The sequence below is a fragment of the Trinickia dabaoshanensis genome, assembly GCF_002879885.1.
Taxonomy (GTDB): Bacteria; Pseudomonadota; Gammaproteobacteria; order Burkholderiales; family Burkholderiaceae; genus Trinickia; species Trinickia dabaoshanensis.
The window spans coordinates 1-83,201 of the sequence record NZ_PNYA01000033.1 but is presented as its reverse complement, the minus strand read 5'-3'; the positions used below and the strand labels follow the sequence as shown (position 1 = coordinate 83,201).

The following is an 83,201-nucleotide window of genomic DNA, read 5'->3' as shown; positions in this document are numbered from 1 at the left end:
GGTGGGGGTGGTGTCAGCGTCGACAACGGCCGCCATTGTTGGCATAGTCGCCAACGTGAAGGCAAGATCGAACCACCGTAGGAGGTCCCCATGAAATTTGCCATTATCCGTATTCGCCGCAATACGGCCACCGCGCTATCGGAGATGGGCGAGCAGTTCATCGAGGCCTGGCGGCACGGGAAATCCGATACCGATACGTTCGATTTCGAATCTCCGAAAGCACTGTTTGCGGTATTGACACCGAAGCGCTGGGAACTGCTCGAGCGGCTGCAAGCCCTCGGCGAGATCAGCTTACGCGGTCTCGCTCGAAGTCTCGGGCGCGACGTCAAACGGGTGCATGAGGATGCGGCGGTGTTGCTCGAATGGGGGCTTGTCGAACGCACCGAGAGCGGCAAGCTGCACGTACCGTACGAGAAGATTCATATCGAGTTCGATCTGCTCGCCGCCGCTTGAGAATCGGTGGCGGGGCCGAGCCCCTGGGCCCCACGGCCATATCACCCGTGCGAGTACCCGTTGCCGATGCGCTCCAGCGTGAACACTTGTTCGGCGCGCGTCCCATTACGCTCGGCGATATCCACCGTTCCGTGATAAGCCACCCGCCACCCGTCTCGCGTCGCGACGATCGGCAGGTTGCCGCCGACGCGACTGTCCAGATCGACGAGCCCCTCCGGCGGCACCGGCACGTTGTTCTCGAGCGTCGCATTCGAGTTGATCACGTTGTCTCGCCACATCGACGCGTCGCGTCGTGCTTCTAGACCCTTGCCGTCCGTATCCACCGTATCGTCCGATGCAGCCATGCCGGCGTTATCGACCGATACCGTGCGCGCATTGGCGCGTGCCACGGGGTCCGGGCTATCCGCATCCTTCATTCCGTGTTCGATCGCCGGCAGCGGTGCGGGATCCTTCGCGGCGACCGCTTCGGCCAACGTCGCGCGCTTCGTTTTGCCGAATTCCTTACCCTGCGTCTTTGCATCGGGCATATCGCCCGCGGCCGGCGTCTTGGCCGGGCTCTTCGCCGCGATTTCGTTCTGCTGTGCTTGCGTCGGATTGTTCTGCGCGTTCTCTGCCATCGCTGACCTCCGAATGATTGAACGTGACCTACGCTCGATCACGCAAAGAACGTGCCGGAAGGGACGTGAGACGGCCGCAGCAAGCCATCGAGCTTACCCTCCGCCGCGTTGGAGGGTCGGCCCGCACAGACTCAGGGCGGTGTTGATGACGGCAAGATGCGTCAGCGCTTGCGGGAAGTTGCCGGCGAGTTCTTTTCGCTCGGTGTCGTACTGCTCCGAGAAAAGGCCGAGGTCGTTTGCCACCGCGAGCACGCGCTCGAATTGTTCGCGCGCCTCGGCGGTGCGACCCTGCATCTGCAAGCAGTCCGCCATCCAGCACGAGCACGCCAAAAAAGCGCCCTCGCTCGGGCCGCTCGGTTTGCGTGCGTGCCGGCGAACGAGTCCGTCTTCGGTCAGCTCGCGTCGAATTTTTTCGATGGTGGCGACCATACGCGGATCGTCCGCCGGTAAAAAGCCTACGAGCGGTATCAACAACAGGCTTCCGTCCAGATCCGCTCCGCCGTAATACCGCGTGAATGCGCCGATGCCGTCGCTCCACCCGTTGCGGCAAACCTCGTCGTGAACGGTCTGCTTCAGCGACGCGAGGCGGGCGAGCAGGGGCGAGGGCATGCCGCCACGGGACTGTGAGCCGATGAAGCGATCCAGGGCGACCCAGGTCATGACCCGCGAATAGGTGTAATGCCGAAGCTTCGAGCGAGATTCCCAAATACCGGAACCCGGCGTGTCCCAAACCTGTTCCAGGTGCTCGACGATGCGCGTTTCGATGAACGCGTCGTGGGCCGTGGAAGGCAGCCCGCCACGCCGTGCAACGTCGAGGCAGTCGATGACTTCGCCCAGTACGTCGACCTGCTTTTGGTCCGCTGCCGCGTTGCCTACCCTGACCGGTGTCGCGTATCGGAAGCCCTGTAGCCAATCGACGGTCCATTCGTTCAAGCGCCGGCCGCCGTCGACGCGATACATGATGCGTATGTGCTCGGGGGAATCGGCAATCGAACACAGCAACCAATCGCGCAACGCGCGCGCTTCGTCGTGAAAGCCGGCATTCAACAGTGCGACCAGCGCAAAGCAGCTATCGCGCAACCAACAGTAGCGATAATCCCAATTCAACGAACCGCCGGGCGCTTCCGGTATGGAGGTCGTGGGCGCCGCGACCATCGCGCCGGTGTCCCAATGGATCAGCGCTTTGAGCGTGAGCAAGGAGCGCCTGACCACGTCCGGCCAGTCCGTCTTGCCGTCGTCGAATCGCCCGATCCAGTCGCGCCAGTGCCGCTGTGCGGCAAGCAGTGCCGCGTCGGCGTCGAGCGGCTCAGGCATGGGCTCGGAAGAGGGGGCGTACGCCATCACGAACGAGCATCGCTCGCCCTCATCGACGGTAAACTCCGCATCGACGCAGTTCGCCGCCAACGAGAGCGAGGTATCGGCGCGCAGCACGACGCGATCGGATCCGACGCGGGCCTGCGCAACCCCGTCCGTCAGCGTCGTCCATGGCGGCAACTTCCCGTAATCGAAGCGTAGACGCACGGTGGATCGCATTCGCACCCGGCCGCGCAATCCCACGACGATGCGTACGATCGCATTGTGCGAGTCGCCGATCGGCATGAAGTCGACGACGCGTGCCGCGCCGCCCGCCGTTTCGAAGTCCGTCTCCATGACGAGCGTGTCGGCCTGGTACCGCCGCTCGCCCCGTGCGTTGGACTCGACCGGGGCGAGCGACCAGCAACCGTTCTCCGTGGTGCCGAGCAGCGCGGCGAAGCATGCGTCGGCGTCGAATCGCGGCCAGCAAAGCCAATCGATCGATCCGTGGCAATCGAGTAACGCTGCCGTTTTGCCGTTGCCGAGCAGCGCGTAGTCCTCGACTCGTCTACTCATGGCGGCTAACGGCGGTTTTGCAGCAAGGACTTGACGACGCCCAGCGCGCCGATTCCGGCCATCGCCCAAAACAGCGTCCGATGCCGGTCGGTAAACATCTCCCAGCATCGTTGGCGCGCCTCCCCATCGAATCGACCGTGGGCTTCGAAGTCGCCGGGCACGGGCTCGAATAGGTTTTTGGGCGCGTCCGGGCAGGCCGGCTCGTCCGTCAGTTGCCCGCTATAGCCGGCCCGTGCCAGATAGCGGTCGATCAATCCGGGCGCGACACGGTTGGCGAGGATCGCCTTCACGGTGGAGAAACCGACCCAAATTTCGCGGCGGCGATGCGTCGCGGCAAAATAAATGGCGCGCGCCGCAACCTCGGGCTGGAAGATGGGAGCGACGGGACGCGCCCGCTTGCCCGTTTTATTGACCGCCCAATCGAACTGCGGCGTGTTGACCGCGGGCAGGTCGACCATCGTCAAATGGATGTCGAGACCATCGTGAATGATCTCCGAGCGTAAGGAATCGGTGAAGCCGCGAATCGCGAACTTCGCGCCGCAATAGATCGATTGCAGCGGCACGGAACGGTAACCCAAGGCCGACCCGACATTGACGATCGTTCCACGATTGCGGGTTCGCATGCGCGAGAGCGCTGACATCATTCCGTGCACCTGCCCGAGGTAGGTGACCTTCGTGCCGCGCTCGATCTCTTCGGCGGTGAGTGCGGAGACAGGGGCGAACGCCGTCGCCATCGCGACATTCACCCAGACGTCGATCGGTCCCAGCGCGTTTTCGACCTCTGTCGCGGCGGCTTCGACCGCCCCTGCATCGGCGACATCGGTCGGCACAGGCAAAGTTCGCACGTCGTACGCGCCGTGGATCTCGCCCGCCGCGCGTTGCAAGCGATCGGGGTCGCGCGAGAGTAGGGCGACGTCGTAGCCGTGCCGGGCAAATTCATCGGCGCATGCGCGGCCGACGCCCGCCCCCGCTCCTGTTATGACGACAACCTTGCGCATGGTTCACTCCTCCTGACAATCCGTCGATACGTCCGGCAAGCGGCGCGTCACGTATCCCACCGTCGCCCCTTGCACGAGCACCGAGAAAATCACGACGCAGTACGTCATGGCGACGATCACTTGCTGCTCTTCGCTACGCGGCAAGGACAGTGCCAGGGCCACCGATATTCCCCCTCGCAGCCCGCCCCAGGTCAACAGCCGCCATAATCCGGCCGTCAACGGCGTTCGGCGGACGGCCACGCGCCTCGCGTCGCCGCGCGCAACACGAGCAGGAAGAACGTGATCCCCACGCCGTCGTTGAACAGCGATTCGCCCGACACGATGACCTCGAGATCGGCAGGCGCTCCGTATGGACGCGGTTTTCCGGCGCTCGACGCCGAGCCGAGCCGGCGATGCGGCTAATGCGCCTCGAGATGTCCATTGCCGGCCGTCACCCGCTCGCTGCCGTTCGCGCCGTTTAGCCGTCCTCTTGCGAGCTGTTCGATGGCGGCGCCGGGCGCCAGGTGAACCGTTCGAGTCGGGAAAGCAAAACCGAGGCCGATGCGGTACAGACCGTCCATGACTTCGAGATTGATGCGTTGCTGGACGTCCATGTAGAGGTTGTAGTCGGGATCGGTCACGTAGTAGACGACCTCGAAATCGAGAGAGCTCGCGCCGAAGGCCTTGAAATGGGCGCGATCGAATCGCGTGTTGCCCGCCACCTCGACGGCCTGCTTGACGAGCGCAGGCACCGCCTTCAATTGCTCGACCGTGGCGTCGTAGGTGACGCCGAATCCGAACACGATGCGGCGCTCCCTCATGCGCTTGTAATTGTGAATGGTGTTCTTGAGCAAGGCGGTGTTGCCGCAGACGATCTCTTCGCCGCTGAGGCTACGGATGCGCGTGGTCTTGAGCCCGATATGCTCGATACTGCCCGCGATGTCGTTGAAGACGATGAAGTCGCCTATTTCGAACGGCTTGTCGAGGCCGATGGCAAGCGATGCCAACACATCGCCGAGAATGTTCTGCACCGCCAGTGCGACCGCGACGCCGCCTACGCCCAAACTCGCGACGAACGCCGTGATGTCGACCCCCATATTGGCAAGCACCGCGAGGACCAGGATGGTCCAGAGCAGCGTTCGCGTAATCCAGGCCCCCATGGTCGTGATGACCGGATTGTGCGTCGCGACGCCTTGTTCGCTCAATCGCCGCTGCGCCCATAACGTGACCGCGCGATTGAGCCAAGAGGCGATTTGAAAGCCGACGACCAAGAACCACAAATGGTCCAGCCTGTTGCTCCACTTGTCCGGGATCGTCAGGAAGTTGGTGCCGGTGAGCAGCGCGGCGGCCACGAGCGTCAGCCGATTGGTGCCTTTGAGGAGCAACACCACGAGGTCGTCGAACTGCGTGGCCGTTCTTTCCGCGAGTGCGGCCAGCCGCACCACGGCTATCCGCAAAATCCAACTGAGCAAGAGGTAGGTGACGAGCGCCGCAGCGGCCGCGTAGAACCACTCTATGGCCGATATCCCCATGAATGCGTTGAGGTCGAACCACTTCATCTATATTTCCCCGCTTTTTTTTCGTTGAAACTGTGCGGCGCGAGAAAGCCCCGGAGCCGCGCGCTAACGATACGTACGCGCACGGCCGAAATAGTTCCCGAATCGAGCGGCTCGGCGGGGGGACGAGCAGGTGAGCTTAGAGCTCTCCGCGAGCGCGCAGCGCCGCAATGCGGTCGGCAGTGCGGCATGCGATGGCCTGGATCGTCAGCGAGGGATTGGCCCCTCCCACCGTCGGAAAAACCGAGCCGTCGCACACCCAAAGATTCGGAATATCCCAACTGCGGCAATCGGCATCGACGACGCTCGTGCGCGGATCGTCTCCCATGCGTGCGGTGCCGCCCAGATGCGCGGTGTCGTCTTCCTGACGCCAGATTTCCTTGCCGCCCGCCGCTTCGAGTACCGTGCTCATGTGATCGAGCGCGTGTTCGACCAGCCGGCGATCGTTGTCGCACAGCGAGTAGGTGACGCGCGCGACGGGCAATCCGTATTGGTCCTTTTCGTCGGCGAGCGTGACGCGGTTCATCTCCTGCGGCAGCGTCTCGCCTACGATCTTCAGCCCGGCTTGATGATTGTATTTATCCATCTCATCGTGCAAGGCGTCGCCCCACAGCCCTCGTCCCGTCTGCGCCGCGGCCCACGCATTGGGCAGCGGCCCTTGGCTCATGTAGCAGTACCCGCCGAAAAAGTCCTTGCCTTCGTCGGTGTAATTCCAATGCTCCGTCAACGCTAGCGACGGCGGGCCCTTGTACCACCGAATTTCTTCGTCCATCAGCCCCCACACCGCTTGATTGGTCTGCACCATCAGATTCTTGCCGACGAGCCCCGAGCGATTGGCCAGTCCCTCGGGAAAGCGGGGCGTCGCCGACATGAGCAGCAATCTCGGCGTCTCGATCGCATAGCCCGCGACGACGACGTTGCGCGCGCGCTGAAACTGCCACCGCCCTTCGCGAAAGTACTCGACCCCATGCACGCGATCGTTCGCATCTAGGACGATGCGACCGGCCATCGACAGATCGCGGATCTCCGCGCCCGCCCGCACCGCGCGGGGAATCCACGTGACGAGTGCGCTTTGCTTCGCGTTCGTCGCGCAGCCGGTTACGCAAAACCCGCGATAGACGCAAGGGTGCGCCTGCTCGCGTGGCGCCGACAGCGTCGCGAGCGGTGTGGGCGCCCAGCGAATGCCGAGCGCGTCGCAGCCGCGCGCGAGCACCAGCGCGGCCGCGTTCAGTTCGTGAGAACGATACGGATAGCGGGGACGGTGCGGGCCCCATGGATAGTTCACGGGACCTGATATTTTCAGCGCATCTTCGACGTAGGTGTAGTACCGCCACATCTCACGCCAATCGATCGGCCAATCGACGCCGTACCCCAACGCGGTGCGTGATTTGAACCACTCGGGGCGGAAACGCAGCGACACCATGGCGAAATGCACGGTGCTGCCGCCGACGGCCTTGCCGCTGTTGTTGCTGCCGAGCTTGAGCGGGTTTTCACCTGCGCAGATGCGCTCGTCGGTCCAGTACAGCTTGGATTGATGCGCTTCGTCCGACGCGAATTCTTCGAGTGGGCGCCACCATGCGCCCGCGTCGAGCGCCACCACGCGAAACCCATGTTCCGCGAGACGGCATGCCAGCGTCCCGCCGCCGGCGCCCGTGCCGACGATCGCGAAGTCGACGGCATCGTCTTGTGCATACTCGCGCATCGGCGTCCAGCCCCCGATCGTGAAGACATCGGGCGCGCGTCCGTTCTTTCCTCGCGGCGTATGCAAAGCGTCATCGAGCACGGCGGTTCTCCTCCTCGGTCTGGGCCTCTTGCCCCGGTTTGGCTTCGGCCGGTTCCCACGGGTCGCGGCGATTCGGCTGCATGCGCACATAGCCGCGTGGATTGGCAGGGCCGCCAAAGCCGATCTCGTTCCACGATTGCGGGTGCGAGTAATAAGCGGCGCCGATGTCGTGCAATACGCGCAAGCTGAAAAACAGCTTGCAGGGCATGCCTTCCCATGCAGGGTCGTCGAGTTCGCCGCGCTGCATTCGTGTCACGAGCGCGCGTTGATTGGCCTCGTCGAGATCGGCGAAGGCCGTGCCGTAGGCGCGGCGGCTCTCGATATCGAGCGCGGCGAGCCCGATGCGCCAGGCGTCGCGTAGGACCGGCAAGCGGGCATTGCGGTAACCGTCGCGCTGATCGGCGGCCAATTTGCCGTCGATGTAAGCCGCGACGGGCACCGCCGGTTCGCCCCAGCGCCGGCCGCTCGAGCGGGCATCTCCCGGCGGTTCCACGGGCGCTCGGCGCGAGCGCGGCACGATCACGGCGCAAAGGGCGCATAACGCGCGCCACTGCGCGTCGTTGCAGAACCGGGGCGTATTGCGCTGGTTCAAGCGCGCATCGATCACCGCCCGCGTCGCGTCGTCCCACGACGGCGTGTCGCGCTTGCGTAGGACGTCGTAGCCCGGATAGCGCGATTGAAATGGCTTGTTCATTCGGTATCTCTTAGACGCAAGGCCGCGAGGCCGGCCGCCGCAAGGGCGGTAAAGCTCGGCGGCGCGGGGATGGGCGGGCCGTTCAGGACGTTCTGAGACCAGTTGCGCCAGCCGCCTTGCTGACGTGCCACGCCGCGGATATGAAAGCCGACGCCGATCGCACCGAGCAGGGCCGTGGCCCGCAGCCAAACACGCGTCCACCAGTTCGGCCTAGGCGGGGCCAAGGCCGCGCGCGCGAGCAGCGCGGCGGCGATCGGCGGCACGGTGACGGGAACATACATCGCTCGATGTTGAAACGCTCCGCGAAAATGCAGCAGCGCCACCTCGCCGACGGTGCCTATCAAGCCCGCGGTGCAGAGCAAAGCGAGCGCCTTCCCCGCGGGCATGCCGAACAGGCGCGGGTCGTGAGCGGGCTCCTCACGCAGCATCTCCGCTACGGCGCCGAGCGCACCGGATAGCAGTAACGAGGCCGGGGCGCCGAGCGGGGCGCCGTAGAACAAGTTGTTCCAACTGAATCGGCCCGGGCGCTTGGTGACGTTATAAAGGTGAAAGCCGGTACCGGCCACGCCGACGCCGGCGGCGGCGAGATAAATGGCGTAGCGCGCGCGATGGCGCGCGCCGAGGCGATCGGCTCCGCCATGGACGCCGGCTGCCAGCGACAGCGCGCCGACGACGAGCGGGGTGTACATCGCACGGTTCTCGAATGAGCCGCGATAGTGTTCGATCGCCGAGTCGGTGAGGGCCGACCACGCCAGCAGCGCCGAGCTGTGATTGAAGGCGCGGGCGGCTCGAACGTGGGCATCGATGCCCGGATGCGCGGCCAATCGTCCCAACGCACCGGACAGTCGCGTCGGTTGCCCGCCGTCGCGCGAAGCGACGGATTTGAATGCCGCCGCCGCGGCAGCCGCCCCGGCGGCGGCGCCGAGGGCTGCCAAGATTCCGGTCGCCGTGCGATTCATCGGCATCGTTCTCCGTTAGGTCAATGCAAACGATTGGGCATCGGCTCGCTTGAATTCGAGCCCGCATCCGGGGCGAGAAAGATCGGGGCGGATGGTGCCGCGCTCGGGCGCCGGTGCGCCGTCGAACAGCATCGATTCGATCCGCACGTGGTCGTGAAACCATTCGATGTGCCGCAAGCGCGGGGCCGCGGCGCTCAGGTGGCGGTGCAGCGCGGGGGCGCAGTGGGCCGACAGCGGGATATGCCACGCGTCGCACAGTTGCGCGGCCCGCAAGAAACCCGTGGCGCCGCCGCAGCGCGTCGCGTCGGCTTGCAGCACGTCGACCGCACCCGTTTCGAGCATCCTGCGAAAATCGTCGGGCGTGTAAGCGTATTCGCCCGCGGCAATATCGATCGTCGCGGGCGTACCGTCGCGGACACGACGCATCCCGGCTAGATCGTCCGACGAAACGGGCTCTTCGAACCAGACCACACCGTGCGCGGCGAACCGCTCCGCGCTTTGGAGCGCGCCGTTCACCGTCAGCGCGCCGTTCGCGTCGACGAACAGCGCCGCGTCCCCGATCGCCTCGCGCGCCGCGCGCACGCGCTCGGGATCGCGTCCGGGCTGTCTGCCGACTTTCATCTTCACCGCGGTGCATCCGTCCTCGTGCACCCAGTGGCCGAGCTGCTCGCGCAGCTTCGCATCGTCGTAATTCGTAAAGCCGCCGCTGCCGTAGATCGGCACCCGCTCGCGCAGCGTCCCGCCGAGCAAGTGCGCGAGCGGTATGTCGAGCCGCCGCGCATTGAGGTCCCACAGCGCGAAATCGAGCGCCGAGATGGCCGTTGCGCACAATCCGGATCGGCCGATATTGCGCACGCGTTGCCATAAGCGCTGCGATAGCGCGGTGATGCGGGTGGCGTCCTCATGCAGCAGCACCTGAGCGAGCGTGTCGCGAATCAGGTTCGCGGCGCTCGCATCGGTATAGGTGTAGCCGAGCCCCGTGCGGCCGCCGGCATCGATCTCGACGAGAACGAGCGTCGTCGATTTCCATTCGAACGTGCCGTCCTGTTCGGGCGAATCGGTTGGAATCTTGTACGCATCCGCGCGCACGGCCGTAATCGCGGCCGCGTCCAGCGCGTTTGCGGCGCGAGCGGCGTCCGGGGGCCGCGGTTGAGCGGGAGGGGTATTCATCGGCAAGCAAATCGTAGGGTTGATCGAAATGGTGCGCACAGGCCGCGATCGAAACGGCAGCAAGCGCTATGCCGCGCTTTCCCATCCTCCGCTCAGCGCCTTGTACAGCGCGACGACGTCGGTTTCGACTTGGGTTTGCGCCTGGACGAATTGCGCCTGGGCTTGCGATAACTGCCGCTGCGCGTCGAGCACGTCGATGAAACTGACGAAACCCTTTTCGTAGCGGGCCCGGGCGAGATCGTAGGCGCTGCGTTGCGCGTCGACGGTCGCCGACAGCGCATCGCGATGCGATAGATCGCTCCGATAGACGGCGAGCGCGTTATCGACGTCGCGCAAGGCGACCAATACGGTCCGGCGATAGGCGAGTGCGGCTTCGGCTTGGCGAGCGTCGGCGAGATGCAAATTGGCGACGAGCGCGCCGCCTTCGAAAATCGGCAATGAAACAGCCGGACCGAACGAGTAGAACAGATGCGACCAGCGTGCCAAATCCGAGGCGTTCGATGCGCGCGTGCCGATTTTCCCGGTCAAGGTGATGTCGGGGTAAAACTGTGCGACGGCCACGCCGACCCCGGCCGTGGCGGCGTGAAGCTGGGCCTCGGCGCGGCGCACGTCGGGGCGGCGGCGCGCGAGCGTGGACGGCAGGCCGACGGCGATGCGCGGCGGCAGTGCCGGCAGTGGGGCCGATGCGGTCAGTTCGGCATCGAGTGCTCCGGGTTGTGCGCCGACGAGCAGCGCGAGGCCGTTCGCGGCCTGAGCGATCTGTCCGTCGAACGGCGTCACGCGGGCTTGCGCCTGCGCAAGCTCGGCCTGCGCTTGCTTGACGTCGAGCGTACTGGCAAGCCCGACCGCGGCTTGGCTTTTCGTGAGCGCGAGCACGTCGCGCGCATCGCGCACCTGGCGCTCGGCGATATCGCGCGCCGCTTGCGAGCCCCGCAATTGCAGATACGTTTGCGCAACTTCGGCCTCGAGCGAGAGCAGCGCGTCGTTGCGGCTCTCGCGCGCGGCGTCTAGGTTGGCCGATGCGGCCTCCACCGAGCGGCGTACGCGGCCGAACAGATCGAGTTCCCACGACGCGTCGAACCCGGCTTGCCATAGATTGATGGGCGAGCTCAGTTGGCCGAGTATCGCGTTGGCGCGCTGCTGCAAAGCGGGGCCGGCGCCTGGGGAGATCGCGTCGACGGGTGAGTTCGGCGCGCCTAGCGCATCCGCTTGTCTATACACGCCGTTCGATTGCAACAAGCCTTTCAGACCGAGTTGCTCGCGCTGATAGCTCGCACTGGCGCGTAGATTCGGCAGGCCCTGCGAGGCGGCCGATTGCATCTGCGTTCTCGCCTCCACGATGCGCAGCACGGCGCGCTGAAGATCCAAGTTGCCGGCGCGAGCCTCGTCGATCAATGCATCGAGCGTGGGGTCGTTGAAGGTATGCCACCAACGCGGATCGGGATCGGTATCGACGACGATGTCCGGCGCCGATGCGCGATGTGTCGCACCCGCGGTGCCGCCGGATGGTGTCGATGCGATCGCGTGCCACTGTTCCGGTGTCCGCGCGGCCGGCGCATGAAAATCCGGACCGACCGTGCATGCGCTGAGCGCGCACGCGACGAAGAGGGATGCGACCGCGCGCGGTGCCGGGAGCCGCCGCGCGCGATGCGCGCGCAACGCAGGAAGGCGCATATCCATATCAATGGCCTCCCGCGCCGCCGGCCGCTTTCACCGGCGAGAAGAAGAACATCAGCGGCACGCACAGCGCGCAGAGTATCGCGAGCATGGCGAACACATCGATGTAGGCGAGTATCGTCGCTTGGGACACGAACGTCTTGTACATCATGCCGTTGGCCGTCCTCAACGCTTGGCGATGCGGTTCTCCCATGAGCGAGGAGATGGCCGCGACGCGCGCGTTCAAAGCGTCTGTAAAGTTTTGCGAGAGCGGCGTCATGTGCGCGGCAAGATGCGCCATGCGCGCTTGCGTGCGCTCACGCACGAGCGCGGTGGAAACGGAGATGCCGATCGAGCCCGCCACGTTGCGGAACATCGTGAACAGCGCCGATGCATCGTTGTTCAATTCCCTCGGTACGCTCAAATACGCAAGGGCGGTCGTCGGCACGAACAAAAACCCGATGGCGATCGATTGCGCGCTGCGCATCAACGTCAAGGTCTTGTAGTCGATGTCGGGCGTCAGCCAGTGGGCATAGGCGAGCGCGGCCGACAGCAAGGCGAAGCCGAGGCCGATAAAAAAGCGGGTTTCGATATACGGCATGATTTTGCCGATGATGGGAATCTCCAACGTGATCAGCAGCGCACCGGGGGAGAGTACGAGTCCCGCGAGGGTGGCGGTGTAGCCGAGCCGTTGCTGGGCGAGTTGCGGAATCAACACGGCGCTGCCGTACAAGACCATCGCGAACGACGCGATCGCCACGCAACCCAGCGCGAAATTGCGGTCCTTGAGCGGCGTGAGGTGAACGACCGGTTTTCGGGCGTAGACGAGCCACACGGCCGCGCCCGCTAGGCCGAGCGCGGCGAGCGCCCCGAATACGCGAATGAACGGAGAGGAAAACCAATCTTCGTCCTCGCCGCGATCGAGCATGACTTGCAAGCAGCCCAAGCCGATCGCAAGCAAGCCGATGCCGACGTAGTCGATCGACAGCTTGCCGCGCCGCTTGCGCTCCCAAGGTGGATCTTCGACGAGTTGCTGTACGGCGATCGTCGTCAGGATGCCGATCGGGACGTTCAGCAGAAATACCCATCGCCAGGAAAAATGATCGGTGATCCACCCGCCTAGGGTGGGTCCCACCACCGGCGCGACGACGATCGCCACGGCCGAAATGGAAAATGCGCGCGAGCGTTGCGCCGGCTCGAACGTATCGAGGATGATCGATTGTTGATTCGGTTGCAAACCGCCGCCGAAAAATCCTTGAAGAATGCGAAAGACGATGAGCTCGCCGAGATTGGACGCAATGCCGCACAAGAACGAGCACACCGTGAACGCGGCGATGCAAAGCAGAAAGTACCGCTTGCGGCCGAGCCAGCGCGCAAAGAACGCGGAGATCGGCAGCACGATGCCGTTGGCGACGAGATACGACGTTAGCGTCCACGTTGCTTGGTCGTAACTGGCCGACATCGTGCCGGCGATGTGCGGTAACGCCACGTTCACGATGGTCGTGTCGAGCACCTCCATGAACGCGGCCAGCGTGACCACGACGGCGATGACCCACGGGTTCGCGGACGGGCGCCAGTTTTCGTTGGACATGGCTCGCTCGGCGCTCCCGCGTTATTGGAAATAGACGGTCGGCTCGACCGAAATGCCGAGCGGCAGCGCGCGGCCTTTGGGCAACCCTCTGTCGATCACGATCTTTACCGGCACGCGTTGTACGATCTTCACGAAATTGCCGGTGGCGTTCTCGGCGGGAAACGCCGAGAAGCGCGACCCGCTGCCTTTCTGCACGCTGTCGACGTGACCCCGCAACGTCAGATCGGGGTAAGCATCGACGCCGATCTCGACCTTGTCGCCGGGATGCATGCGGGCCAGGTCGGTCTCCTTGAAGTTGGCCGTTACCCATACCTGGGGCGTCACCAGCGAGAATAGCGATTCGCCCGGCTGCAAGAACGCACCCATATGAACTTTGCGCTGCGTGACCCATCCGTCCGCGGGTGCGCGCACCACGCACCACGAAAGATTCAGTTGTGCTTGCTCGAGCTGTGCTTGCGCCTGCTTCACTTCTTGCTGCCGCGCGTCGAGCGCCGCGACTGCTTGTCTGATCTGTTGCGTGACGAGGCTCGCGCTCGCCAATTGCGCTTGCGCTTCGGTGACGTTCGCGCGTGCCGATGCCGCTTTCGCGTCGGCCGCATCGATGTTTTGCGCGGACGTCGCCCGCGCATCCACACTGTGTTGCCGGTTATATGCGGCTTGAGCCTGCCGCAACTCGGCGCGTGCCGCGCTCGTTTGCGCCTGCGCTTGCCGGTATTGCGCCGGATAGTGCACGCGCGCGATATCGAGTTGAACCTGCGCAGCCTTCACTTGCGCTTCGGCCAAGCCCAATTGCGCGCGGGCCCGGTCGAGCTGCGCACGGTATTCGCGCGGATCGATTTCGACGAGTACGTCTCCTTTATGTACATACATGTTGTCGTCGATCGGCAGGCCGACGACGTAACCCCCGACCTTCGGCGCGATCATGACCGAGTTGCCGTCGGTGTAAGCGTCATCCGTGCTCGTTTGATTGCGCGTCGAAAACCACCAGACGAATGCGGCGATCGCCAGTACGACGACCACACCGGCAAGAATGAATAGCGGCTTCTTGCTGCGCTTTTTACGGCTATTTCCATTGACGTCGTCTTTGTCGCTATTGCGCTCGGAATTGTCTCGACTGTCATCGTCATTACGGTTCTCTTTCGATTCATCGCGGTCTTGAGCGTGCTCGTCATCGCGCGTGCGGTGGGCATCGTCATTGCGATCCGAAGGGGCGTCGGCGTCTGGCATGGGAGAAGGTCGTCGCAAAGTTGACCGACCGGGCGCAAACCCTATGCCCATCGGTTCTTAAAGCCGGACGATATAAGCGGGGCGGCTATTGCGCGGACCATCCGCGGGAAATACCCGGAACCGGTTGCATCGGCGGTGCGAACTTTTACATGCCGTTTGCAATGCTTTGCGAATTCGCGGCGTTCCGAACGGGCATGTGCATTGCGCCGCCGCCTTCGTTTCCAAGCGCGCAGGAGGTCACACCATGTCGAAGGCGAGCGGTAAGCCGCAAGGCGGCGAAAGCCACGAAGAGCAGCGAATCGATCACGGCGTCGACGAGACGTTTCCCGCAAGCGATCCGCCCGCCGTCGGCGGCGCGACTCGCATCGACCCCGATCGGCCGCAACATAGACCGGGCGAAGGCGGGGGCAGCGAAGACAACGGCGGCAGCGACGACACCCCTTCGGATGCGGGCAAGACGGGACGCGCGAAGGGAGACGGCAAGACTTCGAACCCCGGGGGCGAGAGCGAAAGCGACGGCCTGAGCGGAATCGCGGGGCTCGTCGAGCGCACCGGCAGACCCCGTGACGATTCGCGCTGACCTCAACCGAGATGAGCACGGCTCCCCTCCAATATCTGTTCGCTGCGGCAGGACCGGCTTCCGCGCCTACCTATACGCTCGGCTGGGCCTTGATCGGTCTTGTCTCCTTTGTGGTCATCGTTATCGCCGTGCTGCTGGCCGGCGCATTGTGCCGGCGGCGCCCGCCTTTAGCGCCGGGCGAGGAGAACAAGCTTCCGCCCGATTCGGGCGGCATCAATTGGATCGTCATCGGCACGGGCATCTCGACGTTGGGGCTTTTCGGCGCACTCGTCTACGCGATGGTGACGCTCGAATCGGTCGCTTCACCGCCGAGCGAGCCGCCGCTTACGATCGACGTGACCGGCTACGACTGGTGGTGGAAGGTGAATTACATCGACGCCGCGAATCCGTCGCGCGAGTTCGTGACCGCGAACGAAATCCACATTCCCGTCGGGGTGCCGGTGCGCGTCGAGCTTCGCAGCGCGGACGTCATTCATACGTTTTGGGTGCCGCGGCTTACCGGCAAGATGGAAATGATTCCCGGGCAGACGAACATGCAATGGATGCAGGCCGATCGCCCCGGCATTTTTCGCGGGCAGTGCGCGCAGTTTTGCGGACCGGGTCATGCGCATATGGCGTTCGAGGTGATCGCACAGCCGAAAGTGCAGTACGAGGCATGGGCCGACGCTCAGCGCAAAGGTGCGCAACCGGTCGCGACCCCCGAGGCAAGAACCGGCCAGCATGTATTCGACGAGCGCTGCGCGGGATGCCACACGGTGCGCGGCACATCGGCGGTAGGCATGCAGGCGCCCGATCTTACGCATCTCGCCTCGCGCCGCACGATCGTCGCCGCGCAGCTCGAGAACACGGCGCAAAACCGGCTCGACTGGATCGAGCACGCGCAACGCATCAAGCCCGATGCGCTCATGCCGTCGATCGCCTTGTCGGCGTCCGACGCTGCCGCGCTTTCGGCCTACTTGTCCACTTTGCAGTGAGTGACCGCGATGTCCGATACGCCCATCTCCGCGTTGCCAGGCGACCCGCCGGGCACTGTGCGCCTGTCGCGCCCGCTTCAGCGAGGCACGCTCGACGAGGAGGGCAGGAAGCGGCTACATGAGATTTGGGAAACGGAGCCGGGATGGCGCGGCTGGCTCTCGACGGTCGATCACAAGACCATCGGCTTGCGCTACCTCGTGACGGCGTTTCTGTTCTTGGTGATCGGCGGGGTGGAGGCGCTGATCATGCGGATTCAACTGGCGCAGCCGAGCGAGACCGTGCTGACGCCCGGGCAATACGATCAACTATTCACGATGCACGGGCTCACGATGATTTTTCTCTACGCGATGCCCGTGCTCTCCGGCTTTTCGAATTACTTGTGGCCGCTCGTGTTCGGTGCGCGCGACATGGTATTTCCGCGGCTCAATGCGCTTTCGTATTGGACGTACTTGTTCGCGGGCGTGTTCTTGTATTTGAGTTTTCCGCTGGGGCAGGGCGCGAACGACGGCTGGTTCAACTACGTTCCGCAATCGAGCTTGACCTATAACCCGGGGCCGAACATCGACGTCTATGCGCTCGGGATGGTGCTGCTCGGCGTCTCGACGACGGCCGGCGCGGCGAACTTCGTAGTGACCTTCATCCGCATGCGCGCCGCCGGAATGTCGATCAATCGCGTGCCGGTGCTCGTCTGGGGAACGCTGACGATCTCGGCCGCCAATCTGCTCGCGGTACCGTCGGTCAGCCTCGCGTTCTTCATGCTGTGGATGGATCGCCGCATCGGCACGCACTTTTTCGACGTGACGGGCGGCGGCGGGCGGGCGCTCATGTGGCAGCACTTGTTCTGGGTGTTCGCGCATCCCTGGGTGTACGTCGTCGTGCTTCCGGCGATGGGCATCGTCTCCGACGCGCTGCCCGTTTTTTGCCGGCGGCCGCTGGTGGGCTACGGCGCGGTGGCGATCTCCACGGTGGTGACGATGGTGATCGGGTTCGTCGTCTGGATCCACCACATGTTCGCGACCGGCATCCCGCCGCTCGCGCTGGCTTTCTTCGGCTCGGCCAGCATGATCATTTCGATCCCGAGCGCGGTCGGAACGTTCGCATGGATCGCGACGATCTGGCTGGGGCGCCCCGTCTGGAAGGTGCCGTTCTTCTTTTTCGCCGGGTTCGTTCTGTTGTTCGTCATCGGTGGCGTGTCCGGCGTCATGACGGCCGCCGTGCCGCTCGACTGGCAACTGACCGACACGTATTTCATCGTGGCGCACCTGCATTACGTGCTGATCGGCATCAACGTGTTCCCGGTCGTAGGCGGCGTCTATTACTGGTTTCCGAAATTCACGGGGAAGATGATGAGCGAGCGGCTCGGGCGCGTGGCCTTTTGGCTCATGTTCGTCGGCTTCAACGTGGGCTTTTTTCCGATGCATATCCTCGGCCTGCTCGGGATGCCGCGACGGATTTACACCTACGCGCCGGACATGGGCTGGAGCACCGCGAATCTGATCACATCGATCGGATCGTTCATCTTCGCATTCGGTATTTTGGTCTTTTTGATCGACGTGGCCTATAGCCTGAAACGCGGTCCGGCGGCGGGCAACAACCCGTGGGACGCCGGCTCGCTCGAATGGTCGATACCGTCGCCGCCGCCCCCCTACAACTTCGCCGTGTTGCCGATCGTCGGCAGCCGTCATCCGTTATGGGAAACGCGGATGGAAGACGAAGCCGATAAACCTGAAGAGGCCCGCTCGCATTTGGACGATGGCTACCTGCTGGGCCAAGGCAAGGAGGCGCTCGGTACGACCGCGGTAAGCGGAAAACCGTACGTGATTCTCAAGATGCCCGGGGACTCGTACGCCCCGTTCGTACTCGGCCTGGCCGCGGCGCTGTTTTTCGGGGCGTTGCTGCTCCAGTGGTGGGTGTTCGGCGGGATCGTGCTCGCGGTGTGCGTCGCGGCCATCATCGGATGGATGTGGCCGCGCCGTGAACTCGTCCAACGCGAACCCATACCGGCGCGGGAGGGCTGATCGATGAGCGACGATGCGCAAGTAGTGCTGATGAGTCCGCCCGAAGCGTTGCCGGTCGGCAGCGCGGGCATGAGGGCAAGCGGGATGCTCGGCGTGCTGATGCTGATTCTGACGGAAGCCTCGTTGTTCGGCTACTTGATCTTCAGCTACATGTACTCCGCGGTACAGCAGACCCAGCATTGGCCTCCCGAAGGGCTGCCTAAGCTCGGCATTTCGTCGGTGAACACGCTGATCCTGATTTCGAGCAGCGTGTTTTGCTGGCTGTGCGAATGGTTCTTGCGTCACAAGCACAAGCGCATGGCCGTCGTATCGATGGCGACCGCGGTCGTGCTGGGGATCGTCTTCATGGCGATTCAGCGGCACGAGTGGCACGACCATCCGTATGGCGCCACGTCGCATTTGTACGGCTCGCTCTACTTCACGATCACGGGCTTCCATATGGCGCACGTGCTCGTGGGCGTCGTCGTGCTTTCGGTGCTCACGGTGTGGATCGCGCTCGGCTATTTGGACGAACGGCGACATGCCGCTCTCAAAATCGGCAGCTACTACTGGCACTTCGTCGACGTCGTGTGGCTCTTTATTTTCACGACGTTGTATTTGACGCCATATTGGTTTTGACGGGGAGGACCCACATGCTAGCGAAACGTGCCGAGGGCGGCTCGCCCGTTTCGGCGTTCGCATTGACGATGGGTGCGCTCGCCGCGCCCGGTGCTTGGCTCGCTCAAACCACGATCGGCGAAACCATCGTTGCGCAATGGTGCTTTCCTCACGACGTGCAGCTTCGCATCCCGCTCGGCTCGAGAGTGGCGTGGAGCGTCGTGGGCATGAGCGCGATGTGGCTGCTCGTGGGACTCGTCGGTACTTGGCTCGCGTGGCGCAATTGGCGGCTATTGCATCACGCGCGCAAGGTGCGTCCCGAATCGACGGACACGAAAGTGGAAGGCGAAGCGTTCGTCGCTCGCGTGGCATTGATGGCGAGCGGGTTGTTCTTGTTCGCGCTGGTGGCCACCGATGTGGCGACCTCGCTCGTTTCGGCGTGCAGATGACTGCGCGCATCGATGACAAGGAGCATATGGTGTCCGGCTCGAGTGCTCGACCGCTTCGACGTTGCTTCGCATGGGCCGCCTTGCTGTGTGCGCTCGCCTTTCCGGCGCTCTGCCGCGCCGACGATACGGCAAGCGCGCAGCTGATCGCCCGCGGGAAGTATCTGGCCGATCTATCCGACTGCGCGGGATGTCACACCAACGCGCCCACCGGCAATCCGCCGAAGCCTTCGCCCGCGTTCGCGGGGGGGCTGCCGATGGGCTCGCCGTTCGGCACGATATGGACGAGCAACATCACGCCCGACCCGGTCTACGGGATCGGCAAGTACAGCTACGATGATTTCGTCCGCGCGGTGCGCGACGGCATCGCGCCGGGGGGCAAGCATCTGTACCCCGCGATGCCGTTCGGCTCGTTCGTCAAAATCAGCGACGACGACATGCGCGCGCTTTACGCCTTTTTCATGCATGGGGTGAAACCGGTCGCCAAGCCGGCGCCTGAAACCAAGCTGCCGTTTCCGTTCAATCAACGCTGGGTACTCGCCGCCTGGGACTCGCTCATGGTGCCGCACTCGCGCTACGGTCCCCGGGAAGATCGCAGCGCCGAGTGGAATCGCGGCGCCTATCTCGTGCAGGCATTCGGCCACTGCGGCGCTTGCCACACGCCGCGCGGAGTAGCGTACGAGGAGCGCGGCTACAACGAGGGCGATCCGCTGTATCTCACGGGCGGCACCAACGATCACTGGTATGCGCCGAATTTGACGGGCGATCCGGATTCAGGCCTGGGCCGGTTCTCGGAAGACGACATCGTCGGCTTCTTGCGCCACGGACACGGCGGTGGGCTCGTGACGTTCGGCAGCATGGTGGAAGTGGTGGAGGACAGCGGGCAATACATGAGCGACGCCGATTTGCACGCGATCGCCACATATTTGAAATCGCTGCCGCCGCGCGCGAAGAGCGGACATGTGGATACGGACCCGGCCAAAGGCGAGGCCACCGTGAATATCCTGCGCACGGGTTCGGTGGAGTATCCGGGGGCCGGCATTTACAACGCGTTTTGCGCGCGTTGCCACGAGGCCGATGGGCAAGGCCAGCCCGGAAAATTTCCGCGGCTCGCCGGTAATCCCATCGTCGTGGCACCTCACGCGACTTCGCTGATCCGGCTGCTGATCAACGGCGGCCAGAGCCCCCATACGATCGGCGGCCCCAAGCCCGAGCGCATGCCCTCGTTCATCGGCAAGCTCAACGACACCGAGATGGCCCGTGTGCTGACGTTCGTGCGCAATGCGTGGGGCAACCAGGCGCGGCCGGTTACACCGGACGAAGTCGAAGGCCTGCGCAAGAAGCTGCACCGTTGAGGCATGCGCATTGCATGGCGTAAAGCTCCTGCGCCGAATTTCGTGCGGCGTACCGGGCCGCAATGGCCGTTGTATTTAAAGGAGGTGATTCCAATGAAATCGAGCATCGCGCATCGGACACTGATCGCATCGGCCCTCGTGGCTGGTCTTGGCTTGGTGGCGGCACCGTCGTTCGGTCAGAACGCGAACGGGGGCGGCAATTCGAACGGACCGGGAGCGGCCGGGACCGGCGTGCAGCAGCCGCCCGGCAGCGAGGGCACCACCGGGACCAAGGGCGCGACGATGCCGCCGGGCAGCACCGCCTCGCCGTCGGACGACAACGCCTCGAGCAGCGGCACGATGCATATGAAGCACAAGCACAAGAAGCACCACCATCGCCACCTTCGCGGTGCGAGCGGGGCGAGCAATCCGGAAGCGGCTTCCTCGACGAAGCCCTAACCGGCGGGATCGCTTCGACGCGGCGGCCGCCGATCGGTTTCGGCGGCCGCCGGCGGTTTACAGCTTGACGCCGCCCGCTTCGGGGGCGTCCGGGTCGAGATCGTCGCGAGCGGCGTCGTAGTCCGACTCGTACTCGTCATCGGCGCCGAGGCTGCGCCAATACGGTTCGCGTCCGTAGTACTGATGGATGGACGTGGCCCAGGTGGCGTCGGCCATCGAGGGCCAGTGTTGCTTGTCGAAACCCGGGGCGTTCTTGATGAGCTCGGACGACAGCGACACGAGGAAACACTTGCGTGTGGTGTCGAGTGTCAGTGCGTTCCAAGGGATCGCGAGCAGCTTGTCGCCGATGCCGAGGAAGCCGCCGCACGACATCACGACGTAGGCGATGCGCCCGGCCTGTACGTCGAGCATGATTTCCTTGACCTTGCCGATTTCCTCGCCGTCGGTGCTGAGAATCTTGTCGCCATCCAGGGTGCTCGCGGCCATGACATCGGGGCCCGGACCCGCCGCGGTTTCCGGCCCTTTGCCGACGATGCGGGCGCCTTGAGATTGAGAGACGCCCGTGGTCGATGTGCTGTGGGTGCGCATATCGGATCTCCTATCGAATACGGTTGAGCGATGGTCGCGGCGGCCGTAACGAAGCCTCGCCGCCGCGCTTGAGACAAGCGATGTGTAAGCAACGGGCGTTCCACGAGGGTGCGTTGCGCTTCAGCGGCTTCAGCGGCGTTAGCGGCTTTTCCCGCCTTCGTCCATCCCGGACCCCGTGCGCCAGGCGCGTTTGCCCGTCTCGGAGAGCTCGCCGCTGCTGTGCGTTTCGTCGGCTTGCGTGCCGTCGACGGCCATGTCGCCGCCGGGCTGCTCCAACGCCCGCTGCTTCTCTCCCTTGCGCGCGGCGACGCGTTCGTCCTGCGATTTTCCGCTGTGAATGGTCATCATCGTCCTCCGTTTAGATAGCGCCAACCCATCGTTTCGGCGGCACGTCGATGAACACGCATCGTGCGTGCCGAGACGCCATGTCTTGCACCGGGGCGCGGCCGTAGGCGCGAGCGTTGCTCGACCTGGGAGGGAGCGATTCGATTGAAACGAAGGAGAAACTTTATGAGTACGTTAGATCCAGACAACTTTCCGTAAAGCGGCGATTCGGAGGCGAGCGGCCGCGAGACCGGGGCCCTGGGACCGAGCGATTCGTCCGATAGCGGAAGCGACATCGCCGGGGCGAAGCGTCACGAGTTCGATAAGGACTCCGAGTTGGACGAGCATGCGTTGGAATTGGGCGACGCCGAACTCGCGAGCGACACCGATCGCGCGGGGACGGGCGAGCGCTCGTCGGCGGACGGCGACTCGACCCTGACCCCCGACGCCGATATCGAACCGGATCACATCGAGACGCCCGACTTACCCGATGCGGATTTAGAACCCTGATGCTCAGCAATCGCATGCTCGACGTCGACGGCGTGCGGGTAGAGCACGAGCAGGGCTCTCAGCACGCCGTTGGTCCAGCCGAATCCATCCTGTAACGGGTACTCGCCGCCGCCGGCCGATTCGTGGCCGGCATTGCGGCCGATGTCGTATTTCTCCACGAGCTTGCCCGTGCGTACGTAATAGTCGACGTTGGTGCGGATCCAGCGCGTCGCGATGGTCCGCGCAAGCGCGCTCTGCCCATAGCGCCGCAGGCCGATCACCGCGAGGTACTGCAGCGGGGCCCAGCCATTGGGCTCGTCCCATTGTTGGCCGCTGTCGACCTCGGTCGTCGCGATCCCCCCAGGGCGCAGTAAGCCCCGCTGGATCGATTGCGCGACCGTGGTCGCTTGGCTGCGCGAGGCGACGCCCGCGAACAATGGGTAGGCCGTCGCAGCCGTCAGTCGATCAAGCAACTTGCCGTGTACGAAATCGTAATCCGCGAATGCGCCGATGCGCGGGTCCCAGAGCAAGCGGCGGATGGCATCGGCCCGCGCAGATGCTCGCGCGTTGAAGTTCTCCGCGCGCGAAGCGTCGCCCTGCAACTGATAGGCTTTCGCCAACGTCCGCTCCAGACCGTAAAGCAACGAATTGAGATCGACGGGGATGAGAGAGGTGACGTCGATCGTCGCGAGCGTGCGGTCGTCGGCGAACCAGCGGGAGCTGAAGTCCCAGCCGGTTTCTCCGCCCGCGCGCAGGTCCCGCCACAGTTCTCCGGAGTCGCGCCGAGGCATCGAATGCGCCGTCGCGACGTCCTCTCGATACGATTCGTCGCGCGGCGCGGCCCGCTCGTCCCAGTAGCGATTGAGCACCGTGCCGTCCGCCAATCTCACGACGTGGCGGCTCGCCTGACCCGGCCCCAAGGACGCCGCGCCGTTCATCCAATAGTCGTACTCGGCTTTGAGCTCGGGCAGATATCGCAGATAGATGCTTTCGCCATCGTGTTCGGCGAGCAATCCCACCATCTGCGAGAAAAACGGCGGCTGCGACCGGCTCAGATAGTACGTGCGGTTGCCGTTCGGAATGTGGCCGTAGCGATCGATGAGGGCGGCGAAGTTCTTCAGTTCGTCGTCGGCGAGGTCGTGCCGGCCGCTGGCGACCAAGCCGAGCATGATGAAGTACGAATCCCAGTAGTACACCTCGTCGAAGCGGCCGCCCGGTACGACATACGGCGCGGGCAGCGGCAAGAGCGACGACCACGGATTCGGTACGGCGTCGGGCTTGCGGGTCAGCACATCCCAGAGCGTATCGATATGCTCGACGACCGTTTCCTTCGGGTCCGACACATACGGCTTTGCATCGTGCGTGGGCGGGTCGAAATGGGCCACGACGAACTTGTGCAGATTGAAGCCCGATTGGTCTCGCGCGGCGCGATAGGCCGCAACGATGCGTTGGGGTGACTCGTTCGGAATCATGTCGGCGAACGTCTTGCTGTCGGGAAACAGATGCGCGAGTTCGACGTCCCGGTAAAGCTCGCCGAGCGTTTCGGACGGCGGCGCGGGCTCGGTCGCGGGGGCTGCGGGATCCGCGCGCGCCAATTGCACCGGCTCGCTTGCCGCGCCGATAGGTACGCGCGGGTGCGCCGGTTTGGCGGCGCAGCAGGCGGCGGCGCAGAACAGGGCGGCGGCGAGCGCGGCACGCGCGGATGCAAAGTGCATGAGGTGGGGTCCTTTCTATGTGGATTCCCGGGCGCAACTGCAAGCGACATGCCGAGGCTCATGCGGTACGACTCGCTTGGCCTGAGCGCGCCGGGCACGGCGGGCACACCGGTCACACGATAGGATCGCGCCGCGCGAGGACGGTGTCCGACGCGCGGCGCGAGTGGATGTAACCGGCTGCGAAGGCGAGAGGCGTACCGGTCGGGGATGGCCATGCGTGGCGGACGTCATCCGCTCGCGGCCGTTTTATCGGATGGTGGCTTTACCAGCGGCGCGCGTCATTGCAGATGTTGGCCACCGTTGATCGAGATGTTGGCGCCCGTTACGAAGGCGGCGTCTTGCGAACACAAGTAGGCGACCAGCGCTGCCACTTCCTCGGGCTGGCCGAGGCGCCCGACCGGAATCTCCGGCAAGATCTTCGACTGCATGATCTCGTCGGGCACGGCCGTGACCATGCGCGTCGCGATGAAACCCGGCGAGACGGTGTTGACGGTCACGCCCTTGCGCGCCACTTCCAGCGCGAGCGACTTCGTGAAGCCGTGCATGCCCGCTTTGGCCGCCGCATAGTTCGTTTGTCCGAAGCCGCCCTTGCAGCCGATGACCGACGAGATATTGACGATTCGCCCCCAGCCTCGCGTCGTCATGTCCTCGTACCACTGCTTGGTCATGTTGAACACCGAATCGAGGTTCGTGCTCAGCACCGCATCCCATGCCTCTTTCTCGAGCTTTTTGAAGCTCGAGTCGCGCGTGATGCCCGCGTTGTTGACGAGAATGTCGATCGGCCCGATCTCGGCCTTGATCTGGGCCGCGCAGCGCTGGCACGAAGCGTAGTCCGCCACGTCGACGGGATACGCCCGAAATTGCCGGCCCGTCGCTTCCATCTTTGCAAGCCAATCGTCGGCGCCGGTATTGCTCGGCGAATAGGTCACGACGACGGCATGACCGACGTCGTGCAACCTAATGCTGATCGCTTCGCCGATGCCGCCCATGCCGCCGGTTACGAGGGCAATTCTCTTTGTCATCTTCGATTCTCCTTCGATGCGCGTTTGACGAAGTGAAACGTAAGGACGGCGCGATGTGCCGCTCGCTGCCATCGCGCCGCTGTACTCCAGCCTCCCTCGCCGTTACCGCAGGCGAGAGCAGGCCTCGAGAATCGAGTTGCCGTTTTCGGTAATGCGCGGCCGCGGCATCCCGACCTGTTCGGCGCTCTGCTCGAGCGCGATCAAATGACGCTCGAGCAATGTGCTCAGCTCGGCGCGGTCGCCGATTTGGTCGGGCGCGTCCCTGACCAGCATCAATGTGGCGAGTTCGTGTGGGCTCAGCATGCTGCTCTCCAATGGAACAAAGATAGTCGATCGATCTCGGGATCAGTAGTGGCGTGTGGGACCGGTTGCGGCCCCACCCGCGTATCAATTACTTCGTCGACGAAAAGCGCTGAGTAAAACCGGATTGAATGCCGGCGAAAAGGCAAAAATCAACGAGCGATCGGAATGGCTATTCATATGACGCTATAAAACGTTTTCGAAGAATAATTTTTTCGTTCAACTGCAGAAGGTAGTAATTACCCGCCGCAGGCACGCATCCTGCGGCGATCCGGTAATTGTTTCGAATACCCGACTGGTTGGGTGAGGCCGGGCTTGATTCGGGGTTGGCGCAATACTAATCCGGTCTTCGGCGGTTCGCAATATGGAAGAATGGCCTTTGTCTGCTGCCCCATTTGTTTTGATGGGTGCGAATGAATTTCCCCATTTTCATCGGCTTTCGGAAATGTTCGGTTACCGTTAATGCGAATCGCTTTAATTCGCTCGTCACAATCCGATGTCAGTGCACGTGCCGAAACCATGCATTTTCGGACAGGCCGCGCCGCTTGCCCGGCGGCCCGCAAATTGCTGCTCCGCAGCCAACGGCGGCGCGGGCGAGCCGCGCCCATTCACGGAGGACTTAAGCCCATGCAAGAGACCCAAGAACCGAAGAATCCCGGGGACGAAGCGCCACCGGATGCACCGGGCGTCGGTGAGAGCCCGTGCCGGGTGTGCCGGGGAACCGGCATGGTGGAAGGTCAGCCTTGTACCATCTGCGGGGGGACAGGCAGGGTGTTACAGGGGATCGGCGGCGGTTGAGAGCGAGCAGCGCTCGCGCCGGCCGGCCGCGCATCTTGCGGCGCGGCCGGCCGGCGCTCTAGCCCTGCGCGGGTTAGTGGTGCCTAGTGGTGGCCGCTTCTATCCGGCACGGTGCCGGAGGCGACGCCCGTCGTCTCGACCCGCTCCATATTCGAGTTCCAATAAGGCGAGGTCCGGTAGTAATCGTGCAACTCGCTCGCCCAGGCAACGTCCGCCATGGCCGGCCAATGATCCTTGTCGAAGCCCGGCGCGTTCTTGACGGATTCGCTCGTCACGGAAAGCAAAAAGCATTTGCGGTCCGTATCCAAGGTCAGCGCGCTCCATGGAATCGCGAGCAGCTTGTCGCCGATGCCGAGGAACCCGCCGCTGGACATCACGGCGTAAGCAATACGCCCCGTGTAGACGTCCAACATGATTTCCTTGATCTTGCCGACATCTTCGCCGTCGGAACTCATGACCTTGTCGCCGTCGAGCGTGCTCGCCGCCATGACATAGGGGCCGGGGCCTTCCGCCGTCTCACTGCCTTTACCAACGATGCGGGTTTCGCCGCGACTGCCGATGGGATCGGGTGAAATGCTCATGGTCTGCTCCTTTACTGTGGATCAATCGGTATGGCCGATGCCGCGTGTCTCGCTCGCCTTGCGGCATCGAACGCTATTGCACTTGCGCGATGGCCTTCGACACGGCAGCGGGGCTGTCGTAATTCTTGTCGGGTAGCCGGTCGAGCAACTCGACGATCTCTCGATCCGCGTGATGGCTGCGCGCGGTTTCGGCCAGGTGCTCGCGCGTCGTGGGGTAGTCGATGCCCGCCAGCGCTTTTTGAACGGCGACCGGCGACGGTTGTCCCGGGTGTCGATGGTCTTGGGAGTGGGCCGGATGCTGCGCCATATTTGCCTCCTTCGATGAAGTTGAACACGCCTTCAATCAAGCAACGAGCGTTCCTTGCGCGGGGCGCCGCGGCGTGGCGCGCGCGGCCGCCGCGAACGAGCGGTGTGTCACGTGTGGGTCTTTCGTAAAACCTGCAGCGGCGATGCAGCCTTTGCAGGTGAATCGTGGGTATAGGCGTTGCTCGTTTCGATTGTTCGGTTGCAACCCTTCATAAGGACGCATGCAATGCATTCAGACCCCGCACTCGACAAGCTTTGTATCGACACCATTCGCACGTTGTCGATGGATGCCGTGCAAAAGGCCAATTCGGGCCATGCCGGCGCGCCGATGGCGTTGGCGCCCGTCGTGTATCAGCTTTGGCAACGCCATCTGCGCTACGACCCGAACGAGCCGCTATGGCCCAATCGCGACCGTTTCGTTCTGTCCGTCGGTCACGCTTCGATGCTGCTGTATTCGGTCCTGCATTTGGCCGGCGTCAAAGCGGTCGACGACGAGGGCCGAGCGACGCAGGCACCCGCGGTCTCGCTCGACGACATTCGCCGGTTTCGTCAACTCGACAGTAAAACGCCGGGACATCCGGAGTACCGCATGACCACGGGTGTGGAGACGACCACCGGCCCGCTCGGGCAGGGGCTCGGCAACAGCGTGGGCATGGCTATCGCCTCGCGCTGGTATGCGGCGCGATACAACCGCGACGGCTTCGATCTGTTCGACTATCGCGTCTACGCGCTGGCCGGCGACGGCGATCTAATGGAAGGCATCTCGCATGAAGCGGCTTCGCTGGCGGGGCACCTTCGCTTGTCGAACCTCACGTGGATCTACGACAGCAATCGCGTGACGATCGAAGGGCACACCGATCTCGCGTATAGCGACGATGTGCAGGCGCGCTTCAAAGGCTACGGCTGGCATACGCTGACCGTCGAAGACGCCAATGATCGCGACGCCCTCGAAGCCGCGCTGAACGATGCGGCGCGGACGAGCGATGCACCCACCTTGATCGTCGTGCAGAGCGTCATCGGCTGGGGCGCGCCGCATAAGGAAGGTACCTCGGCCGCGCATAGCGACGCGTTAGGTGAAGAGGAAGTGGCACTGGCCAAGCGCGCCTATGGGTGGCCCGAGGAAAAGCAGTTCTACGTGCCGCCTCATGTGCACGAGCGGTTCGCCGAAGGCATCGGCGCGCGCGGGGCGCAAGCGTGGCAAACATGGCTCGCATCGTTCGAGCAATACGCGCGCAAGTACCCGGAGCTGGCGCGTGAATTGGAGTTGATCGAACGGCATGCGCTGCCTGACGGATGGGATGACGGTTTGCCTTCGTTCGCGCCCGATTCAAAGGGCGAGGCGACGCGCGCGTCATCGGGCGAAGTGCTCAACGCCATCGCGCCGCGCGTGCCTTGGATATTGGGCGGCGCAGCGGACCTCGCGCCCTCCACCAAGACGCTGCTCAAGTTCGACGGCGCGGGTAGTTTCTCGGCCGAGGACCCGCACGGCCGCAACCTGCACTTCGGCGTGCGCGAGCACGCGATGGGCGCCGTCGCGAACGGGCTTGCTCTATCGAATCTGCGGCCCTACACGGGCACGTTTTTGATCTTCAGCGACTATATGAAGCCGCCGATTCGCCTTGCCGCGTTGATGGAAATCCCGGTCGTTTTCGTCTTCACGCATGACTCGATCGGCCTTGGCGAGGACGGGCCGACCCATCAACCGGTCGAGCAGCTTGCCTCGCTGCGCGCCGTGCCGGGATTGACGGTGCTGCGCCCGGCGGATGCCAATGAGGTGACGCAAGCCTGGCGCATGGCGTTGTCGGCGCGCCGGCGCCCCACCGCGCTCGTGCTGTCGCGTCAACCGGTGCCCACGCTCGATCGCACCCGGTGCGCCGACGCCGAGGGCGTGCGGCGCGGTGCATACGTCCTCGCGGATCCCCCGAACGGGGCGGCGCCCAGCGTGTTGCTGCTCGCGACGGGCAGCGAGGTGCACGTCTGCATGCAGACCTACGAGCGCTTGACGCGGGAGGGGATCGCCGCGCGCGTGGTGTCGATGCCGTCTTGGTATGTCTTCGAGCTCCAAGGCCGTGCGTATCGGGACGCCGTGTTGCCGCCGGAAGTGGATGCGCGCGTGGCCGTCGAACAGGGCGCGTCGCTCGGATGGGACCGGTACGTCGGGCGCTTCGGCGAGACGATCGCCATGCATACGTTCGGTGCCTCGGCGCCGATGCGCGATCTGCAAGGCAAGTTCGGCTTCACGCCCGAGCATGTCTACGAAGCCGCCAAGCGGCAAATCGCGCGTGTCGTGGCAAGTTCAGGGCTGCCGGGCGGAAATTGATGGGGCGGTGTTGCTATAACGGCCGACGGGCCGGCGCCTACGCCGGCCCGTCGGCTACGAGCGCCCCGGGTTACTGCTGCCCGTTGCTCGTTTGCCCCTCTTGCCGAGGCGAGTAGCCGCCCGTCGAATCGGAAGGACTGTGGGTCATGTTGCGCGACTTGCTATAGCGGCCCGAGGTGCGTCCCGATTCCGATCCGGTATCGCCGGGGCTGCCGTATCCACCGCTCGAGTTCGCACCGCTCATACCGGGTTGAACACCCGGCTGCGACAACGTATTGCCGCTCGGGGCCACGCCGGTCCCGCCGCGCGTGCCGCCGCCGGTCCCGCCCGTACCGCCTGCCGCACCGGCCGCTCCGCCACCGGAGCCGCCCGCGCCGCCGGCACCGGCCGCACCCTGGGCATAGGCACCGCCCGCGCAAGCGAGCGCCAGCATCGAAACCAATAGGGTCTTCTTCGTCGAGGTCTTCATGATGGTCCTCCGTCAAAATGGTTGCGAGATGCGCGTTCATTCAACTCCGCACGCACGCTTTCAATGCTGCAAGGGGCATGCCGCGAACCGCGGGAACGTCGCCGCCGAATCCCTGGAACGCGCATTGCGTCTATCGTGTATGCGGCACGCGCAGCGCTTTTCTGCGTCGTCGCCCGCCCCCTAACCGTGATGAGGAGAGTCGATGACCGAGTTGCTCGACACACGGCGAAGCCTTGCCGAAATGGAACATGCCCTGTTCAAGAGTTTCCCGTTTCCGACCACTTCCATCACGCACGTGACGGGCTCCGACGGCGCGGTCACGATCCAGGTGTCCTGGGTTGCGTCGGCAGGCAATATGAGCATTCTCGACTCGCGCTGCGCGGTGAGCCTCGTGCTCGAGCCCAGCGTCGTCGCGCGCTATGCGGCGTTGCCCGGGGCGAAGCGGCTGCAAGCGCGCGAGGCGCTGCGCCTACGCGCCGAGGATGCGTTTCAGCGCCATCTGCCCGCCAGCGGCGCCGGCCTCGACGAGTGCAACCTAATGATAGGCATCGATGAATCGTTCCTGGCCGACGCCGAACGAGGGCGGGCGTGAAGCGAATCGGGCGGCGCATACAGGCAAAAGTGAAGGGGCGCATCGCGGCCGATCTCTGGTTCGCGATGTGGCGGTATCGCAAGCAGACGTTCGGCGCCGCCGCGTTGATGGTCGTGGCCAAGCTCGCCGGGGTATCGGTGCCGCTCGCCTTGCGCGCGATCATCGACGATCTCGGACACCGTACCGCGCTCGCGTTGTTTCCCGTGTTTCTCGTATTGGGCTATGCGTTGTTGCGCTTCATCGGCGATGCGCTCGGCGAGGCGCGCGACGTCGTGTTCAGCACCGTTACGCAGCATACGGTCGCGGGGCTTGCCGAGCGGACGTTCGCGCGCTTGCATCGGCTGGGGGCACGGTACCACTCGCAGCGCGAGACGGGTTCGATCGTGCGCGACGTGCAAAAGGGTACCGACGGGGTCGGTTATCTGCTCGGTGTGGGGCTCTTTACGATCTTGCCCGCGTTCATCGAAATCGGCACCGTCATGGGCATCATCGCCAGCAATTTCACGATTGCGTTCATCTGGATCATTGCCGCGACGCTGGCCGGATACGCGACCTACACGGTCATCTTCACGCGCCGTCGCATGCTCGTTCAGCGCGAGGTCAATCGCTTGGAGTCGGCCTCGGATAGCCGGCTCGTCGACAGCATGCTCAACTACGAGACGGTGAAATACTTCGCCGCCGAAGACATCGAAACGGCGCGCTACCGGGGCGTGCTGTCGCAATGGATCGTCGCGCGGCTGGCCAATCAGCGGGCGCTCACCGCATTGCATTTGGGGCAGAGCGCGATCGTGTGCCTGGGAATCGCGGTGATGATGTTGCTCGCGGTGCAATACGTCGTGGCGGGGCGGATGACGCTCGGCGATCTCGTGCTCGTGAACGCCTACATCGTTCAGGTATGTATGCCGCTCAATACGCTCGGGTTCGTGTTTCGCGAGACCAACGACGCGCTCGTGAACGTCGAGCGGATGTTCATCGTGCTGGCCGCCGACAGTCTCGAAGGCGGCGACGCAACGGCCGACGAGGATCGCGACGAGCCCGGTGCGATGCCGCTCGTGGTGACGGCGGGCGAGATCGCGTTCGAACACGTGGAGTTCGGCTACGACCCCGCGCGTCAAATCTTGCACGATGTCGACTTTCGCGCGAAGGCCGGCACCACGCTCGCGGTCGTGGGCGGAAGCGGCTCGGGCAAATCGACGCTCATGCGGCTGCTCTTTCGCCTGTACGCCCCGACTAGCGGCCGCGTGACGATCGATGGGCAGGACGTGCGCCTAGTCACGCGCCACTCGCTGCGCCGGGCGATCGGCATCGTGCCGCAAGACACGGTGCTCTTCAACGAAACGATCGCCTACAACATCGGCTACGGGCATGCGAACGCGACACGCGCCGATATCGTGCGAGCCGCGCGTGCGGCGCAGCTCGACGAGTTCGTCGAACGCCTGCCCGATCATTACGACACGCGCGTCGGCGAGCGTGGCGTGCGGCTCTCGGGCGGCGAGCGGCAGCGCATCGCGATCGCGCGCGCGTTCTTGAAGGACCCGCCGATCATCGTATTCGACGAGGCCACCTCTGCGCTCGACACGCGCTCGGAGCGCGCGATTCAAAACGAGTTTCGGCGGCTGGCCGAGGGGCGCACCTCGGTCGTGATAGCACACCGGTTATCGACCATCGTCGATGCCGATCACATCCTCGTGATGGAACATGGGCGCATCGTCGAGCAAGGCCGGCACGAGCAATTGCTCGCGCGCCAGGGCGGCGTGTATGCGCGCATGTGGGCGTTGCAACTGGAGCAAGGAGAGCTCGAGCACACGCAGCGCAAGCTTGCCGCGCAACCGATGCGGGTGGGCGATCTCGCGGCGGCGATCGGGGCGCGCGTCGCGACGGAGGCGAGCAAGCAAGGGATCGATTTCGGTTTGCGGGTGGCCGATCCGGATATCCCGGTCGCCGGGGAGACCGAGCAAATTCAGCGCGTCGTGGCGATGCTTTGCGCCAACGAGATCGAGCATGCGCCGCCGGGCGCGCGGGTGGAGTTGCGGGCCCAGCGCGAGAACAATACGGCTTGGCTCGCCGTCGTCGGTGCGCGCGGTGAGCCGGCGCCGCTCTCCGATGAGCAGGCGGCGGAGGCCGAGCATACGTTGGGCGCCGCTGGAGGGACGTTCCGGCCGATGGCCGTGGATGGCCGCGTGGCATACGTGGCGTGCTTGCCGCTGCTGCCGGTCGTCGGCGCTGACGGGCAGGTGGCCCCCATTGCACCCGCCAGCGCGCGGCTCGACGGGATCAATGTCCTGGCGATCGACGACGACGAAGAGGCCCGCGACGCGCTCGAAGCGGCGCTCGTCGCCAATGGCGCGCAAGTCGAACTCGCCACCTCGGGCGACGACGCGTTGCGGCGCCTGCGCGAAACCACGCCGTCGGATTGGCCCGGCATCGTCGTGTGCGATATCTCGCTGGGCGATCAGGACGGTTGCGACGTATTGGCGGCGATTCGCGATATGGCGCGCACATACGACGGTGCGTCGCCCCCGGCCATCGCATTGACGGGCCATAGCGATCCCGCTGTGCGCGAGCGCACGGCACGCGCGGGGTTCCGCGCGCACTTCGTGAAGCCGGTACCGATCGACGCGCTGGCCGGAGAAATCAAGCGCCTCACGGCGCATGCCTAGCGGGCGCTATCGCAGGACCCGCCCTTGCTTGCCTACGGAACCGAATCCAACCGTATTGAAGGGAGGTCACTATGAAGGCAGTGGTATTTCACGGCATCGGCGATATTCGACTGGATACGGTCCCCGATCCGAAGATGCAGGCACCGACCGACGCCATCGTGCGTTTGACCTCGAGTGCCATATGCGGCACCGATTTGCATATGGTTCGAGGGACGTTCAGCGGCATGCAGCCCGGTACGATCTTGGGCAATGAGGGTGTGGGCATCGTCGAGGAAGTGGGCGCGGGCGTGCGCAATCTCGCCTAAGGCGATCGTGTGCTGATTCCTTCCACTATCTCGTGCGGCTACTGCTCGTACTGCCGATCGGGTTATACGGCGCAGTGCGACAACGCCAACCCGAACGGACCGCTCGCCGGTACCGCGTTTTTCGGTGGACCGAAGGACACCGGGCCGTTTCAGGGCTTGCAAGCCCAATACGCACGCACGCCGCTTGCCGCGGCAAGCCTCGTGCGTCTGCCCGACGATATCGACGACGATCGAGCCATCCTCATGTCCGATATCTTTCCGACAGGCTGGTTCGGCGCGCAACTCGCGCGAGTCGGGCTGGGCGATACGGTGGCCGTATTCGGCGCGGGGCCGGTGGGGCAATTCGCGATCGCGAGCGCGCGATTGATGGGCGCGGGCCGCATCTTCGCGATCGACCGGCTCGAATCGCGCCTCGCGATGGCACGCGCGCAGGGCGCGGAGCCGATCGATTTCGATCGAGAGGACCCGGTGGAGGCACTCCGGACCCTGACGGGCGGCATCGGCGTGGATCGCGTGATCGATGCGGTCGGCGTGGACGCCGAGCGTGCCGATAAGGGCCCCGCGGCTGACGGGCAGCAGCATGAAATGTTCGACACCGAGGTCAAAGAAGTGGCGCCGGAGCAGGCGCAAAGCGCACGCGACGGCCAATGGAAGCCCGGAAGCGGGCCGACGCAGGCGATTCAATGGGCCGTGAAGTCCGTCGCCAAGGCCGGCACGATCGGCGTCATCGGCGTCTATCCGCCGAGCCTCGCGCGTTTCCCGCTCGGCGAAGCGATGAATCGGAATCTACGAATTCATATGGGCAATTGCAATCACCGCGCGATCTTGCCCGAACTCGTTCGTCTGGTGCGTAACGGCTCCGTCGATCCGATCGCGATCCTTACTCAGCGCGAGCCGATCATGAGTGCCATCGATGCCTACAAGGCCTTCGACAAGCGTCAACCCGGCTGGATGAAAGTGAAGCTCGAGCCGTAAGCGCGAGACGGGTCCGGACTAGCCGCGGGCCGCGCCGGCGTTGTGCGAGCCCTGCATGCCTTGCGTGCATTGCGCGGCCGGCCGGCTCGCGAGGCGTTCACGGAAGTGCTCGGCCGTTGCGCGCAGTCCTTCGCCGAGCGAGGTCGAGGGGGCCCAGCCCAACAGCGCGCGGGCCTTGCCGATATCGGGCTGACGATGCCACGGATCGTCGATCGGCAGCGGACGAAACACGATCTCGCTGTCGGAGCCGGTAGCTTCCTTGATGTGCTCGGCCAATTCGAGCATCGTGATCTCGTGCGGATTGCCGAGATTCACCGGATCGCAGGTGCCGTCGGGGGCATTCATCAAGCGGATGAAGGCGTCGATGAGGTCGTCGACATAGCACAGCGAGCGCGTTTGCGAACCGTCGCCGTAGACGGTCAACGGCTCGCCCGAGAGCGCCTGCACCATGAAATTGGACACGACGCGTCCATCGGCGGGATGCATCCGCGGTCCATAGGTATTGAAGATGCGCGCGATACGCACCTCCATCCCGTACTGACGGCGGTAATCGACGAACAACGTCTCCGCGCAGCGTTTGCCTTCGTCGTAGCACGAGCGCGGGCCGATCGGGTTCACGTGTCCCCAGTAATCCTCCTTTTGCGGATGCACGCGCGCGTCGCCGTACACCTCGCTCGTCGATGCTTGGAAGATCTTGGCGCGAACGCGCTTGGCGAGCCCGAGCATGTTGATCGCGCCGTGCACGCTCGTCTTGGTGGTGCGCACGGGATCGTACTGATAATGGATCGGCGAGGCGGGGCAAGCGAGGTTATAGATCTCGTCCACCTCGACATATAGGGGAAACGTGACGTCGTGCCGCATCAATTCGAAGTTGCTGCGGCCGAGCAGATGGGCGACGTTCTCGCGTGTACCCGTGAAGAAATTGTCGACGCACAGTACGTCGTGACCGGCCTCGACGAGCCGCTCGCATAGATGCGAGCCGAGAAAGCCCGCACCGCCTGTGACCAGTATCCGCTTTCGATCGAGTTCTTTCATCGTCGGAGGCTCCATGTATCGTGGCAATGATCGCGCGAGGACGCTGAATTCATAGAGCGACCTCGCACAGTACGCTGTTCCAGTCGCGCGCGAAGCGCTCGATATTGAAGCGCTCGAGCGCGGTGCGGCGGGCTCCTTCGCCGAGCCGCCGCGCTTCGCGCGGATCGGTCAGCAAGGCGCGCATCCGTTCGACGAGCGTATCGACGTCGGTCGCCACGTAGCCGTTTTCTCCGTTGACGATGACGGTCGCCAATTCGGTCGTCGCCAAACCGATGATCGGCATGCCGATCGTCATCGCTTCGATGATCGCGAGGCCGAGGCTCGTCCAGCGAATCGGATTGAAGAAAAACCGATAGCGCGCGCAGAACGCCGCGAGATCCAAATTGCCGATCTCGCCGAGACCGCCCGCTTGCTGCGCATTCATGCCGACGAGTTCGAGCGGAACGCGTCCCGAGACCGACGCATAGACGTCCGAACCCAAGCGCCGGCCGCGCGAAGCCAGGTTGTTGATGACGACCACGCCTCGCTCGAGCTCGCCGGTATAGCGCACGCCTTTCGGCACGACGACACCGTGCTCGATGACGCGCGTCGGCAAGGCGTCGCAATCCCACATCAATCGGTTGAAGTGCGTCACGTGCACGAGCAGCGTCGCGGGATCTTGCACCCAATGACGCTCCGCGAACGGGTTGTTCTGCGGCGGATCGTGCTCGAGGTAGATCGAGGGCAGTTTGCGTTGCGCCTCGGAGAGCACCATGTGCCGATCATGCTCCCAGTGCTCGCGATGTTGATAGAGCACGACGTCGAACTCGCGTTGCGCGACCACCGCGGCGTCGACTTCGTGCACGTTCTCGCCCCACGGCAATACGCCCGAACGTCCCGCATACCCGGGCGGCTGGCCGGGGCGCGTGACGAGCCAAAAATCGTGCGGAGCTTGGGTCAGGTAGTAAAGGTAATTGCCGTGAACGTGCCAAGTCAGCACGCGCAAACGCCGGTTACGTCGCATGACGCGGCTCCTTCTGGTCACGATGATGGGCGCGCGCGTGCAGAACGCCGGCAGCCGCCGGATGAGCGCGCGCGCGATGCGAGAGTTGTTCGAGCGCCGTTTCGACGACGTGCTCGACGCTGACGTTCAACGCGCACGCATGGCCGAACGGGCAATCGCGAAACGCGCAGGGCCGGCAAGGCGGGTAATCGGCCAACACCCGGTGGCGCGTGTGGTCGAGCGGTGCCCAGCGCCGCGTGTCGCTGCCCGAGGCGATGACGGTGCTCGGCGTGCGCATTGCCGCGGCCACGTGGGAGATTCCGGTGTCGTTGCATACGACGAGCCGTGCGCGTCCCACGAGCGCGGCCAGGCCGCCCAGCGTCGTCGATCCGGTCAGATGCAGCGCCGGGGCCGCCATCGCGCCGAGCACGGCCGCCGTGATCGCCGCTTCGTTCGACGTGCCGGTGATGGCGATTTGCCAGCCGCGCGAAGAGAGCGCGTCGGCGACCTCGGCGAACCTCGCCGGCGGCCAGCGCCGCGACGGCAATTGGGCACCCGGATGCACGACGATCAGCCGCTCGGGCTCGATCCCGTGCCGCGCTTCCAATGCTTCGTACTCGCAGCGGTCGTGAAGCGAAAGCGGAAACCAGAGCGTGTCGTCGTGCGCCTCGATGCCGAGCGCGCGCACGAGCGCGAGATAGCGCTGCGGCTCGGGCTGATCGTCGGGCCAGGCGATGAAGCCCGGTTTCGGCGCTTCGTGCGGCTGGTGAAAGCCCGCGCAGTGGCGGGCGCCGAATTGCTCGACGATCTCGTTGGCGGGCCCGCCGCTGCCGTGCATCTGCAAGGCGAGATCGAAACGGCGCGCGCGCATGGCCGCGTAAAACTGCGGCAAGCCGGCATCGGTTTCTTCTTGCTCGGGAAATCCGCGCGCACCGGGGAATATCACGAGTTCGTCGATCAAAGAAGAAAACCGCTCGACGAAACGCGTCGCCCAAGGCAACCCGATCAACGTGATGTGGGCGTCGGGCCAGGCCCGTCGTAACGCGCGCAGAGCCGGGACCGAGCACAGCATGTCGCCGAGCTGCAAGGCGCGGAAGATCGCGACGCGCTTCGGAGGCGCGGATTCGGCCGAAGTGGGAGAGATGCGCATTAGAGGAACCATGTCCTATAGCGGATGGCGCCACGGATGCGCCAATAGATCGAGAGGAACGGAATCAACGCCGAGGTCACGGCCATTTCGGCGATATGCCGCCACGCTCGGCTTCGTCCGCGCATGCGTAACAGGAAAAAGCGCAGCGTGAGCCCGAGCCAGAGCAGGGCGCCGATGCCGGCGACCGCCGGCCGTTGCCCCAACGCGCCGGCAAGGCCGGCGGCGGCCGCGGCCGTGCTCGCGTAATAGCCGAGCGGAGGTGTGCTCGCGATCCGTTCGCGATAAAGCGCCGGATGCTTGCGATAGAGCAGGGCTTCGAACGCGCTCTTGCGTTGTTGCGAGAGGCTCACGCCCCAGCGCGCCGGCCGCACTGGGTGCACCACGCGCGCCTCCGACGCGCTGACGATGCGCCCACCGGCGGCGAGTAACGAAAACTGCAGATCGGAGTCTTCGCGCCATGCCGAGGTGAACCGTTCGTCGAAGCCGTCCACGGCGACGAGCGCGTCCTTGCGTACGAATGCGTTCGCCGTGGCGAATTCGGCGCGCGCGAGGCCGCTCGCATCGAACTCGTAGTCGGTGGGGCGTTCGGGCAGGGGCACGACGATCGCGCCCGAGGCGGCGCAGGCGCCGTCGGCCATGGCCGACAATCCCGCCTCGAGCCAACGGGCGTCGGGGATCGTATCGTCATCGGTGAACGCAATCGTCTCGCCGCGCGCCGCGCGCCATCCGGCGTTGCGTGCGCCGGCAGGGCCCTGCGTGGCCGTGACGGGTACGTAGCGCACCTGTAGAGCACGTGCGCGGTGGGCGTCGGCCACCCGTTCGACGAGCGCGCGTGTGGTTTCATCGGGGCCATCGTCGCAGACGACGATCTCGTAGCGCTGCGGCGCCAACGTCTGGCGCACGAGCGCGGCGAGGCAGCGCGTAAGCATCGCGGGCCGGCGCCAAGTGGGCACGACGACGGAGACGACGGGCACGAGCGACGCGTCGGCGCCGTCGTCGGCTGCCGCCTGGTGTCGAGACTGCGTGCGCGCGAGCGCGGGCGTGTTCACGAACCGGCTCCTTGCTTGGTGATGAGGAACGGGCCGATCACGAGTGCGTCGAGCGGCGAGGTCCAAAACGATTCGAGGGCGTCGCGCGGCGAATTGACCATCGGTTCGCCTCGCGTATTGAACGACGTGTTCACGAGGATGGGGACGCCCGTGCGCGCGTGGAACGCGGCGAGCAGGTCGTAATAGAGCGGGTGCTGCGACCGATTGACCGTTTGCACGCGCGCCGTGCCGTCCACGTGGCGCACGGCCGGAATACGCTGCGCCGCCTCGGGTTTCACATCGAAGATGAACAGCATGAACGGGGCGGTGCGCGCGTTCACGAACCATTCGGCCGCGTGTTCCTCCATGACGACGGGGGCGACGGGACGGAAATCCTCGCGATCCTTGATTTCGTTGAGCTTGGCTTGCATGCCCGGATCGACCGGCGAGGCGAGGATCGATCTCGCTCCCAATGCGCGCGGTCCGAACTCCGTGCGCCCTTGGTACCAGCCGATGACGTTGCCCGCCGCCAGCAGATCGGCGGTTTCGCCGGCCACGTCGGCGAGCCGCTTGAACGGCACCTTCGACCACCGCAAGAACGATTCGATCTCGGCGTCCGGATACGACGGGCCGAGATACGCGTGACTCATCGCCCAGTGCCGCACGCGATCGCCCTTGAGCCCGCGTTCGCGCCAGTCGATCCAAAGCGCCGCGCCGAGCGCCGTGCCGGCGTCGCCCGCGGCGGGCTGCACCCAGACTTCGTCGAACGGGCCCTCGTCGCGCACGCGTGAGTTCATTACGCAATTGAGTGCGACGCCTCCGGCCATGCAAAGGCGCGGCAAGCCCGTGCGCTCGTGCAGCCAGCGCGCGAGTTCGAGCACGGTCTCCTCGAGCACGGTTTGCAAGGAACTGGCCACATCGTAGTGATGTTGCTCCAACGGGCCGCCGCGTTCGCGCGGGGGCCCGAAGCGCTCGACGAGCCGCGGATCGTCGACGGTATAGCTGCCGTTACCGCGATAGCGGACGATTTCCCGGAAGGCATCGGCATAGTTGGGGCGGCCGAACGCGGCCAGCGCCATGACCTTGTACTCGTCCGAGGAGTGCAAAAAGCCGAGCCAGGTCGTGACCGCTTCATAGAGCAGACCGAGCGAATGGGGCAACTCGACTTGTTTGAGGCGCTTGTATTGCCCGTCGACGAATTGGCCAAGGCTCGTCGTGACGCCTTCGCCGCGGCCGTCCATCGTCAGCACGGCGGTATCCCCGAACGGGGCGGCCAAAAAGGCGCTGGCTTCGTGGGCGAGATGGTGTTCGACGTAGTGCCAGGCGAAGCGATGGCCGCCCTCGGGCGCGCGAAAGCGCTTGGCGAGGTGATGCGGCGCGCCGTCGATCAATTGCGCCCGCGCGTTCACGATGTAGCTGACGAAGAGCGGGTCCCACGGCGACTCGCCGGGGGGCGACGTGCGCTGCAAACCGGGCTCGAGCGGCAGGGCGATCGTCGCCGCCCCGCGCGAGGGCCCAGGCATCGACGCCAGCAAGGCCGGGTCGTAGGAATACGCGACATGATCGATATCGGCCAATGTGATCCCTGCTTCCTTGAGGCAGTAATCGATCGCGTCGAACGGCATTTGCCACGTGGAGAACGGGACGGGACGCTTCGCGTGCTTCACGTGCGTGAAGCGCTCGTCTTCGGCGGCGGCGATCACGACCCCGTCCTTGACGAGCGTCGCGGCGCTGTCGTGATAAACGGCATTGATTCCGAGTGTGTACATGGCGGTATTCGGATCTCAGGTCAGGAAGAAAGGGGGCTGCTCGCCGAGGTTGCGTCTAGACCGGCGAGCGATGCCGTTGGGGATACCGCAATCGGGCCGGGTTCGCCGCTGCGCCAGTCGGCCGCGAGCTCGAGCGCGGCCGCGGCGACCTCCGCGGCCGATACGCCGAGCAAGCAACGGTGATGACCCTCGGGGCACACGCCGCGATAGCACCAGCGGCATTCGACGTCGCGAAACAGCACGCGCTGGCGCGTCTGCCAGGGCGTGTGCTGCGGGTTGGTCAAGGCGTACAGATCGACGACGGGCGTCGCGAGCGCCGATGCGAGATGAACCGGCCCGCTGTTGTTCGTGACGAGCACGGCCGTGCGCTCGATCAGGGCGGCGAATTCGCCCATGCCGAGCAGTCCCGATAAATCGTGCAGACGCCCGCGCACGGCGCTTCCGGCCGCCTCGATGACTGCGCGAACGAGCGGCGCTTCCTCCGAACTGCCGGTCACGAGGATCGGCCACGCACTCGCCTTGGCAAGACGCGCCGCCACTTCGCCGAAGCGATCGGGCGGATAGCGGCGCGAGGCGGCGCTGGCGCCGGGGTGAAGGACGAACCAAGGACCCTGCGCCGGGATGCCGCGCGCGGCTAGCCGCGGCGCGAGCGCTCGGCGGGCTTGCACGCCGACGTCCAAGCGCATACGCGTATCCGCGCTCACGGCACCGACTTTCGCGACCAGCGCCAATTGTCGCTCCACCTCGTGCCGCAGGCCGCCGTGCGGCTCGGTATCGCATACCCAGTCGGTTAGGAGTCCGTACGGATTTTCCCGGCAATGGGCGAGCCGCCGGGGGATGCCTGCGAGGTAGCACAGCATCGCCGATGGCAGGGCGCTTTGGCTATAGACGGTAAAGATCACGGCCGCATCGAAGCGCCCGGCCTCGAGTGTGCGCTGCATGGCGAGATCGACCGATGGCGATGTATGCCCCGCCAAGCCGTGCCATGGCGCGTCGTAAGCGATGACCTCGTCCACGTCGCTCAAGTGCGGCGCGGCTTGCGCCCCGACGTTCGAGGTGAGCAGCGTGATGTGCCGCCCCGGCGCCGACGTCCGCAGCGCATGGATCGCCGGGGTGGTCATGAGGATGTCGCCGAGACGATCGAGGCGCACGCAAAGAATGCGCTTGACCTCCGGCCCCCATTGGGAGACGTTCGTCTCTCGCTCCTGAGCCTGGGACAGAACCGGCGCGATCGTGAAAGGTAACGCGCTCATACGATGCTCTGCCTCGTCGGGTTCGGTTTCGTCGCCAAATCGGCTGCCGGCGCATGCGCATGCGCTTGCCGTGCCGGGTGAGGCGCCATGCGATGTTCGCGAACGATGGCGAGCGCCGCGTGCCATAGGTCGGGTTCGCGCAACGTCGGCACGCGTGCCGGGCCCGGTTCCCATAGCGTCTCGTTGCCGTTGTCGATCAGTACCGTGCGGCAGCCCGCCCGCGTGCCCGCTTCGACGTCGTCGAGGATGTCGCCAACGAACCAGCTCTTCGAAAGATCGATGCCGTGTTCGTCCGCGGCCCGCAGCGCCATGCCCGGCTTTGGTTTGCGGCACGCGCAGCGATAGGCGTAAGGCGCGACGGTGCCGTTGGGATGATGCGGACACCAGTAGGCCGCCTGAAGCGGCACGCCGCATGACTCGAACATGGCGCGTAAGCGCGCTTCCATTGGACCGAGCGCCTCGTGCGGGAAGCGGCCCAGCGCGACCCCGCTCTGGTTGCTGACCACGAACAGACGAAACCCATGCGCGTGCAGCAGCGCGAGCGCTTCACGAGCGCGGGGAGCGAAGCGCATCAGCGCGGGATCGACGTTATAGGGGACGTCGTCGAGCAACGTCCCGTCCTTGTCGAACAGCACGGCGGCATTCGTCATCGCATGCGTTTCCGGATGCAGCGGCGCAGGCGTACTCAAGCGCGGCCCGCCGCGGCGGCACGCGCGGCGCCGCCTTGCGCACGGGCTGGCCGCTCGCGCACGACACGGGTCTCCTCGGCCGGCGTTCGAACCACGCCGCGATAGACGTCTTCCAACATATGCGCCACGCGCGACCACGTGAAGCTCGTATGGACGCGCTCGAATCCCGCCTCGCCCATCCGCTCGCCGAGGGCGGGATCGTGGGCGATGCGAGCCAAGCGCTCGGCCAACGCATCGGGATCGCGCGGGGGCACGAGAAATCCGGTCTTGCCGTCGACCACGCTGTAGCGGATGCCGCCGACGTCGGCGCCGATGACGGGGCGCGCGCACGCCATCGCTTCGATCGGCGTGATGCCGAACGGTTCGTACCACGGTGTGGTGACGAAGACGTCGGCCGCCGCGTAGAACTCGCGCAGTTGCGCGCGGCCGCGTCGTCCGACGAAGGTGACATGGTCGGACACGCCGCAACCGGCCGCGATACCGCGCAGCCGCGCGATTTCGGGCGTGGCGATTTCGTTGGGCAAATCGGCGTTGCCGCCGACGACATACAAATGCGCATCGATACCGGTGTTTTCGCGCAACGTGGCGAGCGCGCGCACCACCGTGTCGATCCCCTTGCGCGGGACCAAACGCCCGAGCTGCAGGACGGAGAACCGCTCGCCGGGCCATCCGAGGGCGGCACGTGCTTGGGCACGGTCGGTGCGGCCGAACTCCGCGGTGTCGAAACCGCAGGGGACGATTTGCACGCGCGAGGGATCCGACCCGTAGTGCGCGCGTAGATCGAGCGCGTCTTGGGGGCACTCGGCGATGATCGCATCGGAGTCGCGCACGAGTTGCTCTTCGATGGCGAAGCGCGCGTCGGGAAAGCCGTCGTCGGCGCCTTGATGAATCCGCCGGACTTTGCCGAGCGCATGAAACGTCGTGACGAGCGGGATGCCCAGCACCTTTTTTACTTTGAGCGACGCGAGGCCCGACATGAAGAAGTTCGCGTGGATGACGTCGTACGGCGTGCGCTCTTGGCGGCAGAATCCGATGAGAAAGTCCGCGAATTCCGCCATGAACGGCAGCAACTGTTCCTTCGGCATTTGCGTGGGCGGTCCCGCGGGGACATGAATCACGCGTACGCCGTCCATGTCCGAGATCGCGGGCAAGAGCGCACGATCGCGTCGCGTGAACACGTCGACCTGATGCCCGGCGCGATGTAGCTGCCGCGCGACGTGCGCGACATAAATGTTCTGTCCGCCGCTGTCGACGCCGCCCGCTACGGCGAGAGGCGATGCGTGTTCACTGACGAGTGCGATTTTCATGAGTAGTCCTTGATATTGGAGGCCTGCCCGGCGAGCGCGCAATCGGCCGGTGTACGGGCGTTTGCGAAGCGTTCGCGTCCTATCGAGCACACGCTGTGCCCATCATTTCGCGAGACAGGTCAAACGTGCAGAAGCGTTGCGACGCTCCGGAGACGCTGCTGTGATCTTTACTTGTTCGAGCCAACGTGACGCCGGTGTTACAGAGGCGATGTAATTAAGCGGCACCGGGCGCGGCGCCTCGCTGTGCCGTCGGCAGCGCGCGCTCGGCGGTTTGCTTCTTGCTGTCTCGTGGCCGGGCCCGGGCGGCGCTTGGACGTGGCGTCGGCGGAAGCGACGAACGACATGGATATCGAGGCATGGACACGTTGGATAGATCGAGCACACCGACCCCGTTGACCGCGCGCATGTCGGTGGTGGTGCTGACCCATAACCGGGCGAAGGAAGTCTTCAAGACGGTGGAGGGGTTGCTCGCTTTGCCCGAGCGGCCGGCGGTCATCGTCGTGGACAACGGATCGACCGACGGTACCGCGCAGATGCTGCCGCTGCGCTTTCCCCAAGTGCGCGTGATCGCGTCCGACCGGAACTTGGGCGCGGCGGGGCGCAATTTAGGGGTGGCGGCGGCAACGACCGACTACGTGGCGTTCAGCGACGACGATACGCATTGGTCGCCCGGCTCGCTGGCGCACGCGGTGCGCGTGCTCGACGGCGCGCCGCGCATTGCGGTGTTGTCCGCGCGCGTGCTCGTGGGCGAAGCGGGCGAACTCGATCCGACTTGTATCGATATGCAAACGAGTCCGCTCGAGCGCGACCTGCTGCCGGGCCCCGCGCTCGTCGGCTATATGGCGGGGGCCTGCGTGTTTCGCGTATCGACGTTTCGCCATGTCGGCGGTTATGAGCCTCGCTTGTTCATCGGCGGGGAAGAGTCGCTCGTCGCGCTCGATCTGCTCGATCGCGGCTATGCGATCGTCTACTGCGACGCGATGACCGTCACGCACCACCCGTCGCCCGCGCGAGACGCGCGGCTGCGCCGCCGGATGCTCGCGCGTAATGCGGCGCTCGTCGCGTGGCTGCGGTTGCCGTTGCGCGAAGCGTTGGCCGCCACGGCTCGCGCGTTGGCGCTTTGTGCCAGGGAGCGATCGTTCGTGCGCGATCTGGGGGCGTTGGCGGGGGGAATCGTTTGGGCCTTGCGGCGGCGGCGGGTCGTTGGCGACGCGGTGCTGGCGATGCGCGCACGCGTGCGCGAGGCGCAGCGCGGACGGATCAACGCGCCGTCAATTCGTACCGGACCGGGGATGTCCCCTGCCGAGGCGGATCGATGAGGTGATAGCGTTCGGGCTCGGCGAGGTCGTAGGGATGGGCATCGCGCAGCGCGCGCAATTGGCTCCGATAGGCATGTACCGCGCGCCATTTCGCATTGGCTGAGCGAGGCGGGCTCAAGCTCGCCGCCATCGAGTCCTCCAGCGGCGAGAAGCGAAAGCCCTCTTGCGCCAGCGCCTCGTACCGCGCGCGTGCGACGCCGCGGATCGTGCGGTAGAGCGCATCTTCATAGACGAGCGTATCGCTCAACCTCTCCTCGCGCACGAGCGAGCGGCATGCATCGCCCACCAGAACATGGTCGGAGTGATAGAGCCCGAGCGGCACGACCAAGCGGGGCGATCCCGCCTCGCGCCACATGCGCGTCAAGGCGCGCGCGAGTGCATCGATCGTCGGCGTCGCGCCGTATTGGCTATCGAGGAACGGCAGCCGTACCGCTTGGGCGCCCAAGATTGCCAGTGCCTGTTCGTCTTCGGCAATGCGCGCGCGCAGGGCTTCGCTCGAATCGGCGTGGCCCGCGCAGCGATCCCAAGGCGTGCACTGAGGCGGGTGGGGCTCGCCGCAAAAGACGGTGCAGACGATCGAGCCGGGGCGGCTCGCGAGCAGCATGCCGCAACTGAACACGGCGTCGTCCAAATGAGGGGAGACGACGCAAAGGGGAGCGGGGCGGGGCGATGTCGACGAGAGCGTGCGCATGACGCGGGGCGGCAGCAAGGACGGTGCCCATGCATGCGCTACCATCGCAGCTTCCGCAACCCAAGGGCAGCGACGCATGACTCTCGACAAGACCGACCGCGCTATTTTGTTGGCGATCCAAGCGGATGGCCGTATCACGAACGCGAGCCTCGCCGAAGCGGTGGGCCTGACCGAGACGCCTTGCGCGCGGCGCCTGAAGCGGCTCGAGGCCGACGGCTATGTCGAGGGATACCGCGCGGTGCTGTCCAAGCCGGCGCTACGGATCGGCGTGACGGCGTTCGCGCTCGTGCGCTTCGGCGTGCACGACCGGCGCTTGGCCGACCAGTTCGAGCGCGAAATCCAGGGTATCGAACGCATCGTCGCGTGCCATAACGTCTCGGGCAGCGCCGACTATCTCCTGCATGTGGTGGCACGCGATCTCGAAGACTACGGCGCCTTCGTGCGCGACGTGCTGCGGGCGTTGCCCGGCGTGACGTCCGTGGAATCGGTGTTGTCGCTGCGCGAGGTCAAACGCGACGTCGGCTTGCCGCTGCTGTAAGCGGCAAGCCGGCCGCGTCGCCGGTCCGAAAATCGAGCCTTACGGACGATAAGGCGGACGAGACAGCAGCGGACGACGCAGCGGCCGTTGCCTGCTTAAGCGGCGAGCGCCTGGCGAATGGCTTCGGCCAGATCGCCGGCGGCGAACTTGGCGACGTAGCCGGTTGCGCCGGCATTTTTCACGTGCGCTTCGTTGGCCGTGCCGGTGAGCGAGGAATGAATGATGACGGGGATGTCGCGCAACCGGTCGTCCGCTTTGATCTGGCGCGTGAGCATGAAGCCGTCCATCTCGGGCATTTCGAGGTCGGTCAGCACGAGCGCGATCTTGTCGCGGGCACGCACACCTTCCTTTTGCGCTTCCGCCGCGATGCGCGTCAGCGTGTCCCAGGCTTCCTGCCCCGTCTTCGTAATGATGTACTCGGCGCCGAGCGCGCTCAGGCTCTGCTCGATCAGCTTACGGGCGAAGCCGGAATCGTCGGCGGCCAGAATCTTGGCGCCGCCGTTCATCCGCACCGAGGTGCCGACGTCTTCCGCGCCGACACTGGGGTGCTGCGCCGGGAACACGTCGCGCAGCACCTGCTCGACATCGACCACCTGCGCGAGCCGCGAGTCGCCGGTATTACCGTCGATCCGCGCGATGCTCGTGACCGAATTGCCGCCGGCCGATCCTTCCGCCGACAGCACTTGATTCCATTCGAGGCGGACGATGTCGTCCACTTCCTCCACGGCGAACGCCTGCGTCGAGCGCGCGAACTCGGTGACGAGCAAGATGTTCAGGCCGCGCGAGGGTTGGCAGCCCATGAGTTTGGGCAGATCGATGACGGGGATGATTTGTCCGCGGATGTCGACGGCGCCGATCATGTGCTCGGAGGCACCGGCGATCGGCGTGATCGTCGGCATCGTCATGATTTCGCGGACCTTGAAGACGTTGATGCCGTACAACTCGTGCGAATCGTCGTTTCCGGGGGCGGCACCGAGCCGGAACAGCAGTAGCTCGAATTTGTTCGAGCTCGTCAGGTTGGTGCGTTCGTCGATCGAGTGGTGATCAGCGGCCATCGAAGTTTTTCCTCTTGGTTGCGCCTGTGCCCGGCGGTTGCACCTTGGATGGGGGTGCCGCGGTCGCTGCTCAGGCTATATCGCTGATAACGGCGCGCCGCCGGGAAAATTGAATGAGGTTCGCGTTTCCCCCGAGAAAACTGTTAAGTTCACCGAACCATCTGACGTTATATAGCGCTAGGGCGATCGTGCGACGATGCGTCCCACCCCTAATCGCCAAGTCGGCTTTCGACCCCAACGACGCGACTCCCGATTCCATGATCGACCTCCAAGCGCCCGGCCTGCCGCAGATAGAAAGCGCCTTCCAGCCCGTGCTGTCGCTGGCCCACGGGGCAGCGGTCGGCTACGAGGCGCTGCTTCGAGCGAGGCGTGGCGATGCGCCTTGCTCGCCCGAGCAGGCATTCGGTATCGCCCGCCAGGCTGGGCGATACTGCGAATACGAACGAGCGTGCACCCGGCATCACGTGCAGCGCTTCATGCGGTTCGCCGACGACGAGAGCGTCTTGTTCCTCAATATGCACCCGGACGTGCTGGCCGACCCCGTGCATGGCCCCGCGCTGGCCGACGATCTGCTGGAGAGCGGCGTGCCGCCCGGGCGCGTCGTCGTCGAAGTGCTGGAAGCCCGGCAAGATACGCCGTCCGCGCTCGTCGATGCCGTCGATCGCTTGCGCGGCTACGGGTTCTTGATCGCACTCGACGACTTCGGCGCGGGACTGACCAATCTCGGGCGGGTCTGGGACCTGCGCCCCGATGTCGTCAAGCTAGACCGCGAATTGATTTGTAAGGCAGCTTCTAGTTACCGGAACGCGCGCAGCTTGTTGCGGCTCGTCGATTTGCTGCACGACAGCGGCACGTTCATCGTCGTGGAGGGCATCGAAACCGAGGAGCAGGCCAGGCTCAGCGCCGATTGCGACGCCGATTTCGTCCAGGGCTATTATTTTGCGCGGCCGTCCATCGAGATCGAGGCCTCGACCGGGTTCGCACGGATATCGACATCGGCGCTCGAGGGCCAGCTCACGGACTCGCGCAAGCTGCGGCGCGTCGGCGATCTCGACGAAATCGCGCCCTACCGTCATGCATTCGGCCTGCTGCGCAACGCCTTTTGCTCGGGCGTTGCCGTGGAGCAGGCGGCCCGGCATTTTTTCGCCTGCGAGTGGGCGCTGCGCGTCTTCGTGCTCGACGACACGGGCCGTCAGGTGGGCGAGAACATCGAATCGGACCGGCACGGCCATTGGCTCCGCACCACATTTCCGCTGCTGGCGCGCAGCGCGGGGGCCAATTGGTCCAAGCGCACCTACTTCCGCGATGCGCTCGTGCACCCCGGCGAGACGATCGTCAGCGAACCGTATATGTCGTCGAGTTCGAAGAACCTGTGCGTCACGTTGTCGGCGTACGTCAACGTGGACGGACGCGGTTTCGTACTCGGCGCCGATATCTTGTTCGAGGCGCTGTATCGGGTGCTCGTCTGACGACCTAGGGGTACGCCGCCCTGCACGGTCATCGACGGCGGGCGAGGGCTTGCCGCGCGGTCTCCCGTTCTTGCGCGGTCAATCGGTCCGCGAATTCGAACGTGCCCGCGATCAACGTGGCGACGCAATCGCCGTCGCGAAACGCGAGACGATTGCCCACGAGCGCGGGCACTTTCTCGCCGGGCAGCACCGTGCCGACGATATTGAGCGGGTCCGCCGCGCAGATGCACACGTATTGGCCATCGGACGGGCGCTTTCGGACGTCGCGTAGCAGCGCCAAGGCTTCGGGCAACGCGAATTGCTCGCCGGAAAGCCCATTGACGAATCGGCCGCCGCGAATCAGGCCGCGCGCCTCCATCCGGTGAAAGACGTGCAACAGGTCGCGCCAGCGCGGCAGCCAGGCCGGTTCGCGGTCCAACAGTTGCCAGAACACCACGCCGTAGCGGCGCAACAAGGTCATCGCGACATGCTCGATCGCCTCGGGTGCGAGCGCGCCCGCGTGCGCCGGGGCCGCCGGTGTGTCCGATTCATGGGTGCCGCCGGCGCGATCGGAGAAGCTCGGCCGGCGCAGCAACGCCCACCGGCCCGCATCCTGCATCCCGCCGATGAACGCGCCACGATGCATGCCGCGCCGTGTCATGGCGCGTGAGCCGCGTTGCCGCGCGACGGCCGGGGCGATGAGGGCGCGTAAGCCGGCGAAGCTATCGGCCGTGACGAGCCCCGCCGCGACGAGTTCGCCGAGCGCGGCCTCGACTTCGAGCGGCAACGCGCGCGCTTCGCCGAGCAACTCATCGAAGAACATCGCGCCGTGACGCGACAGCGCGTCGAACAGGAACTGCGCCCGCGAAGAGAGCGCCGTATCGGTGCCGCCCGGCTCGGCGGCGCGGCGCTCGGCGAGCGTGTGCCACTGCGCCAGCGTGCGTCGAGGCAGTAAAACGATCGGCGTCGTGCGAACCGGCGCCGCGGCGCTGCGTCCTTGCGGCGCGAAACGGGCCCAAACGAATTTGCCGGAACGGCTGAGCTCGTCGAGCGCGACGCCGGTGTAATCGCGCACGCGCGCCGGCAAAATCTCCTCCTCCCAAGCCGACGCGGCGGCTTCGAAGCCTTCGAGTTGTTCCAACGTCGCGGCGAGCGCGTCGCGGCCCATGCCGCGCGCCGCCGGCGCGAGCCGTTGCCACTCGATCAAGAAGCGCACGAAGTCGGCGCGTTCGACGGGTTCGATCTCGCGGCGCAGCCGCTTGATCGTGTACCGATGGATGCGCGCGAGCAGGTGCCGTTCGCACCATTCGTCCTGCGTCGCACCGGGCGTGAAGCGGCCGCGCATCGCATAGCCTTGGCTTTCGAGCTTGACGAGCGCGGCCGCCAAGGTCGAGGCTTTCAGCGCAAGGCCGCGGGCGAGCGCGGGCACGGGCTCCGGGCCCGAGCCCGACAGCCGGGCGCGGAGAATCTCGACGAGCGCATCGTCGGGCTCCCAGTTTTGGTCGAAGCCCTTCGGTGCGGTCAACTCCGGCGCGTACGCTGCATCGGGGTAGACCGCGCGCAAGCACGTCAGCCTTTCCACGGGCAGCCACAGTGCTTCGTCTTCCGCCACCTGCATGCGCGTGGCGCGCTTGGCACGCGCGAGTGTTTCGAGCCAGGCCAGCCATCCCGAGTGCGAGCGCGCCTCGGTTTCGTTGATGCAGGCGAGGCCGACCAATGCCTCGTGCATTTCGTCCGCGTCGCGCGCTTGCGGCCAGGCCTCCTCGCGTACCGCCGCGATCGCATCGGCGTCGAGCGCGCCCAAATCGGAAGCGTCTTGCGGATCGGTCCACCGCCGCGAGAGCACCGCTTGCGTGCGGCGTTCCTCCAGCGGTGCGTCGTCGAGGAACGCATAGGGTCGCGCGTTCAGGATTTCGGCCGCAAGCGGCGAGGGCGCGGGCAACTCCCGCGCGACGAGCGCGACTTCGCCGCGCTCCATGCGCCGCAGCAAGGCAAGCCATCCCTCGCAATCCATCGCTTCGTGCAGGCAGTCGTCGATCGTTTGATCGACGAGCGGATGATGCGGCAGTTCGCGCTCGCCGACGATGTTCTCGAGGCAGGCAACCTGATCGGGGAAGACGGCGGAGAGCAGGTCCTCGCTCTTCATGCGCTGCAATTGCGGCGGCGTTTTGCGGCCGCCCGTGAAGCGCGGCAGTGCCAGCGACGTCACCGCGTTCCAGCGCCAGCGCACGTTGAACAGCGGCGCATCGAGCAGCGCTTGAATCAGCACGTGCTCGGCGCTGGCCGAATGCAGGAAACGCCATACCTCGTCGAGCGCGAAGCTGTGAGCCCCCGTCAGCGACAGCACGATGGCGTCTTCGGTGGCGGCCGCTTGCAACTCGAAGTTGAACGTCCGGCAAAACCGCTTTCTGAGCGCGAGACCCCATGCACGGTTCAAGCGGCTGCCGAACGGCGAATGGATGACTAGCTGCGTGCCGCCCGATTCGTCGAAGAAACGCTCCATCACGAGCGTGTCTTGCGTGGGCAGCACCGAGAGCGCAGCCTTCGCGCGGGCGAGGTAATCGACGATCTGGCGCGCGGCGTTCTCGTCGATGGCAAGCTCGCTCACGAGCGTCGTCACGGCGCGCTCGTGGATGAGGCCGGTCACGCCAGCATCGTCCGAGTTCGAAGGTGGCTTGGCGCCGCCGAGCAACGCGTCGACACGCGCCCTGAGCCGCGAAACCGCCATCGAGAGTTCGTCGCTGCGCCCTGGGGCCTCACCCAGCCAAAACGGGATATTCGGCGCCTGCCCTTCGGCATCGACGACGCGCACGCGGCCCGGCTCGACGCGCAAGATCTTGTACGAGGTGTTGCCGAGTTGAAAAATATCGCCGGCGAGACTTTCGACGGCGAAGTCCTCGTTGACGGTGCCGATATTCAAGCCTTGCGGCTCGAGCAAGACAGCGTAATCGGCATTCTCGGGGATCGTTCCGCCCGACGTCACAGCAGTCATTTTGCCGCTGCGGCGCCCGCGCAGCGTGGCACTGACGACGTCGCGGTGGATATAAGCGCCGCGCGGTCCGTGCCGGCTCGTGTAGCCCTCGGCCAGCATGCGAAGGACAGCGTCGTACTGCTCGCGCGTCAGCGCCGCATAGGGTGCCGCGCGCGTGAAACAGGCGAACAAGTTCTGCTCGCTCCACTCCTCGCACGCCACCTCGGCCACGATTTGTTGCGCGAGTACGTCCAGCGGAGCGTGCGGCACGCTCAGCGTGTCGAGCTCCCCGCGCCGCACGCAATCGATCAGCGCGGCGCATTCGAGCAGATCGTCGCGCGAATTGGGAAAGAGCCGCCCTTTGGGCATTCCGCCGACTTGGTGACCCGAACGCCCCACGCGCTGCAAAAAAGAGGCGATGGCGCGCGGCGAACCGAGTTGGCAGACGAGATCGACGTCGCCGATATCGATGCCCAATTCGAGCGATGCCGTTGCGATCAGCACACGCAGGGTGCCGGCTTTCAGGCGCTGCTCCGCGTCGAGCCGATGCTCCTTGGCCATGCTGCCGTGATGCGCGGCGACGGCGTTCTTGCCGAGGCGGTCCGTCAGATGACGCGCCGCCCGCTCGGCCATGCGGCGCGTATTGACGAACACGAGCGTCGTCGCGTGCGCGCAAGCGAGTTCGGCGAGCCGATCGTAGACGCGCTCCCACACCTCGTTGGCCATGACCGCTTCGAGCGGCACGGGCGGCAACTCGAGCGCCAGGTCGCGCTCGCGGTGATGGCCCACGTCGACGATCGCGCATGCCGCCGCCGGGTGGGTGCCGACGAGAAAACGCGCGACCGCTTCGATCGGCTTTTGCGTGGCCGATAAGCCGATGCGCGGCAGCCGCCGCTTGCACAACGCGTCGAGGCGCTCGAGCGAAAGCGCCAGATGAGCGCCGCGCTTGCTGCCCACCATGGCGTGGATTTCGTCGACGATGACGGTGCGCGTCGTCGCCAGCATCCGGCGCCCGGAATCGGACGAGAGCAGGACGTAGAGCGACTCGGGCGTCGTCACGAGGATATGCGCCGGCCGCCGCTTCATTGCCGTGCGCTGTGCCGTCGTGGTGTCGCCCGTACGCACGGCCGTGCGAATCTCGACGCGTGGCAGATCGCGCCGCGCGAGTTCCTCGCCGATGCCCGCGAGCGGCCGTTCCAGATTGGCGTGGATGTCGTTGGACAGCGCCTTGAGCGGCGAGACGTAGACCACCAGCGTTTCGTCGGGCAACGCGCCCCCGTGCGCCAGCCCGTCGCGGATGAGTTCGTCCAGCGCCCAGAGGAAGGCCGTGAGCGTTTTGCCCGAGCCGGTGGGGGCGGCCACGAGCGTCGATTCGCCGCCTCGAATATGCGGCCACGCGCGCACCTGGGCATCGGTGGGCGCGGTAAAGGCCGACTCGAACCACGCGGCGACGGCCGGGTGGAACGCGGCGAGCGGACCGGCACTGGAGGGGGCGTTCATGCGCTCGATTGTAGGTTACCGCTCCGGCGGAAACATATCGAGGCTGGCGGCGAAGGTCGACAAATACACGAGCGGCGCGACGACGAGCACGGCGACGCCGAGCGTCAACACGCAGGCCAGCATCAATCCCGCGGCGATCAGGCCATAGACGAGTGCGGCGGGGCCGTTGCGCCAGGTCGCCGCGAAGCTCGCGCGCAAGGCCTCGGCCGGCGTGGCGCCATTGAGCACGATCAGCGCCGGCGCGAGCCATAGCGCCATGGTGCCGATCAGCGCGGCGGTCAAATAGATCGCGCCGGCGACGAGCGCGATCAGCGAACTTTTATTGCCTGCGCCGCCGAACGCGATCAGCCGCAACGCACTCGACGCGCGATCGCCGGTCAAGTCGCAGACGATCGCAATGAGCAACCCGAAAACGGCCGCGGCGAACAGCGGTTGAAAATGCACGCGGATGCCGCGTACGACCTCGGCGAATCCCAACGCGCCCGTGGCCCGGCATCGATCGGCGGCGTACATCATGCCTCCGGTCCAAAGCACGGTGAACACGGCCGTCAAATCGCTTGCATAAGGCAGCTCATAAAGCACGACGGTGATGAGCAGATCGATGAGACCGAGCGCGATCCACATGGCGGGGCGCTGTTGGAATAGCGCCCACCCTTCCGAGAACCAATGTGAACCCTGCCGAGCCGCGACTGCGCGCATACGCATGTATTGATGCTCCAAATTGAAAGGAAATCGAAGGTGTTCAAAGCCGGATGTGCAACGGGGTGTGCAATTATCGCGCGCCCGCGCCGGACCGGGCCAGGCTGGGCCCACGCCGCGGCAATCCTACGCGAATGCCGAGTGCGCGGAAGAAAGTGCGCATGCTATGAGCGACGAATGCGCATACGCGGCGCCGAGCCTCTTAAGCGTTGCCGGAAAACGCACGACCAGGAACGCCCCTTGCTGCGAATGCCCGAAATGCAAACGGTAAGGCGCAATGAGCATTCACATCGGCATATCGGGCTGGCGCTACGCGGGTTGGCGCGGCGTGTTCTATCCGAAAGGCTTGGCCCAGGCGCGCGAACTCGCTTACGCATCGCGCGCGGTCGATACGATCGAGATCAACGGCTCGCACTATTCGCTGCAAACGATAGGCAGCTACCGGTCGTGGTACGAGGCGACGCCCGAGCATTTCGTTTTTAGCGTGAAGGGGCCGCGCTATTTGACGCATATGCTGCGATTCCGCGACGACAGTGCGCGCCCGGCCATGGCCAATTTTTTCGCGTCGGGCGTGCTGGCGCTCGAGGAAAAGCTCGGCCCCTTCCTCTGGCAATTCCCGCCAAACTTCCCTTTCGATGCGACTCGCCTTGAACGATTCCTAGCGTTGTTGCCTCGAACGATCGAAGATGCCATTGCGCTGGCACGCGGACATGACGCGCGTGTGAAGGCGCCGTGGTTCGGGACGAAGCGGCGCGGCGCGCTGCGGCACGCCGTGGAAGTGCGGCACCCCAGCTTTTGCGTGGAGGTGTTCCCCGAGATCTTGCGGCGCCACGAAGCGTCGCTCGTGGTGTCTGATTCGGTCGCCGGTTGGCCGTATTTCGAGGATATGACTGCGCGGTTCGTCTACATCCGGTTGCACGGAACGCAAACGCTTTACAGCGGCGCCTACGCGGAACCTGCGCTCGATTGGTGGGCCGAACGCATTCGGACGTGGGCGCGAGGGGACGAGCCGAGCGACGCGAAGCGTGTCGCGGCGAAGCCTGCCGAGAAAATGGCACGCGACGTCTTCTGCTATTTCGACAACGACCGGAAGGTCGAGGCGCCATTCGATGCCGCTCGCTTGAAAGAGCGGTTGAGCGGCGATGCCGCGCCGCCGCGCGAATCGGTGCGGAGCCGAAGAGACGGCGCGTCGCGCCCCGCTGCAGCCGCGCCGAAAAGCCCTTAAAGTAGTGCGCTTGCGCGGCGCTTTCCAGGCGAAGCGCGGCTTAAAGGCTCGGTTTTTGCCGGGCCATGTGATCGACAGGAGCGAGTCCGATGCCCATGGTCGTACCTGAATTGCAACACGCTTACGACGAAGTTCGGCGGCACAGCATGGCGCTGGCCGAACCGTTATCGGCCGAGGACCAAAACGTACAGTCGATGCCCGACGCGAGCCCGACGAAATGGCACCTCGCGCACACCACGTGGTTTTTCGAAACGATCGTCCTCGCGCCCCACCTGCCCGGGTATCGGCCGTTCGACGAGCGCTACGCCTACCTTTTCAATTCGTACTACGAAGCATTGGGACCGCGCCACGCGCGTCCGCAGCGCGGCTTGCTCACTCGGCCTTCGCTGCAAGAGGTGCATGCGTACCGCCGCCACGTCGACGAATCGATGGCGCGGTTGATGAGCACGCTGGACGAAAGCGATTTGGCGGCGCTCGAGCCGACCATTACGCTCGGCTTACATCACGAGCAGCAGCACCAAGAGCTGATCGTGACGGATATCGTCCATGCCCTGTCGTGCAACCCTTTGATGCCGGTTTATCGGCCGGAAGCGATCGAGACGGAGCGCGGCGCCGGACACGCACAGCCGCTCGAGTGGCTGCGCCAGCCGGGCGGCGTCGTGAGCATCGGTCACGATGGGCGCGGCTTCGCGTTCGATAACGAAGGCCCGAGGCATGAGTTCTTGCTGCGGCCCTACGAGATCGCGCACCGGCTCGTCACCTGTGGCGAATACGCGGCGTTCATCGCGGATGGGGGCTACGCGCGTCCCGAGCTTTGGCTGTCGGACGGATGGGCCGCCATACAGCGCGAAGGCTTGCGCGCCCCGATCTATTGGTTCCGTTCGGAGGAATCGGGACACGGCGAGCCAGACGATCTCGAGAACTGGCGCGTATTTGGGCTGTCGGGATTGCGGGCGCTCGAGCCCGGCGCGCCCGTATCGAACCTGAGTTTCTATGAAGCGGCGGCCTACGCGGAGTGGGCCGGCGCGAGGCTGCCGACCGAATTCGAGTGGGAGGCGGCATTCGATGCGCCCGGCATCGAGCAGATGACAGAGCATGTCTGGCAATGGACGCGTTCATCGTACGATCCCTACCCGGGGTTTCGTCCATTGGCCGGTGTAGCGGCCGAATACAACGGCAAGTTCATGGTGGGGCAGCAAGTGCTGCGCGGCGGCAGTATCGCGACGCCGCCGGGGCACACGCGCCGCACGTATCGAAACTTTTTCCCGCCGGCGGCTCGCTGGCAATTTACGGGAGTACGCCTTGTACGAGACAACTGAAGCATCGGCGCTTACGGGCGCGCCCCTTCGGCATCGAGCAGCCGACCTGGCAGAGAACGCATTTTGCCGAGACTTGCTGGCCGGCTTATCGAAGAGCCCGCGCAGCATCGCGCCGAAATACTTCTACGATGCCGAAGGCTCCGCGCTGTTCGACCGCATCTGCGAGTTGCCCGAGTACTATCCCACGCGTACCGAGCGGCGCATCCTCGAGCGCCATGGGCGCGAGATGGCTGCCGTGATGGGTGCGCAGGCCGAGCTCATCGAGTTCGGGGCGGGCTCGCTGGAAAAGATTCGCGTGTTGTTGCGTGCCTTCGATGCTCACGCGTTGCCGCGCCGGTATGTTCCCATCGACATTTCGGCCGCGCATTTGGAGGAGGCTTCGCGGCGCTTGCATGCCGATTGCCCGTGGCTTCAGGTCCGGCCGATCGCGGCCGATTACATGAAAGAAGCGCAGCTCTCGGCGCTCGACGATTGCACCGGGCGCCGCGTGGGATTCTTCCCGGGCTCGACCATCGGCAACTTCGATTCGGACGAAGCGCTGGCCTTCTTGCGGCTCGCGGCGCGGTTGCTCCAGGGCGGGGGGCTGCTCGTCGGCGTCGATCTCGTCAAGGATCCGCAAACCTTGCATCGCGCTTATAACGATGCGCAGGGCGTCACCGCGGCGTTCAATTTGAATTTGTTGCGCAGAGCGAATGTGGAATTGGGGGCCGATTTCGATCTACGGCAATTCGCGCATTACGCGTTTTACGATCCGCGCCGATGCAGGATCGAGATGCATCTCTTGAGCCGGTGTGCGCAAACCGTGCGCGTGGCGGGGCACGATTTCAGTTTTGCGGAAGGCGAGAGCCTGCACACGGAGAATTCGCACAAATTTACGATCGAGGGGTTTCGAAAGCTGGCTGCGTCCGCGGGTTTTCGGCCGGGGCCCGTGTGGACCGACGAAGCGCGCTTGTTCAGCGTGCATTGGCTAGAAAGTCCCGCGGGCGGGACGGGGGCGCCGTAACCGGCGCCCGCCTAGCTTGGGGGCGCGTTAGTCGCGGCCCCAGCCCCAACCGCGGTCGTGGTGCTCACGCCATTCGTGTTCGCGCCATTCATGCTCGCGCCACTCACGGCGGTGCCATTCGCGTTCGCGCCAGCCGTCGCCGCCGTAGTAGCCGCCGTAGTAGCCGACCGCGACCGGCGGCGGTGCGTACGCCACCTCGGGCGGAGCCACGTATACCGGAGCTGCAGGAATGCCGATGCCGACCGCCAGATCGACGTGGGCCGAAGCTGCCTTGGACATTGCGAGCGCCGCAATACCGGCGCCGAGTACCGCTGCGACGAGCTTCTTGTTCATTTGGTCTACTCCTTGCGCGTTGCCTGCGCTCGTTTCTGTGGAAGACGAGCCCAGTGTAGGGGCATGACCGCGATACATGTGAAAGCGCTATGCGAGATTGGTAACGCTGCATTACGGGGTGCGCGCTGCCCGTGCGCGCGCGTTGCGCGCTCAGTCGCCCTTCGTGAGCGCGGGGCGGAGCAGATCCTCGAGCACGCCGGTCATGCCTTCGGGGTGGGCGGCCGCGCGCGCCTTGAGCGCCGCGACGAGTTCGCCGTCGAGCTTGCAGGCAAACGGCACGAGGCCTTTGGCCTGGTCGAGCTTGCGCTGTTCGCGGCGATTGGCCGGGCTTTCGGTGGCCCCTTTGCCGAAGCGTTCCGATTGCGACTGTTTCAACGATTGAGTCAGTTTCAACGCCTTGTTCTTTTCAAGGTCGAATTTCTTCATTGCCATGGCTTGCGTCCCGCAGGTTGGATCGATCAGCGCGTATTGTACGCAGTCCTAAAGGGCCCGCCGCTTTCGGGAGCCGCCGCCCGTCGTGTCGACGGCCCGGCGCTCGCTTCGGATCAGCGCGGACAAACGTTGAACGAGCGCGGGGAACAGCGATTCCGACGTGTTGCCGTAACCGAGCACGAGGCCGTTGTCTTCAGGCTGAGGGCACATGGCGAAGCGCGATAGCGGCATCGGCGCCATGTCGAATCCGCGCGCGGCTTGCGCAATGCGTTCGTCGGGATACTCGGCCGGCAGCCTGATCGTCAGATGCATGCCGCTGTCGCCGCCCGCCACGACGTGCGGGACGTCGAGGTACTGGGTCAACGCGGCTCGCAACGCATCTTGCCTGCGTTTGTAAAGGCGCCGCATCCGCCCGAGGTGGCGGCTGAATTGTCCGCTCTCGATGAATTCCGCGAGTGCGAGTTGCTCGTAACGATGGCCGCCGCGCAGCGCCTCTCGGAGCAGCGCGGCTGCCGGAGCGGCCAGAGATGCCGGCAGCACGAGGAATCCGAGGCGCAACGAAGGGAACAGCGTTTTGCTGAACGTGCCGACGTAGAGCACGGGCGCATGCGCAACGAGGCCCTGCATCGCGGCCACTAGCTCGCCGGCATGGCGGTACTCGCTGTCGTAGTCGTCTTCGACGATCCAGGCGCCGTGCCGCTGGGCTTTCGCGATCAGATCGAGCCGGCGCGCGGCCGTGAGGACCGCGCCTGTCGGATATTGATGCGACGGGGAGGTGTAGATGAGCCGCGGCGTGTGGGTCCTCCAGGCCGCTTCCGGTACATTCAAGCCGCTTGCGTCGACGCGCATCGGTATCACGTCGAGATCGCCGCAGGCCATGGCCGACTTCGCGCCCCGGTAGCCCGGATCTTCCACCCAAGCCTTGTCGCCCGGATTCGTGACCAGGCGCACGCACCATGTGAGCGCTTCTTGCGCGCCCTCGGTGATGACGATCTGTTCGGGCTCGCAGCGAACGCCGCGCGCCACCGCGAGGTGCCGCATGATCGCCTCGCGCAGCGCTAGCTCGCCTTGCGGGTCGCCGTACGAAAGGCCGGCGACGCCCGCGTGCCGGACGGCGCGGTCCAAGCATCGTTTCCAAGCGCCGAGCGGAAACCGGGCAAGCGCCGGCACGCCGGGGCGCAGCGGCAGCGTATCGCCCGCGGCGAGCGAGCTGGTGCGCACTTGATGGGCGCGCCGCGCGAGTTCGGGCGCGGCCGCTTGCCGCGCCGTGCGGGGCCGCGGCGCCGGCCTCTCGAGCAGGCTCACACGCGTGCCTTGCCGGCTTGGCGCGATATACCCCTCGGTGCCGAGCAACTCGTACACCGCCGTCACGCTGTTGCGCGAGATGCCGAGCGCGGTTGCGAGCGCACGCGAGCCCGGCAACCGGCAGCCCGACGGCAACCGTCCGTCCAAGATCGCGCCGCGGATGCGTTGATGCAGTTGCCGTTGCAGAGAAACTCCGCTTCGGTCTTTGACGAGCGGCGTCTCCAACAACAGCGTGAGCACCGGGTCGGCGGATGCGTCGAGCGTCAACATGCGGCGGTCCAGTTCCAGGGTGCGGCGAGGTGGATCGAGGCGCCGTACTCGTGGCACCATAAAATAGTGAAGATGTGGCTCTTTTCGATGAGCCACGCAAGATTCTAAAGTGTTCCCTCGACGACACCAATGCGGGGGAACCCATGAGCACTCTGACGAACGAATATGGCCAACCGGTCGGCGCGCCCGTGCCCGGGTGGTCGCCGCGGCCTTTGCCCGGAGCGGTAACGCTCGAGGGGACCTATTGCCGCGTCGAACCGCTCGACGCGGCCCGCCATGCCGCGGACCTCTTCGCGGCTTATCGCGAGGCGCCGGATGCGCGGGACTGGACATATCTGAGCGTGGGCCCCTTCGACGACGAGGAAGTGTACCGGCGGCACGCCGAAGCGGCGGCGCGCAGTACCGACCCCCGGCACTTCGCGGTCATCGACCGCAAGACCGGAAAAGCCGTCGGTACCTTGGCGCTGATGCGTATCGATCCGGCGCACGGCGTCATCGAGGTGGGCCATGTGACGTTTTCGCCGCTGCTCAAACGCACGCCTATCTCCACCGAAGCGCAATTCTTATTGATGTCGTACGTTTTCGACGAACTCGGCTATCGGCGCTACGAATGGAAGTGCGATAGTTTGAACGCCCCTTCGCGCGCGGCGGCGCAGCGGCTCGGCTTCACGTTCGAGGGTATTTTCCGCCAAGCGTTGGTCTACAAGGGCCGCAGCCGCGACACTGCCTGGTTTTCGATTCTCGATAGCGAATGGCCGGCGCAAAAACGGGCGTTCAAAGCGTGGCTCGCGGCCGACAATTTCGACGAGCAGGGCAAGCAACGAAAGCCGCTTGGCGAGTTGCGATAACTAAGTTAGCTGCGCGGCTCCGATCCACCGACCGACTCCAACTCGGCTAGCGTTTCTTCGGACAGACGCAATGCATCGGCGCGCATGTTCTCGCGCAGATGCTCGACGGACGACGTCCCCGGGATCAAGAGAATGTTCGGTGACCGGTGCATGAGCCACGCGAGTGCCGTTTGCATCGGCGTTGCGCCGATCTTGGCCGCGATGGCCGATAGCGCCTCCGACTGAATCCGCGAAAATCCGCCGAGCGGGAAGTACGGAACATAAGCGATCCCTTGACCGGCCAGTCGATCGATGAGCGCATCGTCCTGCCGGTGCAATAGGTTGTAATGGTTCTGCACGCAAACGATGGGGGCGATGCGTTGGGCCTCGTCGATTTGCGTTGCGGTCGCGTTGCTGATGCCGATGTGCCGGACGAGGCCATCGCGTTGCAGTTGAGCGAGTGCCGTCATCTGGCGTTCGATCGATCCTTCCGCGGGCCCATGCGTGTCGAACATCAAACGCAAGTTGACGATGTCGAGCACGTCCAACTTCAAGTTGCGTAGGTTGTCTTCCACGGCGCGTCGCAGATCTTCCGGCTCTTGCGCCGGTAGCCAAGCGCCGTCGTGTCCGCGGACGGCGCCGATTTTCGTCACGATTACCAATGATTGCGGATAGGGATGAAGCGCTTCGCGAATGATCTGATTCGTCACGTGCGGGCCGTAAAAGTCGCTCGTATCGATGTGCTCGACGCCGGCGGCGATTGCTTCGCGCAGTACGCTGACCGCCGCTTGGCGGTCGCTCGGCGGGCCGAATACGCCGGGGCCGCTCAATTGCATGGCGCCATAGCCGAGGCGGCGCACGGTGCGCCCCGCAAGGGTGAAGCTCGTTTGAACGATGGGTTGGGACATGTCGGTCTCCGTAAAAGGGAATCACTGAGCCCAGTATGAGAGCGATTGCGCTGTTCGATAATCCGATTTAAGTTGAACGGGTTGTTCAAAATCGGGAACAGTCGAGCATGGATTTCAATGACCTTGCAGCGTTTGCGTCGGTGGCGCGGGCGGGAGGGTTTCGCGATGCCGCGCGCGCGAGCGGCGTGTCGGCATCGAGCTTGAGCACGGCGGTCAAACGCTTGGAGACGAAGCTCGGTCTGCGCTTGCTCCATCGCACGACGCGCAGCGTCTCACCGACCGAGGCGGGCGCGCACTTGCTCGACCGGTTGATGCCGCTGTTCGGCGAAATGCAAGAAACCCTCGATGTCCTCAATACGTTCCGCGATACGCCCACCGGCACGCTACGGCTGAATGTGCCGTCGAGCGCGACCTATACGTTTTTGCCCGACATCGTCAGTGCGTTCATCAAGCAATACCCCGGCGTCCGGGTGGAAGTCGTCGCCGAGGATGGTTTCGTCGATCTGCTGTCGATCGGCTGCGACGCGGGCATCCGCTACGACGAGCGGCTCGAACAAGACATGATCGCGGTGCCGATCGGCCCGCGCGTCCAGCGCTTCGTCACCGCTGCCGCGCCGAGTTACCTGGAGGCCCACGGCAAGCCCACGCATCCGCGCGAGCTGCTCGAACATGCGTGCTTGCGTATCCAGTTTTCGGGCGGGGCCATGGTGACCTGGTGTTTCGAGCGTGGCGAGGAAAGCTATCGGTTGGACCCGGGCGGCCCGTTGCTCGTGAAACCGGCGTTGGCGCTGGAGTTCGCGATTCGCGTGGCGGCCTCGGGCGGCGGCATCGTGCATCTATTCGAGGACATGCTTCGGCCGTACCTCGAGAGCGGGGCGCTCGCGCCCGTGCTCGAATCGTGGCAAGTTTCCTTTACCGGTCCGTTTCTTTACTACCCCGGCCGCCGCCATGTACCGGCGCCGCTGCGCGCCTTCATCGACTTCGTGCGCGAGCAGGGAAACGCCTGATCGACACGGATTGGCGGAAAACGGCCAGCTTCTGGCGCTCGCGGTGTATTTCCTTCGTTCGGCGCGCACTAACATTTGCGCCATTCAACACGGAGGAAATGCCATGCCGGAACTGACCGATCTTCCCGCCCACGGCGATTCGCGCGTCGCCGTTGCGGCCCGGTTCATGCAGGTCGTGTGGAACGGCCGCGACTCGCGGGCCGTCTTCGACTTGGTCACCGAAGATTATCTCGACCACGCGTACGTGCCGTCCGACGCCCGTGGCCATGCCGCGATGGTGGATCGCTTCAACGCCGCTTTTTCCGAGACTCGGCACGAGATCGCGCATGCGGTTGCGCAATTGGATCTCGTGATACTGCGGCTTTGTGTCCATGCTCGGCATACCGGAGTATTCCGCGGCATAGCGCCGACGGGGGCGCTCATCAACGTGGCGCAATATCGTACGTTCCGAATTCGCCATGACGTCGTCTCGGAGCATTGGGCGCTGTTCGACACCATGTCGCTGATGCAGCAATTGAACGCACTTCCGGACCCCGGCCTGGCCTGTACGCGCGGCTGAATCGCGATTCGATGTTACGGTACGCCCATCGCATCGAGAAGGTGCCGCCACGTGACTTCCCACGCCTTTCATCGCCAATTTTCCGAGCCGATCGACACCGGCATCAGGACGTTTCCCCAGCATTACTTGCTGTACGCGTCGCATGGCGCTTTCCAACTGGATACCGAGACGCGCAGTTGGCTGCTGCCACCGCATCGCGCTGCTTTGATTGCGGCGAACACGGCTATCCGCGTTCGGGCCGAGAAACCCGCGACGTCGGCATCGGTATTGTTCGACGCGGCGCATATGGCGGTGCCTTCCGCTCGTTGCGCCGTGTTTCGCGTTTCGCCGCTGATTCGAGAGATGGTCATGCACGCGGTGCGTTGGCACGAAACGGCGGCGCGAGACGATCCGGCGGCCGCGCCGTTCTTCATTTCGTTGGGACATATCGCAACAGAAGCGGCGCGACAGCCCGAGGCGCTGTGGTTTCCGCGCGCGGTGTCGAACGATTTGGAGCGCGCGCTGGCATTTACGTTGTCGATGCTGACCGGGCCGCTCAGTTTTGCCGATGTCGCGAAAGCGGCGAAGGTTTCGGAACGTACGCTCAATAGGCGCTTTGCGGACGAATTGTCGATGACATGGAGCGAGTTCGTGCAACGGGCCCGCGTGGTGTATGCGACGGAGCAGGTCGTCGGCACGAGAAGGAGCCTCGCGGCTATCGCATATGACTTCGGATTTGCGAGTGCGAGCAAGTTTTCGCTTGCATTCCGGCTCGTTCATGGCGTACCGCCGGTGCGCTATCGGGAGCTGCACAAGCAACTGGGCTGACTGATCGGAAAGCGGTCGCTTACCGGTCCGAATGGGCGCCTTCAGGTATTAGTTTTTCTTCTGCATCGCTCAAATAAACGTCGATTGTCGCCGCTCCACATTGAGTGGATAGTCCTGCATCGACGGGATGCAGGCTTGTATCCCAACGGAACGCAGGATGGGGCAATACGAAAGCGAAACTGTTGAGTCGCCTGGCGCTGCCCCATCGCTGCCGGCCCCCTCGCTCAAGGAAAATCCACCAATGAAGACAAGACTCAGGAGCGTCGTCGTGACGATCGCCGTCATGGCAGGCGCTTTAACTGCGATTAGCCACGCAGCCGAGGCGCCGAAAGCGCTCGTACGAAAAAGCGTCGATGCGGTGATCGAGCCGCTCATGCGCCAAAACGGTATCCACGGGATGGCCGTGGGCGTCATCGCCGACGGCAAGCCCTATGTCTTCAACTATGGCTTGGCATCGACGGAAACCGGCCAACCCGTGACCGATGCGACGCTATTCGAACTCGGCTCGATCAGCAAAACGTTGACCGCGACGCTCGTCTCCTATGCCGACACGAACGGCGATCTTTCGTTGACCGATCCGGTGAGCAAGTATTTGCCGGGCTTGGCGGGCAAGGCGTTCGGCAAAGTCGAACTCGTCAACCTAGGCACGCATACGCCGGGCGGCGTGCCGCTGCAGGTGCCCGATTCGATCAAGAGCAACGAGGATCTCCTCGCTTATCTAAAAGCGTGGCAGCCGGCCTACGCGCCGGGTACATACCGCACGTATTCGAACCTCGGAATCGGTCTGCTCGGCGAAATCGCGGCTAAGAGCATGGACGGCATGAACGGCATGAACGGCGCGTTCACTTCGACGATGCAACGACACCTGTTTCCCGCATTGGGAATGACGAGCACGTTCATCGACGTCCCGAAGGCGCGCGTACCCGACTACGCGCAAGGCTATACGAAACAAGGCGGGCCGGTTCGCATGTCGCCGGGCGTGTTGTCGGCGCCCGCATATGGCGTCAAGTCGACCGCGACCGACATGCTTCGCTTCCTCGACGCGAATATGCGCTTATCGAAGATCGACGAAAAATGGCAGCGCGCGGTGACGCAAACGCATACGGGCTACTTCCAAGCCGGGGCAATGACGCAAGATTTGATTTGGGAGCAGTATCCGTATCCCGTGAAGCTGGATGCTTTATTGCAAGGCAATTCGGCCGCCGTGATTTTGAATGCGACACCGGTCGCGCGTATCGATCCGCCTGAAGCGCCTAATCAATCGACGTGGATCAACAAGACGGGCTCGACGAACGGGTTCGGCGCCTACATCGCTTTCGTTCCGCAAGAGCGGCTGGGAATCGTTTTGCTGGCGAACAAGAACTTCCCGATCGAAGCGCGTGTGCGCGCCGCGTATCGAATCCTGAGCACGTTTTCATCAGCTCATCGATAACGAGCGAGAACCGCGACGAACCGCTATTATGGCTTCCCCTAAGAGGCGCGGCATCGATAGCGATGGCCTGCGCCCTGGTCGTCGCGGGCGTGCCCGCGGCCAAGGAAACCGTGGTGAGCATGCATCGAAAATTACAAGAAAATTTAGGGTTGGCGACGGACTTATTGCTCCATGCGCAGATCGGGTCGGTCTCGCACGATGGCCGTTATGCAATCATGCGAACGGCACAGGCGCCGGAGTATTTCTCGGGCAACATGCTCGTCCTCGACGGACCGCCCGGCGATGACGACCGTCAACGTCTCGAAGACGATTTCGCGCGCTTGATCGGTACGCCACCGGCCATGGTGCATCGATCTTTCGCGTGGCCAGAGGACGATGGGGCGGTCCGTGATCTGGATGCGTTCATCGGCCAAGGCTACGAAAGGGCGACGTGCAGCGTTCTCGTGGCCGAACGCAATGCCGTGCATTCGCCCGAAATCAACGAGGCCGTCGAAGTCAGACTTTTCGATTCCAATTCCGATTCCGGTTCCGAGCGCGATTGGGACGATTGGCTCCAAATGTCGCTCGCCGACATGCCCGATCCCGATAGCGACGTATCGCGCCGGTGCGTCGCCTTTCAACGCGATGCCTATCGCGCTTTGATCGAGCGGCAATGGGGTAATTGGTGGGGCGCGTTCATCGATGGCGAGATGGTCGGCAGCCTAGGGCTGTTTTTCTTTGGCCGGATCGGCCGGTTTCAGTCGATCGTCACGCGCCGCGATCAGCGCAATAAACGCGTGTGCCGCACGTTGCTGACGGAAGTCGTCAAGCGGGCGGCCGGGGCGCGCGATCGTCTCGTGATCGTGGCCGACGAGAACTATCACGCGCATCGGCTGTACGAAGCGCTCGGCTTCGCGTGTCAGGCGCGAATCGGCACACTCTGCCAGGCGCCTGGCTGAGCGGGCGGCTCCCGCTGGTATCCTCACGGCTATGCAGCGCGTTATCGTCGACAACATCCGCTCGGCCGAGCCACCGAGCGCAACCGTGCCGATCTCCCTCGTGAGAGCCTTTCTCGCGGGTGCCGAAGCGCGTCCGGAAACGATCCACCGTTATTTGGAAGAGGCGGGCATCGCGCCCGAGTTGTTGGCCGAACCCGGTGCCCGGGTGACGGAGGAGCAATTCTCGACGTTCTATCAAACGATCGCCATCGCCTTGGACGACGAGATGCCCGGCTTCTTTAGCCGTCCGCTGCGCAGCGGCACGCTGAAGTTTCTGTGCTTGAGCTTGCTCGACGCGCGCAGCCTCGAAACGGCGCTGCATCGATTTTGCCAGTTCTTCCATATCGTGCTCGACGATTTTCGTCTCGAGTCTCGGCGCAGCGGCGCGGTTGCCCAACTCACGCTACGGCCCAATCCGGTATTCCACCGGATCGGGCCGTTGGGGCACGAATTGATGCTCAAGCTCGTCCATGGCGTGTCGTCTTGGCTCATCGGACAGAACATTCCACTATTGCAAGTCGATCTGGCGTGCCCACGTCCGGCTCATGCGCTCGATCACCGCTACTTTTTCTCCGGGCCGGTGCGCTTCGATTGCGAAGGCACGCTGATGCGCTTTAGCGCCGCCTACTTGGATCTGCCGATTCGGCAAAGCAAGCGCAACTTGGGCAAATTCCTCGCGCGGGCGCCGGGCGATTGGATTTTCGGCTCGTTCAGCGAACAACTGGTCAGCCACCGCATCCGCCAGTATTTGGCGGCGCAATTGCCCGACTCGCCGACGATCGAGCAAGCCGCGGAGAATCAGCATTGCTCCGTTCGAACGCTGTGCCGGCGTTTGGCGGGCGAAGAGACGACGTTCCAGGCGCTCAAGGACGAACTTCGCCGCGACATCGCGATCCAACGGCTAACCGAGACCGACGAGACGATCACGAAGATCGCGGGCGACATCGGCTTCGACGACCCGAGCGCCTTCCACCGCGCATTCCGGCACTGGACGGGCAGCACACCCGGGACATACCGCCGCCGGGCATAGGTCCAGGTTTACCCGCGCACCGCCCATCGTTTGGCCAGATATGTCAGTAGGCGGTCCGGTTTGGACAGCCTGCAACGGCGGTTTGCCGTTACGATCTCGTTCAATTCATCGCAACGTGGCTGCATTTGTCATAAACGCGCCGCGCTTGTTTTCTCTCCCTCATTTGGACAGTGCGCTATGAGCTATACCGCTCCGATCAAAGACATGTTGTTCGTGCTGAAAGAACTGGCCGGTCTCGATACCGTGGCCGGACTTCCCGGTTTCGAAGACGCGGGTGCGGAGACGGCGCAGGCCGTGCTCGAAGAATCGGCCAAGCTGTGCGAACAAGTGCTGGCGCCGCTGAATGTGGAAGGCGATCGCAACCCGAGTACTTGGAAGGACGGTGTGGTGAGCGCCACCCCCGGCTTTAAAGAAGCGTTCCGCCAATTCGTCGAAGGCGGCTGGCAAGGCGTGCAGCATCCGGCCGAATATGAAGGGCAGGGCTTGCCGAAGTCGATCGCCACGCCTTGCATCGAAATGCTCAACGCCTCGAACCTGTCCTTCGCGCTGTGCCCGCTGCTGACCGACGGCGCGATCGAAGCGCTGTTGACGGCAGGCAGCGAAGCTCAAAAACAGCGTTACGTACCGAAGCTGATTTCGGGCGAGTGGACCGGCACGATGAACCTCACCGAGCCGCAAGCGGGCTCCGATCTGGCGCTCGTGCGCACGCGCGCCGAGCCGCAAGGCGACGGCACGTACCGCGTGTTCGGCACGAAGATCTTCATCACGTGGGGCGAGCACGACATGGCCGAGAACATCGTCCATCTCGTGTTGGCGCGTACGCCGAATGCGCCGGAAGGCGTGAAGGGCATTTCGCTGTTCATCGTACCGAAATTCTTGATCGGCGAAGACGGCACGCTCGGCGCGCGTAACGACGTGCACTGCGTGTCGATCGAGCACAAGCTGGGCATTAAGGCGAGCCCGACGGCGGTCTTGCAGTTCGGCGATCACGGCGGGGCCGTCGGCTACTTGATCGGCGAAGAGAATCGCGGGCTCGAGTACATGTTCATCATGATGAACGCGGCGCGCTTCGCGGTGGGGATGCAAGGGGTGGCCGTGGCCGATCGCGCCTATCAAAAGGCGGTGGCGTACGCGAAGGAGCGCGTGCAAAGCCGGCCCGTGGATGGATCGGCCAAGCAGGCCGTGTCGATCGTTCATCACCCCGACGTACGGCGCATGCTGATGAGGATGCGCGCGCTGACCGAAGGCGCGCGAGCGCTCGGCTATGTGGCCGCGGCGCACAGCGATATCGCGCATCGCCATGCGGACGAGCGTGTCCGCGCCGAGCATCAAGCGATCTACGAATATCTGGTGCCGATCGTGAAGGGCTGGAGCACGGAGATGTCGCTCGAGGTCACGAGCCTCGGCGTGCAGGTGCACGGCGGAATGGGCTTCATCGAGGAGACGGGGGCGGCGCAGTACTACCGCGACGCGCGCATCTTGCCGATCTACGAAGGCACGACGGCGATCCAGGCCAACGACCTCGTCGGCCGCAAGACGCTGCGCGACGGCGGCGCGGTGGCGCAGCGTCTCCTGCGCGATATCGACGGCACGATCGAAGCGTTGAAAGCGCAGGACGAGCCGTCGTTGCGCTCGATCGCGACTCAACTCGAGGCAGGCCGGGATGCATTGGCGCGCGTGGTGGAGTACGTCGTTGCGCATGCCAAGCGCGATCCGAATGCGGTGTTCGCCGGCAGCGTGCCTTATCTCGAGCTCGCCGGCATCGTGCTGGGCGGCTGGCAGATGGCGCGCGCCGCGCTCATCGCGCGCGAACGGCAAGCGCAGGACCCGGCGTTCTTCGGCGCGAAGATCCGGACGGCGCAATTCTTCGCCGAGCACGTGTTGCCGCATGCCGCAGCGATCGAAACGTCGATCGTGACCGCGAAGGGCGGCGAAGGCTGGCTTGCGCTGGACGGCGATCAATTCTGAGCATGAGGGGATGACGAGCATGACGACGAGCGCCTCGCAACGCGAATCGATGGAATACGACGTGGTGATCGTCGGCGGCGGCCCCGCGGGGCTTTCCGCCGCGATCCGGCTCAAGCAGCGCGCGGCGAAGGACGGTGTCGAGATTGGCGTGTGCGTGTTGGAGAAGGGTTCCGAAATCGGTGCGCACATCTTGTCCGGTGCGGTGATGGATCCGCGCGCGATCGACGAGTTGATTCCCGACTGGAAGGAAAAAGGCGCGCCGCTGGAAGTCGAGGTGACGGAAGACCGCTTCTTGTTTTTGTCGGAGACGGGAGCGCGATCGATTCCGAATTGGATGCTGCCCGACAATTTCAAGAATCACGGCAACTACGTCATCAGCCTTGCGAACGTCACGCGCTGGCTCGGGCAGCAAGCCGAGGCCCTCGGCGTCGAGATTTTCCCGGGCTTTGCCGCAGCCGAAGTGCTCTATGCGGAGGACGGCCGCGTCAAGGGCGTCGCAACGGGCGACATGGGGATCGGCAAGGACGGGCAGCCGACCGAAAACTTCCAGCGCGGCATGGAGTTGCACGCCAAGTACACGCTGTTTTGCGAAGGCACGCGCGGGCATCTGGGCCGCCAGTTGCAAGAGGTGTTCAAGCTGCGCGACGGGGCGGACCCGCAGGTGTACGGCATCGGCATCAAGGAAGTGTGGGACATCGACCCCGCCAAGCATCAACGCGGGCTCGTGATTCATACGGCCGGCTGGCCGCTCGATACGCAAACGTACGGGGGTTCGTTTCTGTACCACATGGGCGATAACCAGGTGGTGGTCGGGTTCGTCGTCGGGCTCGGTTATACGAATCCTTATCTGTCGCCGTTCGAGGAATTTCAGCGCTACAAAACGCATCCGGCGATCCGCGCGTTTCTCGAAGGCGGCAAGCGGGTGTCGTACGGCGCGCGGGCGATTACGGCCGGCGGATTGCAATCGCTGCCGAAGCTCGTCTTCCCGGGCGGCGCGCTCGTCGGCGATGAAGCGGGTTTTTTGAACGCATCGCGGATCAAGGGAAGCCACGCGGCGATCAAGACGGGCATGCTCGCGGCCGATGCGGCCTTCGACGCGGTGCAGGCCGGCCGGCAGGTCGACGAGCTGAGCGCTTACCCGCAAGCGTTCGCGGCATCGTGGCTGCACGCCGAATTGCACAAGGGCCGCAACTTCAAGCCCTGGATGAGCAAGGGCCTATACGTCGGTACGTTGATGGTGGGCATCGAACAGAAGCTGTTCGGCGGCAAGGTGCCTTGGACGCTGCGCCATCGCCACTGGGATCACGAGACCCTCGAAGACGCATCGCGCTGCAAGCCGATCGATTACCCGAAGCCCGACGGCAAATTGACGTTCGACCGTCTGTCATCGGTGTTCTTATCGAATACGAACCACGAGGAAAATCAGCCCACGCATCTGACGCTGAAAGACGCGGCCGTACCCGTGAATGTCAATTTGAAGACATACGCCGGTCCGGAAAGCCGGTATTGTCCGGCCGGCGTCTATGAGTTCGTCGCCGACGAGGTGGCCGGTGAGCGGCTTCAAATCAATGCGCAGAACTGCGTGCATTGCAAGACTTGCGACATCAAGGACCCGACGCAGAATATCGTATGGGTCGCACCGGAAGGCGGTGGCGGCCCCAACTACTCGAACATGTAACGAGCGGATGACGCTTCATCGGCAAGTCGGACGAATCGAACGGATCATTGAGGAGAGGCTATGAACAAGGAAGTGGTCGTTGTAAACAGCGCGCGCACCGCCATCGGCAAATTCGGCGGCAGCCTGAAGGATTTCGCACCGACCGAACTCGGGACGATCGTCGTGCGCGAAACGTTGGCGCGCGCCGGCGTCGAGGCGGCGCATGTCGATCACGTCGTGTTCGGCAACGTGATTGCCACCGAACCGAAAGATTTCTACTTGTCGCGCGTGGCCGCGATCAACGCGGGCATTCCCGACACGACCCCGGCGTTCAACGTGAACCGACTGTGCGGCTCGGGCTTGCAGGCCATCGTATCGGCGGCGCAAACGATCATGCTCGGCGACGCCCAAGTGGCCATCGGTGCCGGTGCCGAAAACATGAGCCGCGCGCCGTACATCACGTCCGACGTTCGCTTCGGCGCCCGCATGGGCGACGTGCGCATGATCGACATGATGCTCGGCGCGCTGAACGATCCGTTCCACGGCGTGCCGATGGGCATCACGGCCGAGAACGTCGCGCGCAAGTTCGGCATTTCGCGCGAGGATCAAGACGCGCTCGCGCTCGAATCGCACCGCCGCGCGGAGCGCGCGATCGCCGAAGGGCGGTTCAAGCGTCAAATCGTGCCGGTCACGCGCCGGGTGAAGGGCAAGGAGGTCGTGTTCGATACGGACGAACACCTGCGCTTGCAAGCCACGATCGAAGACTTCTCGAAACTTCAGCCCGTGTTCGATCGCGAGAACGGGACGGTCACGGCCGGCAACGCGTCGGGCATCAACGATGCGGCCGCGGCCGTGCTGCTCATGTCGCGTGACGAGGCCGAGCGCCGCGGCATCAGGCCGATGGCGCGCCTCGTTTCGTACGCGCACGCGGGCGTGGACCCGCTGCATATGGGTATCGGCCCGGTGCCTGCCACGCGGATCGCGCTCGAGCGCGCGGGGCTCGCCGTCGGTGATATCGACGTCGTCGAAGCGAACGAAGCGTTCGCCGCCCAAGCCTGCGCCGTGACGCGCGAACTCGGCTTCGATCCCGCTAAGGTCAATCCGAACGGCTCCGGTATTTCGCTGGGCCATCCGATCGGCGCGACCGGTGCCGTGATCACCGTCAAGGCGATCGACGAATTGCATCGCATCGGCGGACGTTATGCGTTGGTGACGATGTGCATCGGCGGCGGCCAAGGCATCGCCGCCATCTTCGAAAACCTGGTGTGAGTTCGGGTGTGGCCATGACGATTGAAACTTTAGGCGTGATCGGCGCCGGCACGATGGGCAACGGCATCGCGCAAACAGCCGCGGTGTCGGGCTTGAAGGTCGTGCTGATCGATGTGACGGAGGCCGCGTTGGCCAAAGGGTTGGCGGCGCTCGGCTCGAGTCTCGAGCGGCTCGTCGCGAAAGGCAAGCTCGATGCGGCTGCCCGCGAAGCGGCGCTCGCGCGGATCGAAACGTCCACCGACTATCAACGCCTCGCGGCCGTCGATCTCGTGATCGAAGCGGCCACCGAGAACGTCGAACTCAAGACGCGCATCCTCAAGCAGATCGAGGCGATCGTTCAGCCGAGCACGATCATCGCGTCGAATACCTCGTCGATCTCGATCACCGCGCTGGCGGCGACGCTGGCCGAGCCCGCGCGCTTCATCGGCATGCATTTTTTCAACCCAGTGCCGCTGATGCCGCTCGTCGAAATCATTCGCGGCCTGCAAACGAGCGACGCCACGGCGGCCACCGTCGCCGCACTCGTCGCGCGCTTCGAGAAGTCGCCCATCGGCGTGCGTAACAGCCCCGGTTTCGTCGTCAATCGCATCCTCGTGCCGATGATCAACGAAGCGTTCTTCGTGCTGGCCGAAGGGGTGGCCACGGCCGAGGAGATCGACGCCGGCATGAAGCTCGGCGCCAATCACCCGATCGGCCCGCTCGCGCTCGCCGATCTCGTCGGGCTCGACGTCTGCCTCGCCGTGATGGAGGTGTTCGTCAAAGATCTCGGCGATCCGAAGTACCGTCCGTGTCCGCTCTTGCGCGAGCTCGTGGCGGCGGGACGCTTGGGGCGCAAGACGGGCCGCGGCGTGTACGAGTATGCGTGAACGGGCGGTGTGCCTTAAGCGCCCTGCGTCGCGACGGACACCGCTTCGCGCATGAGCGCGATGAACCGCAAAAGGCGCGACGGGTAATGCTGCGCGTGCGGATAAAGCAAGTAGACGGGGAGCGCTTGCGCCTGCCACTTCGGCGCAAGTTGCACCAGACGGTTGCTGGCTAGATCGTCGGCGAGCAACCAGGCCGAACTGGCGCATGCCCCCATCCCGAGCACGGCAGCGCTGCGCAGCGCGTAGAGATTGTCCGTGCTGATACGCGGCCGGATGGGAATGCGCCGCGTTTCGCCCGTTTGCTCATGCGTGAGCGTGACTTCGGTGCGGTAGTAGGTGCGCAGCGCCATCCACGGCAACCCGACCAGTTCGTCCGGCTCCTGTGGTACCCGGCCGTTCTCGAGTAGGGTGGGCGAAGCCACCACGATGCGGGGCACCTTCGACAAACGAATCGCCACGACAGCCGGATCGTTGGGCTCGCCCACTTGGATGGCGCAATCGATGCCCTTGGCGATGAAATCGCGCACGTCGTCCTGCAGCAACCACTCCACTTGGACGCGCGGATAGTCCTTCAAATACCGCACGAGCGGTTCGACCAACCTGTGCTGACCGAATGCGTGCGGCACGGCCACGCGCAGCAAACCCTCGGGTTCCTCTTGCGCGCCGCGCACTTCCGCTTCGAACGATGCCCAGCTCGCGAGCAACTCCTTGGCGCGATTGAAGCAACGCTCCCCATCCACCGTGAGCCGCATCGTATGCGTCGAGCGGTGTAGCAAACGCACGCCGAGCGAGCGTTCGAGCGCTTGCAAGCGACGGCTGACCGTCGGCTGCGTGGTATTCAACTGCGCCGCGGCGGCCGACAAGTTGCCCGATTCGACTATACGTACGAACGTTTCCATGAGCTGAAAGCGTTGACTTGCGCCATCCAGAGAAAACTCGGATGTGCCTGCTGCGCCATGCCGGGCCGAAGAAAGACGATTTTTTGTGCTCATACGCCCAGCGTATAACAAATGTGCGCGGCGCGGTACTACCGGCCTTCGATGCACTGCGTCAAACTGCCGTCCATGCCTTCGATCCCTATTCAAAGCACTAGCACTTAAACGCCATCGCCATGACTACCACTCAATCGCTTCACACGGCGCCGGCCGCTGCGTCCGGAACGCTGCCGGAGCCGTCGATCGCCGCTTCGCTGCCGCCGCGTCTCGTCCTGCTCTTGGCGGCCGCCGCCGGTCTCGGCGTCGCGCCGCTCTACTACTGCCAGCCGATGCTCGGCGTGCTCGAATCGGATATGGGCGCATCCGCGGGCGCGGTCGGTATGGTGCCCACGCTGACGCAACTGGGCTATGCGTTCGGGATTTTGCTGTTGGCACCGCTCGGCGATCGCTTCGACCGGCGCCGTGTGATTCTGGCGAAAGCGACCGCGCTCGTCGTGGCGCTGCTGCTTGCCGCGGCCGCGCCGTCGATCGGCTTGCTGCTCGCGGCGAGCTTCGCGATCGGGCTATCGGCGACGATGGCGCAAGACGTCGTTCCCGCCGCGGCCGTACTTGCCCCCGACGCGCATCGCGGCAAGGTGGTCGGCACCGTGATGACGGGCCTGTTGCTCGGTATCTTGCTCTCGCGTGTCGTGAGCGGCCTCGTCGCGGCGCATTACAGTTGGCGCGCCATGTTCGTCGCGGCCGCCGTGAGCGTGGCGGCGATCGGCTTTGCGGCATGGCGCGGGTTGCCGGCCTTCAGGCCCACCACGCATCTTTCCTATCGCGCATTGATTGCCTCGCTCGGCCATCTTTGGTGGCATCAGCGGGCGCTGCGCCGCGCCGCGACCGCGCAAGGGTTGCTCGCAATGGGCTTCAGCGGGTTTTGGTCGACGCTTGCCGTGTTGCTTCACGGCGCGCCGTTTCACCTCGGCAGCGCCGTGGCCGGCGGCTTCGGGCTTGCCGGTGCGGCAGGTGCATTGGCCGCGCCGATCGCGGGGCGGTTGGCCGACCGTCGCGGCCCGGAAGTGGTCACGAGACTCGGGATCGGCATCGCGACGGTATCGTTCGCTTCGATGGCGCTCGGGTCGATGATGACGCCCCACGCGCAGTTGGTGCTGTTGGCATTGGCCACCGTCGGCTTCGATCTCGGGGTTCAAACCACGCTGATCGCGCATCAAACGATCGTGTACGGTATCGACCCGGCTTCGCGCAGCCGCCTGAACGCCGTGCTCTTCGTCGGCATGTTCATCGGAATGGCGGCCGGCGCGGGCCTCGGCAGCTTGATGCTGGCGCAATGGGGATGGCTGGGCGTGATCGCGATGGCGGTGACGACGTCGCTCGCCGCGCTGGCCGTGCGGATGTGGCCGCGCTAAGACCGCTGAGCGCCGACTACACCGACGCGGCGATATGTTCCCGCAGCCACTGATGAGCGGGATCGCGATGCGCCCGCTCATGCCAGAGCATGCACATTTCGTAGCCCGGAACGTCGATCGGCGGCTCCGTCACGCGCAGCGCCGGGTTGCCCTGCACTAGGCGTAACGGCGCCATTGCCACGAGGTCGCTGTTTGCCACGGCCGATACAAGAAACAAAAAGTGCGGCACGGAGAGCACGACGCGCCGCGCGAGCCCGACGGCGCGAAGCGCTTCATCGGTTACGGCATGAAAACCGCCGCCGTCGGGCGAGACGATGGCCTGTTCGAGTTTGCAAAATTGCGCCACGGTGGGCCGGCGCTTCAAGCGCGGATGATCGGCCCGCCCAACCAGCACGTAGCGTTCGGCGAACAGCACGCGCCGGCGCATATTCTCCGGCGCATCCTCCGTCGTGTGGAACGCAAGATCGATCTCGCCTTGTTCGGCTTGTTTTTCGAAGCGCGGCGGGACCATTTCGACGACGGCGAGCCTGCTGTTCGGCGCCGCCGGACGTAGACGCCGCAGCGCCGGCAACACGATCGTCGATTCGGCGTAATCGGTGGCGGCCAGGCGCCACGTTTCGGTCGCGCGCTTCGGATCGAACGCATACGGCGGGGCGACCGCGCGCTCCAGCGCAACCAGCGCTTCCCGCAACGGCTCACGCAGTTGCTCCGCGCGCTTGGTCGGCCGCATGCCGCGCGGGCCCGGCAGCAATAGCGGGTCGTCAAACACGTCCCGGAGCTTCGCGAGTTGGACGCTCACGGACGGCTGCGAGTAATGCAACCGCTGCGCCGCGCGCGTGACGTTTTGCTCGGTGAGCAGCATATCGAGCGTGACGAGCAAATTGAGGTCGAGCCCTCTAAGGCGATTATCCACGGCAATACCTGAGATTCGAGTAATTCATTTCTACTATACCTGTGCGCGCCGTAAGCTGTGCCCTGAGTCACACAGGAGATCGAACTCATGAATGTATTGCTCGTCTATGCGCACCCCGAACCGCAGTCGTTGAACGGTGCCCTCAAGGAATTTTCGGTGAAGCGGTTGGAAGCTGCGGGACATACGGTGCGTGTCTCCGATCTGTACGCGATGAAATGGAAGGCCGTGCTCGATGCCGACGACAGCACCGAGCACGTGCCGGGGACCGCGTTCAGTCCGTCGCTAGAATCGAAGCACGCATTCGAGAACGGCACGCAAAGCGCGGACATCGCAGCCGAACAAGACAAGCTCAAATGGGCCGACGCCGTGATTCTGCAGTTTCCGCTCTGGTGGTTCTCGATGCCGGCCATCCTCAAGGGATGGGTAGAGCGTGTATACGCGTACGGCTTCGCCTATGGCGTGGGCGAACATTCGGATACGCATTGGGGCGATCGTTACGGGGAAGGTTCGTTGGTGGGCAAGCGCGCCATGCTGGTCGTCACGACTGGCGGCTGGGAGCCGCACTACGGCCCGCGCGGTATCAATGGACCGATCGACGACATCTTGTTCCCGATCAATCACGGGGTGCTCTTTTACCCGGGCTTTGACGTCTTGCCGCCTTTTGTCGTCTACCGTACCGGCCGGATGGACGAAGCGCGATTCGCGCAAACGACCGATGCGTTGGGACGGCGTCTGGATGAGATTTGGAGCACGAGGCCGATTCCTTATCGGAGGCAAAATGCGGGCGACTACGACATTCCCGAATGCACGTTGAAGGACGCGATATTGCCTGGGCAAGTGGGGCTTGGGGTGCATGTCGCCAGGTGAGTAGGCGGGTGCCCAAGGCAAAGGTTGACACCGCGTTTTTGTGGCTCTAGTTTACTGGACATTGAAATCCATAAAACTAGAAACAATGAACGTTCACGATACGATCGCCCGCCGCGTGCGGGAGTTGCGCGATGCGAAGGGCTGGTCGCTCGATGCGCTGGCAGAACGCAGCAAGGTCAGCCGGTCCAACATTTCCTTGATCGAGCGGGGGCAAAGCAGCCCCACCGCGATCGTGCTCGACAAGCTCGCGATGGCGTTCGGCGTCTCGTTGGCGGCGCTCTTCGAGCAAACCGAGCAGGCGACGATCGTCGAGCCGTCTGCCCATTGCTCGCGCCACGAGCAATTGCAGTGGACCGATCCCGACTCGGGATACGTGCGGCGAAACCTCTCGCCGCCGGCCTGGTCGCCCCTTCAACTGGTGGAGGTTCAGTTTCCTCCCGGTAAGCAGGTCGCCTACGAGACCGGCTTGCGCGATGCCGATATTCATCAGCAAGTGTGGATCATGGAAGGGACGATGGAGGTCAGCGTGGGCAATCGCCAATGGCGGCTGGAGGCCGGCGATTGCCTCGCCATGAAGCTCGATTGCCCGATCGTTTTTCGCAATACATCACGCAAGAGCGCGCGCTATTTGGTCGCGTTGAGCAAGCCCTCGGTCAACGAATCGCGGAGCCACTGACATGACGATAAGCGATGCGATCACGATACGGCGTATCGGCATGAACGAGGCCATGGCTTGTGTCGATGCCTTGGCCGACGTCTTGATCGATTGCGTGGAGGGCGGGGCGTCGGTGAGCTTCATGCTGCCCATTGCGAAGGAGACAGCGGTGGCATTTTGGCGGCGAGCCGCCGAGAGCGTCGCGCTTGGCGAACGCATTTTGCTGGTTGCCGAAAGTGCGGCGGGACGCATCGTCGGCACCGTGCAGTTGATCACCGCTCAGCCGGAGAATCAGCCGCATCGCGCCGACGTCGCGAAAATGCTCGTGCGTCGAGATGCCAGACGACAAGGCATTGCCCAGCGCTTGCTCGAGGCCGTGGACGACGAGGCGCGGCGTGCGGGCAAATCGGTGCTCGTGCTCGACACCGTGACGGGGGGCGACGCCGAACGGCTTTACGAACGCGCGGGCTGGCTCAAAGTGGGCGTCGTACCGAACTATGCGTTGATGCCCGACGGCGCATTGTGCGGCACGACGTTCTTTCATAAGCAACTCGTATAGTGGCTGGCGAGTAGTCCGCTATCGAGGAAATCAATGCAATGAATAGGCTTCCCTGCACGATATGGCTTACGGGCCTTAGCGCGGCCGGCAAGACCACACTGGCGCACGCGCTTGCGGCGTTGCTTACGTCGATCGCCGTCGCGCACGAAGTGCTGGATGGTGACGTCGTGCGGCAGACCGTGTGCCGCGATCTCGGCTTTTCTCCTGCCGATCGTCGAGAAAACGTCCGTCGCGTCGCCGCGCGTTGCCGAGAACTCAATGACGCCGGTGTCGTTGCGATTGCCGCGCTGGTTTCTCCGTATCGCGCCGACCGCGAGTCGGCACGGCACACGATTGGTCTTGGCCGATTCGTGGAAGCGTTCGTCTCGACACCGCTAACAGTATGTGAAGCGCGCGATCCCAAAGGGTTATACAAGAAGGCAAGGGCGGGGGAGATCACTAATTTCACGGGCACCGGCGACGTCTACGAGATTCCGCTCGAACCCGACTTAACGATCGACACGAGTTCGTGCACGCTTGACGAGGCCGTTGATGCGATAGCGCGAATGTTGGGTATCGATCGCTCGAATCGCACTTCCACTATCGCCCAACACGAAAGACGATAGCTACAATTCAAAATAAATTAGTTTCGAGATATCCGTTTTGCTTTCGTCGCCTCTCGCTCGCACAACACGTTCGACAGAACAGTATTCCTGCTGAAGAGACGCCTTCAAAACTGAGGTTTTGCTCATCTCGGCTCGATGCCGCGTCGCCCAAGTTTCCCGATGCGAGTGGCAGCACGCCCTCAGTCGTGGCATAGTGCGTCCCACTCATATTGATAGAGGAAGTCATGGCTACGTTGGAATCCATCCAAACGAAGATCAAGCGCTTGCAAGAGCAGGCTGAAGCGATCAAAGCGAAGCAGGCCTCCGCGAGCCTTGAACGCATCGTCGATCTGATGGGTAAAAGCGGGGTGACGATTGCCGATATCGAGGCCTATGTGGGCGGCAACAAGCGTGGTGCTCGAGCGGCGAAGAAGGCTCCCGCGAGCGTTGCCTCGGTCAAGGCGAAATATCGCGATCCCAAATCGGGCGCAACGTGGTCCGGTCGCGGGCGTGCGCCGGCATGGATTGCCAATGCCAAAAACCGCATTAAGTTTCTAGTGGATGGCGAGGCGCCGAGCGTATCGGTTGCGGCTTCGAGCGATGCGAAACGGAAAGGTGATTACGTTCGCGGACCGCAGCCGGCCAAATACCGAGATCCGAATAGCGGCGCGACCTGGTCGGGCCGCGGGCGGGCGCCGGCATGGATGGCCAACGCCAAGGATCGCTCGAAATTTCTCATCGAAGGTCAAGCGTAAGCACACCGATAACGCTTGGCATTGCGGTGCCGAGCGAATGAAGGCGAGCCCTCAACCCTCGAACACGACTCGCTCGACATAGGAAAAGCGACGCCAGCCCTCAACGCAGGCCAGCACACAGCCGATACCGTGGGCGGCGGCCGCATCCATGAATTTTTCAGTGCATAGCTGCTTCAGTTCGGAAACGGCTTCATCTGTGAAATCGTACGGACTGACGAACGAGACGGTTGCCACTAGACGCCCTTCGAATTCTTGGAAATCGTCTTCGCGCGCGCAGATGTCATAGGCGGGAACTTCAACGTCATCCGCGCCACGATACATCGAGGGCAAGCCCCGATACTCGGCTTCGATCACGCCGCATGCGTCTTCGCGGGCGTTTAGGACGGCTTCCGGGATGTCGCCCTCGAAATCCGCCGGTAGTCCGTCGAGCTGAAACTGCAATGCAATCCAAGCTTCCTCGAGTACGGGGGCGCTGCTCGATACTGCCATGTCCATTTCCTTCGCTTCAGCGATTCTCGGCACTGATGGTTGACGGGCTCGCCGGGCGCTTCGGGGAGTCAACCGTGGCTGTCCACCCAGGCGCGGCTCCAATCGAGGCCGACCAGTTCGGCTTCGCTCTCGCTCTCGAAGGTACCCAGCACGCCCGATGTTTCGACGAGCTTGTTATTTTGCGTGATCGTGCCGCTCGCCGCATATTCGTGGCCTTGCCGGATGGCGTGTCCCCAGATCGAATACCCTTTGTAGCGTTCGGCATCCATTAGCGCATGATCTCCGGTCGTGCAGCGCGTGCATCGACTCGAAGTATATTGCCTTCGGGGGTGAGTAGGGGCGGGAGGATCTCGACGCGGGGCGCGGCGCTTACCGAAACCGATCGGCCTTCGTGCATTCGTTTCTGCGATCTCGTTGCGCTCGCCGTTATGCGCGACGGTCTTGGTTTCGTCGAGTGTTTCGTCGTGTGTTTTGCCAGAAGCCGGTGAGCCACCGGCCGGCGCAGTGCCGTGTGATGGCTCCCATGCGGTGCGTGTCTCGCCTCAGGCGGATTCCAAACCTCGCGATAGTGTTCGCCAGCATGCGCCGTGCAAGCCCAGCCCAAAGCCAATAGCATGACACCCATTACGCGCAACATCTCATCTCCCTGCCTTCGAGGCGAATTCGGCCATTTCGCTGCACGGTCTTATCCCTTGAACCGAATGGGTCGGGGCAGGCGGCGGCGAAGTGGATGTATATTACTGTATATGCATACAGGTGTCATCCAATTCGATGGGGGGCGAGCGCGGTTCCGCGTCCGGTACCCTAGGCGTCCCCAGTCGCTTTTTCAGCGCCGCCTTTGAGTGCGTGTTGACCGAACCGTCGAGGCGCACCCGTTCCTCGAGAGCATCGGGCACGAACCGTAGGCCGTGCGTCATCACAGGTCATCGAGGTTGACTTTGACCGAACGGTGCACCGATTTCAAACGGGACTCAAGCCCACGCGTCGCGACTGGACGAAAAAATGCCGCCTCACGGAGGGAAAATTTCGAACGATGGGCGGCCGGTCGTCTCGCGGTGACGCCAACGGAACGGAAAATGGATGTATCAACGCCTGTGCAGTGGCTACCGAGATTTGGATTCCGACGTATGGGGAACGATGAGCAAGCACCGTCGCTGGAACTTCGCGGAGTTCAATAATCTATGAAGCGTTGGGTCAGTATCGTCGCGCTCGTGGTTCTTGTCGCGTGCTATATCGCGGCGGGGACACCGGCAGTTGGCTTGCTATTCAAACCGGCGGTCCTAAGTGACGCCCTCGCGCTCAAGCCAATTAGTTACCACTGGACAAACCGGCTCGACCGGACAATTCCGGAGGCGGAGCTAATGGCCAGTCGCTTTTACGTGCTGATTCTCGCCGCTGTCAGTGCGGCGGCCGGCATCTTCGCGTTCCGCGCCAATGCCACCGGCCGTCGCTTCGCGTTCATACTTTCCTGGTCCATCGTGCTGCTAGCAATCCTTGTGTATGCGCAGATGCGAGCCTTCTATACAGTCGGATAATATGAAACTACGAGCAAGCAATCTTGCATCACTTTTTGCCGGCATAGTCTCACTGGTCGGTCTTGTCCTTACCATCGGGGCCCTCGGTGCCATCAAGAGCACAGACGAGCTTCATCGCCTCATGACGTACGACTATGTCAGCATTGTGGACGGTCAGGCGGTGGGTGGCATGGTCAGCGACTTCTTCACCGGTGTCGCAATGCTTCTCATCGGTAGCGTGCTGTTCATGAAAGTGGATAGAGTTCGTCGGTTCGGCAAAGTCGCGGCCGGCACTCTACTGCTATTCATTTCCCTGACGCTGGTCTATGCGTGCGTGAACCCTCGCATCGGAGTTCGGCCGTACTGACTTGCTAAGGAACTGGCCGCGAGAGTCGCGCCGACGACGGCCTCGGGAGAATCCAAAATCGCCCTGCGCGACGCGGGGGCTTTAAACCTAGGTGAGCACATGGGATACGACATCCACATCACGCGCAAAACGAACTGGTTTGAAGAGGAACCGAAAATCGGCCGTGACGAATGGCAAGCCGTTGTAGCATCAGACGACGAAATGCGTCTCGACGGATACGGTGTTTGTCAACGTAGTTGTCGCGTCGCTTCACGCGCACTGCTTTAATTCGGCTCGGGGCGCACGCTCCGGATTGAGCCAGACTTCGTTCTTCAATTCCCAATCGCGAGTCGAGCGGGACCAACGCTGCGGGTTACGTGCCTTGGCTTGCGCGTAGACGGCATCACGTCGTGCCAACACGGCGATGGCAACGCCGTTGTGACGCTGAGCCGGCGTGACGAATTTCAGTCCGCTGTGCTTGTGCTCATGGTTGTACCAACGCACGAACTGCTGCGTCCACGCACGCGCGGCCTCGAGGCTCGCGAACGCTTTGCGCGGGTAGTCTGGCCGGTACTTGCACGTCCGGAACAGCGCCTCGGCGTATGGGTTGTCGTTACTCACGCGCGGTCGGCTGAACGAAGCCACCACGCCCAAGTTTTCCAACGTTGCGAGCATCGTCGCGCCCTTCACGGTGTTTGTCAACGTAGTTGTCGCGTCGCTTCACGCGCACTGCTTTAATTCGGCTCGGGGCGCACGCTCCGGATTGAGCCAGACTTCGTTCTTCAATTCCCAATCGCGAGTCGAGCGGGACCAACGCTGCGGGTTACGTGCCTTGGCTTGCGCGTAGACGGCATCACGTCGTGCCAACACGGCGATGGCAACGCCGTTGTGACGCTGAGCCGGCGTGACGAATTTCAGTCCGCTGTGCTTGTGCTCATGGTTGTACCAACGCACGAACTGCTGCGTCCACGCACGCGCGGCCTCGAGGCTCGCGAACGCTTTGCGCGGGTAGTCTGGCCGGTACTTGCACGTCCGGAACAGCGCCTCGGCGTATGGGTTGTCGTTACTCACGCGCGGTCGGCTGAACGAAGCCACCACGCCCAAGTTTTCCAACGTTGCGAGCATCGTCGCGCCCTTCA

At 64.3% G+C, this 83,201-nt stretch carries 76 protein-coding genes and 4 pseudogenes; 38 read left to right on the top strand and 42 right to left on the bottom strand.

From position 1 onward, the window contains the following. The first annotated feature begins 90 nt into the window (after window positions 1-90). Window positions 91-453 (top strand): HVO_A0114 family putative DNA-binding protein, encoded by a 363-nt coding sequence (locus tag C0Z18_RS27975; protein ID WP_233217526.1) that lies wholly within the window; start codon window positions 91-93, stop codon window positions 451-453. 41 nt (window positions 454-494) lie between these two features. On the opposite strand, the gene C0Z18_RS27970 is transcribed toward C0Z18_RS27975, so the two are convergent. From C0Z18_RS27970 to C0Z18_RS27915, 12 genes are all read right to left on the bottom strand, one after another. After that, window positions 495-1,070 carry a DUF3005 domain-containing protein gene (locus tag C0Z18_RS27970; protein WP_102648685.1) on the bottom strand — a complete coding sequence of 192 codons (576 nt, stop codon included), beginning with the start codon at window positions 1,068-1,070 and terminating at the stop codon, window positions 495-497. A gap of 93 nt (window positions 1,071-1,163) precedes the next feature. Further along, window positions 1,164-2,939 (bottom strand): glycoside hydrolase family 15 protein, encoded by a 1,776-nt coding sequence (locus C0Z18_RS27965; RefSeq protein ID WP_102648684.1) that lies wholly within the window; start codon window positions 2,937-2,939, stop codon window positions 1,164-1,166. A gap of 5 nt (window positions 2,940-2,944) precedes the next feature. Further along, on the bottom strand, window positions 2,945-3,937 hold the full coding sequence (locus tag C0Z18_RS27960) for an SDR family oxidoreductase (protein ID WP_102648683.1): 993 nt from the start codon (window positions 3,935-3,937) through the stop codon (window positions 2,945-2,947). A gap of 3 nt (window positions 3,938-3,940) precedes the next feature. Beyond that, on the bottom strand, window positions 3,941-4,177 hold the full coding sequence (locus tag C0Z18_RS27955) for a cation:proton antiporter domain-containing protein (RefSeq protein ID WP_199189568.1): 237 nt from the start codon (window positions 4,175-4,177) through the stop codon (window positions 3,941-3,943). A 158-nt stretch (window positions 4,178-4,335) separates the two neighbouring features. Next, window positions 4,336-5,475 (bottom strand): mechanosensitive ion channel family protein, encoded by a 1,140-nt coding sequence (locus C0Z18_RS27950; RefSeq protein ID WP_102648682.1) that lies wholly within the window; start codon window positions 5,473-5,475, stop codon window positions 4,336-4,338. A 136-nt stretch (window positions 5,476-5,611) separates the two neighbouring features. Next, window positions 5,612-7,255 (bottom strand): GMC family oxidoreductase, encoded by a 1,644-nt coding sequence (locus tag C0Z18_RS27945; protein ID WP_102648681.1) that lies wholly within the window; start codon window positions 7,253-7,255, stop codon window positions 5,612-5,614. Further along, entirely contained in the window at window positions 7,245-7,949 is a 705-nt protein-coding gene (locus C0Z18_RS27940; protein ID WP_102648680.1) for a gluconate 2-dehydrogenase subunit 3 family protein, read from the bottom strand. Before C0Z18_RS27940 ends, C0Z18_RS27945 begins: the two co-directional genes overlap by 11 nt. Next, on the bottom strand, window positions 7,946-8,908 hold the full coding sequence (locus C0Z18_RS27935) for a hypothetical protein (RefSeq protein ID WP_102648694.1): 963 nt from the start codon (window positions 8,906-8,908) through the stop codon (window positions 7,946-7,948). The genes C0Z18_RS27940 and C0Z18_RS27935 overlap by 4 nt, the downstream gene beginning before the upstream one ends. Window positions 8,909-8,923: 15 nt before the next feature. After that, a complete protein-coding gene (locus tag C0Z18_RS27930) occupies window positions 8,924-10,078 on the bottom strand; it encodes an enolase C-terminal domain-like protein (RefSeq protein WP_102648693.1) in 1,155 nt (384 codons plus the stop codon). Window positions 10,079-10,144: 66 nt separating this feature from the next. Next, window positions 10,145-11,752, bottom strand: a complete 1,608-nt coding sequence (locus tag C0Z18_RS27925) for an efflux transporter outer membrane subunit (protein ID WP_102648692.1) — start codon at window positions 11,750-11,752, stop codon at window positions 10,145-10,147. Window positions 11,753-11,759: 7 nt separating this feature from the next. After that, the gene (locus tag C0Z18_RS27920; protein WP_102648679.1) at window positions 11,760-13,325 is read right to left on the bottom strand and encodes a DHA2 family efflux MFS transporter permease subunit; all 1,566 of its coding nucleotides are present in this window, start codon (window positions 13,323-13,325) and stop codon (window positions 11,760-11,762) included. A gap of 21 nt (window positions 13,326-13,346) precedes the next feature. Beyond that, complete coding sequence (locus tag C0Z18_RS27915) at window positions 13,347-14,552, bottom strand: HlyD family secretion protein (protein WP_102648678.1); 1,206 nt, start codon at window positions 14,550-14,552, stop codon at window positions 13,347-13,349. A 244-nt stretch (window positions 14,553-14,796) separates the two neighbouring features. On the opposite strand from C0Z18_RS27915, the gene C0Z18_RS27910 reads away from it, so the two are divergent. The 7 genes from C0Z18_RS27910 (at window position 14,797) to C0Z18_RS27880 (ending at window position 20,961) form a co-directional block, all read left to right on the top strand. Further along, window positions 14,797-15,132: a hypothetical protein gene (locus tag C0Z18_RS27910; RefSeq protein WP_102648677.1), complete on the top strand. Its 336-nt coding sequence runs from the start codon at window positions 14,797-14,799 to the stop codon at window positions 15,130-15,132. Between the two features lie 11 nt (window positions 15,133-15,143). Continuing rightward, window positions 15,144-16,106 (top strand): cytochrome c oxidase subunit II, encoded by a 963-nt coding sequence (coxB, locus tag C0Z18_RS27905; RefSeq protein WP_102648676.1) that lies wholly within the window; start codon window positions 15,144-15,146, stop codon window positions 16,104-16,106. Between the two features lie 9 nt (window positions 16,107-16,115). Next, window positions 16,116-18,125, top strand: coding sequence for a cytochrome c oxidase subunit I (gene ctaD, locus C0Z18_RS27900; protein WP_102648675.1), 2,010 nt, complete (start codon window positions 16,116-16,118; stop codon window positions 18,123-18,125). 3 nt (window positions 18,126-18,128) lie between these two features. Continuing rightward, on the top strand, window positions 18,129-18,743 hold the full coding sequence (locus C0Z18_RS27895; protein WP_102648674.1) for a cytochrome c oxidase subunit 3: 615 nt from the start codon (window positions 18,129-18,131) through the stop codon (window positions 18,741-18,743). 14 nt (window positions 18,744-18,757) lie between these two features. Further along, complete coding sequence (locus C0Z18_RS27890; RefSeq protein ID WP_102648673.1) at window positions 18,758-19,171, top strand: hypothetical protein; 414 nt, start codon at window positions 18,758-18,760, stop codon at window positions 19,169-19,171. Window positions 19,172-19,197: 26 nt separating this feature from the next. After that, entirely contained in the window at window positions 19,198-20,523 is a 1,326-nt protein-coding gene (locus C0Z18_RS27885) for a c-type cytochrome (protein WP_102648672.1), read from the top strand. Between the two features lie 93 nt (window positions 20,524-20,616). Next, window positions 20,617-20,961 (top strand): hypothetical protein, encoded by a 345-nt coding sequence (locus tag C0Z18_RS27880; RefSeq protein ID WP_146014117.1) that lies wholly within the window; start codon window positions 20,617-20,619, stop codon window positions 20,959-20,961. 57 nt (window positions 20,962-21,018) lie between these two features. On the opposite strand, the gene C0Z18_RS27875 is transcribed toward C0Z18_RS27880, so the two are convergent. Both C0Z18_RS27875 and C0Z18_RS27870 read right to left on the bottom strand, forming a co-directional pair. Continuing rightward, window positions 21,019-21,549 (bottom strand): PRC-barrel domain-containing protein, encoded by a 531-nt coding sequence (locus C0Z18_RS27875; RefSeq protein ID WP_102648670.1) that lies wholly within the window; start codon window positions 21,547-21,549, stop codon window positions 21,019-21,021. 138 nt (window positions 21,550-21,687) lie between these two features. Next, window positions 21,688-21,897: a hypothetical protein gene (locus tag C0Z18_RS27870; protein ID WP_102648669.1), complete on the bottom strand. Its 210-nt coding sequence runs from the start codon at window positions 21,895-21,897 to the stop codon at window positions 21,688-21,690. A gap of 162 nt (window positions 21,898-22,059) precedes the next feature. On the opposite strand from C0Z18_RS27870, the pseudogene C0Z18_RS27865 reads away from it, so the two are divergent. Continuing rightward, window positions 22,060-22,383, top strand: a pseudogene (locus C0Z18_RS27865) (chemotaxis protein). Here the strand turns inward: C0Z18_RS27865 and treF are convergent. The 5 genes from treF to C0Z18_RS27840 form a co-directional block, all read right to left on the bottom strand. Beyond that, window positions 22,338-24,077 (bottom strand): alpha,alpha-trehalase TreF, encoded by a 1,740-nt coding sequence (gene treF, locus C0Z18_RS27860; protein WP_102648668.1) that lies wholly within the window; start codon window positions 24,075-24,077, stop codon window positions 22,338-22,340. The pseudogene C0Z18_RS27865 and the gene treF sit on opposite strands and share 46 nt — an antisense overlap. A 278-nt stretch (window positions 24,078-24,355) precedes the next feature. Then, window positions 24,356-25,099, bottom strand: coding sequence for an acetoacetyl-CoA reductase (gene phbB, locus C0Z18_RS27855; protein ID WP_102648667.1), 744 nt, complete (start codon window positions 25,097-25,099; stop codon window positions 24,356-24,358). Between the two features lie 102 nt (window positions 25,100-25,201). Further along, the gene (locus C0Z18_RS27850) at window positions 25,202-25,402 is read right to left on the bottom strand and encodes a hypothetical protein (RefSeq protein ID WP_102648666.1); all 201 of its coding nucleotides are present in this window, start codon (window positions 25,400-25,402) and stop codon (window positions 25,202-25,204) included. Window positions 25,403-26,280: 878 nt separating this feature from the next. After that, window positions 26,281-26,778 carry a PRC-barrel domain-containing protein gene (locus tag C0Z18_RS27845; RefSeq protein WP_102648665.1) on the bottom strand — a complete coding sequence of 166 codons (498 nt, stop codon included), beginning with the start codon at window positions 26,776-26,778 and terminating at the stop codon, window positions 26,281-26,283. A 73-nt stretch (window positions 26,779-26,851) separates the two neighbouring features. After that, a complete protein-coding gene (locus C0Z18_RS27840; RefSeq protein WP_102648664.1) occupies window positions 26,852-27,085 on the bottom strand; it encodes a DUF2795 domain-containing protein in 234 nt (77 codons plus the stop codon). 225 nt (window positions 27,086-27,310) lie between these two features. On the opposite strand from C0Z18_RS27840, the gene tkt reads away from it, so the two are divergent. Next, a complete protein-coding gene (tkt, locus tag C0Z18_RS27835; RefSeq protein ID WP_102648663.1) occupies window positions 27,311-29,404 on the top strand; it encodes a transketolase in 2,094 nt (697 codons plus the stop codon). Between the two features lie 70 nt (window positions 29,405-29,474). Here the strand turns inward: tkt and C0Z18_RS27830 are convergent, their stop codons facing one another. Then, a complete protein-coding gene (locus C0Z18_RS27830) occupies window positions 29,475-29,873 on the bottom strand; it encodes a hypothetical protein (protein WP_102648662.1) in 399 nt (132 codons plus the stop codon). Between the two features lie 202 nt (window positions 29,874-30,075). Here C0Z18_RS27830 and C0Z18_RS27820 point away from each other — a divergent pair, with 202 nt between their 5' ends. The 3 genes and pseudogenes from C0Z18_RS27820 to C0Z18_RS27810 all read left to right on the top strand — a co-directional run bounded on the left by C0Z18_RS27820 (window position 30,076) and on the right by C0Z18_RS27810 (window position 34,405). After that, entirely contained in the window at window positions 30,076-30,465 is a 390-nt protein-coding gene (locus C0Z18_RS27820; RefSeq protein WP_102648660.1) for a DUF3022 domain-containing protein, read from the top strand. Between the two features lie 65 nt (window positions 30,466-30,530). Further along, the gene (locus tag C0Z18_RS27815; protein WP_102648691.1) at window positions 30,531-33,125 is read left to right on the top strand and encodes an ATP-binding cassette domain-containing protein; all 2,595 of its coding nucleotides are present in this window, start codon (window positions 30,531-30,533) and stop codon (window positions 33,123-33,125) included. Window positions 33,126-33,196: 71 nt separating this feature from the next. Next, a pseudogene (locus tag C0Z18_RS27810) lies at window positions 33,197-34,405 on the top strand (zinc-dependent alcohol dehydrogenase). Between the two features lie 18 nt (window positions 34,406-34,423). Here the strand turns inward: C0Z18_RS27810 and C0Z18_RS27805 are convergent. The 8 genes from C0Z18_RS27805 to C0Z18_RS27770 form a co-directional block, all read right to left on the bottom strand. Beyond that, the gene (locus tag C0Z18_RS27805; protein ID WP_102648690.1) at window positions 34,424-35,440 is read right to left on the bottom strand and encodes a UDP-glucuronic acid decarboxylase family protein; all 1,017 of its coding nucleotides are present in this window, start codon (window positions 35,438-35,440) and stop codon (window positions 34,424-34,426) included. Between the two features lie 49 nt (window positions 35,441-35,489). After that, a complete protein-coding gene (locus C0Z18_RS27800) occupies window positions 35,490-36,443 on the bottom strand; it encodes a glycosyltransferase (protein ID WP_102648659.1) in 954 nt (317 codons plus the stop codon). After that, window positions 36,433-37,572 carry a glycosyltransferase family 9 protein gene (locus C0Z18_RS27795; RefSeq protein ID WP_102648658.1) on the bottom strand — a complete coding sequence of 380 codons (1,140 nt, stop codon included), beginning with the start codon at window positions 37,570-37,572 and terminating at the stop codon, window positions 36,433-36,435. Before C0Z18_RS27795 ends, C0Z18_RS27800 begins: the two co-directional genes overlap by 11 nt. Beyond that, window positions 37,572-38,546 (bottom strand): glycosyltransferase family 2 protein, encoded by a 975-nt coding sequence (locus C0Z18_RS27790; RefSeq protein WP_233217527.1) that lies wholly within the window; start codon window positions 38,544-38,546, stop codon window positions 37,572-37,574. Before C0Z18_RS27790 ends, C0Z18_RS27795 begins: the two co-directional genes overlap by 1 nt. A gap of 71 nt (window positions 38,547-38,617) precedes the next feature. Beyond that, window positions 38,618-40,369, bottom strand: a complete 1,752-nt coding sequence (locus C0Z18_RS27785; protein ID WP_102648657.1) for a carbamoyltransferase family protein — start codon at window positions 40,367-40,369, stop codon at window positions 38,618-38,620. A 20-nt stretch (window positions 40,370-40,389) separates the two neighbouring features. Further along, window positions 40,390-41,622, bottom strand: a complete 1,233-nt coding sequence (locus tag C0Z18_RS27780) for a glycosyltransferase family 9 protein (protein WP_102648656.1) — start codon at window positions 41,620-41,622, stop codon at window positions 40,390-40,392. After that, window positions 41,619-42,272 carry a D-glycero-alpha-D-manno-heptose-1,7-bisphosphate 7-phosphatase gene (locus C0Z18_RS27775; protein ID WP_102648655.1) on the bottom strand — a complete coding sequence of 218 codons (654 nt, stop codon included), beginning with the start codon at window positions 42,270-42,272 and terminating at the stop codon, window positions 41,619-41,621. The genes C0Z18_RS27780 and C0Z18_RS27775 overlap by 4 nt, the downstream gene beginning before the upstream one ends. Before the next feature lie 35 nt (window positions 42,273-42,307). Further along, entirely contained in the window at window positions 42,308-43,618 is a 1,311-nt protein-coding gene (locus C0Z18_RS27770; RefSeq protein ID WP_102648654.1) for a glycosyltransferase family 4 protein, read from the bottom strand. A gap of 356 nt (window positions 43,619-43,974) precedes the next feature. Between C0Z18_RS27770 and C0Z18_RS27765 the strand changes: the two genes are divergently transcribed. After that, window positions 43,975-44,937 (top strand): glycosyltransferase family 2 protein, encoded by a 963-nt coding sequence (locus tag C0Z18_RS27765; protein WP_102648653.1) that lies wholly within the window; start codon window positions 43,975-43,977, stop codon window positions 44,935-44,937. Here the strand turns inward: C0Z18_RS27765 and C0Z18_RS27760 are convergent. Continuing rightward, window positions 44,879-45,673 carry a PIG-L deacetylase family protein gene (locus C0Z18_RS27760; RefSeq protein WP_158244320.1) on the bottom strand — a complete coding sequence of 265 codons (795 nt, stop codon included), beginning with the start codon at window positions 45,671-45,673 and terminating at the stop codon, window positions 44,879-44,881. The genes C0Z18_RS27765 and C0Z18_RS27760 overlap by 59 nt on opposite strands. Before the next feature lie 31 nt (window positions 45,674-45,704). Here C0Z18_RS27760 and C0Z18_RS27755 point away from each other — a divergent pair, with 31 nt between their 5' ends. After that, on the top strand, window positions 45,705-46,166 hold the full coding sequence (locus tag C0Z18_RS27755) for an Lrp/AsnC family transcriptional regulator (protein ID WP_102648651.1): 462 nt from the start codon (window positions 45,705-45,707) through the stop codon (window positions 46,164-46,166). A gap of 95 nt (window positions 46,167-46,261) precedes the next feature. On the opposite strand, the gene C0Z18_RS27750 is transcribed toward C0Z18_RS27755, so the two are convergent. Beyond that, window positions 46,262-47,221: a chemotaxis protein CheV gene (locus tag C0Z18_RS27750; RefSeq protein WP_102648650.1), complete on the bottom strand. Its 960-nt coding sequence runs from the start codon at window positions 47,219-47,221 to the stop codon at window positions 46,262-46,264. A gap of 257 nt (window positions 47,222-47,478) precedes the next feature. On the opposite strand from C0Z18_RS27750, the gene C0Z18_RS27745 reads away from it, so the two are divergent. Next, complete coding sequence (locus tag C0Z18_RS27745; RefSeq protein WP_158244319.1) at window positions 47,479-48,690, top strand: sensor domain-containing phosphodiesterase; 1,212 nt, start codon at window positions 47,479-47,481, stop codon at window positions 48,688-48,690. 28 nt (window positions 48,691-48,718) lie between these two features. On the opposite strand, the gene C0Z18_RS27740 is transcribed toward C0Z18_RS27745, so the two are convergent. Beyond that, window positions 48,719-53,140, bottom strand: a complete 4,422-nt coding sequence (locus tag C0Z18_RS27740; protein ID WP_102648648.1) for a DEAD/DEAH box helicase — start codon at window positions 53,138-53,140, stop codon at window positions 48,719-48,721. Between the two features lie 15 nt (window positions 53,141-53,155). Then, the gene (locus C0Z18_RS27735) at window positions 53,156-53,845 is read right to left on the bottom strand and encodes a BPSS1780 family membrane protein (RefSeq protein ID WP_146014116.1); all 690 of its coding nucleotides are present in this window, start codon (window positions 53,843-53,845) and stop codon (window positions 53,156-53,158) included. A gap of 271 nt (window positions 53,846-54,116) precedes the next feature. Between C0Z18_RS27735 and C0Z18_RS27730 the strand changes: the two genes are divergently transcribed. The 3 genes from C0Z18_RS27730 to egtD all read left to right on the top strand — a co-directional run bounded on the left by C0Z18_RS27730 (window position 54,117) and on the right by egtD (window position 57,386). Beyond that, window positions 54,117-55,064 (top strand): DUF72 domain-containing protein, encoded by a 948-nt coding sequence (locus C0Z18_RS27730; protein ID WP_102648646.1) that lies wholly within the window; start codon window positions 54,117-54,119, stop codon window positions 55,062-55,064. A gap of 89 nt (window positions 55,065-55,153) precedes the next feature. Next, complete coding sequence (egtB, locus tag C0Z18_RS27725) at window positions 55,154-56,383, top strand: ergothioneine biosynthesis protein EgtB (protein WP_102648645.1); 1,230 nt, start codon at window positions 55,154-55,156, stop codon at window positions 56,381-56,383. Further along, window positions 56,367-57,386 carry an L-histidine N(alpha)-methyltransferase gene (gene egtD, locus C0Z18_RS27720; RefSeq protein WP_102648644.1) on the top strand — a complete coding sequence of 340 codons (1,020 nt, stop codon included), beginning with the start codon at window positions 56,367-56,369 and terminating at the stop codon, window positions 57,384-57,386. The genes egtB and egtD overlap by 17 nt, the downstream gene beginning before the upstream one ends. A 27-nt stretch (window positions 57,387-57,413) precedes the next feature. On the opposite strand, the gene C0Z18_RS27715 is transcribed toward egtD, so the two are convergent. The 3 genes from C0Z18_RS27715 to pdxR form a co-directional block, all read right to left on the bottom strand. Beyond that, window positions 57,414-57,719 (bottom strand): hypothetical protein, encoded by a 306-nt coding sequence (locus C0Z18_RS27715; protein ID WP_102648643.1) that lies wholly within the window; start codon window positions 57,717-57,719, stop codon window positions 57,414-57,416. A 150-nt stretch (window positions 57,720-57,869) separates the two neighbouring features. Then, entirely contained in the window at window positions 57,870-58,151 is a 282-nt protein-coding gene (locus tag C0Z18_RS27710; protein ID WP_102648642.1) for a hypothetical protein, read from the bottom strand. A 48-nt stretch (window positions 58,152-58,199) separates the two neighbouring features. Next, window positions 58,200-59,726 (bottom strand): MocR-like pyridoxine biosynthesis transcription factor PdxR, encoded by a 1,527-nt coding sequence (gene pdxR, locus C0Z18_RS27705; protein ID WP_102648641.1) that lies wholly within the window; start codon window positions 59,724-59,726, stop codon window positions 58,200-58,202. 143 nt (window positions 59,727-59,869) lie between these two features. Here pdxR and C0Z18_RS27700 point away from each other — a divergent pair. Further along, window positions 59,870-60,571 (top strand): annotated as a pseudogene (locus C0Z18_RS27700) (GNAT family N-acetyltransferase); the annotation flags it as partial. Window positions 60,572-60,579: 8 nt separating this feature from the next. Here C0Z18_RS27700 and C0Z18_RS27695 read toward each other — a convergent pair. After that, window positions 60,580-61,461: an aldo/keto reductase family oxidoreductase gene (locus C0Z18_RS27695; protein WP_102648639.1), complete on the bottom strand. Its 882-nt coding sequence runs from the start codon at window positions 61,459-61,461 to the stop codon at window positions 60,580-60,582. Between the two features lie 107 nt (window positions 61,462-61,568). Here C0Z18_RS27695 and C0Z18_RS27690 point away from each other — a divergent pair, with 107 nt between their 5' ends. The 10 genes from C0Z18_RS27690 to C0Z18_RS27645 all read left to right on the top strand — a co-directional run bounded on the left by C0Z18_RS27690 (window position 61,569) and on the right by C0Z18_RS27645 (window position 73,033). Beyond that, entirely contained in the window at window positions 61,569-62,468 is a 900-nt protein-coding gene (locus C0Z18_RS27690; RefSeq protein WP_102648638.1) for a LysR family transcriptional regulator, read from the top strand. 103 nt (window positions 62,469-62,571) lie between these two features. Continuing rightward, on the top strand, window positions 62,572-63,027 hold the full coding sequence (locus C0Z18_RS27685) for an ester cyclase (RefSeq protein WP_158244318.1): 456 nt from the start codon (window positions 62,572-62,574) through the stop codon (window positions 63,025-63,027). A 51-nt stretch (window positions 63,028-63,078) separates the two neighbouring features. Then, window positions 63,079-63,834 (top strand): AraC family transcriptional regulator, encoded by a 756-nt coding sequence (locus tag C0Z18_RS27680; protein WP_102648636.1) that lies wholly within the window; start codon window positions 63,079-63,081, stop codon window positions 63,832-63,834. A 283-nt stretch (window positions 63,835-64,117) separates the two neighbouring features. After that, the gene (gene ampC, locus C0Z18_RS27675; RefSeq protein ID WP_408647142.1) at window positions 64,118-65,266 is read left to right on the top strand and encodes a class C beta-lactamase; all 1,149 of its coding nucleotides are present in this window, start codon (window positions 64,118-64,120) and stop codon (window positions 65,264-65,266) included. 62 nt (window positions 65,267-65,328) lie between these two features. Beyond that, window positions 65,329-66,204 carry a GNAT family N-acetyltransferase gene (locus C0Z18_RS27670; RefSeq protein WP_233217524.1) on the top strand — a complete coding sequence of 292 codons (876 nt, stop codon included), beginning with the start codon at window positions 65,329-65,331 and terminating at the stop codon, window positions 66,202-66,204. A 31-nt stretch (window positions 66,205-66,235) separates the two neighbouring features. Beyond that, the gene (locus C0Z18_RS27665) at window positions 66,236-67,273 is read left to right on the top strand and encodes an AraC family transcriptional regulator (RefSeq protein WP_102648634.1); all 1,038 of its coding nucleotides are present in this window, start codon (window positions 66,236-66,238) and stop codon (window positions 67,271-67,273) included. 177 nt (window positions 67,274-67,450) lie between these two features. Beyond that, window positions 67,451-69,241 (top strand): acyl-CoA dehydrogenase, encoded by a 1,791-nt coding sequence (locus C0Z18_RS27660; RefSeq protein ID WP_102648633.1) that lies wholly within the window; start codon window positions 67,451-67,453, stop codon window positions 69,239-69,241. A gap of 10 nt (window positions 69,242-69,251) precedes the next feature. After that, on the top strand, window positions 69,252-70,919 hold the full coding sequence (locus tag C0Z18_RS27655) for an electron transfer flavoprotein-ubiquinone oxidoreductase (RefSeq protein WP_199189567.1): 1,668 nt from the start codon (window positions 69,252-69,254) through the stop codon (window positions 70,917-70,919). A 60-nt stretch (window positions 70,920-70,979) separates the two neighbouring features. Continuing rightward, the gene (gene bktB / locus C0Z18_RS27650) at window positions 70,980-72,167 is read left to right on the top strand and encodes a beta-ketothiolase BktB (RefSeq protein WP_102648632.1); all 1,188 of its coding nucleotides are present in this window, start codon (window positions 70,980-70,982) and stop codon (window positions 72,165-72,167) included. Window positions 72,168-72,181: 14 nt separating this feature from the next. Beyond that, complete coding sequence (locus C0Z18_RS27645; protein WP_102648631.1) at window positions 72,182-73,033, top strand: 3-hydroxybutyryl-CoA dehydrogenase; 852 nt, start codon at window positions 72,182-72,184, stop codon at window positions 73,031-73,033. 14 nt (window positions 73,034-73,047) lie between these two features. On the opposite strand, the gene C0Z18_RS27640 is transcribed toward C0Z18_RS27645, so the two are convergent. Next, window positions 73,048-73,932: a LysR family transcriptional regulator gene (locus C0Z18_RS27640; RefSeq protein WP_233217523.1), complete on the bottom strand. Its 885-nt coding sequence runs from the start codon at window positions 73,930-73,932 to the stop codon at window positions 73,048-73,050. A 212-nt stretch (window positions 73,933-74,144) separates the two neighbouring features. Here C0Z18_RS27640 and C0Z18_RS27635 point away from each other — a divergent pair, with 212 nt between their 5' ends. Further along, on the top strand, window positions 74,145-75,380 hold the full coding sequence (locus C0Z18_RS27635; RefSeq protein WP_102648629.1) for an MFS transporter: 1,236 nt from the start codon (window positions 74,145-74,147) through the stop codon (window positions 75,378-75,380). Window positions 75,381-75,396: 16 nt separating this feature from the next. On the opposite strand, the gene C0Z18_RS27630 is transcribed toward C0Z18_RS27635, so the two are convergent. Further along, window positions 75,397-76,308, bottom strand: coding sequence for a LysR family transcriptional regulator (locus tag C0Z18_RS27630; RefSeq protein WP_102648628.1), 912 nt, complete (start codon window positions 76,306-76,308; stop codon window positions 75,397-75,399). Window positions 76,309-76,380: 72 nt separating this feature from the next. Here C0Z18_RS27630 and C0Z18_RS27625 point away from each other — a divergent pair, with 72 nt between their 5' ends. From C0Z18_RS27625 to C0Z18_RS27605, 5 genes are all read left to right on the top strand, one after another. Beyond that, window positions 76,381-77,160 carry an NAD(P)H-dependent oxidoreductase gene (locus C0Z18_RS27625; RefSeq protein ID WP_102648627.1) on the top strand — a complete coding sequence of 260 codons (780 nt, stop codon included), beginning with the start codon at window positions 76,381-76,383 and terminating at the stop codon, window positions 77,158-77,160. An 85-nt stretch (window positions 77,161-77,245) separates the two neighbouring features. Next, window positions 77,246-77,836 (top strand): helix-turn-helix domain-containing protein, encoded by a 591-nt coding sequence (locus C0Z18_RS27620; protein WP_102648626.1) that lies wholly within the window; start codon window positions 77,246-77,248, stop codon window positions 77,834-77,836. A 1-nt stretch (window position 77,837) separates the two neighbouring features. Then, window positions 77,838-78,374 (top strand): GNAT family N-acetyltransferase, encoded by a 537-nt coding sequence (locus C0Z18_RS27615; protein WP_408647138.1) that lies wholly within the window; start codon window positions 77,838-77,840, stop codon window positions 78,372-78,374. 38 nt (window positions 78,375-78,412) lie between these two features. After that, window positions 78,413-78,979, top strand: coding sequence for an adenylyl-sulfate kinase (gene cysC, locus C0Z18_RS27610; protein ID WP_102648625.1), 567 nt, complete (start codon window positions 78,413-78,415; stop codon window positions 78,977-78,979). 224 nt (window positions 78,980-79,203) lie between these two features. Further along, complete coding sequence (locus tag C0Z18_RS27605) at window positions 79,204-79,713, top strand: H-NS family nucleoid-associated regulatory protein (RefSeq protein WP_102648624.1); 510 nt, start codon at window positions 79,204-79,206, stop codon at window positions 79,711-79,713. Between the two features lie 51 nt (window positions 79,714-79,764). On the opposite strand, the gene C0Z18_RS27600 is transcribed toward C0Z18_RS27605, so the two are convergent. Continuing rightward, window positions 79,765-80,202 (bottom strand): hypothetical protein, encoded by a 438-nt coding sequence (locus C0Z18_RS27600; RefSeq protein ID WP_146014115.1) that lies wholly within the window; start codon window positions 80,200-80,202, stop codon window positions 79,765-79,767. Window positions 80,203-80,270: 68 nt separating this feature from the next. Next, window positions 80,271-80,471, bottom strand: a complete 201-nt coding sequence (locus C0Z18_RS27595; RefSeq protein ID WP_102648622.1) for a hypothetical protein — start codon at window positions 80,469-80,471, stop codon at window positions 80,271-80,273. Between the two features lie 912 nt (window positions 80,472-81,383). Here C0Z18_RS27595 and C0Z18_RS27585 point away from each other — a divergent pair. Next, the gene (locus C0Z18_RS27585; RefSeq protein WP_102648620.1) at window positions 81,384-81,737 is read left to right on the top strand and encodes a hypothetical protein; all 354 of its coding nucleotides are present in this window, start codon (window positions 81,384-81,386) and stop codon (window positions 81,735-81,737) included. A gap of 1 nt (window position 81,738) precedes the next feature. Next, window positions 81,739-82,083 carry a hypothetical protein gene (locus tag C0Z18_RS27580; RefSeq protein ID WP_102648619.1) on the top strand — a complete coding sequence of 115 codons (345 nt, stop codon included), beginning with the start codon at window positions 81,739-81,741 and terminating at the stop codon, window positions 82,081-82,083. A gap of 249 nt (window positions 82,084-82,332) precedes the next feature. Here the strand turns inward: C0Z18_RS27580 and C0Z18_RS27575 are convergent. Together C0Z18_RS27575 and C0Z18_RS27570 are read right to left on the bottom strand one after the other, a co-directional pair. Further along, a pseudogene (locus C0Z18_RS27575) lies at window positions 82,333-82,752 on the bottom strand (integrase core domain-containing protein); the annotation flags it as partial. Window positions 82,753-82,782: 30 nt separating this feature from the next. Then, window positions 82,783-83,201, bottom strand: a 419-nt coding sequence (locus C0Z18_RS27570; protein WP_233217522.1) for an integrase core domain-containing protein, incomplete at its 5' end; no start/stop codon positions are given.

Coding starts and splice junctions, on each gene's coding strand:
- C0Z18_RS27880 (WP_146014117.1), top strand. CDS start 20,617: ATGAAATCGAGCATCGCGCATCGGACACTGATCGCATCGGCCCTCGTG.
- C0Z18_RS27915 (WP_102648678.1), bottom strand. CDS start 14,552: ATGCCAGACGCCGACGCCCCTTCGGATCGCAATGACGATGCCCACCGC.
- C0Z18_RS27755 (WP_102648651.1), top strand. CDS start 45,705: ATGACTCTCGACAAGACCGACCGCGCTATTTTGTTGGCGATCCAAGCG.
- C0Z18_RS27770 (WP_102648654.1), bottom strand. CDS start 43,618: ATGAAAATCGCACTCGTCAGTGAACACGCATCGCCTCTCGCCGTAGCG.
- coxB (WP_102648676.1), top strand. CDS start 15,144: ATGAGCACGGCTCCCCTCCAATATCTGTTCGCTGCGGCAGGACCGGCT.
- C0Z18_RS27640 (WP_233217523.1), bottom strand. CDS start 73,932: ATGGAAACGTTCGTACGTATAGTCGAATCGGGCAACTTGTCGGCCGCC.
- C0Z18_RS27735 (WP_146014116.1), bottom strand. CDS start 53,845: ATGCGTATGCGCGCAGTCGCGGCTCGGCAGGGTTCACATTGGTTCTCG.
- C0Z18_RS27875 (WP_102648670.1), bottom strand. CDS start 21,549: ATGCGCACCCACAGCACATCGACCACGGGCGTCTCTCAATCTCAAGGC.
- C0Z18_RS27840 (WP_102648664.1), bottom strand. CDS start 27,085: ATGGCGCAGCATCCGGCCCACTCCCAAGACCATCGACACCCGGGACAA.
- C0Z18_RS27910 (WP_102648677.1), top strand. CDS start 14,797: ATGTCGAAGGCGAGCGGTAAGCCGCAAGGCGGCGAAAGCCACGAAGAG.
- C0Z18_RS27930 (WP_102648693.1), bottom strand. CDS start 10,078: ATGAATACCCCTCCCGCTCAACCGCGGCCCCCGGACGCCGCTCGCGCC.
- C0Z18_RS27975 (WP_233217526.1), top strand. CDS start 91: ATGAAATTTGCCATTATCCGTATTCGCCGCAATACGGCCACCGCGCTA.
- C0Z18_RS27845 (WP_102648665.1), bottom strand. CDS start 26,778: ATGAGCATTTCACCCGATCCCATCGGCAGTCGCGGCGAAACCCGCATC.
- C0Z18_RS27935 (WP_102648694.1), bottom strand. CDS start 8,908: ATGAATCGCACGGCGACCGGAATCTTGGCAGCCCTCGGCGCCGCCGCC.
- C0Z18_RS27655 (WP_199189567.1), top strand. CDS start 69,252: ATGACGAGCATGACGACGAGCGCCTCGCAACGCGAATCGATGGAATAC.
- C0Z18_RS27625 (WP_102648627.1), top strand. CDS start 76,381: ATGAATGTATTGCTCGTCTATGCGCACCCCGAACCGCAGTCGTTGAAC.
- C0Z18_RS27820 (WP_102648660.1), top strand. CDS start 30,076: ATGACCGAGTTGCTCGACACACGGCGAAGCCTTGCCGAAATGGAACAT.
- C0Z18_RS27950 (WP_102648682.1), bottom strand. CDS start 5,475: ATGAAGTGGTTCGACCTCAACGCATTCATGGGGATATCGGCCATAGAG.
- C0Z18_RS27960 (WP_102648683.1), bottom strand. CDS start 3,937: ATGCGCAAGGTTGTCGTCATAACAGGAGCGGGGGCGGGCGTCGGCCGC.
- C0Z18_RS27870 (WP_102648669.1), bottom strand. CDS start 21,897: ATGATGACCATTCACAGCGGAAAATCGCAGGACGAACGCGTCGCCGCG.
- C0Z18_RS27740 (WP_102648648.1), bottom strand. CDS start 53,140: ATGAACGCCCCCTCCAGTGCCGGTCCGCTCGCCGCGTTCCACCCGGCC.
- C0Z18_RS27670 (WP_233217524.1), top strand. CDS start 65,329: ATGGCCTGCGCCCTGGTCGTCGCGGGCGTGCCCGCGGCCAAGGAAACC.
- C0Z18_RS27925 (WP_102648692.1), bottom strand. CDS start 11,752: ATGCGCCTTCCTGCGTTGCGCGCGCATCGCGCGCGGCGGCTCCCGGCA.
- C0Z18_RS27940 (WP_102648680.1), bottom strand. CDS start 7,949: ATGAACAAGCCATTTCAATCGCGCTATCCGGGCTACGACGTCCTACGC.
- C0Z18_RS27665 (WP_102648634.1), top strand. CDS start 66,236: ATGCAGCGCGTTATCGTCGACAACATCCGCTCGGCCGAGCCACCGAGC.
- C0Z18_RS27785 (WP_102648657.1), bottom strand. CDS start 40,369: ATGTACACACTCGGAATCAATGCCGTTTATCACGACAGCGCCGCGACG.
- ampC (WP_408647142.1), top strand. CDS start 64,118: ATGGCAGGCGCTTTAACTGCGATTAGCCACGCAGCCGAGGCGCCGAAA.
- C0Z18_RS27965 (WP_102648684.1), bottom strand. CDS start 2,939: ATGAGTAGACGAGTCGAGGACTACGCGCTGCTCGGCAACGGCAAAACG.
- C0Z18_RS27800 (WP_102648659.1), bottom strand. CDS start 36,443: ATGCGACGTAACCGGCGTTTGCGCGTGCTGACTTGGCACGTTCACGGC.
- treF (WP_102648668.1), bottom strand. CDS start 24,077: ATGCACTTTGCATCCGCGCGTGCCGCGCTCGCCGCCGCCCTGTTCTGC.
- C0Z18_RS27805 (WP_102648690.1), bottom strand. CDS start 35,440: ATGAAAGAACTCGATCGAAAGCGGATACTGGTCACAGGCGGTGCGGGC.
- C0Z18_RS27690 (WP_102648638.1), top strand. CDS start 61,569: ATGGATTTCAATGACCTTGCAGCGTTTGCGTCGGTGGCGCGGGCGGGA.
- phbB (WP_102648667.1), bottom strand. CDS start 25,099: ATGACAAAGAGAATTGCCCTCGTAACCGGCGGCATGGGCGGCATCGGC.
- C0Z18_RS27890 (WP_102648673.1), top strand. CDS start 18,758: ATGCTAGCGAAACGTGCCGAGGGCGGCTCGCCCGTTTCGGCGTTCGCA.
- C0Z18_RS27585 (WP_102648620.1), top strand. CDS start 81,384: ATGAAGCGTTGGGTCAGTATCGTCGCGCTCGTGGTTCTTGTCGCGTGC.
- C0Z18_RS27615 (WP_408647138.1), top strand. CDS start 77,838: ATGACGATAAGCGATGCGATCACGATACGGCGTATCGGCATGAACGAG.
- C0Z18_RS27780 (WP_102648656.1), bottom strand. CDS start 41,622: ATGAGCGCGTTACCTTTCACGATCGCGCCGGTTCTGTCCCAGGCTCAG.
- C0Z18_RS27970 (WP_102648685.1), bottom strand. CDS start 1,070: ATGGCAGAGAACGCGCAGAACAATCCGACGCAAGCACAGCAGAACGAA.
- C0Z18_RS27745 (WP_158244319.1), top strand. CDS start 47,479: ATGATCGACCTCCAAGCGCCCGGCCTGCCGCAGATAGAAAGCGCCTTC.
- C0Z18_RS27830 (WP_102648662.1), bottom strand. CDS start 29,873: ATGAAGACCTCGACGAAGAAGACCCTATTGGTTTCGATGCTGGCGCTC.
- C0Z18_RS27920 (WP_102648679.1), bottom strand. CDS start 13,325: ATGTCCAACGAAAACTGGCGCCCGTCCGCGAACCCGTGGGTCATCGCC.
- cysC (WP_102648625.1), top strand. CDS start 78,413: ATGAATAGGCTTCCCTGCACGATATGGCTTACGGGCCTTAGCGCGGCC.
- C0Z18_RS27775 (WP_102648655.1), bottom strand. CDS start 42,272: ATGACGAATGCCGCCGTGCTGTTCGACAAGGACGGGACGTTGCTCGAC.
- C0Z18_RS27620 (WP_102648626.1), top strand. CDS start 77,246: ATGAACGTTCACGATACGATCGCCCGCCGCGTGCGGGAGTTGCGCGAT.
- egtB (WP_102648645.1), top strand. CDS start 55,154: ATGCCCATGGTCGTACCTGAATTGCAACACGCTTACGACGAAGTTCGG.
- pdxR (WP_102648641.1), bottom strand. CDS start 59,726: ATGTTGACGCTCGACGCATCCGCCGACCCGGTGCTCACGCTGTTGTTG.
- C0Z18_RS27645 (WP_102648631.1), top strand. CDS start 72,182: ATGACGATTGAAACTTTAGGCGTGATCGGCGCCGGCACGATGGGCAAC.
- C0Z18_RS27695 (WP_102648639.1), bottom strand. CDS start 61,461: ATGTCCCAACCCATCGTTCAAACGAGCTTCACCCTTGCGGGGCGCACC.
- C0Z18_RS27850 (WP_102648666.1), bottom strand. CDS start 25,402: ATGCTGAGCCCACACGAACTCGCCACATTGATGCTGGTCAGGGACGCG.
- bktB (WP_102648632.1), top strand. CDS start 70,980: ATGAACAAGGAAGTGGTCGTTGTAAACAGCGCGCGCACCGCCATCGGC.
- C0Z18_RS27660 (WP_102648633.1), top strand. CDS start 67,451: ATGAGCTATACCGCTCCGATCAAAGACATGTTGTTCGTGCTGAAAGAA.
- C0Z18_RS27600 (WP_146014115.1), bottom strand. CDS start 80,202: ATGGCAGTATCGAGCAGCGCCCCCGTACTCGAGGAAGCTTGGATTGCA.
- C0Z18_RS27715 (WP_102648643.1), bottom strand. CDS start 57,719: ATGAACAAGAAGCTCGTCGCAGCGGTACTCGGCGCCGGTATTGCGGCG.
- C0Z18_RS27685 (WP_158244318.1), top strand. CDS start 62,572: ATGCCGGAACTGACCGATCTTCCCGCCCACGGCGATTCGCGCGTCGCC.
- C0Z18_RS27885 (WP_102648672.1), top strand. CDS start 19,198: ATGGTGTCCGGCTCGAGTGCTCGACCGCTTCGACGTTGCTTCGCATGG.
- C0Z18_RS27595 (WP_102648622.1), bottom strand. CDS start 80,471: ATGGATGCCGAACGCTACAAAGGGTATTCGATCTGGGGACACGCCATC.
- tkt (WP_102648663.1), top strand. CDS start 27,311: ATGCATTCAGACCCCGCACTCGACAAGCTTTGTATCGACACCATTCGC.
- C0Z18_RS27750 (WP_102648650.1), bottom strand. CDS start 47,221: ATGGCCGCTGATCACCACTCGATCGACGAACGCACCAACCTGACGAGC.
- C0Z18_RS27635 (WP_102648629.1), top strand. CDS start 74,145: ATGACTACCACTCAATCGCTTCACACGGCGCCGGCCGCTGCGTCCGGA.
- C0Z18_RS27760 (WP_158244320.1), bottom strand. CDS start 45,673: ATGGTAGCGCATGCATGGGCACCGTCCTTGCTGCCGCCCCGCGTCATG.
- C0Z18_RS27580 (WP_102648619.1), top strand. CDS start 81,739: ATGAAACTACGAGCAAGCAATCTTGCATCACTTTTTGCCGGCATAGTC.
- C0Z18_RS27605 (WP_102648624.1), top strand. CDS start 79,204: ATGGCTACGTTGGAATCCATCCAAACGAAGATCAAGCGCTTGCAAGAG.
- C0Z18_RS27730 (WP_102648646.1), top strand. CDS start 54,117: ATGAGCATTCACATCGGCATATCGGGCTGGCGCTACGCGGGTTGGCGC.
- C0Z18_RS27795 (WP_102648658.1), bottom strand. CDS start 37,572: ATGCGCATCTCTCCCACTTCGGCCGAATCCGCGCCTCCGAAGCGCGTC.
- C0Z18_RS27895 (WP_102648674.1), top strand. CDS start 18,129: ATGAGCGACGATGCGCAAGTAGTGCTGATGAGTCCGCCCGAAGCGTTG.
- ctaD (WP_102648675.1), top strand. CDS start 16,116: ATGTCCGATACGCCCATCTCCGCGTTGCCAGGCGACCCGCCGGGCACT.
- C0Z18_RS27815 (WP_102648691.1), top strand. CDS start 30,531: ATGTGGCGGTATCGCAAGCAGACGTTCGGCGCCGCCGCGTTGATGGTC.
- C0Z18_RS27765 (WP_102648653.1), top strand. CDS start 43,975: ATGGACACGTTGGATAGATCGAGCACACCGACCCCGTTGACCGCGCGC.
- C0Z18_RS27710 (WP_102648642.1), bottom strand. CDS start 58,151: ATGGCAATGAAGAAATTCGACCTTGAAAAGAACAAGGCGTTGAAACTG.